The sequence below is a fragment of the Hyphomicrobium sp. genome (assembly GCF_035548195.1).
Lineage (GTDB): Bacteria > Pseudomonadota > Alphaproteobacteria > Rhizobiales > Hyphomicrobiaceae > Hyphomicrobium_B.
Genome location: NZ_DASZTY010000034.1, coordinates 57,672 through 142,900, shown reverse-complemented (window position 1 = coordinate 142,900; position 85,229 = coordinate 57,672). Strand labels below are relative to the sequence as shown.

Genomic DNA, 85,229 nt, shown 5'->3' with positions numbered 1-85,229 from the left:
CCGACTTCTTCTGCGAAAAGGATTCGCCGATGTAAATGTTGTCGGCGTTTTCCGGGAGCTTGCGAGAACGTCACCAGCGGGAAGTCGACCTACCGGCTTCAGGGACTTGTCTCGCCGTCACATGGTGCCCAGAAGAGGACTCGAACCTCCACGCCTTGTGAGCGCTGCTACCTGAAAGCAGTGCGTCTACCAATTCCGCCATCTGGGCTTGGTGTGTCACCTAGATTGTGTCCGGCCGGAAGTCAATTGTACGCCATCGCATCCACCCGCGACGTGGACGCAGGGCGGAATTGGGCTCGGCGGCTTCACATTGGTCTTCCGGGCGGTTAGAGGTCGAGGCGACCAAGCGCACGCGAAATTCGAGGTGAGGTATGGCGCGGAACGGCAAACTTGCGACGGTTTTCGGCGGCTCGGGGTTTATTGGGCGGCAGATCGTCTGGTTTTTGGCGCGGCGGGATTATCGCGTCCGCGCTGCCGTCCGCAGGCCCGATCTCGCAGGCTATCTGCAACCCATGGGGGTCGTTGGCCAGATTCATGCGGTGCAGGCGAATTTGCGCTTCGCCAATTCCGTCGTTCGTGCGGTCGAGGCCGCCGAAACGGTCATCAACGCCGTCGGCATATTGGCTCCGGAGGGGGCGCAAACTTTTGAGGCCGTGCATATCGAGGGAGCCCGGCAGGTTGCGAAGGCTGCCCGCGAGGCCGGTGCCAAGCGTCTGGTTCATATTTCGGCCATTGGAGCTGACAGCAAGTCGCCCTCGAAGTACGCCAGAACGAAGGCTGCAGGCGAAGCGGCCGTGCTCGACGAATTCCCATCGGCCATCATTCTTCGGCCATCGATCGTTTTTGGCCCCGAGGACGATTTTTTCAATCGGTTTGCGGCACTTGCGCGCGTCAGTCCGGTTCTGCCGCTGATCGGCGGAGGCAAGACCAAGTTCCAGCCGGTTTTTGCGGGCGACGTCGGCGAGGCCGCGGCGAATGCAGCCATCGATGCCGGCGTGCCCGGAACCGTCTATGAAATTGGTGGTCCGGAGATCGTGACCTTCCGGGATATTCTGGAGGCGACGCTTCGCTACGCCGACCGGAGGCGTCTGCTATTGCCCGTGCCGTTCTGGCTCATGCAAATTCAGGCCATCCTAAGCTCGCCATTGCCCAATTCGATGCGGCCCATAACCGTCGATCAGCTGCGGCTCCTCAAGCTGGATAATGTCGTTTCGGACGCGGCCAAGCGAGAAGGCCGGACATTGGCAGCCTTAGGCATACCGCAGCCCGCCGCCATCGATGCGATCGTTCCGGAATATCTGGAGCGGTTCAAGCCGAAAGGGCAGTACGCCAGCTATCGCATCTAGCTGCCGCGTAAAAATGCATCGAGCCGCCCAATCAGCGGGCGGCTCGACGAAATACCTGCTCAAGTTCGAAGAAACGGCAAACGGTCTCTAGTTAAGTGGTGCAATCGCCAACTCATCTTCTTGAGCGTGGCCGATGGCGGCCTGAAGCGTATCGGTCAGCGCAATCGGCGTTCCATCCGCGGCGTGCAGCGAAAAAAGCGGAATGCCTTTCGGCAAGCCTTCGATTTGCGGGAACATGTTCGACGCTTCGTCCGAGGTCAGCGTCTTGATGTAGGCGACCTCGCCGCCGCCGAGGCGCGCGAGCTCCAGCTCGCTCATGACGGGCGCTACAACATGATCGACTGGGGTTCTTGCGGTGGTCTTGCTGTTCATGACGCTCTTCCTCCATGTGTCGAGGCCGGGCTCAAATCTCGCACCCTGGACTGCGATGGTTCAGCATCTCCAGGTTTGCTCGGGTACTCCGATCCTCCGACGATTCGGCCGCGCGGGCTGTGACGCGAAAGACTCTAGCCGCGGCTTTTGCTCCGAGGCGGGGCTCCAATCTCAATACGTTTAACGAGTCGCTCGGGTTCAAGCCGTTGCAAATCGACTGCCAAAAGACCGTTCGAAAGGTCCGCACCCTTCACTTCGATACCGTCAGCGAGGACAAATGTCCGAGAGAACTGGCGCGACGCGATGCCTCGATAGACATACTCGCGCGTTTTATCGTCCTGCTGCTTCCCTCGGATCGTCAGCTGCTTGTCCTCAAGCGTGATCTCAAGATCGTCACGCGAAAATCCGGCGACTGCCAGTGTGATTCGGAGAAGGCCGGCGGCGTCGCCATCGCTGGCGATCCTTTCGATATTGTAAGGTGGATACCCGTCGCCGCCACCCTTGGCGGCGCGGTCAATCAGTCTTTCGATCTCTTCGAAGCCCAGCAAAAGCGGGTTCGAAAGGGTTGTCATACGTGTCATCCGAAGGCCCTTAGTAAAGCGACCGTTCTCTGGGCGCCTTCCGGCCACCCCATCAGACCCTGCGTTTCCGCCCGGATCCTGCATCTCACGATATGGGAACCTGCCGCCGATCTTCAAGCGTCGGAAAAAATGGCGTTGCTGAGGCAATACCAACCGTCTTGCGTGGACTGCCTTAGTGCTGCCGGGCTGCCGCTGCATGGGGAATCACGAGATATTTTAAAGCGGGGATTTGTATGACACTGAAAGCCGCGTTTGCCGTGGTCTTCGCGTTTGGACTTGTGATTTTTCAACCCTCAGGGAGCATCGCAGCACAGCCCGACAAGCCTGCTGCGGACGATTCCACCAGCGCCAATCTGACCCCGGAGGAGAAGGCAGAGAAGGAGGGGCGTAAAGCCTGCAAGGTCGAGGTCTGCAGAGCTTTTCACTCCAAGGCAGCGACCGGCGAAATTGCATGTCACGTGGTGAAAAGCTGGCGGAAAGAACAGCTCGTTAAACTCGTCAGCAAGCTGAAAGTTACTTGGCCCTATAACGGTGTGCATTGCGCGACGGATTTGAGTGTCGCGCGGGCCGATCTTGTCAGGGCGATGACTGAGCCGAAAGCCGAGATCACCTTTCGGAAGCACGTTGTGACGTGCACTGTCGCTGACGAAAAGAAGGGCGATAAGAATTTCAAGTTCGAGCTGACGCCCAAGGTGCAGTTTGAAAACGGCAAAGCGACAAAGGCGCATGCGAACTGGGGCAAGATAGAGGCGCCGACGCTGATCAAGAGTGCGCTGTGGACGGCGACGGCCGCGGACAACACAGTCAATTTGCTTTCCGGAACCATCGTTGACGAGGTCAACGACTTCATAACGAAACGTTGCGACGAAGTTAAAGATCAGTGGGCGGCGCAGCAATGACAGCTGGAATACTGCAATCGCGAAAAGGACACCTTCCATGCTGTTACATTGTTATTAGGCGCGCTTATGAGGCTTTATCGTAAATACGATTGGCACTTATCCGATATTGCAATTAGACAGGGCGCGTTGTGAAGCTTTTGACTGTCACACTTGGAGGAAAACCATGAAGACGTGGTCGAAGCCCGAAGTTCGCGAGCAGGAAGTCGGTCTCGAAGTGACCAGCTATCTGCCGGCTGAAATCGACGTCATCTAACTTGTTGATGATGTCGACCTAACGGTCGAACTTCCGCGCGGTGGCTGGTCACTCGGCCGCCGCTTTATTTTAATCGGCGCCTTCTATCGCGGCGCGTTTTTCCTCAAGCTCCAGCCATTGCGTTTCGGCTTCGTCGAGTTGACGCTGAGCATCGGCCAATAGCGATGTGGCATCGTCGAAGGCTGTACGGTCGCGTGCGTAAAGCCCTGCGTCTGCGAGCTTTGCCGATAGTGCTTTTATTTCTTTTTCGAGTTTCGCCATTTCGCCCGGCAGCGTCGAGAGCGCGTGTTTTTCCTTAAAGGACAGCTTGGCTTTGGACGGTATGCGGGCTGTATCTGAAGCGGCGTCTGCGGACTTCCGCTGAGCCACCGAATTCGATCTCTCGTCTTTCTTGAGCTCTTCACCTTTGCGCTGGGAGAGCATGTCGGAATAACCGCCCGCGTATTCGACCCATCGGCCATTGCCCGTCGGTGCCAGTACACTCGTCACGACGCGATCGAGGAAATCGCGGTCGTGGCTGACAAGCAGCAGCGTACCGCGATAGTCCGATAATAGCTCTTGCAAGAGGTCAAGGGTTTCGAGATCGAGGTCGTTCGTCGGTTCGTCGAGGACGAGGACGTTCGATGGTTTGGCGAGGGCGCGGGCTAGCATGAGCCTGGCGCGCTCGCCTCCCGACAATACGCGGATAGGCGATAGTCGCTGCTCGGGCAGGAAGAGAAAATCCTTCATGTAGCTCGCGACGTGCCGGGCTTTGCCATTGATGACGACTTGGTCGCCGCGGCCGCCCGTCAGAGCATCTGCAACCGTCCAATTAGGGTCGAGTTCGTCGCGCCGCTGGTCGAGGGTGACGACTTCAAGATTGGCGCCGTGACGGATGGTGCCGCCATCAGGCGCAATCTGGCCGGTAAGCAACTTCAATAATGTCGTTTTTCCCGCGCCGTTTGGCCCGACCACGCCAAGACGGTCGCCGCGCATGACGCGCAAATTCAAATTCGAGACGATCTCGCGGCCGTCGTAGCCTTTGGAGACGCCAGACGTTTCGACGATGAGTTTGCCGGAGGGGGTGCCTTCGGCGGCGTCGAGACGGACATTACCTGCGACGTAGCGCCGGTCGCGAACTTCCTGACGCATCGCCTTCAACTCGCGTACGCGGCGCACGTTGCGCTTGCGGCGGCCCGTAACGCCGCCATGCATCCACTGATCTTCGCGGACGATCTTGCGGTCGAGCTTGTGGCGCTCGGTTTCTTCCTCTTCGAGTACCTTGTCGCGCCAATCCTCGAACGCGGCGAAGCCTTGCTCCAGGCGGCGCGTCTGACCGCGATCGAGCCAGACGGTGGTGCGTGACAGCGTCTCTAGGAAGCGGCGGTCATGGCTGATGAGGAGCAGGGCGGATTTGCGTGCTTGCAACGTCGATTCGAGCCATTCGATCGCGGTCAGATCGAGATGGTTCGTTGGTTCGTCGAGCAACAATACATCCGGTTTTGCAACGAGGGCGCGAGCAAGCGCAGCGCGGCGCGCTTCACCGCCCGACAGCTGTCGAGGATTGTCGTCGCCGGAGATGCCAAGCTCTCCGAGCAGATATTCGGCCGCGTAAGGATCGTCGGCCGGACCCAAGCCTGCTTCGACATAGGAGCGAATGCTTGCGAAGCCGTCGAAATCGACTTCTTGGGGGAGATACCGGATGCTTGCGCCTGGATGGGCGAAACGCTCGCCGCGATCTGGCTCGACGAGTCCGGCGGCAACCCTGAGCAATGTCGATTTTCCGGAGCCGTTGCGGCCGACTAGGCAAATGCGGTCGCCCGGTGCGACCGTCAGTTCGGCGCCTGCAAGCAGCGGCGTGCCGCCGAATGTCAGGTGTATGTCTTTTAGCGTCAAAAGGGGAGGAGGTGCCATGCGAGCACCACGTAACGGTCGGAGAGGCTCCAATCAACTGCGGCGCAATGGAAAAGGGCCGGCGCGCGTTAAGCTCAACAGCAGCGGCTGATCTTTCCCCCGGTTCCGCCATAGCGGTTCGATTGCCGCTCGCGGAAGAACTCCTCGTAGGTCATGACGGGCTCTTCGGGATGTGCCTGCCGCCGGTGGGCGACATAGGCATCATAGTCGGGCAGGCCGACCATCAAACGGGCGGTCTTCGCTAAGTCTGCTCGCATGAAGCGCAACAGCGATGCTCTTAGGTTCCGCATGGTTTACTCCGCTGCTGCGAATGAGCTTTCGCGCGCCGTTACGTTCGGATCGGCCAACGCTTTCAGAGTGGCGGCCAGCGCAAATGCGCCCATTGCTATAACAAGGCCGATCAGTAGTGCCGTCAGCGTGGCGTTGACATAATCGTTGAAGATGATGCGGCTCATGTCGGTCGCCGTCCTGGCGGGCGCCAAGAGTTGTCCGGAATTCGCAGCCGTGCCGAACTTCTGCGCATGCGCAAGAAATCCTATGGCCGGATTGGCGCTGAAGATCTTCTGCCAACCGGCGGTTAAGGTGCAGATTGCGACCCAGCCCGCAGGTACGATGGTGACCCAGGCGTACCGTTCGCGTTTCATCTTGAAAAGTACGACCGTGCAAAGGATCAGCGCGATGCAGGCGAGCATTTGGTTGGCGATGCCGAACAATGGCCACAGCGTGTTGATGCCGCCGAGCGGGTCGACGACGCCTTGATAGAGGAAATAACCCCAACCGGCGACGGCAATCGTCGTGGCGACAATGTTTGCCGTCCAGGAACGGGTCTCCCGAAAGACGGGCGCGACCGTTCCAAGAAGATCCTGGATCATGAAGCGCGCGACGCGTGTTCCGGCATCGATGGTCGTCAGAATGAAAAGCGCTTCGAACAAAATTGCGAAGTGGTACCAGAATGCCATCATGGTCTTGCCGCCGATGGCGCTGGACAGAATTTCGGCCATGCCGACAGCGAGTGTTGGGGCGCCACCGGTGCGAGACAATATAGTTGCTTCGCCGACGTTCGTTGCGGCTTCCTTCAGCATGTCCGGCGTAACGGCAAACCCCCAGCTCGTGATTGCGGCCGCAGCAGTTTCGGGTGTCGTACCGATAATGGCGGTCGGGCTGTTCAGGGCGAAGTAGAGACCAGGTTCAAGGCTCGATGCGGCGACGAGGGCCATGATGGCGACGAAGCTCTCCATCAGCATCGCTCCATAGCCGATGAAGCGGGCGTTCATTTCGTTATCAAGCATCTTCGGCGTGGTGCCGGACGAAACAAGTGCGTGGAATCCGGACACGGCGCCGCAAGCGATGGTGATGAAGAGGAACGGGAACAGGTTGCCTGCGAAGACCGGACCGCTACCGTCGACGAATTTCGTTAGGGCGGGCATCTTCAGATCCGGCAGCACGAAGAAGATGCCGAGTGCGAGGCCCGCGATTGTACCGATTTTCAGGAAAGTGGAGAGATAGTCCCGTGGGGCGAGGAGGGTCCACACCGGCAGCACGGAGGCGACGAAGCCATATCCGATGAGCATCATCGAAAGCTGCTCGCCCGTAAAATTGAACATTGGGCCGAGTACCGGATCGGAAGCGACATGGCGGCCGTAGATCAGCGCCAGCATCAGCAACGCGAAACCGATCAAGGACATCTCGCCGATGCGGCCGGGGCGGATGTAGCGGCCATAGATGCCCATGAGCAGACCGATGGGGATTGTCATCATCACCGTGAAGGTCGCCCAAGGGCTTTGCTTCAATGCCTTGACGACGACGAGGGCGAGGACGGCGAGCAGGATCACCATGATCAGCAACACACCAATCATCGCGACGGTGCCTGCCAGTTCGCCAAGCTCAGAGCGAATCATGTCGCCCATCGAACGGCCGTCACGGCGCGTCGAGGCCCAGAGAACGATGAAGTCCTGGACGGCGCCCGCGAAGACGACGCCGACAATAAGCCACAGCGTTCCGGGAAGATAACCCATCTGTGCCGCGAGCACGGGGCCGACCAGGGGGCCGGCTCCGGCGATTGCCGCGAAATGGTGGCCGAAAAGGACGGTGCGGTCCGTCGGGCAATAGTCGAGGCCGTCGTTGAAGCGTCGGGCGGGAGTTAGCCGATTTGAGTCGAGGCGCAGCACGCTCTGGGCGATGAAAAGTGCATAGAAGCGGTAGGCGATGAGATACGAGCAGATCGCCGTCAGCACCAGCCAAACGGCGTTGATTGTCTCGCCGCGCGAGAGCGCGACGACGCCGAGCGATACCGCGCCCAATATCGCGATGGCTGTCCAGGCGAGTTTGGCGCGTAGATCGCCCATTGTTTCGCTCCCCGAGTTTCTTATTCCGTGCACGCTGCGCACTTCGGTTGCGAGGAGAGTACAAAAAATGTTGGCGGAGGTCAGCCGTTGGCTTGGATGGATCCCGGCCGTCGCCGGGATGACGGCTGGGGTGTCTATCGATTTTGGAGGGCGCAGACGAACGTCATAGAAGCCTCAGGCGTCCGCCTGCGTCGCTGCGCAGGTTTGGCGTGGCGGCTGTGCGCAAATCAAAATGGTGGAGCCAAGCGGGATCGAACCGCTGACCTCTTGCATGCCATGCAAGCGCTCTCCCAGCTGAGCTATGGCCCCTGTCCATGGGAGCGCGGGACCTTAGGCCACCGCGCAGAACCCGCCTGATAAGTCGTTCAGGCGGAAACATCAAGAACGTTTGTTGACGCTCAGGATTCTTCGTCGCCCTCACCGGCGGGACCGCCGATGATGTTCGAGACGTCGCCGCCTTCTTCCTCTTCTTCTTCGAGGAAGGTTTCATCATCGTCGCCGCCGCCCGTATCATCGGTTTCGACGTCGGCAAGCGCCTCTTCGCCCTCGACTGCCGGTAAATCACCGTCATCGTCGGAGACCGGCTTCTTTGCCTTTTTCGCGGCAAGGTCGCGTTGTTCCGCCTGCAAAGCGGCCAGCGCGGCCGGTGACGATGCGATCACATATTTGCTGCCGCAGAACGGGCAGATGATCGGGTCGCGATCGAGATCGTAGAACCGCTCATCGCAGCTCTGGCAGGTACGCTTCGTCCCGCGCGCTTGCTTGGTCGCCATTAGTCGAGCCTCGAATAATTTAGGAATTTAAGTGAGCCCTCTGCCACACACGGTGCGGGCTGTCAAAACGAAAAGGTGGAGATCGCGGGCCATGCGTCAAGGGCACCTTGACCCGGCCGCTACAGTGGCGTTGACAGGGCGCCGCGAGCCGGGCCTCTATCGCCCTCAATTCACTCGCCGGATCAACGTGCCAATCGCGCTTTAGCCTGGATTTTGGAACTTGAAAGCCCCAACTGCGAAACCTCTGTCTGCGATGCGCTCCGTTCCGTTGCGGGGGCATGTCAGGGTACCAGGCGATAAATCCATTTCGCACCGGGCGCTGATTTTCGGGGCGCTGGCGACGGGTACGACGCGCGTCCGGGGTCTCCTGGAAGCCGAGGACGTCATCAACACAGCGCGCGTGGTATCGGCTCTTGGGGCATCAGCGGAAAAGCGCGGCGATGCCTGGGAGGTCAAAGGGCGGGGGCCGGGCGGTCTTCGCCAGCCGGTTACCCCGCTCGAGTTCGGAAATTCGGGGACCGGCACGCGGTTGATGATGGGTGTCGTCGCCGGCCATCCGATCACCGTTGAAATGACCGGGGACGCTTCGCTGTCGCGCCGTCCGATGCGACGTGTGCTCGGTCCCCTCATGCAAATGGGTTTGCAGGTGTTGGAGCCGGGCAAGGAGACGTTGCCTCTGACATTGCGCGGGTCGAGCGAGCTTATTCCGATTGTCTATCCCCTGCCGGTGCCGTCGGCCCAAGTCAAAAGCGCCGTACTTCTGGCGGGTCTTCACGCGGCGGGCGAGACGACCGTCATCGAGCATGAAGCGACGCGCGATCATACCGAGCGCATGCTTCGCCATTTTGGCGCTGATGTCCGGATCGTGGACAAGGATGGCGCACGGCACATTACCGTTAGAGGCGATGCCGAACTTGCCGGACGCGATATTCTTGTTCCGGGCGATCCCTCGTCGGCTGCGTTTCTGGTCGCGGCTGCTTTGATCGTGCCCGGTTCGGACGTGACGATCGAAGGCGTGCTCGTCAATCCGACCCGGACCGGACTTTACACGACGTTGCAGGAAATGGGTGGCGACGTCGAATTCCTGAACCAACGTGAAGAGGGTGGTGAGCCTATTGCCGACATTCGCGTGCGGTCATCGGCATTGGAGGGGGTGCGCTGTCCGGCGGAACGGGCGCCGTCGATGATCGACGAATATCCTGTATTGGCGGCAATTTCGGCATTCGCGAAGGGAACGACACAGATGGACGGTCTTGCCGAACTAAAGGTGAAGGAAAGCGACCGCCTGCAGGCGACGGCGACGGGGCTGGCCGCCAACGGCGTCGCCGTCCGCGTCGATGGTGACAGCCTTATCGTGGAAGGACGGGGACACATTCCGGGCGGAGGGCACGTAGCGACGCATCTCGACCACAGGATCGCAATGGCGTTTCTGACGGCGGGACTGGCGAGCGAAAAGCCGATCACTGTCGACGACACCACGATGATTGCGACAAGCTTTCCCGAATTTCTGGGGCTGATGGAGACGCTCGGCGCCCGCTTCCAAGAGGCGCCGCAGACATGAGTCAAAAGGTCATTATAGCCATCGACGGACCGGCAGCGTCCGGCAAAGGTACGCTGGCGAAGCGCCTTGCCGAGCATCTCGGCGTTCCCTATCTCGATACAGGTCTTCTTTATCGCGCGGTTGCTCGCGACGTCGTGGCCCGGGGGCAGCGGCTTGAGGATTGTGACGCAGCTGTCTGCGCGGCGAAGGCCATTGATGCGCAAAGCCTCGGCGATCCGGGACTGCGCGGCCCGCTGGCGGGCGATGCAGCGTCAATCGTTGCAAAGATTCCGGAAGTACGGGCGGCATTGCTTGAGTATCAACGCGGTTTTGCGAGCGAGTCCGTCCGCGGTGCAATTCTGGACGGGCGCGATATCGGCACGGTCGTCTGTCCAAATGCGCACATCAAGATTTTCGTCACGGCGTCGGATGAGGCGCGCGCGCGGCGACGTCACCTGGAACATGAAGGGCGGGGAGAAATGATCCCCTATGAGCAGGTGCTGGAGGATCTGCGCCGCAGAGATGCACGGGACAAAGGCCGTAGTATCGCTCCGCTTGAAGCGGCATCGGACGCGCTTATCGTCGATACGACGGATCTCGATAAGGAACAGGCTTTTGCCACCGTGTTGTGCCTGGTCGAAAAGCGACTGCAAACATGAAGGGCGCCCTTTCGGACGCCCTTCAAAACCAATCTAACGGCCTGCTTTATAATCGCGGATATCCTGCGCCGTAACTTCGTTTGACTGACCGAGCGCATGAACGCACTCCTCGGTCAGCATGTGGCTATGCGCTTTCATGCACGACTTCAGTTTCGCCGTGCCGACTTTGTAGTTGCTGCAATAGGCTGCATAGTCCGCGCTGCAAGCCTTTCTCACAGCTTGGCTTACAGCCAGCGCCGAGCTTGCGGAAAGCGCAAGCGTAACTGCCGCGAGAATCGCGACTTTCTGCATATCCGTCTCCCTGGAGTAATCCCTTGCCTTTAACGCCGGCGTGGCGAAAGTGGTTCCCCTCACTACATCAACCACTCTGCAGTGATTCAGATCCCCTGCCAAATTACATTATGAAATGAAAACAATGAGACTTACCCAGTCGATGCATCGTGCCTCGGCGAAAGAGTGTGTTTGATCAGCCGATGTCTTCTCCCTCGACTGCGAAGTCCGGGCGGGTGAATCTTTTTGGTCACCGTCCTTTTCTTTTGTATCTCGGCGCGCGCACACTCACCGAGTTCGCAAGTCAAATCGCGGTCGTTGCGCTCGGATGGCATGTTTATGCTTTGACCGGCAGCGCTTTCGATCTCGGCATGATCGGACTCGTGCAATTCCTGCCGATGGCAGCATTGGTTTTTATCGCTGGTCACGCTGCGGACCGGTACACGCGGCAGCATGTCGTGCAAGTCTGCCAACTTATAGAGTGCGTGACTGCAACGTTTCTTGCTTGGGGCACGTTCAGCGGCTGGCTGACGGTGCACGAGATATTTGCTGCCGTTGCAGTGCTCGGGATTGCCGCTGCCTTCGAGAGTCCGGCGGAGGCTGCTCTGCTCCCGAATGTAGCTCCCGAAGGAATGCTTCAGCGGGCCACGGCGAGCGCAACGGGAGCGTTTCAGGTCGCGATGATCAGCGGCCCCGCTTTCGGGGGCATTGCCTATGCCGTGTCCCCCGCTTTGCCCTTTGCCGTCATGGCGAGCTGCTGGCTGCTCGCTGCAATGTGCAATGGGGCGATCGATGTCAAAGGCGCCGAGTCCGCAAAGGAGCCGCCGACATTCGAAGCACTTTTTGCGGGCGTTAAATTCGTTCGCCAAAATCGGGCTATTCTCGGCACGATTTCGCTCGATCTTTTTGCCGTGTTGCTCGGCGGCGCGACTGCATTGTTGCCGATTTACGCGCGCGATATTCTTCATACCGGACCATGGGGACTAGGCGTGCTTCGCGCAGCCCCCGCCGCTGGCGCATTGCTAATGACGTTCTATCTGGCGCGTCATCCGATTAGCCGCCGCGTCGGCATGCGAATGTTTCAAGCGGTTATCGTTTTCGGAGCGGCCACGGTCGTTTTCGCCCTATCTCGATCGGTGGTTCTGTCGCTTATTGCACTGGGCGTGGCAGGGGCCGCCGACACGATCAGCGTCGTCATACGCATTTCGCTCGTCCAGCTTTCGACACCGGATGCCATGCGCGGGCGCGTTGGTGCCGTGAACTATCTCTTTATCAACGCTTCCAATCAGCTGGGTGAATTCGAGAGCGGCATGGCGGCGGCTTTGCTCGGCGCTATGCCCGCCGCAGTGGTCGGGGGGATCGGTACGATCGTCGTTGCTTTGCTCTGGATGAGGCTTTTTCCATCGCTGCGTGACGTGGAGCGGTTGGAATAACGTCCGTATGCGGATCACCCCTCCCGCTGGGGCAGCATGCGTGACAGCACATTATCCTTCAGGACGTATTGGTGGAAAAGCGCCGCGAGTGCGTGCGCGGTCGCCAGTATAATGATCGACCAACCGATCAAGCCGTGTGTTTCTTCAAAAAAATGATGATCTTCGCGCGTGAATGCGGCGAACGGCGAAGGGATTTCGCCGAAAAACGTATTCAGGCTTGCTTTCTTTCCTGACCAGCCGATCAGGAAACCGAGCCAAAGCTGAAGAGCCACCAGGATATAGAGGAGGACGTGTCCGAGCTTCGCCGCGACATCCATCAGGCCGGTGTTGGCGGCTACAACGCGATTTCCGAAGAAAAGCCGCCAAGCTATGCGGATGATGATGACGGCGACCAGCGCGGCGCCGAGCGTCGTGTGGGTGAGCTTGAGCGGCGCACGGTCGGCCTTTTCAAGAAATCCCCATGTCTGAGAAAGGATGAATAGGGTCAGGACCAGCGCCGCCGTGAGCCAGTGGAGGGCGATCGTCATTCGGTCGTATCGGACCGCAACGGCTGCACCGTGTGAAATACGGGGATCGGCTGGGGGTGTGGGGCGCGCGGCAGGCAAATTCGGATCTCGGAAGTTATGCCGGTCTTTTTAAGGAATATCAGGCAACAATGTCGAGTGTATGTCCCGAAACGGCTAGCTCAGGCGGCCCCCTTGCGTCAAGGCGGTACGCCCGCTATACCCTCGCGCATTCGACGTCGCCGTCGGATTGGTCATGAGGAAGATCAGCCGGTTGGGTCCTGTATAGCAGGCCCGAATTCTGACCGGCAGGGCTGAAGCCCATCGCGGCGGCATCACCATCAGATATCAGCGCCCTTTAAACAGGCTTCGCGGTCGCGCGGGTCTGTGTCTTGGCGTTCAAACCTCAAATCGTACCTGCAGGTGTGCGGGTTGTTTCAATAACAAGGAGACCGAATGTCAGCCGAAGTCGCTTCTAGAGAGTTGAACCCGTCGCGCGATGATTTTGCCGCGCTGCTTGCCGAGAGTCTTGCCAAGGATGACCTGTTCGAAGGGTCGGTCGTAAAGGGCAAGGTCGTCGGTATCGAAAAAGATATGGCGATCATTGACGTCGGCTTGAAAATGGAAGGCCGTGTCGCGCTCAAGGAATTCGGCGTCGGCGGAAAGCCAGGCGACCTTAAAGTCGGCGATACCGTGGAAGTCTACCTGGAGCGCGTCGAGAACGCGCTCGGTGAAGCGGTGCTGTCGCGCGACAAGGCCCGCCGCGAAGAAAGCTGGACGCGCCTCGAACGTCTCTATGAAAAGGGCGAGAAGGTCACGGGCGTCATCTTCAACAAGGTGAAGGGCGGCTTCACGGTCGATCTCGACGGCGCGGTTGCCTTCCTCCCCGGTTCGCAGGTCGATATCCGCCCGGTGCGCGATATCGGACCCCTGATGCATCAGCAGCAGCCGTTCCAGATCCTGAAGATGGATCGCCGCCGCGGCAACATCGTCGTGTCGCGCCGTTCGGTTCTCGAAGAGAGCCGTGCCGAGCAGCGTACCGAGATCGTCGCACGTCTCGCTGAAGGCCAGATCATCGACGGCCTCGTCAAGAACATCACCGACTACGGTGCGTTCATTGATCTCGGCGGCATCGACGGCCTGCTGCACGTCACCGATATGGCGTGGCGCCGCGTCAATCATCCGTCCGAGATTTTGAACGTTGGCGATACGGTGAAGGTGCAGATCATCCGCATCAACCCGGAGACGCAGCGTATCTCGCTCGGCATGAAGCAGTTGCAGTCCGATCCGTGGTCGTCGATCGAGGCGAAGTATCCAGTCGGCGCGCGCGTCAATGGTACCGTTACGAACATTGCCGACTACGGCGCCTTCGTAGAGCTGGAGCCGGGTGTCGAAGGCCTCATCCACGTCTCGGAAATGAGCTGGACGAAAAAGAACACGCACCCCGGCAAGATTGTCTCGACGAGCCAGCAGGTCGAAGTTCAGGTTCTCGAAGTCGATCCGCAGAAGCGGCGTATTTCGCTCGGCCTTAAGCAGACGCAGGAAAATCCGTGGGATGGCTTCCTCGCTGCGCATCCGAAGGGGTCCATTGTCGAAGGTCCGATCCGCAATATCACGGAATTCGGTCTGTTCATCGGTCTCGATAATGGCATCGACGGCATGGTCCATCTGTCTGATCTCGATTGGCAGAAGCCGGGCGACGAGGTCATCAAGGATTACAAGAAGGGCGACAACGTCAAAGCGATGGTGCTCGACGTCGATGGTGCAAAGGAGCGGATTTCGCTCGGCATAAAGCAGCTCTCGGGTGATCCTGCCGACGCAATGGCGAAGTACAAGAAGGGCGACGCCGTCACCTGCACCGTCACGTCGGTCAGCGACGCCGGCATCGAGGTCAAGATTGCCGACAGCGAGTTGACGTCGTTCGTCAAACGCGGCGATCTCTCTCGCGATCGCTCCGAGCAGCGGCCCGAGCGCTACAACGTTGGCGATAAGGTCGATGCGGCGGTCGTCTCGGTCGACAAGGCGGCACGCCGTATCGCGGTTTCGATCAAGGCGCTCGAACTCGCGGAAGAGAAGCAGGCCGTTGCGCAGTATGGCTCGTCGGATTCGGGGGCGTCGCTCGGCGACATCTTCAAGGCCGCCATCAAGAAGCGCGAAGATGCGGAAGACGGCAGCGAATAATTATCGTTGTCCTCGTTCAGGACATCAAAGAGCGCGCGGCAAGACCTGCCGCGCGCTTAACTTTTGCGTTAGAGGCCGAGGAGGAGTTTATTGCTCGCGGCCTGAACCTTGCCTACTTTTGCCTCGATTGAGCTTTTGCGCAGGCTCGCATCAGGGTAAGTAGCGGCCGCAGACGAAAGGCATCCCCCATGCTCGAAACGGAAACAGTTCTCGACCGCCGCCGGCTCCGCCGATCGGTCACGCTTTGGCGCGCGGCCGGTCTCGCCGCGATTTTGATCGCGCTTGGCGCATTGACGCTCGGCAACGATAAGCTCGCGTCGCTGGCGGGCGAGAAGCAGATCGCGCGTGTCACAATCGAAGGCACGATCACGGAAGACCGCGATCAGTTGAAGATGCTGAAGGATATCGCCGACGACAACAGCGTGGCGGGCCTTCTTCTCTTTGTGAACAGTCCGGGTGGGACGACGACGGGCGGGGAAGCGCTTTATCAAGCCATTCGCGACGTTTCCAAGAAGAAGCCCGTCGTGGCACAGTTCGGGACGGTTGCTGCCTCTGCGGCTTATATCGCCGGACTGGCAACCGACCATATCGTAGCGCACGGCAACACGATCACAGGTTCGGTCGGCGTCATCGTGCAATGGCCGGAAGTCGTCCAGCTGCTCGACAAGGTCGGCGTCAAGGTCAACGAGGTGAAAAGCGGCCCGCTTAAAGCTTCGCCGTCGCCTTTCGAGCCCCTCGATGACGCCAGCAAACAGGTTGCCCAGGGCATGGTGAACGATGGGTTCAAATGGTTCGTGAACCTCGTTGAGACCCGCCGCAAGGTCAAGGCTGCCGACATTCCGGGCCTTATGGACGGGCGCATTTTTTCCGGCCGGGAGGCGCTACAAGTCAAGCTCATCGACCAGATCGGGGGCGAGGACGAGGCGGTCAAGTGGTTGAAAGACGTGAAAAACGTACCCCAGAACGCCAAGGTCACCGATTGGAAGCCGTCGTCTTCGGGCGGTCTCGGATTCGCCGGCATGTCGACCAGGATCGCCGGTTTTCTGTTCGGGGCCAGCGGGGCGGACCTCGCGAATTTCCTCCTCCGGGAGCGTACGATTTCGACGCTCGGTCTTGACGGTCTGCTTTCAGTTTGGCACCCTGCTGAAAAATAAGGATAAATGGTCGCTGTTGCTGGGGAGCGAGACGTGATCAAATCGGAGCTTGTTCAAAAAATCGCGACTGCCAATCCGCATCTTTACCACCGCGATGTCGAGCGCATCGTCAATGTGATCTTCGACGAGATCGTTGATGCGCTCTCGCGCGGGGACCGTGTCGAGCTTCGCGGCTTCGGCGCATTCACTGTAAAGCATCGCGCGTCGCGGCAGGGACGCAATCCACGTACCGGCACGACGGTGGCGGTTGCGGAAAAATTCGTGCCCTTCTTCAAGACGGGCAAAGAACTTCGAGATCGCTTGAACAAGATCAACGGCGAGCAGCGTTCCTTATAGCGCCACTGACATCAATATAGAGGTGCGATCGTGTTTAGGCGTATTTTAGCGCTTTTTGTTGCTTTTCCTATTGGCGCCGTACTGATCGCGATCGCCGTATCGAACCGCCAACCGGTGTCGTTGATCCTCGATCCGTTCAAGCCGGAAAATCCGGCGCTATCGATCGCATTACCCTTTTATCTCTATTTGCTCGGTGCGCTTGTCGTCGGAGTCATTCTCGGCGGCATAGCTACGTGGCTGGGGCAGAGCCGATGGCGGCAAACGGCGCGGGCGCAAGGTCAACGGGCCGCACGGTGGCAAGCGGAAGCCGAGCGGCTCACGCGCGAGCGGGAAGCTGCCGCGGTCAGCACGGGCTCGGATCTTGCCATCGCAAGCCATTGACGGCCTACGCCAATGACATTTGACGCGTTGACGTTCTTCGGCCTTGTCGCCGTATCCCTGATGCTGCTTTTTTACGCCCTTGAGGATAAGAGTTCCTGGTGCGTGTTGGGATTTGCAATCGCCTGCGCGATGGGGTCGGTTTATGGCTTCTTGCAAGGCGCGTGGCCGTTCGGATTGGTGGAAGGCGTTTGGACATTCATTGCTTTGAAACGTTGGCAAAAGCGCCGTCTTGTCGGCGCGCCGGCGCCGTGATGCCCCGCCTATGACAATCCAGGCCAAGATTTGCGGAATCAATTCGCGAGAAGCCTTGCGCGCGGCCATCGACGAGGGGGCCGAATACCTTGGTTTCGTTTTTTTTGCGCCGAGCCCGCGCCATGTCGATCTCGAAGCGGCGAGAGGCTTGGCCCAAGAAGCGAAAGGCAAAGCTAAGATCGTGGCGCTGACGGTCGATGCGGACGATGCGGCACTCGAAACAATCGTGCGAGAGATTGCGCCGGATTTTCTGCAATTACATGGCGGAGAAACGCCGGAGCGCGTTGTCGCCATCAAACAAAAATTCGGACGGCCTGTTATCAAAGCCGTGCCTGTTTGGGTCGCCGAAGACGTGGCGGCCGCAAATGCGTATGTCGATTTTGCGGACATGATCCTTTTTGATGCCAAGGCTCCGGAAGGTGCGACGCGGCCCGGTGGGCACGGGCAAACGTTCGATTGGAACATTTTGCAGGGCGTTGCTGATCAAATGTCGTTCATGCTTTCGGGGGGCCTCTCTCCGGACAACGTCGAAGCCGCTATTCGGGTGACGCGTCCGGCTGTTGTCGATGTTTCCTCCGGCGTCGAACGAGCGCCCGGGGTTAAGGACGCGGACTTGATCCGCCGCTTTCTTCGCGCGGTAAAGACGGCTAATCAGGGTTGACAGAATAAACGCGGTCCGCGGCTCAGGTAGTATTCGATGGCGACGACGCAGAAGAAAACCGATGAAGCGAAGCTCAACAGCTACGCGACCGGTCCCGACGACAGGGGCTTTTTTGGATTGTTCGGCGGCCGGTTCGTTGCCGAAACGCTGATGCCGCTCATCCTTGAATTGGAGCGCGCCTACGAGGCGGCGAAGGCGGATCCCGAATTTCAGCGCGAGATCGATTTTCTCAATCGCCATTACGGCGGGCGCCCGAGCCCTCTCTATCATGCCGAGCGCATGACGGCTGAGCTTGGCGGCGCGAAGATCTATTTCAAGCGCGAAGAGCTCAATCACACGGGCTCGCACAAGGTCAACAATTGCCTTGGGCAAATTCTACTTGCGCGCCGCATGGGCAAGACGCGGATCATTGCCGAGACCGGTGCGGGCCAACATGGCGTTGCGGTCGCGACGGTCTGCGCCAAGTACGGCATGCCGTGCGAGATTTATATGGGTGCGACCGATGTCGAACGTCAGGCACCGAACGTCGCGCGCATGGCGCTGTTGGGCGCGAAGCTCAATCCGGTGAAGTCGGGTGCGGGCACGCTCAAAGATGCAATGAACGAAGCGTTGCGTGATTGGGTAACGAACGTTCGCGACACGTATTATCTGATCGGCACGGCGGCAGGGCCGCATCCTTATCCGGCGATGGTTCGTGATTTTCAGTCGATCATCGGGAAGGAACTGCGCGAGCAGATGATGGAGGCGGAAGGCCGCTTACCCGATACGCTCGTCGCGTGCATCGGCGGCGGGTCGAATGCGATCGGCATTTTCCATCCGTTTCTGGATGACAAGGATGTCGCGATTTACGGCGTCGAAGCGGGCGGTCACGGGCTAGACGTCGAAAACGGTCACGCGGCGTCGATGAATGGCGGTTCGCCGGGCGTGCTGCACGGTAATCGAACGTATTTGCTTCAAGACGGCGATGGACAAATCCTCGAAGGGCATTCGATTTCGGCAGGTCTCGATTATCCGGGCGTCGGTCCGGAGCATTCGTGGCTCAAGGACATCGGACGTGTGAAGTATGTCGCCGTGACGGATAAAGAGGCGCTGAGCGCGCTGCAGCTTTGCACGAAACTTGAAGGCATCATTCCCGCACTTGAGCCGAGCCATGCGCTGGCGCATGTCATCAAGCTCGCGCCGACGCTGCCGAAGGACAACCTGCTCGTCGTGAACCTGTCGGGCCGCGGCGACAAGGACCTGTTCACCGTCGCCAAGCACCTCGGCATGAAAATATAAAAATGACTATGCACAAAACACGTATCGACGCGCGCTTCGCGGCGCTGAAGAAAGAGAAGCGCCCAGCGTTGATTACATTCGTCACGGCCGGCGATCCCGATCTCGAAACAAGTGCGGCGATCCTTGGCGGACTCGCGGGCGCCGGCGCCGATGTGATCGAGCTCGGCATGCCGTTTTCGGATCCGATGGCGGACGGTCCGGCGATCCAGGCGTCGTCTCAACGGGCGCTGAAGGCCGGACAGACGATGATCAAGACGCTCCAGATGGTGCGCGATTTCCGTGCCAAGGATGATACGACGCCGATCGTTCTGATGGGCTACTACAACCCGATCTACGTCTACGGTAACGAGCGCTTCATCAAGGACGCCAAGAGCGCGGGGGTTGATGGTCTCATCGTCGTGGATGTGCCGCCCGAGGCTGACGATGAACTCTGCCTCCCGGCGCTGAAAGCTGGACTCAACTTCATCCGGCTTGCGACGCCGACGACGGACAAGGCGCGTCTGTCGGCGGTCCTTAAGAACACCTCGGGTTTTGTTTACTATGTCTCGATCACTGGGATTACGGGCGCCGCGGCTCCTGTGGTAAACGACGTTCAGAAGCATGTGAGCGCGATTAAAGCCGATACCTCGCTTCCTGTGGTTGTGGGTTTCGGCGTGAAATCTGGGGAACAAGCACAAGCTTTGGCGAAAGTCGCCGATGGGGTGGTTGTCGGGTCCGCCCTGGTCTCGAAGATAGAAAAATCTTTGGGATCAAGGGGTGAGGCGACACCAGCCACTCCAAACGCGGTGTTGGGGCTGGTGAAAGAATTAAGCGCAGCGTTGTGCACCGGCTAGCGTGGCGAGACGATTGGCTCTATTGGGAATGTCGCCTCTGCACCCCATTTTGTGCAGTGCCTAGCGCAAGCCAAAGGTGTGGCGCTAAATTGATAGCAGCCGACCGCGAGCTTGACGTCGTGCCCGCACGTGAAAGCGGTAAGCACACTTTGCAGCGGACTACGAGGAGCCTGCCCGAGTGAATTGGATCAACAACGTTGTCCGCCCGAAGATCAGCGGTCTGTTGTCGACAGCGAAGCGCGAGGTGCCCGACAATCTCTGGGTGAAATGCCCGGAGACGGGCGAGATGGTCTTTTACAAAGACCTCGAAGCCAACCAGTTCGTCGTCCCTGGCTCCAACTACCATATGCGAATGGATTCGCAGCAGCGCCTGCGCCATCTGTTCGATCAGGGCGATTATCAGGTCGTCGCCGTTCCGGCCGTGCAGCAGGATCCGCTCAAGTTCCGCGATGGCCGGAAATACACGGATCGCTTAAAGGACGCAAAGGCGACGACCAAGCTTGAGGATGCCGTTCTCGTTGGCGAAGGTCAGCTCGACGGGCAGAAAGTCGTAGCAGCCGTTCAGGACTTCCGCTTCATGGCGGGCTCGCTCGGCATGGCTGCGGGCGAAGCGCTGATAACGGGTATGCTGCGCGCCGTCGAGATGAAGTCGCCGTTCATTCTTTTCGCCGCGTCGGGTGGCGCCCGTATGCAGGAAGGCATCCTGTCGCTGATGCAGATGCCCCGCACGACGATTGCGGTTCAACGCCTCAAGGACGCCCGGCTGCCGTATATCGTCGTTCTCACCGATCCGACGACGGGCGGCGTCACGGCATCTTACGCGATGCTTGGAGACGTTCATATCGCGGAGCCAGGCGCACTGATTTGCTTCGCGGGTCCGCGCGTCATTCAGCAGACGATCCGCGAGCAGCTTCCCGATGGTTTCCAGCGCGCCGAATATTTGCTTTCGCATGGCATGGTCGACATGGTCGTCCATCGCCACCAATTGCGCGAGACGCTGTCGCGCGTCTGCCGACTGTTGATGGGCGGAGCCCACGTCGCGAAATCTAAAGACGCGCGCAAGATGAACGGCAAGCCATACATGAACGGTGCGGCCGTCGATGCGAAAGTCATGGAAACGGCCGCACGTGAGACGGGTGGCGTTGTCGAGCCGGAAGTCGTTCCGAACAGTCAGCGGTTCGAACCGCGGAAGTCGGATAAACGCCGAGACGATGCAGCTACGGGTGCCAGCGGCAAGGATGCGCCGCACGGCGCCTGATCGGGAAAACAACAAAAATAAAGACGACTGCCATGACCCCGTCGAAGACCCGGCCTTCGAGCGATGTGCTGCTGAACGATCTCATGCTTCTTCATCCGAAGCTGATTGACCTGTCGCTCGGCCGGGTCGAGCGGCTCCTTGAGAAACTCGGCCATCCCGAGCAGAAGCTGCCTCCTGTGGTGCATATCGCCGGGACCAACGGCAAAGGGTCGGTCACGGCGTATCTGCGTGCGTTTATGGAAGCGGCCGGCAAACGCGTCCATGTCTATACGTCGCCGCATCTCGTGCACTTTCATGAGCGGATTGTGCTCGCGGGTGAGGATGGAATTGCCCACCCGATCGATGAGGACGGTCTCGTCGATGTGCTGATGCGCGTGCAGGCCGTCAACGACGGCGATGACATCACCCAATTCGAGATAACGACGGCTGCGGCGTTCCTCGCGTTCTCCGAGCGGCCCGCTGACGTTCTGTTGCTTGAGGTCGGTCTTGGCGGCCGCCTCGATGCAACCAACGTCATTACCAATCCGGCGTTGACGGTCATCACGCCTATTTCAATGGATCATGCAGAGAAGCTTGGTCCGACTCTCAGCAAGATTGCGGGAGAGAAAGCCGGAATTCTCAAGCGCGGCGTTGCAGGCGTCGTATCGCAGCAGCCGGACGAGGTTTTGTCGGTCATCGAGGCGCGCGCGCGGACGGTCGGTGCTGAGCTTTCGGTATGGGGCCGCGAGTTCGATGCCTACGAGCAGACTGGGCGTCTCGTCGTTCAACGCGATGATCGTCTCCTGGATTTGCCGCTGCCCGCCCTCGTCGGCCGGCACCAGATCGTCAATGCAGGGACGGCTATCGCCGCCGCTCTTGTGCTTGGCGACCGGATGCCGTCGCTGAAACTCGATGAACACGCCATTGAAATCGGGCTTCGCACGGTCGAGTGGCCGGCACGCATGCAACGGATCGCGTCTGGGCCGCTCCTCGACATCCTCGGCGAAGAGGCGGAGCTTTGGCTCGACGGCGGGCATAATCCGGCAGCGGGCGATGTGCTCGCTGACACGCTTGCTTCGCTCGACGAGAAATCGCCAAAGCCCGTCTATCTTATTGTCGGCATGATGGGACAGAAGGATGCGCTGGGATTTCTTGCGCCGTTCCGAGGGCTCGTTCGCGCCATCTACACGGTGCCTATACCGGGCGCGCACGAGGACCCGCACACGCAAGAAAACCTCGCGGAAATTGCGCGGGGTGCGGGCATGCAGGCGACAGATCGCGAAAACGTGATCGACGCTTTGGAGACGATTGCGACGCTCCCTAAGGGTCCGAAGCGGGTTCTTATCTGCGGTTCGCTTTATCTTGCCGGACACGTTCTCTCGCAGCAGCAATTGCAATAGTACGCGCGTCGAAGCGCTTATGGTTACGCTTTCGCCCCCGATGTCATAGACTAGGTGCCGGTCGGCTCAACCGGCTTTCGGCCGTCGAGACAAACATCGAACAGCCAAGCTTGGGCCTGTCCCTACTAATGAACGAGACGGCCGCTCTGGCTTCGTGCTGGGGGCCTGGGCTATCACTTCGCCCCAGAAGATGCCCCAAGCACATAATCAATCGGAGGAGACCCGCGATGCAGCATGTGGCTATGGACAAGCTGAAAGGCCGGCAGGTCATCAAGTCCCGCTATGACAATTTCATCGGCGGCAAATGGGTTGCCCCGGTGCGCGGCCAGTATTTCTCGAACGTGACCCCCATTACCGGCCAGCCGGTCTGCGAGATTGCGCGTTCGACGGCTGAGGATATCGAGCTTGCACTCGATGCTGCGCATAAGGCCCGCGAAGCGTGGGGCAACGCTGCTCCAGCCGAACGCGCGCGCGTGCTGGCGAAGATCGCCACTCGCATGGAAGAAAATCTCGATGTTCTCGCTCTCGTCGAAACGATCGACAACGGCAAGCCGATCCGTGAAACGACGCATGCCGACCTGCCGCTTGCGATCGATCATTTCCGCTACTTCGCCGGATGTATTCGGGCGCAGGAAGGGTCGATTTCGGAGATCGACCACGACACGGTCGCTTATCACTTCCATGAGCCGCTCGGTGTTGTCGGTCAGATCATTCCGTGGAACTTCCCGCTGCTGATGGCGGTGTGGAAGCTTGCGCCTGCGCTGGCCGCCGGCAACTGCGTCGTGCTGAAGCCGGCCGAACAGACGCCGATGTCGATCATGGTTTTGATGGACCTCATCGGTGATATTTTGCCCGAAGGCGTTGTCAACGTCGTCAATGGGTTCGGTGTCGAAGCTGGCAAGCCGCTTGCTCAGAACAAGCGCATTGCCAAGATCGCGTTCACAGGTGAGACGACGACCGGGCGCCTCATCATGCAGTACGCATCCGAGAACATCATTCCTTGCACGCTCGAACTCGGCGGCAAGTCGCCGAATGTGTTCTTCGCAGACGTGATGGATGCCGACGACGAATACTTCGACAAGTGCCTCGAAGGCTTCACGATGTTTGCTCTCAACCAGGGCGAAGTCTGCACCTGTCCGAGCCGTGCGCTTATCCAGCGTTCGATCTACGAGAAATTCATGGAGCGTGCTCTGGAGCGCGTCGTGAAGATCAAGCAGGGTCATCCGATGGACGCGACGACGATGATCGGCGCGCAGGCATCGAACGATCAGCTCGAAAAGATCCTGAGCTACATCGAGATCGGCAAGGGCGAGGGTGCACGCGTTCTGACGGGTGGTGCTCGCGCGAACCTCGGTGGCGAACTGGCGCAAGGCTACTACGTGCAGCCGACAGTTCTTGAAGGCCACAACAACATGCGCGTGTTCCAGGAAGAGATCTTCGGTCCGGTCGTCTCCGTCACGACATTCGAGGACGATGCCGAAGCACTCTCGATTGCCAATGACACGCTCTACGGGCTCGGGGCCGGCGTCTGGACGCGTAACGGCACGCGCGCTTATCGCATGGGTCGTGGCATCAAGGCCGGCCGCGTATGGACCAACTGCTATCATGCCTATCCGGCGCACGCAGCGTTCGGCGGCTACAAGCAGTCGGGTATCGGCCGCGAGACGCACAAGATGATGCTCGATCATTATCAGCAGACGAAGAACATGCTCGTTAGCTACAGCCCGAAAGCTCTCGGCTTCTTCTAGAGCTTCGGCAATCGAGAGGTTTGGCGGGGCGCATTCGATAGTCGAGGGCGTCCCGCTTTCGTTTCAGCCCTTCATTCGGCTGCCGCGGATAGCCATATACGCTTGTAATCGCGCTGTATGAGGTCGACGGATGACTTCCGCACAAATTTCGGCCACGCCGGGGGCTTCCACTGCGCTGCGTCGTGCTGTGGCGGAGCATGGAGCGTTGATGTTTCATACGAGCGGCGGCCGGGTTGGCGGGCGACAATATCCGATCTGCCTTCCAGCGGATGCTTTGCGGATTGGAGCGCGGGATCACTTGCTGGGCGAAGTTGAGGGCGTTCCAGTCTACGCCATGGAGGATCGCGAAGGCAGTATCGGGTGCCGAGCCGAGGCTTACGTGCTGGACGTTGCTCCGGGACCAGCGATCGGATTTTCAATCGCCGCTGCGCACAGCATGCGCTTTACTCTGACGCCGGTATCGGAAGGCGTTTGCTGCTCAGATTTTGGAGAAAGTTGATGTCGGTCGTAACGCCAGAAAAGCCAAAGGCAGAGGTTTCGCGCGTCTCGTGTACGGAGGCGACTCTGAAACTAATTAAGAAGCTCGCCGGCATTCACGGGCCATTGCTCTTCCATCAATCCGGCGGATGCTGCGATGGCAGTGCGCCGATGTGCTATCCGCGCGGCGAGTTCAAAGTCGGCGCGCAGGATGTCTATATGGGCGAGATCGGCGGTCAGCCGTTCTACATTGGACGCTCGCAGTTCGAGTATTGGCAGCACACGCACCTTATCATCGATGTCGTGCCGGGACGCGGCTCGGGCTTTTCGGTCGAGTCTCCCGAGGGCGTCCGTTTCCTGACGCGGTCGCGTGTCTTCACCGACGCGGAGAGCGACGCACTCGATGCGCTTGGTCCGCCGCCAACAGGCGCGGAACATCCGCCGGTCTGAGCGGTCAAATAACGCGATTGAAAAAGAAAGGAATGACGCAGCATGCCCGCATCAAAGACGCTACGCGATATCGCCGGTCTGGACAATTCACCGACGTCTATCGCCGACTCGGCGCTCGTTTTGATCGATTGCCAGAATACTTACCGCGAAGGCATCATGCAGCTTGAAGGTGTCGAACCCGCGCTTGTTGAGTGTCAGAAACTTCTGGCGCGTTATCGTGATGCTGGCCGCCCGGTCATTCACATTCAGCACGATGCGGGGGCAGGATCCCCGTACGATGTGAACGCTCCGATTGGAGCGATTTCAGATGTCGTGCAGCCGCGCGAGGGCGAGCCGGTTGTCGTCAAGACCTATCCGAGTTCTTTCGAGAAAACGAATCTCGACGAATTGCTTAAGGGCTACGGTGTCAAAGACGTGGCTCTTGTCGGGTTCATGACGCACGTCTGCGTCAACTCGACCGCGCGTGCAGCGTTCAATCATGGATACAGGCCCATCGTGGTGGCCAATGCGACGGCCACGCGTTCGCTACCGAGTCCAACGGGCGGCGTTACGTCGGCGAAGGACTTGCACGAGGCGAGCCTCACGGGGCTGCATGATATGTTCGCTGTCGTCGTCCCGAGTGTTGACGACATTCGTAATTAGCGAGTTTCGGGGAGGGGAGCCGCGCCGCGCCGGATGATCGGCGGCGGCGAATTTAAAAAAAGGCCCTGCGGGCATGCGCAGGGCCTTTGAGTTGGGGAGTATCAGTAGCTGGTGCTTAGACGGCAGCTGCAACGCTTGAATTGATCCAGTCTTCGAGCTTCTTCTTCTGCACGATTGCGCCCGTATGCTGTGCCGCAACCTTGCCGCCCTTGAAAATCAGCAATGTGGGCATGGCACGAATGCCGTATGTGCCCGTCACACGCGGGTTTTCGTCAACGTCGACCTTCACGACCTTGACCTTACCCGTAAGTTCTTTTGCGACTTGATCGAGCGCGGGTGCCATGGCCTTGCAGGGGCCGCACCACGTCGCATGAAAATCGACGAGAACGGGCTCGCTCGACTTCAGAACCTCTTCGTCGAAGCTTGCGTCTGTCACAGCATTAGCCATTGATCATTCTCCATTTCGAGGCCGGGGGATGGGGCCGGACCCGTTCTACGGCGTTCGCGTAACCGGGAAAACCGACCCCACAAGTAGGTATTGCCCTAGGGAGCGTCAAGGCTCTGGACATCCAAGTCCCAAAGCCGTGATTCGAAGCTATCGAGAACGTCTGTGGGGATCTCCATCAGGTGCGGGCCATCGGTCCATAGCAGCGCGGCGCGGACCCGACGACCGGGGTAAATCTCCCCAAGTGCCAGTCTATATGCCGCGAGTTGATACAGATATGCGGCCGCGACGAATTGAACATCGGATGGCGGCGGGCGGTTCGTCTTGTAATCTACGATCAACACCTCGTCTTTCGTTACGGCGAGTCGGTCGATTTGGCCCGAAAGGTCGAGCGCGGGGCCTTTGCCTTTGGCGCGCGGAATGACTGCGGCAATTGGCACCTCCGCCATGCTGTTCGGCCCGAAAAGCGCGGCGAAATTGGGCGTCGAAAGAATTTCGAGCGTTTCGCGGACGATGCTGGCGCGCGCTCTTGGGGTCAGCTGAGCACCACGCTTTTCGACAAATGCCATTGCAATCCGGCGGCGATCCGCCGTGTCAACGGACGGCAGATGTTGCAACAACGCGTGTGTCAGATTTCCGCGTAGGAAGCGATGCTCGGCATTTCCTGCAAGTGGCGATGGGCCGTCAAACGTGTGCGCCATATCGCGTTTTACCGGAATTACGGGTTCCCCTTCGGCATCAGGTGCGTAGGGTTCAAGCCGAGAGGGCGCGAGAGGTACGGACAGCTTTGGTTCCGGATGTATACGCGTTGTCGCGAAGGCAGGTCTATCCACGGCATCGATGATGCGCGTTTTTTCGTCTTGCGGCTTTTTGGGCTCCGCGAGCTGTGGCGATGAGATGCGTAAGATCTTTCGATCTTGTCCAGCGTCGATCTCATCGGCAAATGGGCGAAGTGCATCCGAAATGACGTTATACCAACAGGACGGATCGGGTGGTCTTCTGCCTTCGAAACCGGCGATGTAAAGGCGATCCCGGGCGCGCGTCATCGCGACATAAAGCAAGCGGTTGCGTTCTTCCTGCTCGCGCGCTTCGCGGAATTGCCGCGCCAAGGAAACCGCTTGGACACCGGACGTGCCCTTTACGGCCCAGACGATCGGTTCGGGAATGTCGGCAGGATGCTGGAGATGCGAAAGCTTTACCAGGCTTGCTCCAGCGATATCGCCGGATCGCGTCGTGCAGGTATCGGGAAGGAAGACAATTGGAGCTTCAAGGCCCTTGGCTCCGTGTACGGTCATCACGCGAACCTCGTCGCGCCCGTGCTCCATGTCGCGTTTTATTTCGGGTTCGAGTGTCCGGACATCGGCGAGAAACTGGGTGAGAGACGGCGGTGTGCCGTCATCATAGCTCAATGCCAGGTCGAGAAATTCGTCGATGGCGTCGGCAGCCTCGGGGCCAAGACGGTGCAAAAATTTTTCGCGGGCGCCATCGCGATCCAGGACATTGGAGAAAAATTCGAAGGGCGGCGTGAAGTCGGCCTTGGAGCGCCAGTGTTTGAGGGTTTCCGCGGCGTTCTTGTGCGCGGGCTTCATGTGGACGCTGTCGAGTAGCGCGGTCCAAAGTGTCTTGCTTTTTCGGCTCGGCGCGATGGCGAGCAGATCGTCGTCGTCGAAATCGAAGATTGGTCCTTTGAGCACGTTCGCCAGCGCGAGGTCGTCTTCGGGCAGGATCAGAAAATCGCCGAGCGCCATCAAATCCTGAACGGCGATTTGATCGGTCAGGGTGCTTCTGTCGGACCCTGCGACCGGGATGTTTCGTCGTTTCAACGCGGCGACCATGGGGATCGCGAACGGATTGCGCTTCCGGACGAGGATCAGGATATCGCCAGGGCGGATCGGCCTGTCTTCGGAGGCCAATCTCTCACCACTATCGAGCCAGCTCTTAATCGTGTCTGCGATACGTTCCGCCAGACGGTTGGCAGGGGAACGTTCGCTCGCATCGGACAGCGGGCTCCATGGGTCGGCGGGGGCCGGATCGTCGGGCTTTTCGGCCGGCCAAATCTCGACGAGTCCCGCTTGGCCGACACGGATAGCGTTGTGACGCGGCGGTGGGCCGCTTGCCGTCAGTCCGGGCGTCCTATCGGGTTGTGCGAAGACGTGATCGACGGCCGCGAGAACTGGTGCGACGGTACGAAACGACATCGTCAGTTCTATTGGATTCCACACCAATCCAGCATCGCGGGCAAGCGCGGCAAACCGGTCTCCGGCATCCGCAAACATCTTCGGGTCGGCCCCCTGGAACGAGTAGATCGACTGCTTTTCATCGCCGACGGCGAAAATCGTTCGAGGCGTGCCGTTGTGTGCGCTTTCGCCGGAAAAGAATTCGTGCGCGAGAGCTTGGACGATTTGCCATTGTTCGGGGCTGGTGTCCTGCGCTTCATCGACGAGAATATGGTCGAGACCGCCGTCGAGCTTGTAGAGAACCCATTGTGCCTGGCCGTTCTCTCCTTCGAGCAGCGATTTTGTTTTCACGATCAGATCGTCGAAGTCGAGCGCACCGGCAATGCGGCGCATTTCTGTGTAGCGCTGGAGGATAATGCCTGCGAGCGCATGGAGCGCCATGGACGATTCGACGAGTGTCAGCGCCTTAAGTTCGTTCCTCAACGCGAAAAATTTTTGTTGTGCGGCCTGACAGCGGCTATTCAGTCCGGGTTTTGCGGATGCCAGCGCCTTTGTCATCAGCGATTGGCGCGGCTCGCCGGAGGTTTTCAGGAAATAGCTCGCAAAAGCTTCGATGCGGCGTCCGGAGTCGAAAATGCCGATTGCTTCGGTGAGCTTGGTGACGTGCTTCACATCCGATGTTTTGCCGGTCGCGAGATGTCCGGCAAGTTCGCGCATGTCGTCATCGGAAAGCACATTTGCGCATTCGCGGTGGAGATCGGCGGCGGCAACCCCGGCGCGGACACCTAGAGTTTGCCGGAGGTACGTTTCCATTGCGGAGACGTCTTCGAGTGTGACGCCCGCTTCGCGCTGGCTTGTCACGTCGAGCCATCGGCGTTCCTTGACGGCATTATCAATCAATTTCTCGAACTGCGCATCGGTGGCGTAGCGAACGATCACGTCGAGAGCCTGTCCAAGCGGCGACTGCGGATTGGACGTCGCATCCATCAAGGTTTGCTCGACGGCCCGGGCTTTCATTTCGTTTGCCGCTGAATCGTCGAGGATTTTGAAGTCCGGCGGTACGCCTGCTTCGAGCGGGAATCTCTGCAGGAGGCGTTCGGCGAATGCGTGGATCGTCTGAACCTTCAGACCGCCTGGCGGTTCGATGGCGCGCGCGAAGAGCCGTCGCGCCAGTTGCAACATCTCTGCAGAAGGTTCGCTGCCGATGATCTCGCCAATTTCATTTTGGAGAGATTCTTGATTGGCGGTGACCCAGCCTGCGAGACGGTCGAAGACGCGGCGGGACATCTCGGCTGCCGCGGCCTTGGTGTAGGTCAGACATAAAATGCGTTCTGGCGACGTTCCGGCGAGCAGCAGCCGGAGCACGCGTAAGGTCAACACATGCGTCTTGCCCGTTCCGGCGTTCGCCCTGACCCACGCCGACGCGGACGGGTCAGCCGCGCGTCTCTGATGCCGGTTGGTTTCCTGCTGGAGCGTTTCGAGAGAGAGACGTTTTGTTTCGAGGTTCATGAGGACGATTCCTCATCGACATGCGCGGACCATTCTGCCACGCGCGCCAACTGCGCATAGGCGTCGTAATCGTAGTTGTAGCCGGGGCGGCGAACGGCGCGATAGGGTGTTGCCGGATTCTCGTATTCGATGATCAGGCGTTCAAGACCTTGGCGGGCTTTCTGGGCAAGGCCCGCGATGTCGTCGGATTTGACGAGGCGTTCTTCGCCCGCGGGCTCACCGCCGGAGGCGCGGACGTAACGAAGCGCTTCGACCGATCGATTGCCAAGGTGGGGAAAGCCAGTGTCGGCGAGAGCGATTGCGGCCTCCAGTGGCAACTGGGGTGCGCGGCCGTTCAAGACCCATTCGTGATTTGGAATGGCTCCCGTTTTGTAGTCGGTGATGACGATTGCATCGCCTTTGTCATCGATGCGGTCGGCGCGCGCAGTAAGCGTGAAAGGCTCTCTGCCGGATGCGAGCACGAGACTTCCAGAAATTTCGGCGATGACGTTGCGAACGCCCTCGCGCCGGTTGCCCTCGCTTTCGGCGAACCAGGAGAGGAAGCGTTTTAAGCGTGGCAGCCAGAATGCTGCGATGAGCGGATGGCCGGTAAAGCTTTCGAGGACCTGTTGCGCCAAGCGTTCCAACTCCACTAACGGCGCGTCCGGTAAATTCGCCGGATACTTTTCCGAGAAGCGGCGGAGAACGTCGTGGACGAGACCACCGCGCAGGCTTGCGTCAGGCGATGTACCGAGCGGCGGTAGCGGCTCCAGCTTCAAGATGTGGCGAGCGTAGGTCGCATAAGGGTTTGCGATCCAACGTTCTATCTCAGTGACGCTCATCCTGCGTGGACGGAGCGCGACGTCGGGTTTCGGTTCGGGCGGTTTGATAACGATGCGCCGGGCTTCGTCGATGCGATCGCGTGCGCGTGCCCAAGCGAGCCAAGGCTTTTCGGGCTTGAGCACAGATTCAAGGTCCATGCCTTTCAGGAGTGCCCTGATGCGCATCAGCCAGCGAGACGGTACAGTCGGTACGCCGTCAACCTTTTCGGCGCGCGTGAAATAGATTGTTCTGGCGCCAAGCAGCGAGGTGAAGTCGTGCGCGGCGCGACCGATTTCTTCTTCAGGCGAAGGCAGGCCAAGCTCGCGGCGCATCGGACGATTGAGCCATGCGCCTGGCTCGGCGGATTCGGGCCACGTCCCGTCGTTTAGGGAGCCGAGGATCAAAATGTCCGGCTGCTGCAAGCGCGCTTCGAAAGGCCCCCAAATCGATACGCGTGGATGCACCGCTGTGCGCTCGCGGACGTTTTCGCGCGCGAGAAGCGCCGCATAGAGGTCTGCGTAATCGGCGGGGTGAATCGATATTGGGGGTGTGTCCTCGTCGAGGAGCTTTGCGAAAAAGCGGGAGGCCGCTTCCCCTGCTTCGCCTTGCCAAAGCGGATTTTGCGATTCCGGTTTTGGTGTTTCGTCGTCCGGTAGCGCGGCGAGTGCCTCGGCGGTTTCAGCGTGGGCGCGTGCGAAGCCTGATAGGGGGTGCTCGTCAGCCGCCGAATAGAGGTCGTTCAACGGCTCGAATGCAGCAGCCATACGCGTAACGAGTTCGCGCGCGCCGTCGCAGTCTTCTGACCAGAGGCGTTGCGCCGCCGGGTGCATGCGCTTTTTTTCCGCGCGATCGCGTGCGGATGTTTCGAGTGCGGCAAGAATTCCGTCGATGCCGCGCCCGAGGTATGGGGCGCGGAAAGCGCTGATTTCGAGTGCTCTCGCATAACGGCGGATATCGAACGGTTTGAAACCGACGCGGCAGAGCGGGTGGCGCAGGAGGGCCATCGTTTCCGTGGGAGCAAAGCCGCTGACGACGGCGTTGATGACAAGCGCAAGGAATGCGCCTGGCACGGTCTTGGCGAAAGGACGACCGGCGCTGTCGTCGACGCGAATGCCCCAGGCTTCGAGCCTGATCGCTACGCGCCGCGCTAGCACACGATCGGGCGAAACGAGAGCGGCGGTTTGTCCAGGCGTTTCGACGGCTTCACGCAATATCAGCGCAACTGTTTCGGCTTCGTCCTGCGCTGATGGCGCTTCGATCAGGAAAACATCGGAAAGCGCATTCGTCAGTTGCGTTTTGTCAGCTTCGGCGGCGTAGCGATGCCATTTGTCCGTCGATATTGACGGCCGCATTGCTTCGCTGAAAAAATCCGCCCGCAGACGGCCCGTGTCGTCGAGAGCGATGCCGGACAACGTGCGGACATCGCGCCGTTGGATGTTCAAAGCGTCGAGCAGCTTCTTCAGGCCAAACTGCGGATGTTCCGGATGCTCTGGCGCGATGGCGGTCCAGCTTTCGTCATCCAATGATTGGTCGAGCGCCGGAAGCACAATGGCTCCCATCGGCCGGGCGAGGACGGCGCGCATCAGTTCAACTGTCGCCGGAATTGAACCGGTGACGCCCCCGACGATGACGATTTCTTCGGGTTTCAGCTTGGAAATGCGCGTCGCTTCACCGCGGATTAGCGTGTTGCGGCGTGCTTCCGGTGAGGTTTGTCCTGCAGCTTCGAGATACCTAGGCCAGAGCTCGGTGACGATCTTCAAAAAGTCGACGGTTTTCTGCCAGTGTTCCGCGTAAGTTTCGGGGACAAGATTGGTTATGCCTGAAAGCGAGACGCCTTCGCGTTCGATATCGTCCATCAGCTTGGCGAGTTCGGTCGCCAGCCGTGCAGCCTGAGCCGGTGTTGCGCCTGAGCTTTTATCGGATTGTGATCGCGCTATTTGTTCGCGCCAGCGGCCCACGAGCTGCATTAGAACGAGGATGCGATCCAGGGATTCAATCGCCGGTGGCTGCTCAAGCGCGTCCGCACCGGATGCGCCACTTTCGGCAAGTGTCGCGATAAGCGATCGGTCGTCTTCGCCTTCGGAGATTGGACGGATACGCGGCAGGATGATTGCTCGCGTGTTGGCAACGGATAGGAATGCATCACGGGCGGCGCGGGCGGCACGCCGGGTTGGCAGAAGCAGCGTGATTTTCGGCAGCGAAAGGCGTTCGGGTGGGCGTCCGCCCTGCGTTGGAAGATCGCCATCCAGAATGGCACGTGCGAGCGCTTGAAGAAACGGAACGCCTGGCGGCAGGGTGAAAATGTTCGGTGCCATCAATCCGCTCCCGGCAAAGCCGAACCGGCCCTCATCGATTCCGATATCGCTTTTTCCGCATCGTCGATTGCGTCGGGCGTGCCGACGTGCATCCAGATGCCTTCGAGGCGAACGCCGAAAAGGCGTCCCGCTTCGATGGCTTTGTCCCAAACGCGGTTCAGCGAGAACGGACCCTTCGGAGCGCCTTCGAAAAGGCGGGGATGGGCGATCGACACACCTGCGAACACAAACGGCGCCAGCCGCACACCGGACCGGCGTGTAAGACGTCCCGTTGCGTCCATATTGAAATCTCCCGGCCCGTCGTAGCCGGTGCTCATGGCGACGGAGGCGACGAGGAGGAGACTATCCATTGCGTTTTCATCCCATGAATCGATCAGCCGGTTCAGGTTCGAGCCCATACCCTCGATCCAGATAGAATCGGAATTATGGATCAGAAAAGCATCGCGGCCGAGTTTGGGAAGGGCGCGCATGACGCCGCCGCCGGTGTCGAGAAGTGTGTCGCGCTCGTCCGAAATGATAATCTTAGGCGATTTGCGGTGCGCGAGATGGTTTTCGATCCGATCGGCAAGATAGTGCACGTTGACGATAGCTTGTTTGATGCCGGCATCCGCCAAGCGGTCGAGCACGTGGTCGATGAGTGATTTTCCGTCCACGGGTATGAGGGGCTTCGGGCACGTTGCCGTAAGCGGACGCATCCTCTCTCCCTTTCCCGCGGCTAACACAAAGGCGCTGGATAGGCGCTTCGTGGAGGTCATCGGCGGGGTGTCTCCGGATTTCGTTCAGATCGTCAGAGATTGCGTGCGGAGTTTCGCAGGCAGGTTTCGGTCATACCACGCCCTGAGCGCCTGAAGACCCTCGTGGGCAAGATCGCGTTCGAGATACCCCCAGATCCTTGGGAGGTGGGCGAGGTATCGGCGCTTTCCGTCGCGCATCGCGAGGCGTGCAAAAATTCCCAATATCTTTGTATTGCGCTGCGCTCCGAGTGCCGCATAGCAAAAGAGGAATTCCGTCTCGTCGAAGGCTGTATCGCGCTTTTTCATGGCGGCGATGTAACGGTCGAGAAGGTCCTTTTCGAGGCGTACAGGAACAGTCACGCGCGCATCCTGAAGCAATGAAACGAGGTCGTATGCGGCTGGACCGCTCATCGCATCCTGAAAATCGATGATGCCCACGTCGCGGGGCGAGGTGCGTTCGTCGAGCGCGATGAGGTTCGGCGAATGATAATCACGTAGCAGCCATGCGGGCGGCTGTTGGAGAACGCGAGAGAAAACGCTGTGCCATTCGCTCGTGAATTCGTCGCGAGCGGACTGCGGCGCAGGTTTTCCGTAGATTGCGGGCCAATACCAATCGAGCAGAAGTTGCGTCTCGATATCAAGGACGGCTTCATCGGCTTGCGGCAGTATGAAGGTTGTTCCGTCCGACAGGGCCATGCGTTGTGGCGGCGGCGTGCTTTGGAGCGCCACGACGGAATCGGTGGCGCGCTGCCAGAGTAATTTTTGATCGGCTCCGCTTACGATTTCGGAGCCAAAGACCTTGTCACCGAAGTCTTCAATAATGAGCAATCCCCGGTCGAGGTCCTGAGCGAAAATTTCCGGTGTAGAGATACCTGCCTTGCGGAGCGCGTCGCCGATTGCCACAAAGGCTGTCACGTCCTCGGCGAGATGCGCGATCGCGCTATAGGGCTTACCATCGCGGATCGGTGGTCCGTCGGGGCGCCGGGGTGAATCGACGAGCAGCGCGTGCGCGCCATCGGGCTTGGTCAAGCGCGCGTAGCGGCGCGGAGAAGCGTCGCCTTGGAGATAGATGACTCTGATGTCCGAAGCGCCCCAACCCGCGCTCGCCAGAAATTCGCGGATGGCGGCGAAGCGTTCCAATCGGTCGATGAAACCGGGCGAGGCACTGAGCTCAATCGTTCTCAGGTGTTCTGCGCGGCCCTCACTGAGATTCAAGGCGAGGTGCTCAGCAGGGATGCGGCCGCCTCCATGCGAGGGCCACTCGATGACCGCGATGCCGCGGGCTAAAGCTGCTTCAAGCCCGAGCTCGTCGAGTTCGCTCGGATCGGTGAGGCGATAAAGATCGAAGTGCGCGATCTCGAAGCGCGTTGCTTCGTAGGATTGGGTGAGCGTGAACGTCGGACTCGGGACGTCCAGCGCAGGATCGTTCGATAGCGTTCGGATCAATGCGCGGGCGAAGGTCGATTTGCCGGTCCCGAGATCGCCTTCAAGACACAGTGTGTCGCCGGGCTGCAGAAAAAAAGCGATTTCGTCGGCGAGACGGACAACGTCGCTTTCGGTCAGGTCGCGGAACAGGATTACATTCATCGCGCCTTATTACGCTGCCTGGCCGCCGCCTGCCAACCATGTTGCGTTATCCGCGGACGCGGCTGGCCGTTGGGGAATGCGAACGATTATGCACGTTCCCCGATTTTCCTCGGACGTGACTTCTATGGTGCCGTGGTGCAGTTCCACGAGACTCTTGACAATCGGCAGTCCAAGACCCGCGCCGCGGTGATCGGAACCATGGCTGCGACTTTCGAAGCGCTCGAAGATGCGGCCGATCTGTTCTTTCGGGATGCCGATGCCATCATCTTCGACACGGAAAACGATATTCCCCGCCTCGCTCCAGCAGGCGAGCTTTATCGTCCCATCCATCTTCGAAAACCCGACGGCATTCGACAGGAGATTGTAGAGCACCTGCCGCATGCGGGCTTCGTCGGCGATGAACTCCGTGACGTCATCGGCGACAGCGATTTCTATTGTCAACCTGTTGCGCACGGCGCGCTCGCGGATACCGAGGATCGCGGCATCTATGATGGCACGCACGCCGACAGGCGCCAGCTTGAGCTGCAAGGCTCCGGCATCGATAGTGGCGAGATCGAGAATGTCGTTGATGATCGCGAGCAGCGTCTTCGACGACGACATGATGTCGGCCAGGTATTCGCGCTGTTTCGGCGTCAGTTCGCCGAATACGGGGCTCGCCAGCATGTCGGTAAAACCGATGATGCTCGTCAGCGGCGTCCGTAGCTCGTAGGAAATGTGTCCGATAAAATTCGTCTTCAGGCGGTCGGCGGCGACGAGAGCTTCATTGCGTTCGCGAAGTGCACGCTCGGCGCGTTTGGTGTCGGTCACGTCGGCAAAGGTCAGGAGTGTGGCGCCGTCGGGAAGCGGCATCAACGCGTAATCGATGACCACGCCGTCGGACCGGCTCATATGGCCTGAGAAGGTTTCGCGCTCGTCGGAAAACGCGGTCACGGCGCGGCCGATGCGGAGCCACGTTTCATTGTCGGCATGCAGTGTCTGAGCGGCTGCGATGACTTCACCGACGTGCGGCAATTCCTGGAGCTTGCGAGCAGGCATCTGCCAGAGATTGCAAAAGGCCTTGTTGAAGAGCTTGAGGCGGCCGTCGGTGCCGAACACCGCGATGGCCTCCTTCAGGCTGTCGAGCGTTTCGCGCTGGACGTCGATGAAGGCGTTGTAACGGGCTTCAAGGTCGAGGCGTTCGGTTTCGTCGGCAAACAGGAATGTAACGCCGCCGTCGGGGCGTTGCTCGGCCATGACGTGCAAAATTCGGCCATCGGTCAGGTTCCAGGTGTCGTCGAGCGGCGCGCCGGTGCGATAGCAGGCAAGGATCTGTGCTTTCCAATCGCGATGACTGACGACGGGTTCGAGCACGCCGATCTCGCGGAGCCGGTCGAGGATGGTGCTGTCGCTCGGACGGCTTGCGAGCCAGTCGGGATCGAGCGACCAGAGCTTCGCAAATGCCGCGTTATAAAAAACGAGCTTGTGTTCGGGATTGAAGATCGCGACAGCCGTCTCGACGCGATCGAGCGTGCGATCGTAAGCGGCGATCTGGCGTTCAAGTTCGCCCTTGGCGCTTTCGATGTCGGTGACGTCAATCGCGGCGCCTGCCGTCATGCCATCGAGAGGCAGAACGATTACGTCATGGGCTTTGCGTTCGCCGCCCGCAACGAGATGTACGCGCGATCTGTACGTATCGCCGGCAGCAACGGCCTTTGCGACGGCCTTGCGCTGGCGCGCCTCCAACAGTTCGATCTGACGTTCAAGGACTTCAATTTCGTTCTTGGCGTCGACGGCGGCGACGTAGGCGGCGTTGACCCAGATGAGCCGGTTATCCATGCTACGAAGCCAGACGGGCATGGGCAGCGTGTGCAGGAGGGCGCGACTCGACCGAATGTCGCGGGCGAGCGCGGCCTGTAGTTCCTCGACTTTGGAGAGTTCGAGTTTGTATCCTGAGATGTCCTTGAGGCGCAGAACGGCGCGTCCACCGGCAGCACGTCCTTCGGCTTCAATGACGCCGCCCGCAAGCGTTTTCACAATGACGCTGAAGGAGCGGCCGTTGACGAAGAGCTTGTCGAGCGCCGCTTTCAGGGCCTGAGCGGAGCCAGATTCGAGCCATTGGCCGAAGCGTAGAATTTCGGCGTGGTGTTCGGGCAGCCCTGGAACGCTGGTCAGCGTGTGCGAGACGATCCGTACCGCTTGGCCTTGCTCCCAAAAAATGAGCACCTGCGGCTCGGCGCGAATGATTGCGTCGGCGGCTGCGAGGTTGCGCCGGAGTTGCGTGCTTTCGGCCTTTGCAGCGCGCGCCTCGCGCCGGGCGATGCTGCCCATGTGCCAGATAATTGCGATCGACGTGATCGCTGCGCCCGCGACAGCGGCGATCAGCCAAAGATGGCGCAGACCGAATTCGACAGAGCCGATGTGATGCCCATCGACGAAGGTCGCGAGCATGGTTGCGACGCACGCCATCGCCGCGATCAATAGCAGCAGCAACTGAAGCCGCGTCGTGAGTTTCGGATCGTGAGGAGAAGTGGCGCGCATCAGTTCCATTGCAGCCCGCATAGGCGCCCGCGCTCCCCTGGCTTGGGTGCACGTGCGCCGGCTCTGATTCGGATACGAATCAACACGAGTATGGGGCGTGGGAGACGCTATCGCCAGCGCGGTCAATCGGTCCAAAAAGAAACGAATTTGAAGTGTTTCCCCGGGGCCGCGTCTTTTTGCGTCCGGCATCGAGATTTTACGAAAAAAGGGGCTGTCGCCATTGGCGAAGCCCCTTCATTTATGTTGGACGGCGAGGGCCACTCAGACTCAGTACCGGTAGTGATCGGACTTGAACGGACCTTCCGGTTTTACGCCGATGTAGGCGGCCTGGTCGGGGCGCAGCTTGGTCAGCTTGGCACCGATCTTCGCCAGGTGCAGCATCGCGACCTTTTCGTCGAGGTGCTTCGGAAGGGTGTAGACTTCCTTCTTATACTTGCCCTCATTCGTGAAGAGTTCGATCTGGGCGAGGGTCTGGTTCGTGAAGGATGCCGACATCACGAACGACGGGTGACCCATCGCGTTGCCAAGGTTCACGAGCCGACCCTCCGACAGCAAGATGATGCGCCGGCCGGTCGGGAATTCGATCTCGTCCACCTGCGGCTTGATGTTGGTCCATTTGAAGTTCTTGAGACCGCCGACCTGGATCTCGTTGTCGAAGTGGCCGATGTTGCAGACGATCGCGCGGTCTTTCATGGCCCGCATATGATCGACCGTGATGATATCCTTGTTGCCGGTTGCGGTAACGAAGATATCGGCGCGAGGTGCGGCGTCCTCCATCGTTACGACTTCGTAGCCTTCCATCGAGGCTTGAAGCGCGCAGATGGGATCGACCTCCGAGACCATGACACGGCATCCGGCGTTTCTGAGCGACGCGGCCGAACCTTTGCCGACGTCGCCAAAACCCGCAACCATCGCGACTTTGCCGGCCATCATGACGTCGGTCCCGCGGCGGATGCCGTCGACGAGCGATTCACGGCAGCCGTAGAGGTTGTCGAACTTCGACTTGGTGACGCTGTCGTTGACGTTGATGGCGGGCCAAAGCAGCGTGCCCGCTTTCTGCATGTCATAGAGGCGATGCACGCCCGTGGTCGTTTCTTCCGAAACGCCCTTGATGCTCTTGGCGATCCCAGCGAAGTAGCCCTTGGGTTTTTCCTTCAGCTGCTTCTTGAGCAACGCGAAGAATACTTCCTCTTCTTCGGAACCCGGCTTGTCGAGGAACGCGGTATCGCCGTTCTCGGCGCGCAGACCGAGGTGGACGTACATCGTGGCGTCGCCGCCGTCATCGAGGACCATGTTCGGATGGCCGCCGCCATGCCAATCGAACAGTTTTGCGGTGTAGTCCCAATAATCCTTCAGCGTCTCGCCCTTGACAGCGAACACCGGAATGCCAGCGGCCGCGATGGCTGCCGCGGCGTGATCCTGGGTCGAGTAGATATTGCAGGAGACCCAGCGGATGTCGGCGCCGAGAGCGGCAAGTGTCTCGATGAGCACGGCCGTCTGGATCGTCATGTGCAACGAACCGGCAATGCGCGCACCCTTGAGGGGCTTTGTGGCGCCGTATTCTTCGCGGGTTGCCATCAGGCCGGGCATCTCGGTTTCGGCGATGGAGATTTCCTTGCGTCCCCACTCCGCGAGGCTCAGATCCTTGACGATATAATCCGTGAACTTCGAGCTCATGCTTGCTCCTCAAAACGAGTGGGGTTTGCGGCTTCTGGCGAAAGCCTCGACAAGCTGCCGCGCTCTCGCGCACTGGTTGAAGCGCGCGTCGATTTTCCGGACGGTTTTAGCGAACCCGCCCGCACTTCGCAACAACATATAAACAACTCTTTATGTCTTCATCGGCCAAGGGCTCCTCGAAGACTAAATGCATGCTTAACCTTTGATTGACTATTAAAAATGTAATAAATCCGCTTATGCAAATGTATTGTTCGTGTATATCTGGCATTAATCTCATTATAACTGCACATTTTCCTATTAATTCGTCCTAAATGACTTCGCCGCTAGCGTCGCCCGATATAGCGCGCTCAGGAGGCGGTAATGGAAATCGGTGGTGGGTCGCACGGGCCGGCACAGAAGCCGTGCTCCTTGTTTTGTCTTCGCAGTCTGGCTGGATCTATAGGCATCGGCCTCAAACGCTTTTCGAGCGATTCGCGCGGCGACGTTGCCATTCTTTTCGGGCTCATGGCGCTCGTGCTCTTCATGATGATCGGTCTCGCCGTTGATTACGGCCGCTATGTCAATGCACGCAGCCAGACGATTGCTGCGACGGACGCAGCGGTTCTGGCCGGCGCGCGGGCCCTGCAGACCAACGGCGGCGATCAGGACGCCGCTCTCAAGGTCGCGCAGGCCTATTATGACCAGGCAACGAAGAACCGGCTCACTCTGACAAACGACACGATCAAGTTCGCCATCAGCGATAACGCGACGTCGGTAATCACGACGGGGAACGCGACGCTCTCCACCCCATTTATGGGTCTTGGGGGAACGAAGTCGCTGCCCATTCTACATAGCGACGGATCAGACTACTCGAAGGCCGTTCTCGCGGTCGGCGGCAACGCGGAGCTCAACCTCGAGATCAGCATGATGCTCGATATCTCGGGTTCCATGGGCGAGGGCACAAAACTTCAGGACATGAAGGACGCCGCCAACGATCTGGTCGATATCGTCGTCTGGCAGGACCAGAGCAAATATTCATCGCGGGTCGCTATCGTGCCCTTCTCCGGCGATGTTTTGCCGACGAGTTCACTTATGTCGGCGGCAACAAATCCGTCTTACAAATCCAAGATCACGCTGACTAGCGGCGGCGGCTGGTACAGCTCCAGCCAGACATACAAGGCAACGTCCTGCGTCGGTGAGCGGCCGGGCCAAGACTATTCCGATACGGCTCCCGGCAAGAACCATTACGTTCTTCGTGAGTACACCACGAACGGCAAGTGCAGCATCAGCTCGAAGGGCGAAGTGCAGCCGATGACAAACGACAAGACCGTGCTGCACAACAAGATCAACGGCCTGGTCGACGGCGGAAACACGGCCGGTCATGTTGGGACGGCGTGGGCTTACTATATGCTCTCACCAAACTGGGCTTCAGTGCTTCCCAGCGACAGCAAGCCCGTCGCTTATGGAACGCCCAACACGCAGAAAATCGCCGTGTTGATGACGGACGGCGAATATAACCAGGAACACGATAGCAGTGGCGTCGCGACAGGAAGCACGGCCGCTGGCCCGTCGGTCAACGGCACCGATTCACCGTCGCAGGCAAAGGCGGTCTGCACAGACATGAAGAAAAACGGCATCGAGGTTTACACCGTCGGCTTCGATCTCGGTGGAAATCGAACGGCTATCGATACGCTTTCCAGCTGCGCCAGCGATGCCTCGCATTTTTATAACTCGACGACGGGCGATGCCTTGAAGGCGGCTTTCCGCGATATCGCGTTGAAGATTTCGACGCTTTACCTGTCGCAGTGAGCCATTTCGACTGCGAACGAGCGAACGACAAAGAGCGCATTTACCGGCGCTCTTTATTTATTGTGCTGAGCGACTCTTTGTGGGGTAGTCGGCCGCCCGCACGGGGATGCTCATGCGTCGCCGACGCATTCTTCGTCGAAGCCAGCTTCTACGAGACGGACGAGGGCCTGTAGCGCTTCAGGTCCTTGAGGGCCGACGGCGACGATGTGCAATTCCGAGCCCGGGCTTGCAGCGAGCATCATCAGGCCCATGATCGAGGTTCCGCCCACGGATTGGCCGTGGTGTGTGACCGTTACCGTCGCGTCGTAGCTCTCAGCGCATTTGACGAATTTCGCGGACGCGCGTGCGTGTAAGCCTTTGACGTTGCGAATGGTGACGACGGCTTCTGGTCTCAGACTATTGGAAAGCTCGGGCATCGTTACATCACACCATCAGTCGCCTGAGAGTTCTTGGCTTGCGACCTTGATGTATTTCTTGCCTGCGTCCCGGGCCATGATCACGGCTTCGGGTAACGGCACCTCGCTACGGATGCTGGCGAGCTTGACTAGAATGGGCAGGCTGATGCCAGCGATGACCTCGGCTTTCGATTCATCCATGACCGAGATTGCAAGATTGGATGGCGTACCTCCGAACATGTCGGTCAGAATGATAACGCCGTCTCCGTTATCCACCCGCCGCACGGCGTTCAAAATGTCGATACGGCGTGCTTCCATATCGTCATCAGGACCGATTGCCAGTGTTTCCAATGCTGGCTGGGCGCCAACCACGTGCTCCAGCGCGTTGCGGAATTCCTGGGCAAGGCCGCCATGCGTGACAATGATGAGTCCGATCATGAGCGCCGGGCCGTTTAAATTCTTATGCGGCGACAGCCGGATAAGCTTCGCCAATAGGCGCGGAAAGTGGCAAGTGTTCGTCGCCCGCGCAAGAGGTTTCTAGGCGGAGTCAGGCCTTAGGCTCAATACGTGGCAGGTCAGCCATGGCGAGCGCGCCGACGAGCTTTAACGATGCCGAGGTTTCAAAGGGAAAAATACGAATCGTAGGTATCTTAAAGCCCAAAACTACGACCTTTGGCCAAGGGTCCGGAAAACGGTCGACACGGTCTTTCGGGACGAGATCGGCGACGAGCACGATATCTGCCTTATCCCTGGCAGCAATCTCCAGGATACCGACGCCGCGGACTTCGAGCTTTCCGCGCAACGTCGGGGGACAGGTGGCAATTAACCGAGGGCTCGACGCTGACTTGTCAGCCTTTAAGAGTACCTGATCATCGGCAACAAGTTCGACGCTCTCTTTGAGGAGTGCCGATGGGCTGAGAGCGAGGCATCTCAGGGCAAGATCGGATTTTCCCGATCCGGAGGGGCCACGGATCAAAACGCCGCGGCCACCGACCGCGATTGCCGTCGCGTGAACGCGGTCAGCTTCGTCTGACAAGTCCGGCTCCCGACTGTGATGAGAGCGGCAGGCGCACCGTAAAGCGCGCGCCGCTCGCGGCACCCGCGCTGTTTTGCTGGCGGTTCTCGGCGAAAATCTCGCCGTTGTGACTGACGACAATCTCCTTCGATATCGACAGCCCCAGACCTGAGTTCTTGCCACGTTTGTTGTCGGTCAACGGACGATCACTATAGAACCGGTCGAAGATCTGACTGAGCTTATTCGGTGGTATGCCAGGACCTTCATCTTCGACGGTGATTTCCACTTTCATTCCATTCGGCCGTGCTCGCACGGTGACGGCGGCACCTTCGGGCGAGAACGACAGCGCGTTGTCGATTAAATTGGTGAATACTTGGCAGAGGCGGCTTTCGTTGCCGCGAACTTTATAGGATGCGGCAGATGCCGGTTCGACGGCCAGGTTGATCGTGCGGCTATCATCGATCAGCATATCGGCAAACAGCGCCTTGATGTTTTCGAGCACATCACGAACGTCGATGGTCTGCATCTGCTGACGGGCAAGTTCGGCGTCGAGACGCGAGGTGCTCGAAATATCGTTGATCAGGCGATTGAGCCGTTTCAGCTCGCCTTGGATTTCCTGGACAAGCTCGGTTCGCGATTCTTCCGACTTAGCGTAGGTCAGCGCCTCGGCCGTCGATCGCGCGGCGGCCAGCGGGTTTTTCAATTCGTGGGCGACGTCGGCCGCGAACTTCTCGCTCGCTTCGATGCGTCTGTAGAGCGCGTTTGTCATTGCGGCGAAGGCCCGGCTCGTCTGGCCGACCTCGTCGCGGCGTTCTGTCAGGTCAGGCAGCTCGCGGCGCGTCGAGATGTTTTGCGTTACCTGATAAGCAGCGTCGGACAGCCGCCGCATCGGACCGGCGACCGTTCTTTCGAGCACGAGCGAACTTCCGATGGAGACGAGAAGTGCCATTGCGGCGATCTGCAGGATCAGCCAGCGTTCGTCCCATAGAACGTCGTCTATGTCTCCCGGCTTCGTCGAGACGAGCAGTACGCCAAGAATTTTGTTGCCGCGCTTGATCGGCTCGGCCATCGATACGATCTGTTGGCCGTGCTTGTTGAGCAAAAGGATCGGTCTTTCGACACCGCGCTCGGCCGCTATCTTGACCTCCGGATAAAGGAAGCCGTTTGCCGTGCCGAGCTCTCGATAGACCTTAAGCTCCTTGTTGATGACCCAGTAGTTGAGCCGGGTCCAAAAGTTTCTAAGGCGGGGCGCTGGGCTATTATCGGCGCCGGTGCTCGATTCAGGATCGTCGGAAAAAAGCGTTTCGCTGTTGAGGATCAGCGTGCCTTTCGCCGAATAGACGCGCGCTTTTAGGCTTGCCGGTCCGACCAGCTTCCGCAGGACCATGGCCGCCTGATGCGGATCGATCGGCAGTTCGAGCGCAGCGAAGGCGTCGTCGCGGCGGGCCCACGATGCGGTTTTGTCGGGCAGTCGATTTGGATCGAAGATGGCGCGCTCGTTGACGGCACGATAGGCGATAGCTTCGGCCGTAATGCGCGATACCGTCTTGACGACGTCGACCTTGGCGTCGAGCAGCCAGCCGTGGTGCAGGCTAAGATAGAGCATCGCAAACAGCAGCCCGGCTAAGCCGAGCACGTTTGCCAGAAGAATGCGCCGCCTCAGGTTCTTCCCAATGGCGCGCGCAATCCAGCCACGCGAAATAACTCTGCCGGCAGCGCCGAGCGCCGAGAGAAGCGCCTGCCGCACGTCGAAACGTCGACCGGTTTCCGCCGCTGAAGACTGGGCGATCCCGGCCGATGCGTCGCCCGAAAGCGTCGCGTCCAAGGCGATGTCGTTGCTGTCGAGCGCCATCCAATCCCCTTAGTGACGGCGAGCCCCTCTATTCCTTGAAGCGGTACCCCACGCCATACAGCGTTTCGATCACATCGAAGTCGTCGTCGACCTGCTTGAATTTCTTGCGCAGGCGCTTGATGTGGCTGTCGATCGTCCGGTCATCGACATAGACCTGATCGTCGTAGGCAGCATCCATAAGCGCATCGCGCGTTTTGACAACCCCGGGACGCGTCGCCAATGCCTGCAGAATAAGAAATTCCGTGACTGTCAGCGTCACGGGCTTGCTGTCCCAATGGCACGTATGCCGTTCGGGATCGAGCTTGAGTTTGCCGCGTTCGAGCACGCGCTTGGCTTCGTCTTCGACGGTCGTTCCGTCTTTCGGGGCCGCGCGGCGCAAAACAGCTTTCACGCGCTCGACGATGAGGCGTTGCGAGAACGGCTTCGCGATATAGTCGTCCGCCCCCATCTTGAGGCCGAAAAGCTCGTCGATCTCCTCGTCTTTCGAGGTCAGGAAAATGACGGGCATCGTCGACTGCTGGCGTACGCGGCGCAAAAGCTCCATGCCATCCATGCGCGGCATCTTGATGTCGAAGATGCCAAGGTCGGCCGGTTCCTCGGTCAAAGCCTCAAGCGCGGACACACCATCTCCATATGTGCGGACTTTGTAGCCTTCCGCTTCCAACGCCATTCTTAGGGAGGTGAGAATGTTCCGCTCGTCATCGACGAGGGCGATCGTGCTCTTTTCCTTCATAATTTCCTCTCAAGCCCCCAGTGGATGCGGTGGCCTCGCGCCGCGCCCCGACTGGCGCTTATGGCGGCATGGTGGACCAATTGTGGCGCTACGTTCAATGGATGTCAGAGACTGAATGGCACCTGAATATGCGACCTAAGTCGCAACGGCAAGCAATGGCCAAACTTTCATTGAATACAATTCCGTCGCTGCACTGTTCAATCGGCGTCGCTCTCGCTATGATGGTCCGACATACAGTCTTCGAATATTTTCAGTGGTAACATAGTGTTACAAATTCTGTCGTGCGGCCGTGCGACTAGGACCATCGCACAGCTTGAGCTTGGCTTTTTCGTTCAATAAGCAGCTCATCCGCCCTTGGAAAGCTTGCAGAATAAGCGGCAACGCCGGCGGATCGAAAAAGACTGCGCAGTTTGGAATTCATTCAACATCCGGCCGGCGCGACGCCGCAGTCCGGAGTGTCGGGATATTCTTCGATGACCATTCAACTGTTTCCGATCACGCCATCTCAGAAAATTCGCCGAAATCTGCGTGAAGCGGAGTTGGTCGAGCACGTTATCCGCCGCGAAGAGGGGCGGCTGGCGGCGAGCGGTGCCGTAGTCGTCGAGACCGGGCAGCATACGGGCCGCTCCGCCGAAGACAAATACATCGTTCGCGATCCTGAAACGGAAACTGCGATCTGGTGGGACAACGCCAAGGCGATGACGGAAGAGCAGTTCGAACGGCTGCTCGCCGATTTCATCTCGTTCGCAAGTCACAAGGACATTTACGTCGAAGATCTTTTTGCGGGCGCCGATCCCACACATCGGCTGAACACGCGCATCGTCACGGAATACGCGTGGCATGCGCTGTTCATCCGCCATCTGCTGCGTCGCCCCGAAGCGCCCGAGCTTGAAAGTTTCGTACCGGAATTCACGGTTGTCGATTTGCCGAGCTTCCGCGCGGCGCCGCTCTATCACGGGACGCGAACGGAAACGGTCATCGCTTGCGACTTTACGAAGCGCATCGTGCTGATCGGCGGCACGAGCTATGCCGGCGAAATCAAGAAGAGTGTCTTCTCGTTCTTGAACTACCTTTTGCCCGCGAAGGGCGTCATGCCGATGCATTGCTCGGCCAATGTCGGTAAGGACGGGAAGTCGGCGGTGTTCTTCGGTTTGTCGGGGACGGGCAAGACGACGCTTTCCGCTGATCCGCGTCGCGAATTGCTGGGCGATGACGAGCACGGCTGGTCCGAGCAAGGTATCTTCAACTTTGAAGGCGGGTGCTACGCCAAGACAATCCGGTTGTCGAAAACGGCAGAGCCGGAAATTTGGCAAGCATCGAACCGGTTCGCGACGGTTCTCGAAAACGTCGTTATCGATCCTATTTCCCGCAGTCCGGACTTTGACGATAATCGTCTGACGGAAAATTCGCGTTCCGCCTATCCGCTGGAGGCGATCGCAAACGCGAGTCCTACCGGCAAGGCGGGACATCCGAAAAACATCGTGATGTTGACGGCCGATGCGTTCGGCGTGTTGCCGCCCATCGCAAAGCTGACGCCGAGCCAGGCGATGTATCACTTCCTGTCCGGCTTCACGGCGAAGGTCGCGGGCACCGAAAAGGGCATGGGTTCGGAGCCGAAGCCGACATTCTCCACCTGCTTTGGCGCGCCATTCATGCCGCGCCATCCCAGTGTCTACGGTAATCTGTTGCGCCGGCTGATTGCCGAGCACGGCGTCGATTGCTGGTTGGTCAATACGGGTTGGACGGGCGGCAAGTACGGCGAGGGCACGCGCATGCCGATCAAGGTTACGCGCGCGCTTCTCGATGCGGCCTTGTCGGGCGAGCTTAAACAACAGCAGATGCGCGTCGATCCAATTTTCGGATTTGAGGTGCCGCTTGCGCTAGCCGGAGTCGACACAAAATTGATGACGCCGCGCGATACGTGGCGCGATCCGGCGGCTTACGACGAGGCGGCGGCAAAGCTCGCTGCGATGTTCCACGAGAACTTCGCGAAGTTCGCGCGCTACGTGGATGCCGACGTCGTCAAGGCGGGGCCATCGCTTGGCCGACAAGAGGCGGCGGAGTAAATTTTTCATCGGTCGGCAGATTCATTCGCCTAACCGCCGCGCTTCCACCTTCACACGGACATCGGCAATAATCCGATCGAGCAGCAGGCACGTCCGCTTCCATAAATCGGAGTCTTTGCGGTAATCTGCTGCCGCGTAGAAATCGCAGCGGCCCGCCTTGAACAGTTCGACGCATTTCGTCTCGCTCTCGCCGGGGTCGTGTACGGCGATCGCCTGTCCGCCGTTCTTTTTCAACAGTGCCATCGACGGCACGTCGGTGTCGCCGTCGCCGAAATAGATGAAATTCGAGAACGGGATCGGACGCTGCGCCTCGGGCATGTGCACATTAATGCTTTCGCTCAGATCCTCCAGCCCCTTGTTGATGCGGAACAGGAACTGCGTCTTGCCGGTGTCCGATATGACGCGCTTCGGAAACGGCAGGTCGTAGGCGTCAAACCAGTATTCGCTCGCGAACACGTTGGCGAAATGCGGATAGATTTTCGTGCCTTCGATGATCTCGGTCAGCCCCGACGAAATGAGGTAGTGCTTCACCGTGATGCCGCTGTCGCCCGCGCGTTTCTTCACGTAGGCGTGCATCGCATCGAACCACCTCTCGACGCCCGGATAAAGCTCGACCGTCTTGCCTTGCGCGACGAGATCGGCGCGGTCGATGCGCACGCCCCGCTCTTTCGCCTTTTTGTACATGAGGTGCATGTAGGTAATCAGCGCATCCGCTCGCTCGGCTTTCGAGATGCGCGCGCACTCGGCCCAGAATTCCTTCGGCTCGATGCCGAGCTTCGGCAGGAACGCATATTCCTGCATCGGCTTTGGAGACAGCGTGCCGTCGAAGTCATAGACGAGCGCGATTGTTTTTTTATTTGGCGCAACCGGTCCCGCTTCGCGGAGACGGCCGGTTGTGCTGGCGGCCTGCGTCGACCGCCGGCGCGGCCCCGCGTCGATATTCTCGACGTTACGATTCTTCGCACTGCGTGCGCCGATCCGCTCGACCATCGTCTTCTCCGCCTCGACTTGTAGGGCGGAGAAGAGCGTGATTCGGGTGGCGCGAGAAAGTCGCGATGCTTAGCCGTTAGGGTTCCGCGTAAATTTCTTCGCGCACTTGCGCGTAGCTCAGCACGGAAAACAGCACCGTCCCGCCGAAGACGTTGCCGCCAAGCGTCGGCAGGAAGAAGCGGAAAACAGCCGGTTCGAGCCCGACGGAGCCGGTGAAGACGCCGTAAAGCGCCTCGACGCTTCCCGCCACGATGTGCGTGAAGCCGAACAGCGCGATCAGATACGTCAGCAAACCGATCACGATGAACTCGACATGCTCGGTGGAGGAAAGAATCCACACGAGTGCCGCAATCAGCCAGCCCGCGCCGATGCCCTTCGCGAACATCTCGGCCGGTGTATTGCGCATCACCGTGTCGACGATCTCCGATAGCGCCGCATCGACATGTGTGGGTGTGATTGGCAGGTAAGCCAGCGCCAGTGCGAAGATTGCGCATCCCGCAATGTTTGCCGCGAGCACGATGCCCCATAGCCGCAGCATTTTCAGGAGCCAATGCACCTGCTTGCGCGCCATGACCGGCAACACGGCCGTCAACACGTTTTCGGTGAAAAGCTGCTGGTGCCCAAGAATGACGATCAGGAAGCCTACGGCATAGCCGAGCTTTGCAATGATCGACGTCCATTCGGAAGCAGGAAGGGCGGCTGCCAGTGCCGCTTCGGTCAAAAATGAAAAGCCGATCGAAATTCCCGCAGCGACACCCGACCACCACAATGCCGATACGGGGCGTCGCAGTTCGATCTCGCCTTGCACGCGGATGATCTCGTAAACGACGGCGGGACGATGCCGCACGCCTTCGCGAACCTGCTGCTTTTCTTTGCGGCTAAGGCCGGAGCCCGGGGCCGGATCTTGCGATTTGGGAGAGCCATCGCCGTCCTGTGCGGCTTTGACTTCATCCTTCGGCTCTTTCTTGCCTTCCTTCGATGACTTCTCTGCCATCAGTGTTTGCACCCCGGTCCATGAACGTGGCCAGGCTCGCCATGCGCCGGACCGGATTCGTGATCGTGATCGTGGCTGTGATCGTGCCCGCAGCCGCAAGCGTCTCCGTGTTCGTGATGATGATGCGCTTCCGGATCGACGAGTGCTGCAGCGAGCTTGCGTTCGATCGCAATCGCCATCTCACGAGGACTATCCTTGTCTTCGATCAAAAGACCCATCACCTCGGCGCCGAGACGCATGTCGTCGACCGCGCCGAGATAATGCCGCCGCAACCGTCCCTGCCGGTCGAAGATCAATAGCGCGGGTGTGCCTTGCAACTCGTAAGCTTTCATCGTTTCGGGCAGGCCTTCGCCGTTGGGCTTGTCGAGCGCTACAGGGATCGTGATGCCGTTCTCATTCAGATAGGCTTCGACCTTCTCAGGCGTCTGCTCCGCGAACTTCTCGAACGGCATATGCAGCGCAAAGACCGCGACCTCATCCTCCTCGAACGCATTCCGGAGGCGCATCGCCTGCGGCAGTCCGAATTTCTGTGAGCCTGGACACGTCAACTGCCAGATGGCGATGACGACGACTTTGCCTTTTTCAGCCTTGAGCGTGCGTTTTGTGTCGGAATTGAGCCAACGCTGCGCGATGATCTCAGGCGGGCGTTCAGGATTGAACATCGAATGATCCTTGCATGGCTTTCACGACATATAGCACTTCGGACGCGATTGCGCAGGGGCCATGCCGTCAGTCGCAGTGGCCCGATTTCTCTGGCCCCGCGGGCTCCGGATTAATCCGGCATGCAAACTGCGGTGGCAGCTCGCATGGCGACCCGGCATACGCGTCATAAATGCGGAAATGCAGCGGACAGCCGCGCATTGCGTTGTACGCCGAAACGCAACCGCTCGGCGCCGGCAGCGGCGGTCGCGAATTGGCCGCGAGCGCCGTACTCATCCGGTTGACCCAGCGGTCTTCGACAATGAGCAATCCCGATGGAATCTTGTTTTTCGCAATCGTCTCGGGTGATTGATCGTCCGGTGAGACGCCGAGCACGAAGCGGCTTGTCGGTTCGCGAAACCCGACGAGATCGATTGACGTTTCGGGACAATGCGCGACCGCGCGTTTCAATTGTTGTGCTGGCCAGATCTTGTCGATCGACGGCAGCACCACGCCGAGCAACGTTATTGCAAACAGGCCCAAGGCCACGACACCGATCGTTGCCCAGCCGCGAAGTAATCCTTCGTAAATGAGCCGACCGCTCCAGATGAAGAGCGATGCGATAATCGCGATCAGCATCGCGGCGAACAAGCTCGGCATCTGGCCCGCGAAGCCGTATACCGCGGCGAAGACGGCAACCGGGATGACGGCGAGTCCCGTCGGCCAGAACAATAGGCCCCATTCGGGACGTTTTCCGCCACCCGTCTCGCTGACGACGACGGAAGCTACCGCAAGCGCCAATGCCGGAAACATCGTCTGCACCATGTACGTGCCGGGCTTCGACGACAGCGCTTCGAGATAGATCAGGTAGCCGATCACCCACGCCAGCAAGAATCGCGGCAACCGCTGGTCGCGCGCACGCCACAGCCGATTGAATGCTGTCATAAGCAACGCCGTACCGGGAATGAATCCGAGTAGCAGCGCCAGCACGAATGTTCCGGGAAATGCACGCAGCTTCATGTCTTGCGCGCCGCCAAGAGCGGCAAGAAACCCGCGCCAATCCATTCCGGCAAACGGCGTCCCGTCTTGATGCGCACGCACGAGCAACCACGGGGACGCAATTACAAGCGCAAGGGGAATACCGACAAGTGGCCGCAATCGCTTCAACCACGACACGTCGCGATCGAAGGCGTAGAGTGCGATCAGCGTGGACAGCACCAGGATCGGTACCAGCAGCGCGTTGATCAACATGCCAATGCCGGTGGCCACCCAGAACAACAGCGCGAGCCTTAGCTCCTCGGTCGAGGTAAGCGATCGCGGATGGTTATGCAGCGCCTGTTCCGGTGTCTTCGGACCGGCCGACGCATAAATCCGCGCCAGCGCTAGCATCGCGATTGTGGCGGGCAAGAGAGACAAACCCTCGGCAATCGCTAACTGCGAGACAAGCACCGTCAGCGGTGCGACGGCAAACAGCGCTGCGGCAATCAGCGCGGCCTCTGTTCCCACGATGGCGGTACCGAGCCAAAACAGAGATAATACCGTGAGCGTCACGAATATCAGTGATGGAAGCCGATAAACCTGAATGTCACGGGCGTGCGCCTCGCCCCAAATCAGACGGCTCAGGCCCTGTGCCCAGAACGTTCCGATCGGTCGATATTGGTGAACAGCCGTGCCATAGCGAGGATCCGCCCAGTCGCCGCGTTCGACCATGCTCCGCGTCGTCTCGGCATAGATAGCTTCTGTCCGATCGACGGCAGGAAGCCGCACAAATCCCGGCAGATAGACGACGAGACAGAGCAAAAGCAGCGCCAACGACGCGGCTTGAGGACGCGACGCCAGCGCGGTCCATCCCTCCGTTAATGAGCGGCGGCGCTCCACGATTATCTTCCCCCAAATCTTGACAGGCTTTTCGTTCCGGGGTGTTTGCGCATCCTGAAGGCGAAAACGCAAGAGGCGCATCTATCGCATGGCAGAAAATCCGTCCGACGGCGCTCGCGACCGGGCGCGTCTCATCGAAATCATCAAGGCCCGCTCCTTTCAGGAGGGCCCGGGGTTCAAGCTCGCCTCAGGCAAGACCTCACAATTTTACTTCAACATGAAGCCGACGATGCTCGATAGCGAAGGCGCCTATCTTGTCGCATCGCTCATCCTCGATGCCCTGGAGGGCACGAGTGCCGATCTGATCGGGGGGCTCGAAATGGGCGCTGTTCCAATCGCATCGAGTGTTGCGGCCCTTGCTCATGTGCGGGGGCGCAAGTTGCCCGCGTTCTTCGTCAGGAAACAGGCGAAGGATCACGGTACGCGTGCGCTCATCGAAGGTCTCGCAAAAGGCGAACGCATGGTGGGTAAGAATGTCGTTGTCGTCGAAGACGTCACAACCACCGGCGGTTCGGCCTTGAAAGCTGCGGAAGCGCTGAAAGCCGAAGGCGCCCATGTCGTCCGCGTCATCACCATCGTCGATCGCCTCGACGGCGCGATGCAAACCTTCTCCGACGCCGGATTTTCCTTCACCCCGCTGCTGACTCTGGAAGATTTTCGCAGCTGATCGACAGCTGCGTATGTGCGGAACGTTCAAGCTCCCTCGCGCTGCGTGCGGAGAGAGGGCAGCCTTACTATCGATGCACGCTGCAATCCTACACTAACCCCACTGAAAGAAATGGGGAGAGGAAGCATTTAAACGTATCACCCTAAATTCTTCGTGAGGAAGTCGCGAACGCGGCCCCAGCCAAGTTCCGAGCAATTGCGATCGTGCACCGTCCGCTGCTCGTTCATAAATGCGTGGCTCGCGTCGTAGCGGTAAGCTTCGAGCGGCTTGCCGGCAGCCTTCATAGCCGCTTCGAAAGCGTCGGCTTTTTCCGGCGTCACGAAATCATCCTCGTTCGCGAAGTGCGCTTGCATCGGAACCTTTACGTCCGCCACTTTCGCTGCCTCCTCCGGCGGCAAGCCATAAAAGGAAATGGCCGCCGAGAATTCGGGAACGCGAATAGCGCCGAGAACCGCAACGGCGCCGCCCATGCAAAAGCCGCAGATCGCGACTTTCGGACTCCCTTTGAGCAGAAACTGCGCGGCGCCGCGCACGATTTGATCGGTCGCCTCAAGAAAATTCAGGGAATTCATCTCAGCGCCCGCCGCCTTGCTGTCGTGATACGGAATGACCGTTCCCGCATAGAGATCGGGTGCCAGGGCGTCGTATCCCGAGAGCGCGAACCGATCGCAGATACCCTTAATCTGATCCTGCAGGCCCCACCATTCTTGAATGACGACGACGCCCGGCGCATTGGCCTTCGCAGCGCTCGCGAGATATCCTTCTGCCGATTGCCCGTCGGGGCGCGTAAAAGAAATCCGGGTACCCATTGCCGCCATCTCCGTCATTCGCGTTTCGGGCGGCATGTTTATGCGCCGCCGCTGCGATGATCAACGCTTTGCGGCACGAAAGGTATCAAGGTTCAGGAACCCACAGACGACGTTTCCGCGATCACCGCCCCTCGATTTTGACGCCGGGGAGGTCGATTTTCACTTTGGTGCGATTGGCGTCGTAAAGCATGTAGCCAAGCACGCAGACGGCGACAAACAGTACGCCGATGATCAAAGATTTCGTGTCCATCGTTTTCCTCGCCGATCTGCATCAAATCCAGGCATCAATCGCCATGCGGACGATTGCGTGTCAAGAGTTGCATCGAAAGGATATCGAAACGAAACCATGCATAGAACAACGGCCCCGCCGAGCGAGGCCGTTGCGTTTATATATAGAGCACTCGTTTTGCCGAGCGACGTTACCGGAGCAGTCTCAATAGCAGACCCAAACGAACCGGTCGTAATACGGCGACCAACGCCAGCAGGAGCCGACTCCGTAGGCCCACCAGCGGCCGTGCCACCAGCGACGGTGACCGCGCCAGTGATGGTGGCGCCAATGACGATGGCCGCGCCAGTGCCCGCGATGATGGCCCCAATGACGACGGCCAAAGTGCCGGCCGCGGAAATGATGTCCGCGGAAGTGGCCGCGGTGGCCGAAGTGATGGCCGCCATGATGACGTCCACCCATGTGGTGGCCGTGATGACCACCGTGGTGTCCGCCGTGCGGCCGGGCGTTTGCCGCTAACGGCATCGCCAGCGCCGCACAGAGAGCGGACGCGAAAACCAAGCTACGAAACATGATGGCTCCTTTGAATTTCCTGCGCCGTTGTGGCGACGTGCAGATGCATCGCAGCGGATGCTTTTTACGGAACGATTTATTTGGTGCTGTGGTTCCGTTCGACTCGGCACGATGGGGCGGTTTCGGGACGAATTTTTGCGCTGCGTTCCGCTTTTTGACGGATTTTGTGCATGCAACCGTCTTATCCAGGCGGGTACGGGTTCCTGCGAGGGGCAAGAGATGCTGTGCCCGCTAAATACCGAAAAGGCGTCGGAAAAAGCCACGATTGGCTTTTGCCGCCGCTTCGCCGCTCTTATCGACTGAGATCAGCAACCCAGCGACGATCATGTCGCCGTCTTCACTCATCGCAAGCACCGTGCCTCCGCCTTCGCGCTCGCCATCGCGGTAGATGCCGTCGTTTGCGTTCGTCGTATCGGCGCTGGACCGCTGCTTATAAGGATCGCGAGTTGTGTAAATGCGCGCGCTGAACTCGTCCGGGAAATAGAGCTGTCCGGTAACGAGACTTTTTTCGTTGAGGAAGACTTTGACGTGAATGTGCGGCGTGCGTCCCGGATACCAACCGGGATAGATCGACGTGAATGCGACGCGGCCATCCGAGTCGGTCATCTGCGTGCCGCGCAGGAAGCTTTGTCCTTTCGTAGAAATTTCGCGATCCCGGCCCTGGTTGGCGTATCCGGAATAGATCCCTCCGGCATCCGCATGCCAGACGTCGACGCGGGCGTTGCTGATCGGGGTGCAACTGCCGCTCTCGATGATACGGAGCTGTAGTTTCAGCGGCGCGCCGGGCCGCCCTTCTGATATATCCGAGCGCATCAGCTTCGGGTCGAAGTAGAACGGACCTTCGATGGCCTGGGGAAACAAACGGCATTGACCCGGCGGCTGATCCGCGGCGGCAGGCGTAGCGTCGGCGGCTCTCGCCGTCTTGGATAGCGCGGCGGCCGGTGCAGCCAAAACACTTCCCAATGCCTGACGGCGCGATAGAAATTTCGTCATACAGTTTCCTATTTGTCGAACACGTGTGCGGAACGGTTAGACCTTCCGTTCGAGGTTCTATGGCCCATCCGTTCGGCGCGATTTTGTCGTTATGGGCCGTGAACGTGAGATGAAGCAGCGCACGGCGAACATCGAATTCGAAAAAAGTTATCCCCGCCTCCCGGAGCAAGCGCATACTCCGCATACGCGGCTCGTTCAGAGGGTATGGGTACCCGCTGCTACCTGTCCCGAGACGCGGCGTTGGACCAGAGCCGGGGACATCAGCTTCTCTCCGGGCGGCCTGCGTTTGAGGAGAAAACGGCTAGGAGCGTCGTGAGCGTTTCCGATGCTGCACCTCATTCGCACGCGTAAGATGCACGTGTGCTTTGCGGGCGAACACTCTGCCTTCAGCGGGCGATGACGGCGTGGCCGCATCACCAAACAACATCAGAGGCCCGTCGTCGTCGCCTCTCTGTCTTGTGCCTCCGACTCTGTCCACGCAGGGCCGGGCGGCTGGGCTGCGTAATGCCAACTTTTATGCGCGGATAGTTGAATTGGTTAAATTTGAAACGCTTCGGAAAGGAATAATTTGCGAGCGCGCCGGCAACTTCCGGCAGCGATGCCCATTTCCGTTATTGTCGAGTCCGGCTTCGAATTGCTTTTGCCTTCCATGATTGCCTAGGTAATTGCCCGCTGTTTCAAATCCCGCCGGAATCAGGAATTCTTGAACCGTTGAGGAGGACGCTGTCATGAGAGCATGCGCATCCGCCAAACCTTATACCGCGATGCGGATCGCGAATATTGGCTTGCTTGCGACCTTGACTATGTGCGTCGCCATTCTCTGTGCAAGCCAAGCACGCGCTGACACAGCAAGCTGTAAGAAGCTGACGACGTTTCAAGTCAGGCAGCTTATGAATGTCTGGAAAGCGGGTCTGGCTTCAGGCGACGCCGACAAGATGGCGAGCTTTTACACGGATGATGCCACTGTATCGACGACGAAAGATTCTCAGCCCGTAAAAGGCAAGCAGGCGATTCGCGATTACTATGCCACTCTGCTGCCTCGTCACCCGCAGCCGCGATTCATTTCGACGAAAATCGCAACGGCGTGCAACGCCGCAACCGTCGAAGGCACAGTGCTTTATCGGATTACGGGAAAGCGCAAAGGCACACGCATGTTGCTCGGCGGGCGCTATAAGGTTGATTTCGCGTATAATAATAAAGTCTGGCAGATCACGAAGCAGTCGCTTGCCACCGATCCGCGTAAGCTAGATGAGCCGCTCGCGTCGCTTTGACGGTAATGACGGTTGGCTTTCCGCTGGTCGTTATGTCCAGGCTATTTCTGCAACCGTGCCAGGAATAGCGGTGCTGCGCCGATCGCAATGAATGCGGCGGCGCCCGTGCTGGCTGCAACCGCGAGCTGCCCTTCGCCAAGAATCGATGCGATCGCAAGAAAGGCAAAGCCGAAGATCGCGGCGTCGCCCATTGCGTAGCCGAGAGTCCAGGTGCGCATATCACCGGCGTTGAACGGTTCGCTCAACCGCATAAGGCCGAATTTGCGGAGTGTCGCCCATGTGGCGGCGGTGACGATCATCAGAAGCGGCACGATTACAACGCATCGCGTCAGCAATCCGTAAGCGAATTCGAGCATGGAATAGATCTCCTCGTTCGCGCCTGCAAAGCGCGCAAGAGAGGACCGTCGCAAACGGGGCGTATTCTGGCTGTTCCTCAGGGAACACAGCGGATTTGCCGGAGCTTTTTCAGTTTGCCGGCGGCGGCTTGTGCCGAAGCTCTTTCTGGGCTTGCAAAGGCGGTGAGGAGATGGGCTCGGAATCGTCGATAAAGACGTATTTGGCGAGACGTTCGCGCGATTCGATCTGCCGCGCCTGATTGATTTCGCCGGCTTCATCGGCTTCGATAAGGGCTGACATGACGGTGTCGTAATCCCGTGCCGCGTCCGTGATGAGCAGCAAATCGACGCCGGCATTCACGGCCTTTAGCGCGGCACCGCCGATCCCGTCCTTGGAATGGGTTACGGCGCCCATGCCCAGGTCGTCGGTGATCAGAAGTACGTTGCGGTGCTCCGGAGTTCTGATGACCGAGTTGATGATCGTATCGGAGTAAGAGGCGGGCGTCGTCTTATCGATTGCGCTGACGCGAACGTGGCCGACCATCGTCGCAATGCCGGGTTTGCCCATGAGCCGGCGAAAAGGAACCCAGTCGCTCAGTTCGAGTTGGCCCTGGCTTGCCGAAATTTCTCCCGTCGTCACGTGCGTGTCGCGGGCGACGCGTCCAAGGCCAGGAAAATGCTTGAGTGTGCAGATGATGTTGGACTTCGTCAGCGTGTCGCAATACCAGCCAGCGACCTTGGCGACGAGATAAGGGTCGCTGTCGATCGCGCGCCAATAAAGCTGCGTTTCGCCATCATTGCGACGTGACGAACCGAGACGCAGATCGACAACGGGGCCGAAGTTCATCGTGACGCCGAGCCGTTCAAGTTCATGCGCCTGTATCTCGGCGTAGTTGCGGACTGCCTTTTCGCGGTCGGCATCCGTTTTCAGCTTGGCGACGAGCGTTCCAAGCGAAGGTTGACGCTTAAGGGGGGGCGACAAGCGTGAGACGTATCCGCCTTCCTGATCGGCGGTTACGAATAAGCGGGGAAGACCCTGCGCCTTGCGAATATCCTGCAGGGACTGAATGTCTTTGGCGACGTCGCCCAACTTCCGGCCATGGACGTTGTGATCGGTGATGAAGATGCCGGCGATGGCGCGCTTCTCGACGAGTGGCTTCACTTCGTCGAAGCGTTCGAAACCGACGATGATGCGCCATCCGAGGCGTGCGAGGCGATCCGGATTCGAGGCGAGGATGTCGGCGCGTGACAAGAGTTTGATAGGGCGTTTCGGCGGCGGAGGAACGCCGAGCGTGACGGTCTGGTTTGAAGCTTTGGGCGAGGTTTTCGCAGTCGCTTTGCGATGGCTGCGCGCGGCTTTACGTCTTGGCTTGTGGTGAGCCCAGTGTTTTTTGTGTTTCGCATAATGCCGATATGTTCGCGCGTCGGCATGATCGGACAACCCTGCGAAGGGTGCCGTCAAACAACCGAGTGCCACCATTATTGCGACAAGACTACGAATCATCATCACCCAGTTTAACTATGGGCAGGAAAGCGCTTTAGCCGGATCGTCGCATTAAGCTTGCTTTTCTGGCAGTGGCGTTAGCGACCACTTAATATCAGTAAATTCTGACCGGAAAGTAGCGCTGCACGAGTTCCTCGAACCGGCCAGACGCGCGGACACGGTCCAAACCTTTATTCAATAACAGCCTTATTTGCGGATCGTTCTTCGGCACCGCGATCGCTATTCCGTCTCCGAAAAATTTGGGTTCGAGGAAGGGTCCTCCGCGCATCTCGCAGCATTGGCGGGACAGCGTGCCGTTGAGCCAAAAGGCGAGCGAAATTCCATCGTCGAAAATAAAATCGGCTTTGCCGGCTGCGAGCCCTTCGCGCGCAAGGTCCGCATTTTCGAAGACCACCAATGGGCTGTCGCGGAAGAAGGCTTTGAGGAAGGCTTCGTGTGGCGTTCCGTGCGCGACCGCGATGCGCTTCCCTTCAAGACCGCTGGGAGTCATATCGACTTTGGGCGAGTCTTTCCGCCCGGCAAAGCGACCGGGCGTTTGGAAATAACGATCGGTAAAGTCAACCTCTTTGAGTGCAGCCGCGGTGACACGGTGGCCCGCAATGACGGCATCGGCTTCGCCATTCTTCAAGCCCGCGAATAGCTCGTTCCAAGGCCGGGTTTTGATATCGCATGAGGTATTCAATTCGAGGCATATGGCACGCGCGAGATCGATGTTGAAGCCGACCAGCACCCCGTCTTCGTCGTAGAAGTCGAAGGGCGGGAAGTCACTGTCCGTTAGAAACCGGATAACGACGCGCCGCGGTGCAGCATCGGGGGCTTGCGGGCGAGTTTGGGTATCGGGAAGGCTTAGCTTCGAATTTGCATTCTCTGCAAAGGCGCGGCTGCCGAGGCAAGCGACGGCCGCGGTCATCAAGAATGCGAGCACATAAAGCAGGGTTGGCCGTAAGTTCATTTGCGCTGCAATAGTCCCGCAAAAAAATAGCTGCGGCCGTTCTTAGTCCCGTTGCCGGTTCGAAGCCAGTCAATATACTCACGCCTCAGCCGGATGGGGCGGTGCTGAGGCCCGGCTGGGGGCGCGCCATGTCCGTGAGTCGATCCGAGACGCCACGTTCGCGGCGCTTGCCGAAGTCGCCTTCCGCCGCCCCCCAATCGCCCGTTGCTTGGGAGACGTTCTTTCTCGCCGCCGGTAAGCTCGATCGCGCAGTGAACGATCTGCGGCGTCGCGCGCCGCAATTTTCCGCCGCAACCCGGTCTCCGCTCTGGCAGCGTATCCTGTTGCTTCTGGCTCCGTCGGCGGTGACGGCTGGACTGATCGGGATCGATCACGCGGGCGATTCTCTGTGCACAGTGGCTCTTGCGCTTCCTTTTCTTATGGTTGCCGGTATCCGGATAGCGGCAGTCTGCCATGCCTTTTGGCATGTGCCGGAGGGAATAGAAGCGTTTGCGTGCGATCGCCGCTTCGACGATCGGCTTCCGAGCTATTCTGTGCTCGTTCCACTTTACAAGGAGCAGCTTATCGTTCCCGGATTGGTGCAGGCCATGGCGCGTCTCGATTATCCGGGGGATCGTCTCGAAATTTTGTTCGTCACAGAGGAAGACGATCAGCCGACGCGCAATGCGCTCATTCAGGCGGGGTTGCGGTCGAATATGCGGATTGTAACGGTGCCGACCGGTCAACCGAGAACCAAGCCGCGTGCATTGAATTATGCGCTGCAGGACGCGCGCGGCATGCTCGTTGCCGTTTATGACGCAGAAGATATTCCGGAGACCGATCAGCTGCGGCGCGCGGCAGAGGCTTTCATTGAAGGGGGCCCGCGATTGGCCTGTGTCCAGGCGCAGCTTGGAATCTACAACGGGGATCAATCGTTTTTCAGCCGGCAGTTTGCGCTCGAATACTCTGCTTTATTTCGTGGGCTTCTGCCGGCGCTCGAATATCTCAACCTGCCGATACCGCTCGGCGGCACGTCAAATCATTTCCGGCGCGATTTACTTCTCAAATGCGGAGGATGGGACCCATACAACGTCACCGAGGACGCAGATCTCGGCATTCGACTGGCGCGCTTGGGATATGAAGTGTCCATAATCCACTCGGAAACATCCGAAGAAGCTCCGGCGACATGGAAAACGTGGCGCGGTCAACGTACCCGCTGGATCAAGGGTTGGATGCAGACGTATCTCGTCCACATGCGCCGTCCAGTCCGGCTTTGGCGCGATCTCGGCGGTTGGCGATTTGCCGGTTTTCAAGTGATCATCGGCGGCATGGTCTTTTCGATCCTCGTCCATCCCTGGTTCTACGTCCTCGCGCTGATGCATGGCCTTGGTGGTGGTCAAGTCACGCCGTCGGGTGCGTTTCTTCGCTGGGTGTGCGGTGTGAATCTGGCGACCGGGTATTGCGCGGCGTGGCTCTTGACATTCGTGACGGCAATGCGGAGCGGATCGCCGCTTCGGCTCATCTCCGCAATCTGGCTGCCTCTCTATTGGCTTGCGATCTCATGGGCGGCCTACCGCGCGCTCGTCGAATTTATCTTCAAGCCGTTCCATTGGGAAAAGACCACGCATGGCCTGGCCGGGTCGCATCAACGCGATGCGAGGAAACCAAACCGTAAGTCTGCCTAAACTTCTGCCTGATCGACCGCCGCTACGCGCTCACTGCGTTCATTTTCTGGCTGGGGAAGGCCGCCGGTCCTTCGCGCTAGAGTACGAGGGCGCAACATCAACGCTCAACTCGGTTCACGTCCAAAGGCTTTGCGAAGTTCCTGCTTAGCGCGATCCAGTGTGTGACGACGGCTCGTGGACAAGTTCTTGCCAGCGCGATTGATGTAGAACGTCAGCATCGACATTGCCGATTGGAAGGGGGTGCCCTTGCGCCTGGTGCTGCGCTCGGCTGAACGCTTAAGCGACTTGGCGATGTCGGATGGATTCCTGTGCTTAAACACCTTCGATTCGAGATCGAGCGCATCACTATTCTTGGTCACCTTCGCTGACCATAGTTTGACGCGACCCCGACCGCCTTTCTGACCCTTTTTCGCTCCGCCTTCCGGTCGCCTTTTCCTCGATTTTGTCATCCGTGATTTACCATTGCTCAGCGTCGATTGGTGCCGCCACTGGTTGGAAAACGGCCGCTCATTTGCTAAAGTTCCTACCTAGGACGAACGCTGTGGAACCTGACGCGTTGAGCGCAGTTCAATTGTATAAAGCCGCCTAGTCTAATGGTGGAACGTCATGAAGTTCGCGCTGCAAGCTCTCCTTTCAAGCTGTATCCATGAAGGCTCATTGACGATCGAGCTGCCGGATGGCGAACGTCTGACAGCGGGCAACGGCTCGGGTTCACCTCTGACGATCCGCCTGACCGATACGCGCGCATGCCGGGAATTGGTGTTAAATCCCGAGCTGGCTTTCGGCGAACTCTACACCGATGGACGTTTGGTCGTATCGGGTGGTTCGATTTACGACGTGCTCGATCTCCTCGGCCACAATCTGCATGATCTCCTTCCTCCACACATGGGCCGGGTACGTCACGCCCTCCGCTCCACATTCGATCGTTGGACCCGGCGAAACTCCGAAAGGCGTTCGCGCCATAACGTCCACCATCACTACGATATAGATGATCGCATTTATTCGCTTTTTCTCGACCGCGATCGGCAATATTCCTGCGCATATTTCGAATCGGAGCGGCAAACGCTCGAAGAAGCGCAGCTTGCGAAAAAGCGCCACATCGCGGCGAAGATGCTCATTCCATCTGGAGCGTCGGTTCTGGATATCGGCTGCGGTTGGGGCGGCCTTGCGCTTTACCTTTCGGATCTTTGCGAGGCCGATGTCACCGGGCTGACGCTTTCGCCTGAACAGCTTAAGGTGGCCGAGCGGCGCGCCAGCGAGAAGAAGCTCGATGCGCGCGTCCATTTTCGGTTGCAGGATTACCGGGCACTCGAAAGCACGTTCGACCGGATTGTGTCCGTCGGAATGTTCGAGCATGTCGGTGTTAAATGCTATGACGCGTTCTTCGATGTCATTCGGCGCAGCCTAAAGGACGATGGGATTGCGGTTCTGCATTCCATTGGCAGGCTGGATGGCAAAAGCCCGATGAACCCCTGGTTTGCGAAGTACATCTTCCCGGGTAGCTATGTTCCATCTCTCGCGGAGGTTCTGCCGTCGATCGAGAAGGCCGGGCTCATAGTCACGGATATCGAAATCTTGCGGCTGCACTACGCCGACACGCTTGCGGCGTGGCGGCAGCGGTTCCTCGATCATCGGCAGCAAGCGGCCGATGTCCTGGGTGAGCGGTTCTGCCGAATGTGGGAATTCTACTTAGCTTCGGCGGAAGCGGGCTTCCGGTACGGCGGACTGATGGTGTTTCAAATTCAGCTCGCCAAAAGGCTCGATACTGTCCCGCGCACGAGAAATTATATTGCGCGGGAAGAAACGCGGCTTCGTGAATTAGAGCAGGCGTCCGCGACACGTCCTGTGGCCGCGGAGTGATAAACTCGCCGCGCGATGGAGATCGGGGTTTTCATCCGCGGTAACTTGGTCCCGTAATGCCAAGGCCAAGCAGTTTTGGATAGCTTGCGTAGCTTAGGAGCGCGGTTTGGGCAGGATCTTTCAAAACCGAGGGTTTCGCTACGATCTTATTGCGTATGTCTTCGTCAACGCTCTGCTGATCGCCGTGAACCTCCTGACGACGCCCGGCAGGCTTTGGTTTTATTGGCCGTTGCTTGGCTGGGGCATCGGCATCGTGGCACACGGTTTCGGTGTCTATCGTGGTGATCAGAGAGCGACGATGGCTCGCCATAACTCTTGAGTTGGGACAATCGCGTTTTGCCTGGGCTACTGCCTGTAACGCTCGGCAGCTGAGCCCGATTCTCGCTGCCTTGTACTTGCCTTTCCGGATTTCGCCAGATCGTAGGCGCGCGCGGTTACGGCATTGAGTGACCGTTCGACGTCCTGCCGGGCGCTTTCGATTTCTGCGTCACTGGTGTCGGCTGGGACGAATATCGGATCTCCGGCAACGACAGCGAGTGTGGAGAAGGGCAGGTTGACCGTCATTCTGCTCCAGGTGTTAAGCACAACGTAGCGCGACGTCGCTGCAGCAACGGGAATAATCGGCCTTCCCGATAGGCGCGCCAGCGTTACTATGCCTTCACCGGCGGTGCGCTGTTTGAAACCTGGAATGTCCGCCGTCATGGCGACGATCGTGCCGTTTTCAAGCGCATGATGCGCGGCGCGAAGCGCGTAGACGCCGCCGCGGTTCTTTTTGCGTTTGCCGGCACCGGCCCCGCGAATTGACGAAATTCCGAAATGCCGAAGCACGCGCGCCATGACTTCGGCATCGCCGTGTCGGGCGACCATCGCCGAGACTTTGTATTCCCGGGTATTCAGCTCCGACAGCATCATGAACTGGCCATGCCACATCGCCATGATGAAGGGTACCTGCGCGCGCAGATGGTCGATGAGGTTGGGAGGTTCATGGATGGTGCGCGACGTTGCTTTCACCGTCCGGATGAGTGCCGTCGCGACTCCCGCCGTCACGGTCGTAAGCAACCGGCTTTTTTGAAAATAGCGTTGCATTCGTGGACTGCGCGTAATGGTCGACAGAGCCAAAGGCCGGGGATGTTAGTCGGCGAGCGGACCGAAAAGCAACTCCCTTGACGGAGCATTCCTCAGGGTACGCAGCGGCGGAAAATTACATAGCGAGAGGCAGGCCGGGCTCAGATGCAACGTGCACGTTGTTCCGGTATTTCGTCGCGTTCAACCGGCTCTCAGCTGTAGGTTTGTCTTCTGCCTTTCGTTGCGCATGGCTTCGCGGAAAAGTGGCAATCGCATGAGGCGATCTCCCTCCTCGTCTGCCATCATCCATATGGTTTGCCTTTTTTCCAATATATATTGGAAGGCTGCAGCGGCATTATGTTCGAGAATGTCGTGGGTGTTATCCACAAGATCGGCGAGCTTAATGAGTTTAGCTTCCCACGGCGCGTGGGAAAGCCGCCAAGCTCACTTTTCGATTGCCGGGCTCATCGTCCGTGAGCCAATAGACGAGCTTCGCAACATCAGTGCCGAAAACATCGATGAGTTCGCCAATGTTGGTATCGGTTTTCTCGACGTATCGTGAAGATAGGCGGCTGCGAGAACAACCTTGGCGGTAACACCGTGGCGTTCGAGAATCGTGGTTACGCTGTCGAGGTGCGCTGTATAGGCCGTGCCATCGTATTTTCGCGTCTGATGTCTGTGTTTATAGGCCGCGAATGTCTTTGCTTTTTGAACCAACGTCATAAATTGGCTCTCTCTCTTGTTAGACGATTAGCGCAAATCCCAAAACGATCAGAATTGTCAAGGTGGAGATGACAAAGGCGGAGATGAGCGCGATGAAAAGATAATAGCCGTCGGAGCCGTCGGGTCTTATTGCGTGCGGCCTCATCGCGTGGGCACGATGTTTTTCAAATAGCTTTTCCATGATCGTACGCTTGAACGAGGACATGTCTTGGGCGGAATAATCGACTCGAACGCTTTTCTCGGAACTCTGTTCCAGCGGTGCCTGTCGAAGCCTCGGACGAGACCTGCGGTTCAAAACCGCGCTTTAGCCGCTTAATTGGTCACGGGCTGTCCGGGTGCCTGCACTCGATCAACCGACGCACCGATGTGCCGTTCCATGGCTGGCGATTTTGGAGCAAGATCCGTCGTGCCGTGCCGGTCTTCGAGAAACCTTCTGTTGTGCAAGACGTTAGAGAGAAGCGGTGCGTTGCGCCAAAGCTGTACCATGGAGTTCCACTCATTTTGAGATCATCAATGCTGCGTTCGACGCTACTCTGTTCAGGCCAGTGCAATCAGCGTAAGACCACGAGTCGCGGGGGCAAACCCTGCAAAAGTTTATCTTGAGAGATCTCTGCTGATGGGCATTTTTGCCGCCGCTTCCGAGTTGCTGGAACTCAGCACGAAGCTGCACCGTCTCATTCCCCCCCGCACTGGTGAAGTCGATCACACGTTGGAATTGCGGGAGGAGCGTTTTCGCCACCTTCTCCGCTACGCACGCGACAATTCGCCTTTTTATCAGGCAAGGCTGGGCAAAATCGACGTCGACACATGCGCGCTCGAAGACCTTCCGACGCTAAGCAAGGCCGAGATGATGGCCAATCTCGATAATGTCTTTACCGATAGAACGCTGCGCCGCTCGGAGATTGAGGACTTTATCGCGGACCATGCCAATCTCGGTGTCTATTTCAAAGGAAGGTACGCACTGTGCCATACGTCGGGCAGCCAGGGCCAACCGGCGCTGGTCGTTCAGGACAAGCACGCGATCATCACGAGCTTTGCGGCTCAGTTCGCGCGGGGCAACAAGGTCAAACGTAAGTTTCTGCCCCACATCGGACGCCTCGTTAATCCGGCGCGCATGGTGATCATCACGCAGCGTCCGGGATTTTACCCGAGCAGCACGTTCTTCAATTATTTTCCGCGCGTAGCGGCGCCATATCTGAAGTTGCAGCGGATGTCCGTTTTCGACCCCGTCGAAGAGATCGTCCAACGCCTAAACGATTTCCAACCCACATTTATAACCGGCTATACGAGTTCACTCGAATTTCTCGCGCGCGAGCAGGAAGCGGGCCGTCTGAAATTGCGTGAGGGCGGCAAGCTCGAACAAATGAACAGTATGAGCGAACCGCTTCCCGCCGATGTGGCTGAGCGTATTGAAAAGGCTTTTGGCGTTCACGTTACCAATAGCTACAGCATGGCCGAGTGCATGGCGCTCAGCTGCGGGTGTCCGGTGTGCCGCGGCAGCCACCTGAATAGCGATTTGGCAATTCTTGAGGTCGTGGACGGCAACAACCGGCCAGTGCCGAACGGCACCCCAGGAGCCAAAGTCTTACTTACCAACCTTTACAACTTCGTCCAGCCCATCATTCGTTATGAGATAGATGACATCGTCACTATGAGCGCGAAGCCGTGTGCATGCGGGAACCTGCTGCCACTGATTGAATCCGTTCGTGGAAGAGCCAAGGATCAGCTTTGGATCGAGATCGACGGTCGGAGCCGGGAACTGCCGATCTACGTCTTTCTCGCGGCGCTCGACAACGAGACCGACCTTGCCGAGCACCAAATTCTGCAGACCGGCGTCAATACGTTCGTCCTGCGCGCAGCCCCGCAGGAAGGTAAGCAGCTCTTATCCGAGCGTTTGCGGAATTATGTCATGCAATCCCTTGCCAGCGAGGGGTTGGCCGACGTGGTCAAACTTGACGTGGAGATCGTCGATCGCATCTTACCGGACAAATCGGGGAAGGTCAGGCGCGCGAAAAACCTCATCGGCCCGCCTCCGGACGGGAGCCCGCCAACGCCTCAAAACGCATCTCGCGTGGTTGCCTGATCGGATTGATTGTATTTCAGGAACGCCATCTCGCGGCCGTGCGTTGCTTTATAAAGCAACGTCCAAGGATTTGCGCGATGAGACTACTTTTCGCTGTTTCTGCCGTCGCCATGCTGAGTGCGGCATTGCCGGCCCTCGCTGATACCAATGCCGGGCCTTCTACCCCCCAGGCACCAGTGTCTCCGAGTGTTCCAAATCCGCCCGCGACGACGAACAATCCCCCAAACAGCAACGGGACGGTTCCGCGTCCGACGCCGCCGTCAAACATTAACCCGCCCGCTGGCGGCAGTGCAGCGTCCGGTGATAGCGCGGGAACGACGGGAATTTCGGGACCCTATAATCCGACACCGCCGTCGGTAGGAGATGGCTCCGCCGCACAGTAGACGGAGCCATTTGCATCACAGACCGAAATTAGGCCACGCGCTCAATGGCGACTTCATCCACGGCATCGAGCGCGCGAGCGGAATAAACGAGTGCTGCGCCGGCATTCATGGCGATTGCAACGCCGAGCGCTTCGGCGACCTCTTCTTTCGTCGCGCCATTTTCGACGGCCTTCTGCGAGTGGACTGAAATACATCCATCGCAGCGGGTCGTGACAGCAACGGCGAGGGAGATGAGTTGGCGCGTCTTCTCATTGAGATGACCGGTTTTTGCACCAGCGCCGCTGGCCATCATATATCCGCCGACGGAGTCGGGTGAGAGTTTTCCCAGCTCTCCGATGCGCCCGATCAGAGCGTCGCGATAATTTTTCCAATTCATGATCGACATATCTTTCCTCCATTTCCATTTTGCTACTTTGTGGATCTTGCGAGTGGTTAATGACGTACCATCCTTCTAGTTGGTAGGCATGTGAGGCAAAAATTATTTCCCTAGACTATCAACGGACTGCTTGAACGCGGGTCGAATTACCGACGGATCTTTAAGCGCCCAAGCAACCACGCTCGCGCCTTGTAGTGTGCTCAAAAGAAGTAACGCGGATTTGCGCGGGGAAGAATTGAGGTGCAGTTGATCCTGCGCGACGCCTTCTCGCAAAGTCGCTTCAAGCCACTCCGTGTGGATTTCGAAAAATTTCTTGACGCGTTGTTGCATCGAAACGGGCAAATAGGCGACGTCGGCCGCGAGGGCGCCACAGAGCGGCATCAGCCCATCTCGGAGGCTGCCTGCGAAGAAGTCCCCATAGGTCAGGAGTTTGCTTTTTGTGTCAGCGCGTTTCGCGGACAGTGCATCGAGTTCGTTTGTGAAGCGATCGAGATAGGAATCGATGAGTGCGTTACCGAGGCCTTCTTTCGTCGGGAAGTGATGATGAATACTCGCCTTCCGGATTCCAATGCGATCGGACAAATCAGCATAGCTGAATGCGGCATAGCCTTTGGTTCGAACAAGAATCTCGGCCTCGGCTAAAAGGGCTGATCGCGTGTCCGTGTGCATCATGGTTCTTTGCTTACCTACCAACAGGTAGGTAGTCAAGGCTGCAAAGCGCAGGCGTGAGAAAATTGCTTAAATGTCCAGTGGTGTGCGGTGCACGAGCCGCTGAGGTTCAAGACAGTGAAAGCAAACTGGCAGTTTATCGGCGGCGGAACGTTGCAACGTGTGGGTATTGTGCAATGAGTGGAACTCTACGGTGACGGTGGAGTTACTAACATTCGTCTTCCGATGTGGCGTGCGCGCTTGGTTTGGGATGCGATTGGAAACGCACGCGCAGGGCTTTGCTATCTATTTGTGTCTTCCGGATTGAGGATATGCGCGTTATTCTGGTGCAACAGACTCGATCATTCGGTAGAGTGTGATCATGCAAATCAGTCGCCGAGGTTTCGTAAAACTCAGTGCGGCGACCCTTGCGGCATCGACGATCGATGCGCTGGGCTTTGGCGGTGCGAGAGAAGCGCTAGCGGCGTCTGTCCGCCCGTTCAAATTGGCGGCCGCTTCCGAAACCAGGAACACGTGCACATATTGCTCGGTCGCGTGCGGCATCCTCATCTATAGCATGGGCGACCGCGCGAAGAATGCGCGCTCCAACATCATCCACATCGAGGGCGATCCCGATCATCCCGTCAATCGCGGCACGCTTTGCCCGAAGGGGTCGGCGCTCCTCGACGTCGTGCACGCGCCGACGCGTCTGCAAGTTCCGAGGTACCGGCCGCCCGGTGGGACTAAATTCGAAGAGGTTACGTGGGACTGGGCGCTCGATCGCATCGCGCGATTAATGAAAGACGATCGAGATAGGAATTTCATCGCGAAGAATAAGCAAGGCACGACGGTCAACAGGTGGATCAGTACCGGCATGCTCGCGGCCTCAGCCTCGTCGAGCGAAACCTCGTATCTCACTTGGAAGGTGGCCCGGTCATTCGGGATGCTGGTCTTCGACAATCAGGCACGTGTCTGACACGGACCGACGGTGGCCAGTCTGGCTCCAACATTCGGTCGCGGTGCAATGACCAACACCTGGCAGGACATCAAGAATGCCAATCTGGTCATCGTCATGGGCGGCAACGCCGCGGAAGCGCATCCGTGCGGCTTCAAGTGGGTCATCGAAGCGAAGATCGAGAACGGCGCGAAGCTTGTCGTGGTCGATCCGCGGTTTACACGCACGGCGTCGGTCGCCGATTATTACGCGCCGATCCGGCCGGGGACCGATATTGCGTTTCTCAACGGCGTCATTCGCTATCTGCTCGAAAAAGATAAGATTCAGCACGAGTATGTGCGCGCCTATACGAACGCCGGACTGATCGTCAAGGAGGGTTACGGTTTCGAGGACGGACTTTTCAGCGGGTACGATCACGAGAGGGGTGACTATGATAAGTCGAGTTGGGACTATGAGCTCGACGACCAGGGTTTCGCCAAGGTCGATGATACCTGGCAGCATCCGCGTTGCGTGATGAGCCTTTTAAAGGCGCACGTCGCTCGCTACACGCAGGAAATGGTCTCGCGGATCTGCGGCACGCCGCGGGACAAGTTTCTGCATATCTGCGAGATGGTCGCTGCGACGGCGGCGCCCGATAAGGCGATGACAAGCCTTTTTGCGCTCGGATGGACGCAGCATTCGGTCGGCTCGCAGAACATCCGCACAATGGCGATGGTTCAGCTTCTGCTCGGCAATATCGGAGTTGCAGGCGGGGGCATGAACGCGCTGCGCGGCCACTCCAACATTCAGGGGCTGACGGACGTCGGGCTGCTGTCGAACCTTATGCCAGGCTACATGACGCTGCCTGTCGATGATGAAGTGACGTTCGATGACTATATGAAATCGCGGCTCTATAAGCCTCTGCGGCCCGGCCAGACGAGCTATTGGTCGAATTACCGGAAGTTTTTTGTGAGCTTCCAAAAGTCGATCTACGGCGATGCTGCGAAGGCTGAAAACAACTGGGCCTACGACTGGCTGCCGAAGCTCGATATTCCGCTGTACGACGTGATCAAAGCCTTCGAGATGATGAATCAGGGCGAGATGACCGGTTACATCTGCCAGGGGTTCAATCCGCAGCAAGCTTTTCCAGATCGCGGGAAGATCCGCCGCGGGCTTTCGAAGCTCAAATTCCTCATTACGATGGATCCTCTCGATACGGAGACATCGCGCTTCTGGGAGAACTTCGGGCCGCAGAATCCGGCCGATTCCATGGCTATTCAGACAGAAGTCTTTCAATTGCCGACGACTTGCTTTGCTGAAGAGGACGGGTCGCTCGTCAACTCTGCACGCTGGCTTCAGTGGCATTGGAAAGCCGCCGACCCGCCCGGGCAAGCCAAGTCCGATATCTGGATCATGTCCGGAATCTTCCATCGCATACGGGAACTCTATCGGAAGGAAGGTGGCGCGTTCCCTGATCCGATCGTGAATCTCACGTGGAATTACACGAATCCAACGGAGCCTGCGACTGCGGAACTTGCGAAGGACATGAATGGGCGTGCGCGCGCCGACCTAACGGATGCCTCCGGCGCGGTCGTGAAGAAGGCGGGGCAGTTGCTTGATGGGTTCGCGCAACTGCGCGACGACGGCACAACGGAATCTGGATGCTGGATCTTCTCGGGATGCTACACTGAGAAAGGCAATCAGATGGCGCGGCGGGATGCTTCCGATCCGCGTGAGCAAGGCATCGCGCCGAACTGGGCCTGGGCTTGGCCTGCGAACCGGCGCATTCTCTATAATCGGGCGAGCGCCGACGTTCAGGGCAATCCATGGAACCCTCGAAAGCCGATTATCCAATGGGACGGCTCGAAATGGGTCGGCGTTGATGTCCCCGATTATGGTGTGACGGTAAAGCCTTCCGACGGCGTCGGTCCCTTCATCATGAACGCCGAGGGTGTTGGGCGACTGTTCGCGCGTGAATTGATGGTTGAGGGACCGTTCCCGGAGCATTACGAGCCGCTCGAATCCCCGGTTGTGAATGTTCTGCATCCGAAGGTCAGCACGAACCCGGTTGTACGCGTGTTTGCAGACGATCGCGCGGCATTCGGATCGCCGTCAGAGTTTCCTTATGTTGCGACCACGTACCGATTGACCGAGCACTTTCATTTTTGGACCAAGCACGCCCTGATCAATGCGATCCTGCAGCCGGAGGAGTTCATCGAGATCGGTGAAGCATTGGCCAAGGAGAAGGGTATCGCCCAAGCAAGCTGGGTTCGGGTCGCTTCGAAGCGCGGTCAAATGATTTGTAAGGCGTACGTGACGAAACGGATCAAGCCACTGACGATAGACGGCAAGACCGCCCACGTCATCGGAGTGCCGTTGCATTGGGGTTTCACCGGACAGGCCAGGAAAGGGTACGGCGCCAACACGTTGACGCCGTCGGTAGGCGACGCCAACACTCAGACGCCGGAATTCAAGGCGTTTCTCGTAAACATCGAACCGAGTAACGGTCCAGAGGTTTGACGGAGCCGTTGATGGCTGATCTGCAATCACAAGACTATATCCGGAGATCGGCGACGACGCTGACGCCACCGTCGGTGCGCAGCTACGAAGATCAGGTTGCGAAACTCATCGATGTGACGCGCTGCATCGGCTGCAAAGCGTGCCAAGCGGCGTGCATGGAATGGAACAACCTTCGAAATCCTGTCGGAACGTTCGAGGGCACCTACGATAATCCTCTGGATCTGGACCCGGCGACGTGGACGCTCATGCGGTTCACGGAATACGAGAACGACAAGGGCGATCTCGAATGGCTGATCCGCAAGGATGGCTGCATGCACTGTGAGGATCCGGGTTGTCTCAAAGCATGTCCGGCGCCCGGTGCGATCGTCCAATACGCGAACGGTATTGTCGATTTCATCAGCGAGAATTGCATCGGCTGCGGTTATTGCGTCAAGGGATGCCCGTTCGATATTCCTCGCATCAGCGCCGTCGATCACAAATCGTACAAATGCACGCTCTGCTCGGACCGGGTGGCCGTCGGGTTAGAGCCTGCATGTGTGAAGGCATGTCCGACCGGCGCGATTCTGTTCGGATCGAAGAAGGATATGACCGATTGGGCAGACGAACGCATCGTCGAACTCAAATCGCGCGGCTTTGAGAATGCCGGGCTTTACGATCCGCCGGGCGTCGGCGGCACGCACGTCATGTATGTTCTGCATCATGCGGACACGCCGTCTATCTATGCCGGGCTGCCGGAAAATCCGAGGATCAGCGCGACCGTCGAATTCTGGAAAGGGCTCATAAAACCAGTCGCGCTCGCCGGAATTGCTGCCTCAGCGATAGCAGGCTTCCTGCATTGGGTGGTCATGGGGCCGAATGAGGTGCAAGTCGAAGACGAACTCGAAGCGCAGGAAGTTCTTGCCTCGGAGCGGAAAAAACGCCGCGCAGACGCGATCGATACTGACGGAGGATCGGCATGACGCGACCGAAGGGAACGCTCATACGAAATCCGACGATTACTCGCATCAATCATTGGATCACGGCGGCTTGTTTCGTTCTGCTGACGCTCTCTGGACTTGCGATGTTCCACCCGTTGCTTTTCTGGCTATCGAACCTGTTCGGGGGTGGTCAGTGGACACGCGCCATTCATCCCTGGATAGGTTTGGTGCTCGTCGTCAGCTATGCGGGCATGATCGTTCAATTCTGGCGCGACAATCTTTGGACAAAGACCGACCTCGAATGGACACTTGCGATCGGTCGCGTGCTTGCCAACGAGGAAGAAAGCGTTCCGGAGGTCGGTCGCTTCAATGCGGGTCAGAAGTTTGTTTTCTGGTCGATGGCGTTGCTCATACCGGTGCTGCTCTTCACGGGAATTCTTATCTGGGACTACTATTTCGAAACGCTGACGTCGGTCGGGACGCAACGCGCCGCGCTACTTATCCATTCACTTGCCGCGATTGCCGCGATTATCATCTGGGTCATCCATGTTTATGCGGCGATCTGGGTCAGAGGCTCGATGCGGGCGATGACGCAAGGCTACGTGACGCCCGGTTGGGCGTGGCGTCATCATCGCAAGTGGTTCCGCGCCCTCGCGGCGACCGGCTCGCCGGGGCCAGAGCCACACGTCGACGACAACAAAACCCGCAAGTGAGAGTGCTTCGATGAAGCAGGGCGGATCACCACCAACCGGCAAGTGGGCCGGCAGTCCGCTCGGGGGCGTTGAGGCGCCTGACCCGATATATTTGCCCGATCCGACATTGAGATTTCTTGCGACGGCCAGCCGTTTTGAATCGCTTGCCAAGGGCCATCCGATGGCAGAGTGGCTTAGGTTCATTGCCGCTGTGTCACGTGCTCAGCACGCTGCGGCGACCTCACTGACGCTTGCAGTTCCGCTCGCCCAGACAGATCTTGAGCAGGCTGTCGAAAATCGTAAGCCGCCTCTCGCACCCACCGAGCAGCTCGATCCTGCTTGGCGCGATGGTTTGGCGATCATGCTCGATAGTTTGGATCACAATGTGACACCGGACGGATCGGCTCGGGCGATAGATGAGCTACGTCGGAACGACGCGAGTGCGATCGAAGCGATCGCCCATGATTTTCTTTGTGAAACCATTGATTCGAGGGAAGCTGTTGCAGCTTTCTACGTCGCGGCTGCCCTTCAAGTTTATTTCACGCTGATGGCGGGATCGTTGCGGGCTAAGGTGCTGCGACTGCTTCCGGAACGCGGCCTTTGTCCATGCTGTGGCTCGACTCCGGTGTCTGGAATTATCACGGCTTCAGGCAAGACGCCGGGAACGCGGTACCTCTATTGCTCGCTCTGCTCGACGGCGTGGAATCATGTTCGAGCGGTATGTATTACGTGCGCGAGTACGGGAGCTCTATCGTTGCGAGGCATCGAAGGGGATTCCGGGGCGGTCAAAGCCGAGGTCTGCGACGACTGTCATACCTACGCAAAGATGCTGTACCAATCCAAGGATTTGAAGGTCGATCCATTTGCCGACGATCTTGCGAGTCTGGGCCTGGACATGATGGTTTCTGATGCCGGCTGGGCGCGTCACGCTCCTAACCCGCTTCTCCTCGCTCGATAGGTTCAGAAGCCCAGGGCGACCGCCAGCAGTCCACCAACAATTCCAAAGACGACGACAGCGGATGCGACGAACATCAGGATCTGCGGCCGGAACGAACGGCCGACCATTGCAAGCGATGGCAGGCTGACGGGCGGTAATGTCATCAGCAACGCTCCGGCTGGGCCTACGCCCATTCCAAGCGACAGCATCGCCTGGACGATCGGCACCTCGCCGGCGGTCGGAATTACAAACAGCATGCCTGCGATCGCAAACGCCACGATCCACCAGACATCGTTTCCGATTTCGGGGCCGATGGTCGGGAAAAGCCAAGCGCGGGCGGCACCGATCACAAGGACGATCACGATATATTCCGGGATCAGGCGGATCGCCATGCGAAAGAAAATATCCAACCAGCGCACAAATATGTTTGCGGCGGTTCTGAGTTCTTCGGATTTGGCGACGAGCTTGACAAGCTCCGCATCCGCTTCAGCGGCCTCTTTTGACGTGACCATCTTATTTACGAGATGGCCGATACCGAACACCATCAAGAGCCCAAGCAAAATGCGCAAAGCCGCCCAGTTCCATCCGAGAACAAAGCCGAGAAAGACGAGCGCCGCCGGATTGAGCACTGTATTGCCGAGCCAGTATGCGATTGCCGCGCCCGGAGAGGCTTGGCGTGCACGCAATCCAACGACAATTGGCGCCGCACAGCATGTGCACATCATGCTTGGGATGGACAACGCGCCAGCAACCACGACGGTGCTAAAACTCGTTTTACCCAGTAAACGTGCTACCCAACCGGCAGGGAGCAGGGCTTGGACGGCGGAGCCCATCAGAAGCCCGAGAACCATCGCCTGCCAGATCGCTTTTCCGTAGGCGAACGCATAGCCGACCGCCGCTTCCAACGATGGGGCAGGGGGCGTGGCGGCCTTTCCCATCAGAATTGAATCGCCAATCGAGTGCTGGGCAGCCGCGACGAAGGATCGATTGTAATAAGGGAACCATTTTACATAAAACAGACCGACGATCGATATCGCGAGGAAGGCCACGACTCCGAGAGCCACGTTGTTGGTTTGCTGCCGGGTAGCGTCCATCGCGTCTCCGCCTTTGCACCAAGACAACCGTAATACTAAGCTATCAAGGGCCCGATCGCGGAGTCATCCTATTTTATGCGGGGCGTTGCATGCCTTTACCGATTCCTCGTTTGACCGATTTGGCACATGGCGGCGGCTGCGGATGCAAACTTGCCCCCTCGGTACTGCAGCAACTTCTTTCAAACCGCTCTTCGGCTGGAGCCTTCGATAAGCTGTTGGTAGGGATAGAAACCGGCGACGATGCCGCCATATGGCAGATCGATGAGGAAAACTGCATCGTGGCGACGACTGATTTCTTCATGCCGATGGTAGATGATCCTCGCGACTTCGGTAGAATTGCCGCCGCGAACGCGATTTCCGATGTGTATGCGATGGGTGGCAGGCCACTATTCGCTCTCGCGATCCTTGGCATGCCGCTCGACAAGCTGCCTGTCGAAACCGTGCGCAAGATTTTAGAAGGCGGAGCTTCGATTTGCGCCGAGGCGGGAATTCCGGTTGCGGGTGGGCACTCGATCGACACGCCCGAACCGATCTACGGCCTCGCGGTTATCGGTTTGACAAAGCCCGCACATGTTCGAAGGAATTCGGGAGCACGTCCGGGCGATGTGCTCATCCTGACGAAGAGCATCGGCGTCGGCGTCTATTCAGCCGCATTCAAGAAGCGCGCTTTGTCGGACGAGGCTTATGCCGAGATGCTATCGTCAGTCACTCTTCTCAACCGCATTGGTGAGACCCTTGCAAAAAACGACGACGTGCACGCCATGACCGATGTCACGGGGTTCGGCCTGTTGGGCCACGCGCTGGAAATGGCGCATGCGCGTGATGTCTCTTTGGATCTCTGCTATGAGCGTGTGCCGTTTTTCGTCGCCGCTGAGACTCTTATTAAGGCCGGTTACAAGACCGGAGCTTCCGCGCGCAATTGGGCAAGCTACGGAAATGACGTCACGTTGCCGCCGGACTTTCCGGACTGGAAAAAATCGCTTCTTACAGATCCGCAAACCTCGGGCGGTCTGCTCGTCGCTTGCGCGCCGGAGCGAGCAGGTGTGCTCTGCGAGCAAATCAAATCGGATGGTTATCCCTGCGCGCGCATCATCGGGTCTGTGTCCGGAGGTCTTCCACAGGTTCAGGTTTCATGACTATCCTTGGCGATTCTTGGAGAGGGGTGGCGGAGGAGGATGGGAGTCGAACCCACCTGGGACAGGCTCGCTGCCCCACTCGGATTTGAAGTCCGAACGCCCCACCGGGGACGGTTCTCCTCCATCGGCCGTGGCGGAGGAAAGCATGAAGCTTCCAAACAAGTCCAGCCGGTGCTCGTTCAGCTCGCGCAGGTCTCCCTTGCGAAGGGTGACGCCGTGCCTGTCGAAGAACTCGAGGATTTGGATCGCGACCTTGCGCCCATTCGAAAGCCGATCGCGCAGATCAGCGGCGGTGAAGCATCCTGTTTCCGAGTTGTGGCACAGATCGAGAGCGGTCGTCAGTATTTCAAGAATGGTCTTGCGCAGAAAGAAATGATCGTGGGCGATTTCATCCGTCCAACCGACTCGTCCGGTGAGTTTTAGCAGCCGTCTGACATCGGCTTCCTCATGGTCGATCATTTTCGCAATGTCGCGCACGCGAGGCGGACGGAACCGCTCGCCGCCCCCGAGAAGCGGCATAATCGTTTGCCACGTCGCTGTGTCTTCCATGCTCAACTGGACTCGATGCGACGCCAAGCGGACGAAGGCGCCATCGAGAACGATGTTGCCATGTTCAGCGATAATTTTGAGGGCGGTGAGGAACGCCGGCTTGGGCAATCTTGGCTGGAGCAATAAACGCAGTTGCTCGCGCCCGATTCCCTGCCGGTCGGGATTGTCAGTGTGGAACGTTCTTAGACGATTCTGCAGTCCGCCGAGGAATGTCTGCCAGGACTCGCGAGAGAGCGCGACGATGCCATCATCTGTGCGCAATGGTACAATCGAGAGCCTGTTGATCAGGCGCTCGATTTGCTCGGCTGAAAGCGCCCGGTCGCGTGCGAAGGCAGTGAGATCTACTGCGTGGGCTGGGACGGCCAATAAACGCGTCAAAGACTTTACGGGATCACTGATTGCGAGCGCAGCGCGTTGGGCTTGCCTTTCCGGCGTGCGTCGTTTCCTTGCCGGAGGACGAAGATCAATGAACGTGCCGCCGCCGATCGTTCGCCGCCCGGACACGTCGCGAATAATAAAGCGGTCGGGCACGGCCGCAGCGATCGGCCTATCGAGAACGAACTGCGCTTCAGCCGTCGCGCCGGGCACTATCGGTTTGTCATCGAGCAATGCGACGTGTGCGCCAATCTCGCATGCGGCGTGATGGAGGCGAACGGGTGACCATTGTCCTAGAGGCTTTTTTTCGTGGGGTAACACGCGGACAATAGCATCGATGCGTTCGGTCGGCGCGTGGATCTCTGGATCGAGCACAACATCGCCGCGATGGATCGAATCTTTCGAGATTTCTGGTCCTGCCAGATTGAGTGCACACCTGTCGCCCGCTCCGCCAGACTCGGCCGGGCTGTTCTGCGCATGTATCGAACGCACGCGCGCCATCAAACCGGATGGGCTCACGCAAACGTCGTCGCCGACGTTGATTCCCCCCGAAAGAACGGTGCCGGTTAAGACCAAACCTGTTCCTTGAAGGATGAACGCTCGGTCGACAGCCAGGCGAAAACGTCCTTCGGGCGAGCGTCGACCGATTTTTCTAGCAGCGTCGACGAGCCGTTGTCGCAGATCGTCGATTCCTTCGCCGCTAACGGCGGAAACAAAAACGATGTCTGCTTTTTCAAGTGTCGTTCCGGAGAGCGCGGTTCGGATTTCGGCTGATACTCGCGCCTGCTGCCCATCCGTTGCGAGGTCGCTTTTTGTGACGACGATGATGCCATTCGAAATTCCCAGAAGATCGATGATCGAAAGGTGTTCGAGTGTCTGAGGTTCGATGCCGTCGTTAGCGGCAACGGTCAACATCGCAAAGTCGATGCCGCTAGCTCCGGCGACCATCGTGCGGACGAAGCGCTCGTGCCCGGGTACGTCGATGAAGCCGAGTGTCCGCCCCTGCGCGGTTCGCAGATAGGCAAAGCCGAGATCGATGGTAATCCCGCGCGCTTTTTCTTCCTTGAGACGGTCGCCTTCAACGCCTGTCAGCGCTCTAACAAGAGCAGTTTTTCCGTGGTCAATGTGTCCAGCTGTGCCGATAATCATGATGGGCTAGGGCGGCTCGGCCCGAGAACGGGTTTTCATTACGGAAAGGCGCCGCAATCGAGCGACGTTAGTGCTGACAGGAACGCGGCTTCATCCGTCAGGCCCCTGACATCGAGAACGAGGCTGCCATTCTCTATTCTGCCGACAATCGGGCGGTCGAGGGTGCGCATCGCCGCCGTGAGTGTGTCAATTGAATTTCCAGATCCCGTCTTCGCCTGGATTCGGACCCCGGCGCTCGGCACCGTTGTCAGTGGCAATGCTCCCGATCCGACTTGGCTTTGGCAATCGCAAACGTCGACGACGAAAGCTGCTCCAAAAAATTCGGATATTTTGACCGCGATGCGTTCAGCCTGGGTCCGGATGTCCGAGTGGGGTCTTGCAATCAGCTTCAATGTGGGAATTCGTTCAGCGAGGCGATCTGGATCTCGATACAACTTCAGCGTCGCTTCGATGGCGGCCAAGCGGACCTTATCGACGCGCAGCGCGCGCTTCATCGGATTATGATTGATCGCCTCGATCCATTTCCGTTTGCCGACAATGAAACCCGCTTGTGGGCCGCCGAGAAGTTTGTCGCCGGAAAAAGTCACGACGTCGGCATATGCAGCAGCCTCACGGACTGTGGGCTCTTTTTCAAGCCCGTAACGAGTCAGCTCCACGAGCGTGCCGGACCCGAGATCGTGCGCCACTGGAACTTCGGCTTGTTTTGCGATGGCTGCAAGGTCGCGCGCGCCGACTTCGGTGGTAAATCCCATGATGCGGTAGTTCGACGTGTGAACCTTCAGAATGATACCGGTATTCGGCGTCAGCGCAGCTTTATAATCGGCAGGATGCGTGCGATTGGTGGTGCCGATTTCGATCAGGCGCACACCGGCGCGCTTCATGATGTCGGGCATGCGAAAGGCGCCGCCGATTTCGATCAATTCGCCGCGCGAGACGATTGCGTCCCGACCCTCGGCAAGCGTGTTCAACGTTAGAAGAACCGCCGCTGCATTGTTGTTGACGACGGTTGCGTCTTCTGCACCTGTCAGATCGCAGAGAAGGGCTTTCACGTGATCGTCGCGTTCGCCGCGTTTGCCGCTTTTCAAATCGAATTCGAGAGCGACGGCGTTGCGCATAGCTTCGGTCGCGGCCGTTATTGCTTCTTCTGCTAGAACTGCGCGGCCGAGATTGGTGTGTAGAATCGTACCCGTCAGGTTGAAGACGGTGCGAAGGGTTGATCTGTCGGCGTCGGTGAGGCGAACAAGAGCTTGTTGCGCAAGACGTTCAGGTGATGGGGCCGACGAAAAACCAGCCTTTAGGGTGGAACGTGCGTGCTCAAGTTCGGAGCGTATGGCGTCCACTGTTGCCCCATGACCGAAGCGCTCTATCAGCATCAACGCTTTGTCGGTCTTGAGCACCGTGTCGACCGACGGCAGATTGCGCAGCCTGGGTGCTATTCGACTTTCCACTGCGGCCTCGGACGCAAAAGCAGGTCAGAGGAGCATACACTGCGCTCCGCCGCCAGCAAGCTCGGAGCTATCCGGCTGCGAATATTGGAGGTCCTTCTAGGTAATGAAGGGCTTTTCGAAAGCCCTGACGTGGAGCGGGCGAAGGGAATCGAACCCTCGTATGCAGCTTGGGAAGCTGCCGTTCTACCATTGAACTACGCCCGCGAGCCGTTCTCGCGACGCGGGTTTTGCCATGTTTCCAGGCTTGGCGCAAACGGACGTTTTAGCTCGCAGGGATATTCGTGTTTTGTCAATTCGGCCACCTAGCCGGGACGGATTTTGCGATAATCGACGTTCAACTTTTGGCCATGCGGCAGCCTTATGATAAGCAATTATGCTTCGCGGCTTTCGGCCCGCTGGGTCGTTGGAGGGGTAGCAATGAAGATGGTAACCCGCTTTGCCCGTTGGGCGATAGTTGCCGTGTCTCTCTTCGGGAGCGGTGCGGCCTTTGCGGATGAAACGAATTCCAAAACGGCCCAGCATGGGGCGGTCGCGACAAATTCATTATCACCGGATGCGTTAGGGCGCGATCCGCTGCTCCAGCAGCCGGCGAGCGATGATCTTTTCTCCCGCGTCGATGCGCTTGAGGCATCCCGTGCAACTGTCGAGCAGAAATCCAAGCCGCCGATCAGTCTGAGCATCAGCGGCTGGGTGGATCAGCAGGTAACGTACACACATCAGTAAAAAAAATCTGCCGGGCGTGCTCTCGGCAAGCTCCGGCAGACGTGCCGTTACGTATATGAACTATTTTCTGCTCGCCAGAAGGTCTCGAATTTCTTTCAGATAAATTTCGGACTGCGGCGGCGACGGGGGGGCTTCGGCGGCCTTCGGCTTTTTCATGTGATTAATCGCCTTGACGAGCAGGAAGATCGCGAACGCGGTGATCAGGAACTTGATTACGGCATTGAGGAATATGCCATATTTGATCAAAACCGGATTTGTAGGTGTCGGAATTTCTACGGCAAGCTTGGAGAAATCTATCCCCGCGAGAACGTAGCCGATCGGAGGCATGATAATGTTGTCGACGAGGGTTGCGACGATCGGGGCAAATGCGGCGCCCATGATCACGCCGATGGCGAGATCGACGACATTACCGCGCATCGCGAATTCTTTGAATTCGTCTACTATTTTCATTGCTGTCGTCCTTTCCCGCGTATCTGGGTTCGGCAAGTTTCGTGCGTCAAGGGCATCCTAGCCTCTCAGTCAGGTCTGGTGTGCTATTTAGATTGACAGTTGCTCAAGGTTGCGCCGTCAGAAATTTCCTCCATGCCTTCGCTCGAATCACGCCTCAATCTTAGGCAATGAGACTTTGAGCAGCAACGAGTAGCCGGTCCGAGTGTCGGCCCTCATTGGACAAACGGCCAAGACACCGGCCATAGTCGGGCTTGGTCGCGGGCATGGCGGCAGTCGGAGCCGATCGGGGGACGGAAATGATCGAACGGAAAGAGCGCAAACCGTATTGGCGACACACGAAATGGCAGGTGCTCGCCAGCCTCATTCCATTCTTTGCCATCGTCATGGTCTTGCCGCTCTATGCCGATCAGTTGAATACCAACCGGTTCCTTGGTTTTCCGCTGGGATATTTTCTCGCCGCCCACGGTTTTTTTGCGATCGCCGTCGTGACGGTCGCGAGCTACGTCAACCGGCAGAACGCCATCGACCATTGGCACGGCGCTCACGAAGATACGTGAGGGCGCCATCATGATGTTTGGCGCGCGCGCGAGGGTCGTCAACCCGCGTCTCGGAACATACTTCAGCATTTTCGCCGCGCTCTTTACGGCGCTTTTTTTGCTTGTTCTGATTTTCGAGCAGCTGAGCCTTAGAGAGTCGCTTTTACGCCTTGCCTTCTTTGCCGGGCCGATCTTGATCTATGCAGCCATCGGATTAGCAGTCGGTTCTAACGACGCGCTCAATTATTTCGCCGCCGGCCGGCGCGTGCCTGCGGCTTACAACGGTCTGCTGCTTGCGGCTACGGCGCTCGGTGCGACGTTTGTCGTCGCCGGAACCGGTGCCTTTTTCTTCGCGGGCTTCGACGCGCTCGTTCTGCTGATCGGAACGCTTACGGGGTTCGTCGTGATGGCGATCACGCTTGCTCCGTTCTATCGGAAGTTCGGCGCGTTTACGGTTCCGAGCTATCTCGGCCGGCGTTTCGAAAGCAAGCCGCTGCGGATGATATCTGCTGCGGTTGTCGCCGTTCCGATGCTTCTCGTCCTTTCGGCGGAGCTTCGCATGGGATCGAGCGTCGCTTCGCGGCTTATCGCGCTCAATCCCAACCTTATCGTTTGCGTGCTTGCTCTGAGCGTTGCGATTACGATCGCGCCGGGCGGCAAGCGCTCGTTCACGTGGGCCGGCGTCGCGCAGTCGCTCGCGCTCTTTCTTGCTGTACTTGGCGTTGCCACAACAGTCAGCGTCATCGTCACCAGTTTGCCGATACCGCAGCTCGCGAATGGACCGATTGCACGAAGCCTCGTTCGAAACGAGGTCAACGAAGGGCTTCAGCTCGTCAATGTCTGGCCGTTGGCGTTCGATTTGCCAGGAGAGGGATTTGCCGCGCTAGCCAAGCCGTACAGTCAACCGTTTGGCGCGGTCGGTATTCTTGGTTTCGGGCTCGCCATTCTGGCGATCGCATCGGGCATCAGCACCGCGCCCTGGCTTTTGCCGCGCGTTGCCACATCTCCCAGCGTCTACGAGGCCCGCAAGGCTCTTGGCTGGGCAACGGTGTTTTCCGGGTTAATACTTCTGACCGTTTCGTCGATTGCGATCTTCATGCGGGACTTCGCGCTCGACGCGGTCATGAGCGAACGTCTGGGACCGCTGCCGAAATGGCTCTATGACGCTGCGACGGCTCACCTCGTCAGCTTCGATCAGACGGCGACCCGGCTGGCGTTCAACGGTCTCAAATTTGATCGTGACGGTGTGCTTTTTGCGCTGCCGGTTGCGACGGGGCTGCCGAAGGCTTTCGACTATTTACTTTTCGCCGGCGCTCTTGCCGCTGCCCTTGTCACGGCGGGTGCAACGATGGTCTCGCTCGCAGCCGTTCTTGGCGAAGACGTCGTTCAGGGAATGTCATGGGAACCCGCACGGGCCGAGACGCGGGTGTGGCTGACGCGCGGCTTTATCGGCATCGTTGCCATTTGCGGTGCGTCATTGACGCTTGTGGCGCCGACCGATCCCCTGCGGCTGGTTTTATGGGCGTTATCCTTGACCGGCGCGAGTCTTTTTCCCGTTATGGTATTGTCGATCTGGTGGAAGCGGCTGACAGCCAACGGCGCCATCTTTGGGGTCGTTTCCGGGTTTATTGCAGCCTCGCTCGCGATACTTATGAGCGAAGTCGGGCTGATTACGACCCCAAGCGCGATTTCCGGAATCCTCGCGTTGCCGATTTCGTGGGCCATGGCGATCGCAGTCAGTTTACTCCGGCCAGAGATGACGCGCCATACGCTGGAAATCGTACGTGATATTCGAGTCCCGGGCGGAGAAATCATCTACGATCGGGAGATGCAGCGTCTGCAGCTTCGTAAGCATGCGCGGACTTGACGGTTGCGAACTTCCGCACGATGCTGACTGCGGACTTGCTTTGATCTCTTAGCAAACCATTTATTCTCGTAAGATATCGCGCGCGATGCAGCCGCTTGCAGGCGTCACGCAGTCGGCCTTGAGGCGACGGCCGCTCGCCTTATAGAGGGCGTTGTCGAAAGCGGAGTGCTATGACCATCAGAGACCGGCTTGATCTCTATCCGCCAATCGGCCCCTATCGCGAACACCGCTTGCCGGTCAGTGGCGGTCACACGCTCTATGTCGAGGAGTGTGGAAATCCACGAGGCCAGCCCGTACTCATCGTGCATGGCGGTCCAGGTGGCGGCAGCAATCCCACCATGCGGCGCTATCACAACCCTGACCACTACCGGATTGTTCTTTTCGATCAGAGAGGCTGCGGCCGGTCGACGCCGAATGCGTGCCTTGAGAACAATACGACTCAGGATCTCGTCGAGGATATCGAGCGCATTCGTAAAGAACTCGATATCGATCGGTGGCAGCTGTTTGGAGGTTCTTGGGGGTCAACGCTCTCGCTCGCGTATGCCGAGGCATATCCCGATCGCGTGACGGCGCTCATCTTGCGCGGGATTTTCCTTCTCACAAAAGCCGAGCTGCGCTGGTTCTATCAGGACGGGTGTAGTTGGATTTTTCCCGAGGCGTTCGCTGAATTTCAGCGGCTCATTCCGCCCTCGGAGCGGGACGATATGATTGGCGCCTATCATCGCAGACTGACTTCGGACGATCCGGCGACGCAGCTGGCGGCTGCCCAGGCGTGGAGTATTTGGGAAGGGACGACATTGTCCCTCATTCCGGAGCCCGATCGCGTCGCGCGCTTCGGCGCAGATTCTTACGCTTTGGCTTTTGCGCGGCTCGAAAGCCATTATTTCGTCAATAGCGGCTTTTTCCGCCGCGACGGGGAGCTTCTTCTCAATGCCGAACGTCTTCGAAGCATTCCCGGCATTATTATCCACGGGCGGTACGACGTCGTAACTCCGGCAAGAAACGCGGTGATGCTCCATCAGGCGTGGCCGGGTTCGGAACTGCGCATCGTGGGCGCGGCGGGTCATGCGATGACCGAACCCGGTATCGTGCATGAGTTGATCCGTGCCACATGCACTTATTCCGTTGGCGCGACTGATCGCTAGAGCGTCCCCTTCGGAGGAGGTGGTGGGGGCGGTTGGGCGCTGTCGGACGGCGGTGACGGTCCGTCAGGCGGGGGCAACGGCTTGTCTAGGTCTCTCATGCGGTCGCGGACCTTTTTATAGACGCGTTCAAGATAGTCCAGCGCTTGATCGACTTCTTGGTCCGTCGGCAACTGAAGTTTGTTGTCCGGCCGTTCCTCTGGCGTCAGGGGCCGGGCGGTTGCGAGCATTTTTTCAAGGGATTCGACGCGACCTTTCAGTTCTTTGTTCTCCTCTTTCAGTCGCGCGACATCCGTTGGCGTCGTTCCGATGGGGGTGTGGTCCTCTACCGGCGTGCATGCCCAGGCGCTGCCTGTTTGTGCGCACATCGCGACAGCTCCCGTCTGCTTGTCCAGCCTCAAAAATCCGCCGTCGACCGGGGACATCGTAAAGCGATCGCCGGCATTTTCCGCGGCGACTGCCGCGACCGGTGTCGCCAGCAAAGCGAGCGCGATCGGCGCCCCTAGGTAAGTTCTTCGCGCGTCCATTGTGGCTCCTCGCATAATCGAAGGCTTTTCATAGCCGGGGAGTGTGGCAATTCCAGAATAGTCCAAGGACCCCCTTTGGCGCATCTACAAGA

At 58.7% G+C, this 85,229-nt stretch carries 79 protein-coding genes, 4 tRNA genes and 1 pseudogene; 39 read left to right on the top strand and 45 right to left on the bottom strand.

Annotated elements, in window-relative coordinates; all coding sequences use genetic code 11:
• Positions 1-122: 122 nt before the first annotated feature.
• Positions 123-208: transfer RNA gene (locus VHB22_RS13670), tRNA-Leu, on the bottom strand.
• 163 nt (positions 209-371) lie between these two features.
• On the opposite strand from VHB22_RS13670, the gene VHB22_RS13665 reads away from it, so the two are divergent.
• A complete protein-coding gene (locus VHB22_RS13665; RefSeq protein ID WP_325457532.1) occupies positions 372-1,346 on the top strand; it encodes a complex I NDUFA9 subunit family protein in 975 nt (324 codons plus the stop codon).
• A gap of 87 nt (positions 1,347-1,433) precedes the next feature.
• On the opposite strand, the gene VHB22_RS13660 is transcribed toward VHB22_RS13665, so the two are convergent.
• Together VHB22_RS13660 and VHB22_RS13655 are read right to left on the bottom strand one after the other, a co-directional pair.
• Positions 1,434-1,718, bottom strand: a complete 285-nt coding sequence (locus VHB22_RS13660; RefSeq protein WP_325457531.1) for a DUF1150 domain-containing protein — start codon at positions 1,716-1,718, stop codon at positions 1,434-1,436.
• A 134-nt stretch (positions 1,719-1,852) separates the two neighbouring features.
• Positions 1,853-2,299, bottom strand: a complete 447-nt coding sequence (locus VHB22_RS13655) for an Hsp20 family protein (RefSeq protein WP_325457530.1) — start codon at positions 2,297-2,299, stop codon at positions 1,853-1,855.
• Positions 2,300-2,532: 233 nt separating this feature from the next.
• On the opposite strand from VHB22_RS13655, the gene VHB22_RS13650 reads away from it, so the two are divergent.
• Complete coding sequence (locus VHB22_RS13650; RefSeq protein WP_325457529.1) at positions 2,533-3,198, top strand: hypothetical protein; 666 nt, start codon at positions 2,533-2,535, stop codon at positions 3,196-3,198.
• Positions 3,199-3,361: 163 nt separating this feature from the next.
• Positions 3,362-3,451 carry a pyrroloquinoline quinone precursor peptide PqqA gene (gene pqqA, locus VHB22_RS13645; protein ID WP_015598624.1) on the top strand — a complete coding sequence of 30 codons (90 nt, stop codon included), beginning with the start codon at positions 3,362-3,364 and terminating at the stop codon, positions 3,449-3,451.
• Positions 3,452-3,520: 69 nt separating this feature from the next.
• Here the strand turns inward: pqqA and VHB22_RS13640 are convergent, their stop codons facing one another.
• The 5 genes from VHB22_RS13640 to VHB22_RS13620 form a co-directional block, all read right to left on the bottom strand.
• Positions 3,521-5,344, bottom strand: coding sequence for an ABC-F family ATP-binding cassette domain-containing protein (locus VHB22_RS13640; protein WP_325457528.1), 1,824 nt, complete (start codon positions 5,342-5,344; stop codon positions 3,521-3,523).
• Between the two features lie 74 nt (positions 5,345-5,418).
• Entirely contained in the window at positions 5,419-5,601 is a 183-nt protein-coding gene (locus VHB22_RS13635; RefSeq protein WP_325457536.1) for a YbdD/YjiX family protein, read from the bottom strand.
• 36 nt (positions 5,602-5,637) lie between these two features.
• On the bottom strand, positions 5,638-7,689 hold the full coding sequence (locus VHB22_RS13630) for a carbon starvation CstA family protein (RefSeq protein ID WP_325457527.1): 2,052 nt from the start codon (positions 7,687-7,689) through the stop codon (positions 5,638-5,640).
• A 233-nt stretch (positions 7,690-7,922) separates the two neighbouring features.
• Positions 7,923-7,998: transfer RNA gene (locus tag VHB22_RS13625), tRNA-Ala, on the bottom strand.
• A gap of 89 nt (positions 7,999-8,087) precedes the next feature.
• Positions 8,088-8,462 (bottom strand): TIGR02300 family protein, encoded by a 375-nt coding sequence (locus VHB22_RS13620; RefSeq protein ID WP_325457526.1) that lies wholly within the window; start codon positions 8,460-8,462, stop codon positions 8,088-8,090.
• 253 nt (positions 8,463-8,715) lie between these two features.
• Here VHB22_RS13620 and aroA point away from each other — a divergent pair, with 253 nt between their 5' ends.
• Together aroA and cmk are read left to right on the top strand one after the other, a co-directional pair.
• The gene (gene aroA, locus VHB22_RS13615; RefSeq protein WP_325457535.1) at positions 8,716-10,023 is read left to right on the top strand and encodes a 3-phosphoshikimate 1-carboxyvinyltransferase; all 1,308 of its coding nucleotides are present in this window, start codon (positions 8,716-8,718) and stop codon (positions 10,021-10,023) included.
• Complete coding sequence (gene cmk, locus VHB22_RS13610) at positions 10,020-10,661, top strand: (d)CMP kinase (protein WP_325457525.1); 642 nt, start codon at positions 10,020-10,022, stop codon at positions 10,659-10,661. Before aroA ends, cmk begins: the two co-directional genes overlap by 4 nt.
• A gap of 33 nt (positions 10,662-10,694) precedes the next feature.
• Here the strand turns inward: cmk and VHB22_RS13605 are convergent, their stop codons facing one another.
• Entirely contained in the window at positions 10,695-10,952 is a 258-nt protein-coding gene (locus tag VHB22_RS13605) for a hypothetical protein (RefSeq protein ID WP_325457524.1), read from the bottom strand.
• 182 nt (positions 10,953-11,134) lie between these two features.
• On the opposite strand from VHB22_RS13605, the gene VHB22_RS13600 reads away from it, so the two are divergent.
• The gene (locus VHB22_RS13600) at positions 11,135-12,364 is read left to right on the top strand and encodes an MFS transporter (RefSeq protein WP_325457523.1); all 1,230 of its coding nucleotides are present in this window, start codon (positions 11,135-11,137) and stop codon (positions 12,362-12,364) included.
• A gap of 14 nt (positions 12,365-12,378) precedes the next feature.
• Here VHB22_RS13600 and VHB22_RS13595 read toward each other — a convergent pair whose 3' ends face one another.
• A complete protein-coding gene (locus VHB22_RS13595; RefSeq protein WP_325457522.1) occupies positions 12,379-12,891 on the bottom strand; it encodes a cytochrome b in 513 nt (170 codons plus the stop codon).
• 432 nt (positions 12,892-13,323) lie between these two features.
• Here VHB22_RS13595 and rpsA point away from each other — a divergent pair, with 432 nt between their 5' ends.
• From rpsA to VHB22_RS13525, 14 genes are all read left to right on the top strand, one after another.
• Complete coding sequence (gene rpsA, locus VHB22_RS13590; protein ID WP_325457521.1) at positions 13,324-15,048, top strand: 30S ribosomal protein S1; 1,725 nt, start codon at positions 13,324-13,326, stop codon at positions 15,046-15,048.
• 188 nt (positions 15,049-15,236) lie between these two features.
• Complete coding sequence (sppA, locus tag VHB22_RS13585) at positions 15,237-16,202, top strand: signal peptide peptidase SppA (protein ID WP_325457520.1); 966 nt, start codon at positions 15,237-15,239, stop codon at positions 16,200-16,202.
• Between the two features lie 33 nt (positions 16,203-16,235).
• Positions 16,236-16,538, top strand: a complete 303-nt coding sequence (gene ihfB / locus VHB22_RS13580; RefSeq protein WP_325457519.1) for an integration host factor subunit beta — start codon at positions 16,236-16,238, stop codon at positions 16,536-16,538.
• A 30-nt stretch (positions 16,539-16,568) separates the two neighbouring features.
• Positions 16,569-16,919: a LapA family protein gene (locus VHB22_RS13575; RefSeq protein WP_325457518.1), complete on the top strand. Its 351-nt coding sequence runs from the start codon at positions 16,569-16,571 to the stop codon at positions 16,917-16,919.
• A 12-nt stretch (positions 16,920-16,931) separates the two neighbouring features.
• Entirely contained in the window at positions 16,932-17,171 is a 240-nt protein-coding gene (locus VHB22_RS13570; protein WP_325457517.1) for a hypothetical protein, read from the top strand.
• A 10-nt stretch (positions 17,172-17,181) separates the two neighbouring features.
• Positions 17,182-17,832 (top strand): phosphoribosylanthranilate isomerase, encoded by a 651-nt coding sequence (locus VHB22_RS13565; protein WP_325457516.1) that lies wholly within the window; start codon positions 17,182-17,184, stop codon positions 17,830-17,832.
• Between the two features lie 36 nt (positions 17,833-17,868).
• Positions 17,869-19,110 carry a tryptophan synthase subunit beta gene (gene trpB / locus VHB22_RS13560; protein WP_325457515.1) on the top strand — a complete coding sequence of 414 codons (1,242 nt, stop codon included), beginning with the start codon at positions 17,869-17,871 and terminating at the stop codon, positions 19,108-19,110.
• 2 nt (positions 19,111-19,112) lie between these two features.
• Positions 19,113-19,943, top strand: a complete 831-nt coding sequence (gene trpA / locus VHB22_RS13555) for a tryptophan synthase subunit alpha (protein ID WP_325457514.1) — start codon at positions 19,113-19,115, stop codon at positions 19,941-19,943.
• A 178-nt stretch (positions 19,944-20,121) separates the two neighbouring features.
• Positions 20,122-21,201: an acetyl-CoA carboxylase, carboxyltransferase subunit beta gene (accD, locus tag VHB22_RS13550; RefSeq protein ID WP_325457513.1), complete on the top strand. Its 1,080-nt coding sequence runs from the start codon at positions 20,122-20,124 to the stop codon at positions 21,199-21,201.
• A 32-nt stretch (positions 21,202-21,233) separates the two neighbouring features.
• Positions 21,234-22,580 carry a folylpolyglutamate synthase/dihydrofolate synthase family protein gene (locus VHB22_RS13545; protein WP_325457512.1) on the top strand — a complete coding sequence of 449 codons (1,347 nt, stop codon included), beginning with the start codon at positions 21,234-21,236 and terminating at the stop codon, positions 22,578-22,580.
• Positions 22,581-22,807: 227 nt separating this feature from the next.
• On the top strand, positions 22,808-24,328 hold the full coding sequence (gene adh, locus VHB22_RS13540) for an aldehyde dehydrogenase (RefSeq protein WP_325457511.1): 1,521 nt from the start codon (positions 22,808-22,810) through the stop codon (positions 24,326-24,328).
• Between the two features lie 130 nt (positions 24,329-24,458).
• Positions 24,459-24,827, top strand: a complete 369-nt coding sequence (locus VHB22_RS13535) for a DUF779 domain-containing protein (protein WP_325457510.1) — start codon at positions 24,459-24,461, stop codon at positions 24,825-24,827.
• Positions 24,827-25,255 (top strand): DUF779 domain-containing protein, encoded by a 429-nt coding sequence (locus VHB22_RS13530; protein WP_325457509.1) that lies wholly within the window; start codon positions 24,827-24,829, stop codon positions 25,253-25,255. The genes VHB22_RS13535 and VHB22_RS13530 overlap by 1 nt, the downstream gene beginning before the upstream one ends.
• Before the next feature lie 42 nt (positions 25,256-25,297).
• Positions 25,298-25,897, top strand: coding sequence for a cysteine hydrolase family protein (locus tag VHB22_RS13525; protein ID WP_325457508.1), 600 nt, complete (start codon positions 25,298-25,300; stop codon positions 25,895-25,897).
• Positions 25,898-26,012: 115 nt separating this feature from the next.
• Here the strand turns inward: VHB22_RS13525 and trxA are convergent, their stop codons facing one another.
• The 7 genes from trxA to ahcY form a co-directional block, all read right to left on the bottom strand.
• On the bottom strand, positions 26,013-26,345 hold the full coding sequence (trxA, locus tag VHB22_RS13520) for a thioredoxin (RefSeq protein WP_325457507.1): 333 nt from the start codon (positions 26,343-26,345) through the stop codon (positions 26,013-26,015).
• Between the two features lie 95 nt (positions 26,346-26,440).
• Positions 26,441-30,028: a double-strand break repair helicase AddA gene (gene addA, locus VHB22_RS13515; RefSeq protein WP_325457506.1), complete on the bottom strand. Its 3,588-nt coding sequence runs from the start codon at positions 30,026-30,028 to the stop codon at positions 26,441-26,443.
• Positions 30,025-33,144 carry a double-strand break repair protein AddB gene (addB, locus tag VHB22_RS13510; protein ID WP_325457505.1) on the bottom strand — a complete coding sequence of 1,040 codons (3,120 nt, stop codon included), beginning with the start codon at positions 33,142-33,144 and terminating at the stop codon, positions 30,025-30,027. The genes addA and addB overlap by 4 nt, the downstream gene beginning before the upstream one ends.
• Positions 33,144-33,899 (bottom strand): nucleotidyltransferase family protein, encoded by a 756-nt coding sequence (locus VHB22_RS13505; protein WP_325457504.1) that lies wholly within the window; start codon positions 33,897-33,899, stop codon positions 33,144-33,146. Before VHB22_RS13505 ends, addB begins: the two co-directional genes overlap by 1 nt.
• A gap of 24 nt (positions 33,900-33,923) precedes the next feature.
• Positions 33,924-35,465, bottom strand: coding sequence for a tRNA (adenosine(37)-N6)-threonylcarbamoyltransferase complex ATPase subunit type 1 TsaE (gene tsaE, locus VHB22_RS13500; RefSeq protein WP_325457503.1), 1,542 nt, complete (start codon positions 35,463-35,465; stop codon positions 33,924-33,926).
• A 9-nt stretch (positions 35,466-35,474) separates the two neighbouring features.
• On the bottom strand, positions 35,475-38,003 hold the full coding sequence (locus VHB22_RS13495) for a sensor histidine kinase (RefSeq protein ID WP_325457502.1): 2,529 nt from the start codon (positions 38,001-38,003) through the stop codon (positions 35,475-35,477).
• Between the two features lie 246 nt (positions 38,004-38,249).
• Positions 38,250-39,659, bottom strand: coding sequence for an adenosylhomocysteinase (ahcY, locus tag VHB22_RS13490; RefSeq protein ID WP_325457501.1), 1,410 nt, complete (start codon positions 39,657-39,659; stop codon positions 38,250-38,252).
• A gap of 360 nt (positions 39,660-40,019) precedes the next feature.
• On the opposite strand from ahcY, the gene VHB22_RS13485 reads away from it, so the two are divergent.
• Positions 40,020-41,447: a pilus assembly protein gene (locus VHB22_RS13485; RefSeq protein ID WP_325457500.1), complete on the top strand. Its 1,428-nt coding sequence runs from the start codon at positions 40,020-40,022 to the stop codon at positions 41,445-41,447.
• 110 nt (positions 41,448-41,557) lie between these two features.
• Here the strand turns inward: VHB22_RS13485 and VHB22_RS13480 are convergent, their stop codons facing one another.
• From VHB22_RS13480 to VHB22_RS13460, 5 genes are all read right to left on the bottom strand, one after another.
• Positions 41,558-41,863, bottom strand: coding sequence for an HPr family phosphocarrier protein (locus VHB22_RS13480; RefSeq protein WP_325457499.1), 306 nt, complete (start codon positions 41,861-41,863; stop codon positions 41,558-41,560).
• A gap of 15 nt (positions 41,864-41,878) precedes the next feature.
• Positions 41,879-42,280 (bottom strand): PTS sugar transporter subunit IIA, encoded by a 402-nt coding sequence (locus VHB22_RS13475; protein WP_325457498.1) that lies wholly within the window; start codon positions 42,278-42,280, stop codon positions 41,879-41,881.
• A gap of 109 nt (positions 42,281-42,389) precedes the next feature.
• Positions 42,390-42,878, bottom strand: a complete 489-nt coding sequence (locus VHB22_RS13470) for an HPr kinase/phosphatase C-terminal domain-containing protein (RefSeq protein WP_325457497.1) — start codon at positions 42,876-42,878, stop codon at positions 42,390-42,392.
• Complete coding sequence (locus tag VHB22_RS13465) at positions 42,862-44,709, bottom strand: stimulus-sensing domain-containing protein (protein ID WP_325457496.1); 1,848 nt, start codon at positions 44,707-44,709, stop codon at positions 42,862-42,864. The genes VHB22_RS13470 and VHB22_RS13465 overlap by 17 nt, the downstream gene beginning before the upstream one ends.
• 28 nt (positions 44,710-44,737) lie before the next feature.
• Positions 44,738-45,442: a response regulator transcription factor gene (locus tag VHB22_RS13460; RefSeq protein WP_325457495.1), complete on the bottom strand. Its 705-nt coding sequence runs from the start codon at positions 45,440-45,442 to the stop codon at positions 44,738-44,740.
• Positions 45,443-45,915: 473 nt separating this feature from the next.
• Here VHB22_RS13460 and VHB22_RS13455 point away from each other — a divergent pair, with 473 nt between their 5' ends.
• Positions 45,916-47,508: a phosphoenolpyruvate carboxykinase gene (locus tag VHB22_RS13455; RefSeq protein WP_325457494.1), complete on the top strand. Its 1,593-nt coding sequence runs from the start codon at positions 45,916-45,918 to the stop codon at positions 47,506-47,508.
• A 21-nt stretch (positions 47,509-47,529) separates the two neighbouring features.
• Here the strand turns inward: VHB22_RS13455 and VHB22_RS13450 are convergent, their stop codons facing one another.
• From VHB22_RS13450 to VHB22_RS13435, 4 genes are all read right to left on the bottom strand, one after another.
• Positions 47,530-48,498 (bottom strand): HAD family hydrolase, encoded by a 969-nt coding sequence (locus VHB22_RS13450; protein ID WP_325457493.1) that lies wholly within the window; start codon positions 48,496-48,498, stop codon positions 47,530-47,532.
• Positions 48,499-48,574: 76 nt separating this feature from the next.
• A complete protein-coding gene (locus tag VHB22_RS13445) occupies positions 48,575-49,492 on the bottom strand; it encodes a formate/nitrite transporter family protein (RefSeq protein WP_325457492.1) in 918 nt (305 codons plus the stop codon).
• Positions 49,492-50,154: a TlpA disulfide reductase family protein gene (locus VHB22_RS13440; protein WP_325457491.1), complete on the bottom strand. Its 663-nt coding sequence runs from the start codon at positions 50,152-50,154 to the stop codon at positions 49,492-49,494. The genes VHB22_RS13445 and VHB22_RS13440 overlap by 1 nt, the downstream gene beginning before the upstream one ends.
• 67 nt (positions 50,155-50,221) lie before the next feature.
• Positions 50,222-52,009, bottom strand: coding sequence for a glycosyltransferase family 39 protein (locus VHB22_RS13435; RefSeq protein WP_325457490.1), 1,788 nt, complete (start codon positions 52,007-52,009; stop codon positions 50,222-50,224).
• Positions 52,010-52,097: 88 nt separating this feature from the next.
• Between VHB22_RS13435 and pyrE the strand changes: the two genes are divergently transcribed.
• Positions 52,098-52,676, top strand: coding sequence for an orotate phosphoribosyltransferase (gene pyrE / locus VHB22_RS13430; RefSeq protein WP_325457489.1), 579 nt, complete (start codon positions 52,098-52,100; stop codon positions 52,674-52,676).
• Positions 52,677-52,813: 137 nt separating this feature from the next.
• On the opposite strand, the gene VHB22_RS13425 is transcribed toward pyrE, so the two are convergent.
• Both VHB22_RS13425 and VHB22_RS13420 read right to left on the bottom strand, forming a co-directional pair.
• Positions 52,814-53,485 (bottom strand): dienelactone hydrolase family protein, encoded by a 672-nt coding sequence (locus tag VHB22_RS13425; RefSeq protein ID WP_325457488.1) that lies wholly within the window; start codon positions 53,483-53,485, stop codon positions 52,814-52,816.
• A gap of 121 nt (positions 53,486-53,606) precedes the next feature.
• Positions 53,607-53,735: a hypothetical protein gene (locus tag VHB22_RS13420; RefSeq protein ID WP_325457487.1), complete on the bottom strand. Its 129-nt coding sequence runs from the start codon at positions 53,733-53,735 to the stop codon at positions 53,607-53,609.
• Between the two features lie 345 nt (positions 53,736-54,080).
• Here VHB22_RS13420 and VHB22_RS13415 point away from each other — a divergent pair, with 345 nt between their 5' ends.
• Positions 54,081-54,230 carry a hypothetical protein gene (locus VHB22_RS13415; RefSeq protein WP_325457486.1) on the top strand — a complete coding sequence of 50 codons (150 nt, stop codon included), beginning with the start codon at positions 54,081-54,083 and terminating at the stop codon, positions 54,228-54,230.
• Between the two features lie 285 nt (positions 54,231-54,515).
• Here VHB22_RS13415 and VHB22_RS13410 read toward each other — a convergent pair whose 3' ends face one another.
• Positions 54,516-55,277 carry an intradiol ring-cleavage dioxygenase gene (locus tag VHB22_RS13410; protein WP_325457485.1) on the bottom strand — a complete coding sequence of 254 codons (762 nt, stop codon included), beginning with the start codon at positions 55,275-55,277 and terminating at the stop codon, positions 54,516-54,518.
• Between the two features lie 728 nt (positions 55,278-56,005).
• Here VHB22_RS13410 and VHB22_RS13405 point away from each other — a divergent pair.
• Complete coding sequence (locus VHB22_RS13405; protein WP_325457484.1) at positions 56,006-56,548, top strand: SgcJ/EcaC family oxidoreductase; 543 nt, start codon at positions 56,006-56,008, stop codon at positions 56,546-56,548.
• Positions 56,549-56,589: 41 nt separating this feature from the next.
• Here the strand turns inward: VHB22_RS13405 and VHB22_RS13400 are convergent, their stop codons facing one another.
• The 3 genes from VHB22_RS13400 to VHB22_RS13390 form a co-directional block, all read right to left on the bottom strand.
• Positions 56,590-56,904: a chloride channel protein gene (locus VHB22_RS13400; protein WP_325457483.1), complete on the bottom strand. Its 315-nt coding sequence runs from the start codon at positions 56,902-56,904 to the stop codon at positions 56,590-56,592.
• A gap of 109 nt (positions 56,905-57,013) precedes the next feature.
• Positions 57,014-58,387, bottom strand: coding sequence for a glycoside hydrolase family 3 N-terminal domain-containing protein (locus tag VHB22_RS13395; protein ID WP_325457482.1), 1,374 nt, complete (start codon positions 58,385-58,387; stop codon positions 57,014-57,016).
• 94 nt (positions 58,388-58,481) lie between these two features.
• The gene (locus tag VHB22_RS13390) at positions 58,482-59,339 is read right to left on the bottom strand and encodes a transporter substrate-binding domain-containing protein (protein ID WP_325457481.1); all 858 of its coding nucleotides are present in this window, start codon (positions 59,337-59,339) and stop codon (positions 58,482-58,484) included.
• A gap of 128 nt (positions 59,340-59,467) precedes the next feature.
• Between VHB22_RS13390 and VHB22_RS13385 the strand changes: the two genes are divergently transcribed.
• A complete protein-coding gene (locus tag VHB22_RS13385; protein WP_325457480.1) occupies positions 59,468-61,003 on the top strand; it encodes a glycosyltransferase family 2 protein in 1,536 nt (511 codons plus the stop codon).
• Positions 61,004-61,107: 104 nt separating this feature from the next.
• On the opposite strand, the gene VHB22_RS13380 is transcribed toward VHB22_RS13385, so the two are convergent.
• Positions 61,108-61,452, bottom strand: a complete 345-nt coding sequence (locus VHB22_RS13380) for a DUF3175 domain-containing protein (RefSeq protein WP_325457479.1) — start codon at positions 61,450-61,452, stop codon at positions 61,108-61,110.
• Between the two features lie 157 nt (positions 61,453-61,609).
• Here VHB22_RS13380 and VHB22_RS13375 point away from each other — a divergent pair, with 157 nt between their 5' ends.
• Both VHB22_RS13375 and VHB22_RS13370 read left to right on the top strand, forming a co-directional pair.
• Positions 61,610-62,863: a cyclopropane-fatty-acyl-phospholipid synthase family protein gene (locus tag VHB22_RS13375; protein ID WP_325457478.1), complete on the top strand. Its 1,254-nt coding sequence runs from the start codon at positions 61,610-61,612 to the stop codon at positions 62,861-62,863.
• Between the two features lie 106 nt (positions 62,864-62,969).
• Positions 62,970-63,182, top strand: coding sequence for a 2TM domain-containing protein (locus VHB22_RS13370; protein WP_325457477.1), 213 nt, complete (start codon positions 62,970-62,972; stop codon positions 63,180-63,182).
• A gap of 26 nt (positions 63,183-63,208) precedes the next feature.
• Here the strand turns inward: VHB22_RS13370 and VHB22_RS13365 are convergent, their stop codons facing one another.
• The 3 genes from VHB22_RS13365 to VHB22_RS13355 form a co-directional block, all read right to left on the bottom strand.
• Positions 63,209-63,949 (bottom strand): lysophospholipid acyltransferase family protein, encoded by a 741-nt coding sequence (locus tag VHB22_RS13365; RefSeq protein ID WP_325457476.1) that lies wholly within the window; start codon positions 63,947-63,949, stop codon positions 63,209-63,211.
• 423 nt (positions 63,950-64,372) lie between these two features.
• Positions 64,373-64,651 (bottom strand): HD domain-containing protein, encoded by a 279-nt coding sequence (locus VHB22_RS13360; RefSeq protein WP_325457475.1) that lies wholly within the window; start codon positions 64,649-64,651, stop codon positions 64,373-64,375.
• Between the two features lie 19 nt (positions 64,652-64,670).
• Positions 64,671-64,832, bottom strand: coding sequence for a hypothetical protein (locus tag VHB22_RS13355; protein ID WP_325457474.1), 162 nt, complete (start codon positions 64,830-64,832; stop codon positions 64,671-64,673).
• A 435-nt stretch (positions 64,833-65,267) separates the two neighbouring features.
• Here VHB22_RS13355 and VHB22_RS13350 point away from each other — a divergent pair, with 435 nt between their 5' ends.
• On the top strand, positions 65,268-66,734 hold the full coding sequence (locus tag VHB22_RS13350; protein WP_325457473.1) for a phenylacetate--CoA ligase family protein: 1,467 nt from the start codon (positions 65,268-65,270) through the stop codon (positions 66,732-66,734).
• 77 nt (positions 66,735-66,811) lie between these two features.
• Positions 66,812-67,117, top strand: coding sequence for a hypothetical protein (locus VHB22_RS13345; protein WP_325457472.1), 306 nt, complete (start codon positions 66,812-66,814; stop codon positions 67,115-67,117).
• A gap of 28 nt (positions 67,118-67,145) precedes the next feature.
• On the opposite strand, the gene VHB22_RS13340 is transcribed toward VHB22_RS13345, so the two are convergent.
• Complete coding sequence (locus VHB22_RS13340; RefSeq protein WP_349255663.1) at positions 67,146-67,502, bottom strand: carboxymuconolactone decarboxylase family protein; 357 nt, start codon at positions 67,500-67,502, stop codon at positions 67,146-67,148.
• 93 nt (positions 67,503-67,595) lie between these two features.
• Entirely contained in the window at positions 67,596-68,162 is a 567-nt protein-coding gene (locus tag VHB22_RS13335; protein WP_325457471.1) for a TetR/AcrR family transcriptional regulator, read from the bottom strand.
• Between the two features lie 361 nt (positions 68,163-68,523).
• Here VHB22_RS13335 and fdnG point away from each other — a divergent pair, with 361 nt between their 5' ends.
• Genes fdnG through fdhE form a run of 4 tightly spaced genes read left to right on the top strand, consistent with a single transcriptional unit; the run spans position 68,524 to position 74,162 of the window.
• On the top strand, positions 68,524-71,595 hold the full coding sequence (gene fdnG, locus VHB22_RS13330) for a formate dehydrogenase-N subunit alpha (RefSeq protein WP_325457470.1): 3,072 nt from the start codon (positions 68,524-68,526) through the stop codon (positions 71,593-71,595).
• Between the two features lie 11 nt (positions 71,596-71,606).
• Positions 71,607-72,554, top strand: a complete 948-nt coding sequence (fdxH, locus tag VHB22_RS13325; RefSeq protein WP_325457469.1) for a formate dehydrogenase subunit beta — start codon at positions 71,607-71,609, stop codon at positions 72,552-72,554.
• The gene (locus VHB22_RS13320; RefSeq protein WP_325457468.1) at positions 72,551-73,225 is read left to right on the top strand and encodes a formate dehydrogenase subunit gamma; all 675 of its coding nucleotides are present in this window, start codon (positions 72,551-72,553) and stop codon (positions 73,223-73,225) included. The genes fdxH and VHB22_RS13320 overlap by 4 nt, the downstream gene beginning before the upstream one ends.
• 10 nt (positions 73,226-73,235) lie before the next feature.
• Positions 73,236-74,162 (top strand): formate dehydrogenase accessory protein FdhE, encoded by a 927-nt coding sequence (gene fdhE, locus VHB22_RS13315; protein ID WP_325457467.1) that lies wholly within the window; start codon positions 73,236-73,238, stop codon positions 74,160-74,162.
• A 2-nt stretch (positions 74,163-74,164) separates the two neighbouring features.
• Here fdhE and VHB22_RS13310 read toward each other — a convergent pair whose 3' ends face one another.
• Positions 74,165-75,235, bottom strand: a complete 1,071-nt coding sequence (locus VHB22_RS13310) for a permease (RefSeq protein ID WP_325457466.1) — start codon at positions 75,233-75,235, stop codon at positions 74,165-74,167.
• A gap of 89 nt (positions 75,236-75,324) precedes the next feature.
• Between VHB22_RS13310 and selD the strand changes: the two genes are divergently transcribed.
• Positions 75,325-76,371 (top strand): selenide, water dikinase SelD, encoded by a 1,047-nt coding sequence (selD, locus tag VHB22_RS13305; RefSeq protein WP_325457465.1) that lies wholly within the window; start codon positions 75,325-75,327, stop codon positions 76,369-76,371.
• Positions 76,372-76,398: 27 nt separating this feature from the next.
• On the opposite strand, the gene VHB22_RS13300 is transcribed toward selD, so the two are convergent.
• The 4 genes and pseudogenes from VHB22_RS13300 to VHB22_RS13285 all read right to left on the bottom strand — a co-directional run bounded on the left by VHB22_RS13300 (position 76,399) and on the right by VHB22_RS13285 (position 80,096).
• A tRNA-Sec gene (locus VHB22_RS13300) sits at positions 76,399-76,494 on the bottom strand.
• A gap of 117 nt (positions 76,495-76,611) precedes the next feature.
• Positions 76,612-78,444, bottom strand: a pseudogene (gene selB, locus VHB22_RS13295) (selenocysteine-specific translation elongation factor); the annotation flags it as partial.
• A 38-nt stretch (positions 78,445-78,482) separates the two neighbouring features.
• Positions 78,483-79,892 (bottom strand): L-seryl-tRNA(Sec) selenium transferase, encoded by a 1,410-nt coding sequence (selA, locus tag VHB22_RS13290; RefSeq protein WP_325457464.1) that lies wholly within the window; start codon positions 79,890-79,892, stop codon positions 78,483-78,485.
• Between the two features lie 130 nt (positions 79,893-80,022).
• Positions 80,023-80,096: transfer RNA gene (locus VHB22_RS13285), tRNA-Gly, on the bottom strand.
• A gap of 213 nt (positions 80,097-80,309) precedes the next feature.
• On the opposite strand from VHB22_RS13285, the gene VHB22_RS13280 reads away from it, so the two are divergent.
• Complete coding sequence (locus tag VHB22_RS13280) at positions 80,310-80,615, top strand: hypothetical protein (protein WP_325457463.1); 306 nt, start codon at positions 80,310-80,312, stop codon at positions 80,613-80,615.
• Between the two features lie 60 nt (positions 80,616-80,675).
• Here VHB22_RS13280 and mscL read toward each other — a convergent pair whose 3' ends face one another.
• A complete protein-coding gene (mscL, locus tag VHB22_RS13275; RefSeq protein WP_325457462.1) occupies positions 80,676-81,065 on the bottom strand; it encodes a large-conductance mechanosensitive channel protein MscL in 390 nt (129 codons plus the stop codon).
• Between the two features lie 296 nt (positions 81,066-81,361).
• On the opposite strand from mscL, the gene VHB22_RS13270 reads away from it, so the two are divergent.
• The 3 genes from VHB22_RS13270 (at position 81,362) to pip (ending at position 84,613) form a co-directional block, all read left to right on the top strand.
• Complete coding sequence (locus tag VHB22_RS13270) at positions 81,362-81,622, top strand: DUF4212 domain-containing protein (protein WP_325457461.1); 261 nt, start codon at positions 81,362-81,364, stop codon at positions 81,620-81,622.
• A 10-nt stretch (positions 81,623-81,632) separates the two neighbouring features.
• Positions 81,633-83,468 (top strand): solute symporter family protein, encoded by a 1,836-nt coding sequence (locus VHB22_RS13265; protein WP_325457460.1) that lies wholly within the window; start codon positions 81,633-81,635, stop codon positions 83,466-83,468.
• Positions 83,469-83,638: 170 nt separating this feature from the next.
• On the top strand, positions 83,639-84,613 hold the full coding sequence (gene pip, locus VHB22_RS13260; protein WP_325457459.1) for a prolyl aminopeptidase: 975 nt from the start codon (positions 83,639-83,641) through the stop codon (positions 84,611-84,613).
• On the opposite strand, the gene VHB22_RS13255 is transcribed toward pip, so the two are convergent.
• The gene (locus VHB22_RS13255; protein ID WP_325457458.1) at positions 84,610-85,137 is read right to left on the bottom strand and encodes a hypothetical protein; all 528 of its coding nucleotides are present in this window, start codon (positions 85,135-85,137) and stop codon (positions 84,610-84,612) included. The two genes, pip and VHB22_RS13255, sit on opposite strands and share 4 nt — an antisense overlap.
• Positions 85,138-85,229: the final 92 nt, after the last annotated feature.

What these genes read in the sequence shown, in the direction of transcription:
- VHB22_RS13570 (WP_325457517.1), top strand. Translation starts at nt 16,932, where the DNA reads ATGACATTTGACGCGTTGACGTTCTTCGGCCTTGTCGCCGTATCCCTG.
- VHB22_RS13355 (WP_325457474.1), bottom strand. Translation starts at nt 64,832, where the DNA reads ATGGAAAAGCTATTTGAAAAACATCGTGCCCACGCGATGAGGCCGCAC.
- VHB22_RS13630 (WP_325457527.1), bottom strand. Translation starts at nt 7,689, where the DNA reads ATGGGCGATCTACGCGCCAAACTCGCCTGGACAGCCATCGCGATATTG.
- VHB22_RS13385 (WP_325457480.1), top strand. Translation starts at nt 59,468, where the DNA reads ATGTCCGTGAGTCGATCCGAGACGCCACGTTCGCGGCGCTTGCCGAAG.
- VHB22_RS13360 (WP_325457475.1), bottom strand. Translation starts at nt 64,651, where the DNA reads ATGACGTTGGTTCAAAAAGCAAAGACATTCGCGGCCTATAAACACAGA.
- VHB22_RS13375 (WP_325457478.1), top strand. Translation starts at nt 61,610, where the DNA reads ATGAAGTTCGCGCTGCAAGCTCTCCTTTCAAGCTGTATCCATGAAGGC.
- cmk (WP_325457525.1), top strand. Translation starts at nt 10,020, where the DNA reads ATGAGTCAAAAGGTCATTATAGCCATCGACGGACCGGCAGCGTCCGGC.
- VHB22_RS13395 (WP_325457482.1), bottom strand. Translation starts at nt 58,387, where the DNA reads ATGATTCGTAGTCTTGTCGCAATAATGGTGGCACTCGGTTGTTTGACG.
- fdxH (WP_325457469.1), top strand. Translation starts at nt 71,607, where the DNA reads ATGGCTGATCTGCAATCACAAGACTATATCCGGAGATCGGCGACGACG.
- VHB22_RS13280 (WP_325457463.1), top strand. Translation starts at nt 80,310, where the DNA reads ATGAAGATGGTAACCCGCTTTGCCCGTTGGGCGATAGTTGCCGTGTCT.
- VHB22_RS13465 (WP_325457496.1), bottom strand. Translation starts at nt 44,709, where the DNA reads ATGGCGCTCGACAGCAACGACATCGCCTTGGACGCGACGCTTTCGGGC.
- VHB22_RS13265 (WP_325457460.1), top strand. Translation starts at nt 81,633, where the DNA reads ATGATGTTTGGCGCGCGCGCGAGGGTCGTCAACCCGCGTCTCGGAACA.
- VHB22_RS13320 (WP_325457468.1), top strand. Translation starts at nt 72,551, where the DNA reads ATGACGCGACCGAAGGGAACGCTCATACGAAATCCGACGATTACTCGC.
- VHB22_RS13450 (WP_325457493.1), bottom strand. Translation starts at nt 48,498, where the DNA reads ATGGTCGAGCGGATCGGCGCACGCAGTGCGAAGAATCGTAACGTCGAG.
- VHB22_RS13620 (WP_325457526.1), bottom strand. Translation starts at nt 8,462, where the DNA reads ATGGCGACCAAGCAAGCGCGCGGGACGAAGCGTACCTGCCAGAGCTGC.
- ahcY (WP_325457501.1), bottom strand. Translation starts at nt 39,659, where the DNA reads ATGAGCTCGAAGTTCACGGATTATATCGTCAAGGATCTGAGCCTCGCG.
- VHB22_RS13545 (WP_325457512.1), top strand. Translation starts at nt 21,234, where the DNA reads ATGACCCCGTCGAAGACCCGGCCTTCGAGCGATGTGCTGCTGAACGAT.
- VHB22_RS13665 (WP_325457532.1), top strand. Translation starts at nt 372, where the DNA reads ATGGCGCGGAACGGCAAACTTGCGACGGTTTTCGGCGGCTCGGGGTTT.
- VHB22_RS13270 (WP_325457461.1), top strand. Translation starts at nt 81,362, where the DNA reads ATGATCGAACGGAAAGAGCGCAAACCGTATTGGCGACACACGAAATGG.
- VHB22_RS13660 (WP_325457531.1), bottom strand. Translation starts at nt 1,718, where the DNA reads ATGAACAGCAAGACCACCGCAAGAACCCCAGTCGATCATGTTGTAGCG.
- VHB22_RS13535 (WP_325457510.1), top strand. Translation starts at nt 24,459, where the DNA reads ATGACTTCCGCACAAATTTCGGCCACGCCGGGGGCTTCCACTGCGCTG.
- VHB22_RS13595 (WP_325457522.1), bottom strand. Translation starts at nt 12,891, where the DNA reads ATGACGATCGCCCTCCACTGGCTCACGGCGGCGCTGGTCCTGACCCTA.
- VHB22_RS13410 (WP_325457485.1), bottom strand. Translation starts at nt 55,277, where the DNA reads ATGACGAAATTTCTATCGCGCCGTCAGGCATTGGGAAGTGTTTTGGCT.
- VHB22_RS13380 (WP_325457479.1), bottom strand. Translation starts at nt 61,452, where the DNA reads ATGACAAAATCGAGGAAAAGGCGACCGGAAGGCGGAGCGAAAAAGGGT.
- VHB22_RS13485 (WP_325457500.1), top strand. Translation starts at nt 40,020, where the DNA reads ATGGAAATCGGTGGTGGGTCGCACGGGCCGGCACAGAAGCCGTGCTCC.
- VHB22_RS13400 (WP_325457483.1), bottom strand. Translation starts at nt 56,904, where the DNA reads ATGCTCGAATTCGCTTACGGATTGCTGACGCGATGCGTTGTAATCGTG.
- trxA (WP_325457507.1), bottom strand. Translation starts at nt 26,345, where the DNA reads ATGGCTAATGCTGTGACAGACGCAAGCTTCGACGAAGAGGTTCTGAAG.
- VHB22_RS13445 (WP_325457492.1), bottom strand. Translation starts at nt 49,492, where the DNA reads ATGGCAGAGAAGTCATCGAAGGAAGGCAAGAAAGAGCCGAAGGATGAA.
- VHB22_RS13480 (WP_325457499.1), bottom strand. Translation starts at nt 41,863, where the DNA reads ATGCCCGAGCTTTCCAATAGTCTGAGACCAGAAGCCGTCGTCACCATT.
- addA (WP_325457506.1), bottom strand. Translation starts at nt 30,028, where the DNA reads ATGAACCTCGAAACAAAACGTCTCTCTCTCGAAACGCTCCAGCAGGAA.
- trpA (WP_325457514.1), top strand. Translation starts at nt 19,113, where the DNA reads ATGACTATGCACAAAACACGTATCGACGCGCGCTTCGCGGCGCTGAAG.
- mscL (WP_325457462.1), bottom strand. Translation starts at nt 81,065, where the DNA reads ATGAAAATAGTAGACGAATTCAAAGAATTCGCGATGCGCGGTAATGTC.
- VHB22_RS13525 (WP_325457508.1), top strand. Translation starts at nt 25,298, where the DNA reads ATGCCCGCATCAAAGACGCTACGCGATATCGCCGGTCTGGACAATTCA.
- VHB22_RS13475 (WP_325457498.1), bottom strand. Translation starts at nt 42,280, where the DNA reads ATGATCGGACTCATCATTGTCACGCATGGCGGCCTTGCCCAGGAATTC.
- selD (WP_325457465.1), top strand. Translation starts at nt 75,325, where the DNA reads ATGCCTTTACCGATTCCTCGTTTGACCGATTTGGCACATGGCGGCGGC.
- VHB22_RS13455 (WP_325457494.1), top strand. Translation starts at nt 45,916, where the DNA reads ATGACCATTCAACTGTTTCCGATCACGCCATCTCAGAAAATTCGCCGA.
- pqqA (WP_015598624.1), top strand. Translation starts at nt 3,362, where the DNA reads ATGAAGACGTGGTCGAAGCCCGAAGTTCGCGAGCAGGAAGTCGGTCTC.
- VHB22_RS13605 (WP_325457524.1), bottom strand. Translation starts at nt 10,952, where the DNA reads ATGCAGAAAGTCGCGATTCTCGCGGCAGTTACGCTTGCGCTTTCCGCA.
- VHB22_RS13340 (WP_349255663.1), bottom strand. Translation starts at nt 67,502, where the DNA reads ATGTCGATCATGAATTGGAAAAATTATCGCGACGCTCTGATCGGGCGC.
- VHB22_RS13565 (WP_325457516.1), top strand. Translation starts at nt 17,182, where the DNA reads ATGACAATCCAGGCCAAGATTTGCGGAATCAATTCGCGAGAAGCCTTG.
- adh (WP_325457511.1), top strand. Translation starts at nt 22,808, where the DNA reads ATGCAGCATGTGGCTATGGACAAGCTGAAAGGCCGGCAGGTCATCAAG.
- pyrE (WP_325457489.1), top strand. Translation starts at nt 52,098, where the DNA reads ATGGCAGAAAATCCGTCCGACGGCGCTCGCGACCGGGCGCGTCTCATC.
- VHB22_RS13390 (WP_325457481.1), bottom strand. Translation starts at nt 59,339, where the DNA reads ATGAACTTACGGCCAACCCTGCTTTATGTGCTCGCATTCTTGATGACC.
- VHB22_RS13310 (WP_325457466.1), bottom strand. Translation starts at nt 75,235, where the DNA reads ATGGACGCTACCCGGCAGCAAACCAACAACGTGGCTCTCGGAGTCGTG.
- VHB22_RS13365 (WP_325457476.1), bottom strand. Translation starts at nt 63,949, where the DNA reads ATGCAACGCTATTTTCAAAAAAGCCGGTTGCTTACGACCGTGACGGCG.
- rpsA (WP_325457521.1), top strand. Translation starts at nt 13,324, where the DNA reads ATGTCAGCCGAAGTCGCTTCTAGAGAGTTGAACCCGTCGCGCGATGAT.
- VHB22_RS13255 (WP_325457458.1), bottom strand. Translation starts at nt 85,137, where the DNA reads ATGGACGCGCGAAGAACTTACCTAGGGGCGCCGATCGCGCTCGCTTTG.
- VHB22_RS13655 (WP_325457530.1), bottom strand. Translation starts at nt 2,299, where the DNA reads ATGACACGTATGACAACCCTTTCGAACCCGCTTTTGCTGGGCTTCGAA.
- VHB22_RS13600 (WP_325457523.1), top strand. Translation starts at nt 11,135, where the DNA reads ATGTCTTCTCCCTCGACTGCGAAGTCCGGGCGGGTGAATCTTTTTGGT.
- aroA (WP_325457535.1), top strand. Translation starts at nt 8,716, where the DNA reads ATGCGCTCCGTTCCGTTGCGGGGGCATGTCAGGGTACCAGGCGATAAA.
- VHB22_RS13420 (WP_325457487.1), bottom strand. Translation starts at nt 53,735, where the DNA reads ATGGACACGAAATCTTTGATCATCGGCGTACTGTTTGTCGCCGTCTGC.
- sppA (WP_325457520.1), top strand. Translation starts at nt 15,237, where the DNA reads ATGCTCGAAACGGAAACAGTTCTCGACCGCCGCCGGCTCCGCCGATCG.
- VHB22_RS13640 (WP_325457528.1), bottom strand. Translation starts at nt 5,344, where the DNA reads ATGGCACCTCCTCCCCTTTTGACGCTAAAAGACATACACCTGACATTC.
- VHB22_RS13530 (WP_325457509.1), top strand. Translation starts at nt 24,827, where the DNA reads ATGTCGGTCGTAACGCCAGAAAAGCCAAAGGCAGAGGTTTCGCGCGTC.
- VHB22_RS13415 (WP_325457486.1), top strand. Translation starts at nt 54,081, where the DNA reads ATGACGACGGCCAAAGTGCCGGCCGCGGAAATGATGTCCGCGGAAGTG.
- tsaE (WP_325457503.1), bottom strand. Translation starts at nt 35,465, where the DNA reads ATGAATGTAATCCTGTTCCGCGACCTGACCGAAAGCGACGTTGTCCGT.
- addB (WP_325457505.1), bottom strand. Translation starts at nt 33,144, where the DNA reads ATGGCACCGAACATTTTCACCCTGCCGCCAGGCGTTCCGTTTCTTCAA.
- VHB22_RS13650 (WP_325457529.1), top strand. Translation starts at nt 2,533, where the DNA reads ATGACACTGAAAGCCGCGTTTGCCGTGGTCTTCGCGTTTGGACTTGTG.
- VHB22_RS13495 (WP_325457502.1), bottom strand. Translation starts at nt 38,003, where the DNA reads ATGCGGGCTGCAATGGAACTGATGCGCGCCACTTCTCCTCACGATCCG.
- VHB22_RS13460 (WP_325457495.1), bottom strand. Translation starts at nt 45,442, where the DNA reads ATGAAGGAAAAGAGCACGATCGCCCTCGTCGATGACGAGCGGAACATT.
- fdhE (WP_325457467.1), top strand. Translation starts at nt 73,236, where the DNA reads ATGAAGCAGGGCGGATCACCACCAACCGGCAAGTGGGCCGGCAGTCCG.
- trpB (WP_325457515.1), top strand. Translation starts at nt 17,869, where the DNA reads ATGGCGACGACGCAGAAGAAAACCGATGAAGCGAAGCTCAACAGCTAC.
- VHB22_RS13635 (WP_325457536.1), bottom strand. Translation starts at nt 5,601, where the DNA reads ATGCGAGCAGACTTAGCGAAGACCGCCCGTTTGATGGTCGGCCTGCCC.
- VHB22_RS13425 (WP_325457488.1), bottom strand. Translation starts at nt 53,485, where the DNA reads ATGGGTACCCGGATTTCTTTTACGCGCCCCGACGGGCAATCGGCAGAA.
- VHB22_RS13345 (WP_325457472.1), top strand. Translation starts at nt 66,812, where the DNA reads ATGAGACTACTTTTCGCTGTTTCTGCCGTCGCCATGCTGAGTGCGGCA.
- VHB22_RS13350 (WP_325457473.1), top strand. Translation starts at nt 65,268, where the DNA reads ATGGGCATTTTTGCCGCCGCTTCCGAGTTGCTGGAACTCAGCACGAAG.
- pip (WP_325457459.1), top strand. Translation starts at nt 83,639, where the DNA reads ATGACCATCAGAGACCGGCTTGATCTCTATCCGCCAATCGGCCCCTAT.
- VHB22_RS13405 (WP_325457484.1), top strand. Translation starts at nt 56,006, where the DNA reads ATGAGAGCATGCGCATCCGCCAAACCTTATACCGCGATGCGGATCGCG.
- VHB22_RS13505 (WP_325457504.1), bottom strand. Translation starts at nt 33,899, where the DNA reads ATGACCTCCACGAAGCGCCTATCCAGCGCCTTTGTGTTAGCCGCGGGA.
- VHB22_RS13335 (WP_325457471.1), bottom strand. Translation starts at nt 68,162, where the DNA reads ATGCACACGGACACGCGATCAGCCCTTTTAGCCGAGGCCGAGATTCTT.
- VHB22_RS13440 (WP_325457491.1), bottom strand. Translation starts at nt 50,154, where the DNA reads ATGTTCAATCCTGAACGCCCGCCTGAGATCATCGCGCAGCGTTGGCTC.